Consider the following 114,956-nt stretch of genomic DNA (forward strand, 5'->3'; position numbering starts at 1 on the left):
CAAGAAGTCGCCAAATCATCAAAGCCCAAGGTTCGCCAGAGTTCAGACAAGGCCCAGATGTCACCAGCATGGCGACTGTCAGTAAAGCGCAGGTCATCAAGTGCAGACGCAGCAGGGGCAATACCTCGGGCGCGTTGCAAGGAGGCAATCAGGGTGTCAACGTCGCCGCCGGACTCCAGACGACCCAGGGTGCAGACGGTGCGCTGGCGGGGTTTGCCTTCATCATTGCGAAAGGACTCCACCAACTGGGCGTAGCGGCGACCGCCAGACTGGGTGACTTTGATGAACATGGCGCTGAGTGTAGCGCAAGTCAGAAAAAACGAAAACTACCCACCAAATGAAACGTGCCACTACATGCACTTTTTGCTTTCAACCAGAAAATCAACGTAAGTGGTTGAATTCATTGGTAAGCCAGGGCGGGAAAACCAGGAATTCGGAAAAACAGTGTCGAACTTGAGAAGCTATGCGATGGGATTGCATCCAAGCATCACCGAACGTGATGATGCTGAAAATCAGTGCCAGTATTTCGGTGACGGCAGAAATTCAAACTTAATAGCTACCTGCCCTTATTCCTAAAGGGCTAGAGGCCTATTTTCCTTAAAAACCTCAATCGCTTGCACCCAAACCCGGACGCGCCGGCGACACATGCTGCGCCTGCACACCTAGCGCTGCCAGCCCGTCTGGCACGGGCAAGCCCCGCACCAACGCTGCCGCCAGTTCACCCATGGCAGGCGCGGTCTGGATGCCGTAGCCGCCTTGGCCCGCCAGCCAGAAAAAGCCCGGCGCATCTGTTGCAAAACCCACCACCGGGGTTTTGTCTGCCACAAACGAGCGCAGCCCGGCCCATTGGCGCTTGATTTTGCGGATCTGCAGCTTGGTCACGGTTTCGAGCCGATCCACGGCAATCGCCACGTCAAGTTCTTCCGGCTGCACGTCCTGCGCGTCGACCGGGTCTTCGTTGGCAGGGGACACCAGCAGCACGCCGGCATCGGGCTTGAAATAGAAACTCTCCTGCGCGTCAATCACCATCGGCCACAGCGCAATATCAAAACCGGGGGCATCACAGGTGAAAGCGGTGCGCCGCTTGGGCTGCAGCCCGACCGGGGCCACACCTGCCAGCTTGGCAATCTCGTCGCACCAGGCACCAGACGCATTGACCAACACCGGCGCCCAAAAGCTGCCCGCCGGGGTGTCGACACGCCAGCCGCCCGCTTCACGGGTGACAGACTGCGCCTGGGCATCACACACCAGTTTGGCCCCGGCGGCTTTGGCACCACGTAAAAAACCCTGGTGAATACCGTGCACATCCATGTCCATCGCGTCGGGCTCAAAGATGCCGCATGCCGCAAACTCGGGGAGCAGCACCGGCACCCGCTGCAGGATCTGCTCTTGGGACCACCACTGCACATTCGGCACCAGCGCCTGCATGGTGTGCAACAAGTCTTGCAAGGCACCATGATCCTGCAGTGTTCCCACAATCAGCGAGCCGCGCGGTGTGACCAGCGGATACGGCGAAAAACCCTCAGGCGGATGAAAGTAAAACGCCTTGGCGGCGGTGGTGATGGCGCGTACCGTGGCATTGCCATAGGTTTCCGAATACAGCGCTGCCGAGCGCCCGGTGGCGTGGTAGCCGGGCTGTGATTCCCATTCCAGCAGTGTCACTTGGCTGTGCGGTGCCAAAAAATAAGCCGCCGAGGCCCCCGCCATACCGGCGCCAACGATCAACACATCTGTTTTTTGCATTTATTGACTTTCATACACAGAGCGCCCAAAGCGCCCAAAATTAATTTCATGCGGCCATGGTCACTTTTCAAAACAAACAAACCGGTGCGCCCGTAACATGCAGAGCCTTCTAAGGAGCCATTGTTTATGCCAGTGATCACCAACATTGAAGACCTGCGTATTTTGGCCAGAAAGCGTGTGCCACGCATGTTTTACGACTATGCCGATTCCGGCAGCTGGACTGAAAGCACCTATCGTGCCAACTCGGCTGATTTTCAGGCGATCAAGCTGCGCCAGCGCGTGGCCATCAACATGGAAAACCGCAGCACCGCCAGCACCATGATCGGCCAAAAAGTCGCCATGCCGGTGGCGATTGCGCCTACCGGCCTGACCGGCATGCAGTGCGCTGACGGTGAAATCAAGGCCGCCAACGCCGCGAAGAAGTTTGGCGTTCCATTCACGCTGTCGACCATGAGTATCTGCTCGATCGAAGACGTGGCGAACGAAACTGGCGGGCACCCGTTCTGGTTTCAGCTCTATGTGATGCGTGACCGCGACTACATTGAGCGCCTGATTGACCGCGCCAAAGCCGCACACTGCTCAGCGCTGATGATCACGCTGGACCTGCAAATCCTCGGCCAGCGCCACAAAGACCTCAAAAACGGCCTGTCAGCGCCGCCCAAGCTGACCGTGCCCAACATCATCAATATGATGACCAAGGTGCGCTGGGGCTTGGGCATGCTCGGCACCAAACGCCACGGTTTTGGCAACATCGTCGGCCACGTCAAGGGCGTGGAAAACATGGGCAGTTTGAGCGAGTGGACCGCCAAGCAGTTTGACCCGGCCCTGAGCTGGAACGACGTGGAGTGGATCAAAAAGCGTTGGGGCGGCAAGCTCATCATCAAAGGCATCCAGGACGCAGAAGACGCACGCCTGGCGGTCAACTCCGGCGCTGACGCGATGATTGTCAGCAACCACGGCGGCCGCCAGCTCGACGGCGCGCCCAGCTCCATCAGCGCCCTGCCCGCCATCGTCGATGCTGTAGGTAAAGACATTGAGGTGCACATGGACGGCGGCATTCGCAGCGGCCAAGACGTGCTCAAAGCACGCGCCCTGGGCGCCCGAGGCACCTACATTGGCCGCGCTTTTTTGTACGGTCTGGGTGCCATGGGCGAAGAAGGCGTGACCAAAGCGCTGGAAATCATCCACAAAGAACTCGACCTGACCATGGCGTTTTGTGGGCACACCAACATTGAAAACGTGGACAAAGGCATTCTGCTGCCCGGCACGTTCCCGGTGTGAGAGCAAAAGCAGCGAAGCGTCCTTTTGCTGACTTCTTCGCCCCCCGCCGTTGAGTCAGGGCTGAGCAGCGCAGCAGACTGCGGAAAAGGGTCGGCGATTGTCTGAGCGAAGCGAGTTTGAGCCGAACCCCGCAGTCTGCGAGCAGCGCAAGGCACCGCGCAGCGGCCCTGACGTCGGCTCGCCTTTTCTTTGGCTACTTTCTTTTGGCGAAGCAAAAGAAAGTAGCTCGCCCGCCGGGGCGAAACCCGGCCCACAAAAGCCAGAAAAATCAGGAAGACTGCAACTGATGCGTCACCAGTTTGAAATCTGGGTCTTCCGCAAACGACTTGATCTTGAACCCCAAACCGCGCATCAGTTTGAGCATGTTGGCATTGTTGGCCAGCACCAGCCCTTCAATCTCGGCCAAGCCCTTTTCACGCGCAAAGTCCATGATCGAGAGCATCAACCTGGAACCCAGACCCTGGCCCTTGAAGTCATCGGCCACCACCAGTGAAAACTCGCAGCTGCTGCGGTCCGGGTTGGTGATGTAGCGCGACACACCGACGATGCGGGTGGTTTGCTGCGACTGGCCGTTCGCGTCCAGGCTTGTGGATGCGTGCACCGCCACCAGCGCCATCTCGCGGTCGTAGTCGATCAGGGTGAAGCGTGACAGCATGTTGGCGGGCAGCTCCTGCATGCTCGACACAAACCTGAAATAGCGGCTCTCGGGCGAGAGGCCGCGCACGAAGGTCTGCAACATCAGAGAGTCGTTGGGGTGGATCGGGCGCACCACGTACTCGCCGCCACCGGCCATTGGGCACACCTGCTCGTGATGCGACGGATACGGCAGGATGGACAGGTGGTTGTAATGCCGCACCGAGGGTGCAGCGTTGTCAATGACGATGCGAGCATCCACCGCCAGCGCGCCATTCTCGTCGACGATGATGGGGTTGATGTCCATCTCGCGCAGTTGGGGCAACTCGCAGGCCATTTCAGACACGCGCAGCAGAATTTGCTCTAGCGCACTCACATTGGCGGCCCGGGCGCCACGCCACGAACCCAAGGTTTCGGCCACGCGCGAGCGCTCAATGAGCCGACGCGCCAGAAACTGGTTCAGCGGTGGTAGCTCCATAGCGCGGTCGTCGATCAGCTCAATCATGGTGCCGCCAGCGCCAAAAGCGATCACCGGACCAAAGGGTTCGTCGGTCACCAGCCCAACGCAGACCTCGCGGCCACGTTGCTTGTTGGACATGTTTTGCACCGTGACGCCGTTGATCTTGGCATCAGGCTTCAGCCGCGTAACGGTTTGAATCATCTCCAAAAAGACGTCGCGCACACCCACCGCATTCATCACGTTCAGGGCCACGCCCTGCACGTCTGACTTGTGGCTGATGTCGGGCGAATCAATCTTCAACGCCACCGGGAAGCCCAGTTGCGTGGCAATCATCATCGCCTCATTGGGGGTACGGGCCAAAATGGTTTTAGTCACCGGAATATGGAAGGCCGCCAGCAGCGCCTTGGATTCCATCTCGGTCAACACCTTGCGGCGCTCGGCCAACACGCTCTCGATTAGCAGGCGCGCCCCTTCCACATCGGGGCTAGCAAGGTCGCTCAAGGGCGGCGGTGTTTGCTGCAGCAGTTGCTGGTTTTGGTAAAAGGACGCGATGTTGCCGAAGGCTCCCACCGCAGACTCGGGCGTGCGAAAGGTCGGGATGTTGGCGTCGTTCAGAATCTGGCGTGCATCGCCCACTGTGGCATCACCCATCCAACAGGTCAGCAGGGGCTTGCTGAGCTGGCGGCTGAAGCCGGCAATCGCGGCGGCAATGGCGTCACCGTCGATATCCACCTTGGGTGAGTAAATGACCAAAATGCCATCAATCTGCGAAGCATGGCAGGCCGCTTCAATGGCAGCACGGTAATGCTCTGGCCCGGCGTCTTCCGACACGTCAATCAGGTCGCTGAAAGTGGCCATGGGCGGCATCATCGGCTTGAGCGCCGCGGCTTCTTCGGGTTTCAGGCGGCCAAGTTGCAAACGGATTTCGCTCACCCAGTCGGCGGCCAGCACACCGGGTCCACCGCCGTTGGTGACGACGGCCAGACGCTTGCCCACCGGTTTGTAGCGCGAAGCCAAACATTTTGCCGCAGAGAACAACTGAACAAACGAGCGCACCCGCACTGCACCAGCGCGGCGCAAAGCGGCATCAAACACTTCGTCGGTGCCCACAATGGTGCCCGAGTGGGTCAGCGCGGCGCGGTTGCCCGCCTGTTTGCGCCCTGCCTTGAGCACCACCACCGGCTTGGCGCTGGCCGCAGCGCGCAGCGCGCTCATGAAGCGCCGGGCGTTGGTGATGCCTTCCATGTAAACCACGATGCTGTGGGTTTTGGCGTCGGACGCCAAAAAGTCCAGCACCTGCGCCATATCCACCGCTGTATTCGGGCCGAGTGACACCACGGCGGAGAAACCCACCGCGTTTTTGCGCGCCCAGTCCAGAATCGACGAGGTCAGCGCGCCAGACTGCGACACCAGTGCCAGCGGCCCCGGCGCCGACAGGGGTCCGGCCACGCTGGCGTTCAGCATCAAATGCGGCCGCTGGAAACCCAGGCAGTTGGGGCCCAAGAGATAAATATCGTCACGCGAGGCCTGCTTGTGCAGCTCTGCTGCCATCGCCGCGTCAATACCGCTGGAGATCACCAATGCCGAGCGGCATTTGATGCGACCGGCCAGCTCCAGAGCGGCAGGCACCTCGCTGGGCGGCAAGGCGATGATGGCCAGATCGGCCTGGGTATTGGCCAAGTCTGCCAGGGTGCCACTGGCATGGGTGTCCAGAAAAACCAGTTTGCCGCTGTATTGCTGGGCCGTGATGGCCCGGTGCAGCGCGCGCGCCTGCGGCGTTTGCGACTCAGGCTCGTCGGCTTTACCTGCAAACACGGCAATGGAGTCAGGAGAAAACAACGACGTCAGGAAATGTTTATCCATGGAAATACCTATTGACGATTTATAAATCTTATTAAGCTTAACCGTTAAGGCATTTAAAAACACTGATTTAGCGCACTAGAGTTGTTTGTAGCCACGCTGGCGAGTGCGCCAGACGGGTGCTGCAGCGCGGTATCCTCACCGGTGATGAGCTTGCACACCCCTTTGACACCACCGAAATGTCTGCCCCGGCGCGTGGCGCACCTGGACATGGATGCGTTTTTCGCCTCGGTGGAGCTGCTGCGCTACCCCCAGCTCAAGGGACTGCCGGTGGTGATTGGGGGTGGAAAACGCTCAGAGGACAACGCCTTGCTGCAAGCCCATGCCGATATACCCTTGAAGCGCATTCCAATCGCCGATTTTCCCCGGCTGGCGGACTACACCGGGCGTGGCGTGATCACCACAGCCACCTACGCGGCGCGCCAATCGGGCGTGGGATCGGCCATGGGGCTGATGAAGGCCGCCAAGCTCTGCCCCGAGGCGATCCTGCTGCCGGTGGACTTTGCCGAGATCCGGCGCTACTCACGCGCGTTCAAAGACATCATTTTGGATATAGCGCCGGTCATGGAGGACCGGGGTGTAGACGAGGTTTTCATCGACTTTACCGAGGTACCCGGCGGCCAGCGCGAGGGCGGCCGGGTGCTGGCCCGGCTGATCCAGAAAACGATTCTCCTAGAAACCGGCCTGACCTGTTCGGTGGGTGTGGCGCCCAACAAGCTGCTGGCCAAAATGGCCAGCGAATTCAACAAGCCCAACGGCATCGCCATCGTGTTCGACGCAGATTTGCAAAGCAAAATCTGGCCGCTGGCGTGTCGCAAGATCAACGGCATTGGCCCCAAGGCCGACGAAAAGCTGCAGCGCCTGGGCATCAAAATCATTGGTGAGCTGGCGCAAAAAGAGCTGGACTGGCTGATTGACCACTTTGGCCAGAAAACTGGCGCCTGGCTGTTTGATGCCGCCCACGGCCAGGACCAGCGCCCCGTCGTCACCGAGAGCGAGCCGGTCTCGATCAGCCGCGAAACCACCTTTGAGCGCGACTTGCATCCCGTCAAGGACAAGGCCGAGCTTGGCGCCATCTTCACCCGGCTCGCCGAGCAGGTGGCGGATGATTTACGCCGCAAGGGTTATGTGGGCAAAACCATCGGCATCAAACTGCGCTTTGACGACTTCAAAAGTGTCACCCGCGACCAGACGCAAGACAGCTACGTGAGCGATGCAAAAACTATTCGCCAGGTGGCTGGCCAGTGCCTCAAGCGCGTGCCGCTGACCCAACGCCTGCGTCTGCTGGGGGTGCGGGTGGCCTCGCTGCAACGCTTGAGTGAACACGAAAATAACGCATCAAAAGTGCCTCTAGAGCATATAAATAAAGCGCCAGAAGCTACATCTTGCATAGCGTCAGAGCCCGGTCTGTTTGATTGACACAGCGCCCACTACCTGCCTGCCCCATGGCGCAGGCCACTCGCATAAGATCAATGCCTTTGCACCTTTGACTCACCCAATGACCACAGCGCCCCAGCCGACAGAACCAACACGCCGCCCGGCAGTCGAAGGCGACGCGCACCTGCTTGAGCTGCTGGCCAGCCAGCAGGCGGCGCTGCGTGAAAGTGAGTCGCGCTACCGCACCCTGGTGGAATGGGCGCCGCAGGCAGTGGCAGTGCACCGCAACGGCAAACTGCTTTACGTCAACCCGGCGGCGGTGGCTTTGCTGCACGGGCGCACGGCCAGCGAGATTGTGGGCAAGCACATCGGTGACTTTTTGCACCTGGATGACCGACAAGTGGCGCTGGAGCGCGCCCTGATGGCCATGGAGCAGGGCAGCAGCTTGCAACTGCGTGAAGAAAAATTGATGCGCTTGGACGGCACTATCGCCTTGGTCGAGATCCAGAGCATGTCGATCCAGTACGACGGCGAGCCAGCCGTGTATGTGGTGGCGCATGACTTGTCCCAGCGACAGGAAGACGAAAAACTCATCCATCAACTGGCGTTTTACGATGCCCTGACCAACCTGCCCAATCGCCGCCTGCTGACGGACCGGCTCCAGCAGGCGCTGCTGAATTCGGGGCGCAAGCAGTGCTTTGGCGCGCTGATCCTGCTCGACCTGGACCATTTCAAAGGCATCAACGATTTGATGGGGCATGAGGTGGGCGACGCGCTGCTGATGCAAGTGGCCGAGCGGCTGCTGCTGTGTGTGCGCAAAAACGACAGCGTCGCGCGCGTCGGTGGTGATGAGTTCATGGTGCTGCTGGAAACCTTTGCGGTGACGACACTGGAGGCCGCCCGTTACGCCGAAATTGTGGCTAAAAAAATGGCGCAGCGCCTGAGCGAGCCCTACACCTTGTTTGGCACCCACTACGCCAGCACCCCGAGCATTGGCATTTCGGTGTTTCAGGAAGGTGCGTCCAGCCATAGCGATGTCATCAAAAAAGCCGATGCAGCCATGTACCAGGCGAAAGCAGCGGGCCGCAACACCATCCGGTTTTTTGACCCCAGCATGCAGGCGCAAGCGCTGGCACGCGCAGCGTTTGAGCAGGACATGCGCCTGGGCCTGGAGCAGCAAGAGTTTGTGTTGCACTACCAGGTGCAGGTCAACAAGCAAGGCCAGATCATTGGCGTGGAAGCGCTGGCGCGCTGGGTCAGCGCCAAGCACGGCCAGGTGCCGCCGTCCAGATTCATCCCGCTGGCCGAAGAAAACGGCCTGATCCTGCCGCTGGGCCAGTTTGTACTGGAGTCAGCTTGCCAGCAGCTGGCGCGCTGGGCAAGCCAGCCTGACACCAAGCACTGGACGGTGGCGGTGAATGTGAGTGCGCGCCAGTTTGCGCACGAGCAGTTCGTCGCCCATGTGGCCGTTGTGCTGAAAACCACCGGTGCCGACCCGCGACGCCTCAAGCTGGAGCTCACCGAGAGCATGCTGGTGAAAAACATGGCCTCCATCGTGGCCAAAATGAACGCGATCAAGGCGCTGGGGGTGAGCTTTTCGCTGGATGACTTTGGCACCGGTTACTCGTCCCTGTCATACCTGAAGCAATTGCCACTGGCACAACTCAAAATCGACCAGTCTTTTGTGCGAAATTTGCTGACCGACCCCAACGACGCGGTGATTGCCCGCACCGTGGTGGCACTGGGCCACAGCTTGGGCATGACGGTGATTGCCGAAGGCGTAGAAACCGCCGAGCAGTGCCAACTGCTCACCGCGATGGACTGCGACGCCTTTCAGGGCTACTACTTTGGCCGCCCCGTACCCGCCGCAGACTTGCTGAAACTTTCAGCGCATATCGGCCCCTAGCCCTTTTAGATAAAGGGCTGGCAGCTCTGTTTTAAAGAGTACTCAGCGATTGGGGATTTGTTTGGTCTACGCCACGTTGGAGGCGTTAGCCCTGTAAGATTTTGCTCACCCGGTCGACCTATCGGGTCCATCACCAAGGACACGACCATGATGAAAAAACGAACCCTTTTGAAAAGTCTGGCTGGCTGGCTCGGCGTCGCAGCGCTGGCAGAGCGAGCCTCAGCGGCCGCGGCATTTGCTGTGACCAAGTCGGAGGCGCAGTGGCGCAAGCTGATTTCCGCTAGCGCCTACGACGTGCTGTTTGACCACGGCACCGAGCGCGCAGGCAGCAGCGCACTCAACGCAGAAAAGCGCCCCGGCACCTTTGTCTGCGCCGCCTGCAACCAGCCGCTGTTTGACGCCGCCCACAAGTACGAAAGCGGCACCGGCTGGCCCAGTTTCTGGCAGCCTTTGGCCGGCGCCTTGGGCACCAGCACCGACTTCAAAATGATTTACCCGCGCACCGAGTACCACTGCGTGCGCTGCGGTGGCCACCAAGGTCATGTGTTCAAAGACGGCCCCCAGCCAACTGGGCTTCGTTACTGCAACAACGGCGTGGCGCTGGCATTTGTTCCCAAAGGCACGGCGCTGCCCACGCTACGAACTTGAGCATCAAAATGCCGTTTATCCCTTATCTACAAAGCGCAGGAAGCTATCAATTTAGTTAGCACTAACCGGTCGTCAAAAGCTGAAAGACGGCTGTGATGAGGTCATTCCAGGCTGGTGGTCACTGCCGCCCGGTGCGCACATTGGCCGGTAGCGCTTGCGGGAAACTGGTGCGAAACGGGTTGATGTCCAGCCCGCCACGGCGCGTGTAGCGCGCATAAACACTGAGCTTGTGTGTCTGGCAACGCGTCTGGATGTCCATGAACATGCGCTCTACACAGTCCTCGTGAAACCCGTTGTGGTTGCGAAAGCTGACGATGTAGCGCAGCAGACCGGCTTGGTCAATCTGCGGGCCAAAGTAATTGATCTGCACACTGGCCCAATCCGGCTGCCCGGTGACCGGACAGTTGCTTTTGAGCAGGTTGCTGGTCAGCACCTCGCTCACCGGGGCTTCATCGGTCTGGGAACTGAGCAATTGCGCTGCGGGGGTGTAGGCGTCGCAGTCCAGATCCAGCCGGTCCAGACTCAGGCCATCAAGTTCATACAGCGGCTCACGGTCAAACTGTTCGGCGGCAATCAGCTTCACGCCGACGCTGCTTTGCACCACCGCACCGCGCCAGGCGGCCTCGTTCAAATCAGTGCGCAAGTGCGTCAACACCTCGGCCGCATCGGCAAAACGGCTGTTGCTGAAACTGCCCAGGTAGAGTTTGAGCGATTTGCTCTCAATCATGTTGGCCGACTCGCACGGCACGGTGATGTGTGCCAGCGCCACCTGCGGCTTGCCGCGTGCATTGAGCCAGCTCAGCTCGAACGCCGTCCACAGATCGGCACCGAGAAACGGCAAGCGAGCGCTCAAGCCCAAGGCGTCTCGCTGCGGAGCGCGGGCTATTGGGTACAGCAGAGTGGCGTCGTACTGGTCAGCGTAGGGGGTGGTTTGGCCCAGCGGGGAAGAACGAATGATGCTCATATTTACTTTGTTTTTTGTAGCGGTCAGCGCTTGTTCTATAAGGGCTAGAGCACGATTTTATATATAAGATCGGTCTCAGCCGCCACGGCGAAACACCAGCCTGTCAGGCTCCGAGGCACCAGCGTCAAAGGTGTAGCCATCCAGGTCAAACGCCTTGAGCTGCTCTGGGCGGGTGAGTGCGTGGGTGGCGGCAAAACGCGCCATCAGCCCACGTGCGCGCTTGGCGTAAAAGCTCACAATCTTGTATTTGCCAGCCTTGAATTCCTCAAACACACACGCCACCACGCGTGCCTTCAGAGCCGTGCGGTCCACCGCCTTGAAATACTCGACCGAGGCCAGATTAACGATGACCGGTGCCACGTCCTTCTTCAGGCGGGTATTGAGGTGCTCGGCAATCTGCGTGCCCCAAAACTCATACAGGTTTTTGCCATGCGGATTGGCCAGCTGGGTGCCCATCTCCAGCCGGTAGGGCTGCATGTAGTCCAGCGGGCGCAGCACGCCGTAGAGACCGCTCAGGATGCACACATGGTTTTGCGCCCAAGCCAGCGCCTCGGGGCGCAGCGTTTTGGCGTCCAGCCCTGCGTACACGTCACCGTTGAAAGCCAGCACCGCCTGTTTGGCGTTTTTGGCGGTGGATTTGGGCGACCAGGCCTGGTAGCGCGCCACATTCAGACCGCTTAAGGTGTCGCTGAGGTGCATCAGCCGGGCAATGTCTTGCGGGGATTTTTGCCGAAGAATCTCAATAAGTTCGGCTGATTGCGGCACAAACTGCGGTTGCGTATGCGGCACGTCACCCACCGGGGTGTCGTAGTCAAGTGATTTGGCAGGTGAGAGTAAAAACAGCATGACACCTCCGTCTGGTAAGGCTGTGATAAGGTTGAGATCCGGTCGCTATCGCGTCGGCATAGAGTCGATAGCGGACGGCAAATGGCTTGCTGCGGCATTATCGTGACAGCGGTGATAAAGAAAGGCTATCAATAGCTTATAAATAATGCATCATGAAAACGATAGGAGCCCGCTATGATTTGGCCTATCGGCGGTTTGCGAAGATCGCCGACATGTTCATTGACCCGCTGATTCATTTTTCACCCTTTCATTCACTCAGGAGTTCTACATGTCCTTGATCAATACCCAAGTCCAGCCTTTTAAAGCCACTGCTTACCAAGCCGGCAAGTTTTTTGATGTCACCGAACAAAGCCTCATGGGCAAGTGGTCGGTGCTGGTGTTTTACCCAGCCGACTTCACCTTTGTGTGCCCAACCGAACTTGAAGATCTGGCTGATGCCTATCCTGAGTTCTCCAAACTCGGTGTGGAAATCTATGGCGTGTCCACCGACACCCACTTCTCGCACAAGGCCTGGGCTGACACATCGCCAGCCATCAAGAAGGTGCAATACCCGCTGATCGGTGACCCCACCGGCCGCCTCACCCGTAACTTTGAAGTGATGATTGAGGAAGCTGGCTTGGCACTGCGCGGCACGTTTGTGATCAACCCCGAAGGTGAGATCAAACTTTGCGAAATCCATGACAACGGCATTGGCCGCGACGCCCATGAACTGCTGCGCAAGGTTAAGGCCGCCCAGTACACCTACAGCCACCCGGGTGAAGTGTGTCCCGCCAAGTGGAAAGAAGGCGACGCCACCCTGAAGCCGTCTCTGGACCTGGTCGGCAAGATCTAAGTCAAGCCACCGCTGCAATGGCGCACGCGGGTGCGCCACTGGCCGGACCAAACCAAGGCAGCACAGGCCCTTGGGTGTCCGGCTTTTTTTATACAAGAAATTGGCTTCCAGCCCTTACCCTTAGGGCGTGAGTAGCTATCTAACTTATAGTACAGGGAATTCACTATGCTCGACCAAGACCTGCAAACCCAACTCGCTGCCTACCTGCAGCGCGTTATCCTTCCGTTTGAAATCATCGCCAGCCTGAGCGACTCAGACAGCTCCAACCAGCTCAAACAGCTGCTGCAACAAGTCGACGGCATGTCTGACAAGATCAGTCTGCGTCTGGACGGCGACAACGATCGCAAGCCCTCTTTTTCGCTGCACCGCACTGGCACTGCCACCAGCCTGCGTTTTGCCGCTATTGCGCTGGGCCATGAGTTCACCTCACTGGTGCTGGCCCTGTTGTGGACCGGCGGCCACCCGCCCAAGGTCGAACCCGAGGTGATTGAACAAATTAAGTCGCTGGATGGCGACTTCAATTTCGAGGTCTACATGTCGCTGTCATGCCATAGCTGCCCCGACGTGGTACAGGGCTTGAGCCTGATGGCGATCAACAACCCGAAGATTAAGGTCACGGTGATTGACGGCGCGCTGTTTCAGGATGAAGTTACCCAGCGCCAAGTCATGGCGGTGCCGTCGGTTTTTTTGAATGGCGAACTGTTTAATTCCGGGCGCATCAGCGTCGAAGAAATTCTGGCCAAGCTCGACACTGGTTCTGCGGCACGTGATGCGGCCAAGCTCAACGCGCAAGCACCCTATGACGTATTGATCGTCGGCGGTGGCCCCGCTGGCGCCGCCGCCGCTGTGTACGCCGCCCGCAAAGGCATTCGCACAGGCATCGCCGCCGAGCGCTTTGGCGGACAGGTGAATGACACCATGGGCATCGAGAACTTCATCTCGGTGACCGAGACCACGGGTCCAAAATTTGCCGCCGCAATGCAAGCGCATGTAAAGGCCTACAACGTCAACATCATGAACTCGCAACGCGCTGACAAACTCATCCCAGCTGCGCAGGCAGGCGGTTTGATCGAAGTGCAGCTGGCCAACGGCGGCTCGCTGAAGAGCAAAACCGTGATTCTGAGCACCGGCGCGCGCTGGCGCAATGTCAATGTACCCGGCGAGCAGGAGTACAAAAACAAAGGCGTGGCGTATTGTCCGCACTGCGACGGTCCGCTGTACAAGGGCAGGCGCGTGGGTGTGATCGGTGGCGGCAACTCCGGCGTGGAAGCAGCCATTGACCTAGCGGGTATCGTGGAGCATGTGACGCTGATCGAGTTTGACACCCAACTGCGCGCCGACGCGGTGCTGGTCACCAAGCTGCAAAGCCTGCCCAACACCACCGTCATCGTCAACGCCCAGACCACTGAGATCACCGGCGACGGCCAGAAGATGAACGGCCTGACTTTCAAGGACCGCGCCAGTAGCGAAGAACACCACCTGGAGATGGCCGGTGTCTTTGTGCAGATTGGCCTGGTGCCCAACACCGAGTGGCTCAAGGGCACGCTGGAACTCTCCAAACACGGCGAAATCGTAGTGGATGCCAAGGGCGCTACGTCCCTGCCGGGCGTGTTCGCTGCGGGTGACGCCACCACCGTGCCGTTCAAACAGATCATCATCGCCGCAGGCGACGGTGCCAAGGGCGCGTTAAGCGCGTTTGACTACCTGATGCGCCTGCCGGTGGCGGCCTAGCAGCCAACACCGCGCAGAGCCAGCGTCGTCCGCGCGCTGGCGCAATCTAGTGAGGTCATCACTGTGATTGGCATGTGCTTGGCAACTAACCTGTTTAAGATAACTCTCCCGCAAGGGACATCGGTTCATCGAAACAAGTTATATAAAGAGGACACACATGATCTACGCAGCCCCCGGCACTGCTGACGCCAAGCACGCCTTCAAAACCCAGTACGAAAACTTCATCGGCGGCAAGTTTGTCGCGCCCGTCAAGGGCCAGTACTTTGACGTGGTCACCCCGACCACCGGCAAGGTGTATACCAAGGTGGCCCGCTCAGGCGCCGAAGACATTGAACTGGCCCTGGACGCCGCGCATGCCGCAGCCGTTGCCTGGGGCAAGACGGATGCCGCCTCACGCTCCAACATCCTGCTGAAAATTGCCGACCGCCTGGAAGCCAACCTGGAGTTGCTGGCCTATGTCGAAACCGTTGACAACGGCAAACCGATCCGCGAAACGCTCAACGCCGACATTCCGCTGGCGGTCGACCACTTTCGCTACTTTGCCGGCTGCTTGCGGGCGCAAGAAGGCGGCATCAGCGAGATTGACGAGAACACCATGGCGTACCACATCCATGAGCCTCTGGGCGTTGTGGGCCAAATCATTCCGTGGAACTTCCCGATCCTGATGGCCGCCTGGAAACTCGCGCCTGCCATTGGTGCAGGCAACTGCGTGGTGTTGAAGCCCGCCGAATCGACCCCGGTCAGCATGCTGGTGGTGGCCGAGCTGATAGCCGACGTCCTGCCCCCAGGTGTGCTCAACATCGTCAACGGCTATGGCCGCGAAGCCGGCATGCCACTGGCGCAGAGCAAGCGCATTGCCAAGATTGCCTTCACCGGCTCCACCACCACCGGCCGCGTCATCGCCCAGGCTGCAGCCAATAACCTGATTCCAGCCACGCTGGAACTTGGTGGCAAATCGCCCAACGTGTTCTTTGCCGACATCATGGACAAGGACGATGCGTTTCTGGACAAGGCCGTGGAAGGCTTGGTGCTGTTTGCCTTCAACCAAGGCGAGGTTTGCACCTGCCCAAGCCGCGCGCTGATTCAGGAAAGCATTTACGACGCCTTCATGGAGCGCGTCTTGAAGCGTGTGGCAGCCATTGTGCAAGGCAACCCGCTGGACACCGCCACCATGATGGGCGCCCAGGCCAGCAAAGAGCAGATGACCAAGATCTTGTCTTACCTTGATCTGGGCAGGCAGGAAGGCGCAGAGGTGCTGATTGGCGGCGCACAAGCGCAGTTGACCGGTGATGAGGCTGGAGGCTTTTATGTGCAGCCCACGCTGTTCAAAGGCCACAACAAGATGCGCATCTTCCAGGAAGAAATCTTTGGCCCGGTGCTGGCCGTAACCACCTTCAAGGACGAAGCCGAAGCGCTGGCAATTGCCAACGACACGCTGTACGGCCTGGGCGCCGGTGTCTGGAGCCGCAACGGCAACGTCGCCTACCGCATGGGCCGCGCCATCAAGGCTGGCCGCGTCTGGACCAACTGCTACCACGCCTACCCCGCCCACGCCACGTTTGGCGGCTATAAAGAGTCCGGCATTGGCCGCGAAACCCACAGGATTGCGCTGGACAACTACCAGCAGACCAAGAACCTGCTGGTGAGCTACAACGAGAACAAGCTGGGTTTCTTCTAACCTGGGAAACCAGTTGGTTTAATCCCGCGGCGCGCGTTAGGTGTCTGATTACGCGAATGTCCCCCGGCTTGGGGTGCACCCCAAGCCTGCTCCTTGATTTGGCAAAACCCCAAGTCCACGCTTCGTCAGTGACCCAACGCACGCCGCTTAACGCTACCGTGTTCTTTTTATCGATCAGGGGCAACAGCTCAGCACCTGTGCCAAACACCTTGGGAGTACCTCATGGTTAACAAAGTCATCGCCACAGAGACCGCACTTGAACTCGTCGCCTTCCTGAAAACCAAACACGGCCCGGCGCTGATGTTCCACCAGTCCGGCGGCTGCTGCGATAACAGCGCGGCCAACTGCTACCTGCCCGGCGAAATCACCATGGGCGCGGGCGACGTGTACTTGGGCGACATCGGCGGCTGCCCGTTTTACATTGGCAAAGCCCAATACGTGTACTGGCAACACACACAACTGATCATCGACGTGATTGAGGGCTTTGGCGGCACGTTTTCGCTCGAAGGCCCCGAGGGCAAGGCTTTTCACACCCGGTCGCGGGTGTTCACAGACGCAGAGCTGGCTGAATTGGGCATCGACAAGCCTGCCACCTCCAGCCTGCCGAGTTAGTTGGCGGCGCATCCAGCACGTATACGCGTGCAAATGTCGCTCTGACAGAGGCGGCTGCAGGCCAAACTGGCGGGCTCGGTAAAATCGGGCCAGTCCTCTTTTTTACCATCGAGCGGCGCTCAATATTCCGTTTCAAAACCATTTGTGTCAAGGCGCGAAGCCGCAGGCAGTGCTAAGGCACGACAAGGCGAAGCAACAACGACACGGATGATTTTGAAATGGAGTGCGATGCCGCTCGTCATTGATTGATCCATTCCCATGACCGACGCCCTCCAGCAACCTGGCTTGAATAGCCTGTCCAAATCTTTTGAGCCCGCCGCCCTGGAAGCCCACTGGGGGCCGGAGTGGGAAAAGCGCGGGTATGGCGTGGCGGGCGCGCGTGGCGCCGGCCAGCCTGACGCTCAGGCGGCTGCCCGGGGCGACAACTTCTGCATCCAGCTGCCACCGCCCAACGTGACCGGCACGCTGCACATGGGCCACGCGTTCAACCAGACCATCATGGACAGCCTGACCCGCTACCACCGCATGAAGGGATTCAACACCGCCTGGATTCCGGGCACCGACCACGCTGGCATTGCCACGCAAATCGTCGTAGAGCGCCAGTTGCAGGCCGCAGGCATCAGCCGCCACGACATGGGCCCCACGCCTGCCGAGGCACGCAAAAATTTCGTCTCTAAAGTCTGGGAATGGAAAGAAAAAAGCGGCAACACCATCACCACCCAAATGCGCCGCATGGGTGACAGCGTGGACTGGAGCCGCGAGTACTTCACGATGGACGACAAGCTCTCCAAGACGGTGACCGAAACCTTTGTGCGCCTGTATGAACAAGGCCTGATTTACCGTGGCAAGCGCTTGGTCAATTGGGACCCGGTGCTGATGAGTGCGGTGAGCGATCTGGAAGTGGAGTCAGAAGAAGAAGACGGCAGCCTGTGGCACATCCTTTACCCGTTTGCGGATGGCCCGCAACTGGTCAACGGCGAACTGGCCCCCGGCTTGGTAGTAGCCACTACCCGCCCCGAGACCCTGCTGGGCGACGTGGCCGCTATGGTGCACCCCGAAGACGAGCGCTACGCGCACCTGATCGGCAAGCAGGTCACCCTGCCCTTGTCGGGCGATACGCCTGCGGCTTGGCGCAACATTCCGATCATTGCCGACGACTATGTCGACAAAGCCTTTGGCACCGGCGTGGTCAAAGTCACCCCAGCGCACGACCAGAACGACTATGCAGTCGGCCAGCGCCACAAGCTGCCGATGATCTGCGTGCTAACGCTGGATGCCAAAATCAATAGCAATGCACCCAGTGCTTACGAGGGCCTGGACCGGTTTGTGGCAAGAAAAAAGATCGTCAAAGACCTGCAGGCTTCAGAGTTGATGGTCGAGATCAAGAAGCACAAGCTGATGGTGCCCCGCTGTGCCCGCACCGGGCAGGTGATCGAGCCGATGCTCACCGACCAATGGTTTGTGGCCATGACCAAGACCAGCGACTCCGACCCCACAGGCAAGTCCATCACCCAGAAAGCCATCGACGCCGTGCAGTCTGGCGACGTCAAGTTTGTGCCAGAGAACTGGGTCAACACCTACAACCAATGGATGAACAACATCCAAGACTGGTGCATCAGCCGCCAACTCTGGTGGGGCCATCAGATTCCTGCTTGGTATGCCGAAGACGGTACGGTTTTTGTCGCTCGAAATGAAGATGATGCGAGGGCTCAAGCGCAGAAAGCCGGTTACACCGGGCCACTGACGCGTGATGAAGACGTGCTCGACACCTGGTACTCCAGCGCGCTGGTACCGTTTTCCACCATGGGCTGGCCCGAAACCAGCACGCAAACCCATGCAGCAGATCAGGCAGGTGTCCGTGCCGAACTGGGTGCTGTCTCTGGCGCAGCGCATCTGAGCCCGGTCGGCACCGGCGCTGACTTGAGCGCAACCAATGCTCAAGCAGGCGCTGACATCAGTACCACAGGCCTCGACGACATCAACCTCTACCTCCCCAGCAGCGTGTTGGTCACTGGCTATGACATCATCTTTTTCTGGGTCGCGCGGATGATCATGATGACGACCCACTTCACTGGCCAGGTGCCCTTTAAGCACGTCTACATCCACGGCCTGGTGCGCGATGCCCAGGGCCACAAGATGAGCAAGAGTGAAGGTAATGTGCTCGACCCGGTCGACCTGATCGATGGCATTGGCCTGCCAGAACTATTGGACAAGCGCGCAGAAGGTTTGCGCAAACCCGAAACCGCGCCGCAGGTGCGCAAAAACACCGAAAAAGAATTCCCCAACGGCATCCCCGCCTTTGGTGCCGATGCGCTGCGTTTTACCTTTGCCTCGCTGGCCTCGCTGGGGCGCAGCATCAACTTCGATGCCAAACGCTGCGAGGGCTACCGCAACTTTTGCAACAAACTCTGGAACGCCAGCCGCTTTGTGCTGATGAACTGCGAGGGTCAGGACTGCGGTTTGAACGCGCACACGGCAGCAGAATGTGCGCCGCAGCCCTCAACCCAACCCTCTCCCGCAGGCAGAGGGAGTGAAGCGACCACTTACCTGAACTTCAGCCAGGCTGACCGCTGGATCGTCTCGCTGCTGCAAAAAGCTGAGGCAGATGTGGCCCAAGGCTTTGCCGACTACCGCCTGGACAACGTGGCCAGCACGATTTACGACTTTGTCTGGAACGAGTTCTGCGACTGGTACCTGGAAATTGCCAAGGTGCAAATCCAGCAAGGTGCCGCCGCGCAAAACCGCGAGCAAGGGGAAGCCGCCCAACGCGCGACGCGCCGCACGCTGATACGCACGCTGGAAACCATTTTGCGTCTGGCGCACCCAGTCATCCCGTTTGTGACCGAAGAGCTGTGGCAAGTGGTCGCGCCACTGGCGGGGCGTGCCGGTGCATCGGTGGCGATCGCCGCCTACCCCCTCAGCCAGCCCGAGCGCATTGACGAGGCCGCCATGGCCCATGTGGCCAAGTTAAAAACCCTGGTGGACGCCTGCCGCAACCTGCGCGGCGAGATGAACGTGTCACCAGCCACCCGACTGCCGCTGTTTGTATTGGCCAGCTCCAGTGCAAAAGCCACTTTCATGACCCAAGCCGCCCCAGTTTTGCAAGCGCTGGCCAAGCTCAACGAAGTGCGGGTGTTTGACGACGAGGCTGCGTGGGCCGCTGCCGCTCAGGCGGCGCCCGTGGCCGTGGTGGGCGAGGCGCGCATCTGCCTCTTCATGGAAATCGACGTGGCAGCTGAAAAGGCCCGCCTGGGCAAGGAACTGACGCGCCTGGAAGGTGAAGTCGGCAAGGCCAGCAGCAAGCTCGCCAACGAGTCCTTTGTAGCGCGTGCACCTGCCGCCGTGATCGATCAGGAGCGCAAGCGTTTGGCAGATTTCGAGGCAACCATTGCCAAGCTCAAAGTGCAACTGGCCCGGCTGGGCTGACCCCCTCGGCGCGTTGATGGCGCCGTCCTCTTCTGTTCTCAACTCATTCGTGTCTAAGCGCAAAGCCGAAGGCAGTGCTCTCGCACGACAAGGCGAGGCAACACCGACACGGATGATTAAGTCATGGCATTAGCGGCGGCGTAGCATGTGGATGTAGATGCTGCCTGCCTCGGTCTGCTGATCCAGCAACTCATTGCCAGTCTGGCGGGCAAAGGCCTTGAAGTCGCGCAGCGAACCGGCGTCGGTGGCAATGACTTTTAGCGTTTGACCGCTTTCCATGCTGCTCAAGGCCCTTTTGGCATGAAGAATAGGCAGCGGGCAATTCAGGCCGCTGGTGTCGATTTCTTTGTCAATGTGCATGGTTGATTCTTTCAAGTGGGGCCGATATCACGCCGGAAAAACGCCGGTGGACAGGTAGCGGTCACCCCGATCACAAACGATAAAGACAATTGTCGCGTCACGCACGGCCTTAGCAAGCTCTTGAGCCACCCAGCAGGCGCCTGCGGCAGAGATGCCGGCAAAAATACCTTCCTCACATGCCAGCCTGCGGCACATCGCCTCGGCATCTTCCTGGCTCACATACACCAACTCATCCACGTGGGTCGGGTCGTAAATCTTCGGCAGATACGCCTGCGGCCACTTGCGAATACCGGGAATGCGCGAACCCTCATGCGGTTGCACCCCAATGATCTGGATCGCCGGATTCTTCTTCTTGAGGTACTGCGACACCCCAGTGATGGTGCCGGTAGTGCCCATAGCGCTGACAAAGTGGGTGATCTTGCCTTTGGTACCGGCCCAGATTTCGGGGCCGGTAGTCTCGACGTGGACACGCGTGTTGTCCTGGTTGGAAAACTGGTCCAGCACATGGCCTTTGCCTTCGCGCGCCATCTGATCGGCCAGATCACGGGAATACTCCATGCCGCCGCTTTTGGGCGTCAGGATCAACTCGGCACCAAACGCCTTCATGGTTTGCGCGCGCTCTATCGACAGGTCTTCGGGCATGATCAAAATCATGCGGTAGCCCTTGACCGCCGCCACCATGGCCAGCGCAATGCCGGTGTTGCCCGAGGTGGCCTCAATCAGCGTGTCACCCGGCCTGATCTCGCCGCGCTCCTGCGCACGCGCAATCATCGAGACCGCGGCCCGGTCCTTCACCGAGCCCGCGGGGTTATTGCCCTCGAGTTTGCCCAGCAGCACATTGCGATGCGCCACACCGGGCTGCGTGCCAATGCGCTGCAAACGCACCAGCGGCGTCTTGCCAATCAAATCTTCAATCGTGGGGTATTTCATAGTTCGCACTGTGCCATAATTTGCGCTCTCTCCCGTTGCCCGGGTGGTGAAATTGGTAGACGCAGGGGACTCAAAATCCCCCTCCGAAAGGAGTGCCGGTTCGATTCCGGCCCCGGGCACCAGCATAAACATTGAAAAGCTCACTATCAAAACGGTAGTGGGCTTTTTTCTTATCTGAGCTTTACAGACTATTTACAGACTGTGGAGCACTGTTTTGCACCTTGCCGCCAAAGCCTTCAGATGGTCACGATTGCGGCCGTCAAGGTTAAATCGTAGGGTGGCGCAGCCACCCTACGCGTTGAAGCCGCTTGTTTGCCAACAGGTAGGGTCCCAGACACCATCAGCGCGACCCTGCCCCCTAGCGCGGTTCTGAGGGAGCCCCTTGGGGGCGGACGGGCAGACCGCGCTGCCGATGCCGCGTAGCAGGCAAGGCCCAGGGGTGGGCGGGGCACACACCAGAGACATGGTCGCAGGCCACCAAACAGAACGATGCGCGCAGCGCCATGCTGATGCCCAGGTGCCAGCACACCACCAGGGCGGCTGACGGCGGCGCGTAGGGCACGCAGTGACCGGGGAGCGCCGACGGCGGGCGACCGCTCTCCAGTGGAAGAATTTGACATAACGCTTGCTGCCTACACCCGCAGGGCGCGCCAGCGGTGAGTGCCACCAAACGGAGCTTTAGCGCAGTGACTGGCGCACACTGGAGGCAGTGCGGCGTTATGTCATTTTCTGGAACGGGGGTGTACCCCAGGCGGTGGAACTTGCGTGCCAGCCACGATGCGCAGCGAGCCGAGGCCAACACCCAGCGCCACAGCGCTCTGACTGACACTTGCGAAGCACATGCTTTGACTCTGGTGTAACTCTGCAATGGCTGTACCCAGCCTTTGCAGCTGACTGGCGCCACCGGCTCCACTAACTGGCGTAAGTGACGATGTGCCTCTGTGACAAAGCGAAGCAACTCACGGGGGCACATGGTCACGCTACTGGCTATGGGGTGCCAGCACGATGCGCAAGCGAGCCGTAGCCAACGGACTTGGCAGGGTGGTACTCCACCTTGCCAACTGATTGATGCCACGGTGCAACGATCTGGCGTTAGCGGTGATGCTGGTCATGCCGCTCTGTACGCGAAGCGCCTTCTGCGGGCGGCGTGGCCGGCATGACCGCGCTGCTGGCCGAAGCCACGCGAAGCCTCGTGCTGCCTTGCAGGAGCGGTACTCCGCTGCTGCAACTGACTGAGGCCACGGTGCCACGCACGCTGAAAGCCATGATGTTGGCTGGCAGGCCCCTGGAGCGCAGCGACGTGTTTGTGGGCCTGACAGACGACATGATGGCGCTGGTGGAGCTGGCAGTACTGTCTCCGTGCCGCTGGTGCTGCGATGCCCCTAAAACAGTCCTCTGGCAGGCTCCGGGCTGCTGGCGGTCAACTGATCGGCCGGAAAGTGCTTCAAAAAGTGTCGCGCCTGAACCGAGTCCGCTTTCAACCAGTCGTCATAACGGTCATCCGGCATGATCACCACCATGCGCTTCTCATCCGTGGGCTTGTGCATCAGGCGCATCAGCGGGTGCGTATCGGCGTTGATCGTCAGCATCGTGTAGCTGAACAGCAGTTCGCCATTGGGTAGCTTCCACGACGACCACAGTCCGGCGATACCCATCGGTGCGCCATCAGCACGGGCGATGCGCGTCGGTATCGCCTTGCCGCTGCGCCAGTCGGGCTCGAAGATCGCATCGGCCGGAATGATGCAGTGTTGCGGCTTCAGCCAGGCTTCGCGAAAGCTGTGTTTGCTGACCACAGTCTCGCTTCGGGCGTTGTAGTTGTAGCGCGTTGCCCGGATGTCGGCTGACCATGGTGGTATCAAGCCAAACAGGCCGGGCAGCGCTTCTCGCTCTGGCACGGCTGTATCGCCCACGTCAGCCTGGGGGTAGCTGCGCATGAACGTCCCTCCATACCCCGGCCACATGTCGTGCTTACCCAGATCGGCAGGCGGCTCCACGCCGAAGTGTCGGCGGTAGCGTTCACGCTCCTTGATGCCTTGATAGTGACTGCACATGGGCAGCATCGTATCAATCAACGTCACGCTGGCCTCGCTTGGGGGCATGGGCTGTGCACGTTGGTGTGTGTGTGTGTGCATGGCGCTGTGCCTGGCAGCGGTGGCGCTCCCTGGTCGCCTGGCGCGCGTGGTTGATCAAGTCATTTTTATTTGATCGTGACCGCTGGCCTCTACGCGTGACGTTAGGGTCCCCTCCCGGGCCAGAAGCAATTCAATAAGGGTCATACCCGGTCTTTGTCAGATACCCCTATATTGGTGCCACGCAGCCGTGTCTAAATGGTTTCACCGAAAAAGCCTGAGGTGCCCACAGACGAAAAAACAATCGCCTCTGCAAAAGATAATCCGGATGCGGTGGGCCTTTTATCTGGACGATTCATAAATTTTTCTAGACCAAAAAAATTCTAAAAATTCGCCCACTTACCGATTGACCACCTTACACCGGCTGTACCATAGACGATCGAATGGGAGGAGCTGAGCAATGGCTGATCAAACAGCAAAGCAGGGCAGCAATGCCACCAACACACTCAAACGCGGCGCTGAATCCGCGGCCAACGGCATCTATCAAGTCACCAGCTTTGTCGCCCGCAACGATGGCCGCGTCGCTGACGGTGCTCAAGCCTTCACCCGCGTGGTCGGCTCCGGCCTGGACAAGGCCGGCGATGGCCTGTCGGTTGCCGGAAAACGTGCCAGCATGGCCTTGCACGGCAACGCCAGCCGCGCCGGTGACGCAGTGCGCAATGCCATCGTGGGCACCGGCCCGGTGAACGGTTGGCGCAGGGCTGCGGGCGGCCTGGGTTGGATTGCTGCCAAGGCGCTGACCCATACCGCCGGACTGGCGGCTGATACGGTCAACGTCGTGGGCAAGGCCAGCACACTCGCTGGGCGAATCACCGAAAGGTCGGCTCCAGCCTTGGGTGGTGCGGTCGGCGGCGTGGTTCGTGGCGCTGCAGAAATGGCCTCGAATGCGGTGGATGCAGCGGCCCTGTCTGGCACCCGTATCGAGGCCATGCGGGTGCAATTACGCGAACTGGGGCAGGTGGAGCTAAAGCGCTCGGAAAGCCGCCTGGCGGCTGTTAAATCAGCTCAGAAGCGCAGGCGCAAGGACGAGTTACTGGACCTGTTGGTGGTGGGAGGGGTGACCCTGGCACAGGTGCTGCGCGACCCGGGCAGCGTGCCCGCTGAAGTTCAACAAGCCTTTGTCCTGGCCTACCCAGGGTTGGCCCAAAACGAGTCGTTTTCGGATGCGGTCGAACGCATGTCGAGCGACGGGCTGGTGGGCCTGGTGTCCGGGGTCAAGGGCAAGCTGTTCGAGTTGGAACTGGTGGACCACCTCAACAGTGGCGGCCTGCCTGACGGGTTCACTGCAAGCATGGCTTCTTCTGCTACTCAGCCAGGATGGGACATTCAAATTAGAGACGCCCAAGGTGAAATAAGCGAGTTGCTGCAGGCTAAAGCTACCGAGTCGGCGCAGTACGTCCAGGAAGCATTGAATCGCTACCCCGACATCGACGTGACCACCACCACCGAGGTACATGCCCAGCTGCTGGCGATGGGGCTGGCGCAGGATGTGCATAACAGCGGTATCAGTGAAACGGTGTTGCAGGCCAAGGTGGAAGCCGCTTCACAGGCGGGCGGGGCTTTTGATGCGAGTAACCTGGTGCCATCATCGTTGGGGCTGGCTGTCATTGCCCTGTCGGTGTTTATGAACAAAGGCGACACGACGCTGCGGGAAAAAGGTGCGGCCTTCGGCTCGCGTTCAGCCAAGGCGGGTGGCTCTAGCGCTGTCGGCAAGCTGGCGATGGTGGCGACACAGACCTGGTGGTTGGGGCTGATTGCCGGTGTCGGGTCGAGCTGGCTGGCCAGTCATGGGCAGGGCAAGCGGGAGCAGTATGAGGCGCTGCGGGGGGCTTTGGCGGTTATGAAGACTCGGGAGAAGTTGGTCTACAACGATAAGTCGCTTATTGCCGCATCCCTGCGTCTTCAAAAATAATGATGCATTGCAGCGATCTGAAGTTGTTTTTTGCAGACACCGATTTAAGTGGTTAACGCTTTCGAAAGGTTCGGAGAACTAATGTGTGAAGATGACGTGCTAGCCATGCTGCATGAAGCGTGCAGAAAATCGTCAATTGAGGATGTGCGTCTTGCGTTAAGCCAAGGTGTCAATGTCAATGCGTGTATCACTGGCAGCGCTGGTACGGTCCTAGACTACGCGGTCTATGTGGGGGACGTAGATATTTGCAGGCTTCTCATTGAACATGGTGCCGATGTCAACAGTGGAACACCGCTTATAACGGCTGCGCATCAAGGTCACGAATCAGTATGCGAATTGTTGATCGCAAAAGGTGCAGACCCCAACCGATATGCACACGATGGATGTCTGGCATTGACACAGGCTGCGTGGAGGGGTTACGCAAAAATTTGCGCCTTACTCATCAGTGGCGGAGCTGATACCAATCAAATAGATAAATTTGTAGGCTCGTTTCCACTTTTGAATGCAACTTACGAGCAAAGTGATGACGGCGAAGGCTCCTTTGAAACCTGCACCGTCTTATTGAATGCTGGGGCAAATATCGATCAGGCTGATAGCTCAGGGTTAACAACGTTAATGGATGTTGCCAAGAGGGGCAATATAGAAACGTGCTGCCTACTTCTTACCCGTGGCGCAGGAATTGATTTACTGAATTCTGCGGGTGAGACAGCGATTGACTTGGCCATGTCTGCGAGGCATCCCGAAACCGCAATGCTACTTAGTGTGTGTAAACAGGGTGATCAAAAAGGGCGGATAAGGGAACTGGCGATTCTAGACTGCGCCAAATTGATAACCTCCCTTCCAGAGCGATTCGACGATTATTTCCAAAAAGCAAGTGCCGCGCGATTGCCTGTCGAATCCCGTGATCGTCAAGCCGCCAACGGATTGACGCTTGAAAACACTGAAACTGGAGATCAGAGCAGAGCGGATAGTGCTTTCGAGCACGGCGATGACAAGGACCTCGAAGAGTTTGATCGCTGCATTGCGAATAGTCCACACCAACGATGGGACGGAATCGTGCGCCCTAGTTCCACGCGTTTTCGTCACTGGTTCTCGGACTTCACTGAAGCCCAGCAGTTGGCACGGTGGTTGGCAGTTAGCTCGGGCCAAGAAATCCCTCTCTGCCTTCATCAGGGCGAATGGCGTTTTAGCGAAAAGGCACTAGAAATCCTCGACGCAATGGACGAGTTTGCTGCACATTGTTCAGACGATTCAGACGCACATCAGCAACATTGGTAGGTTAATCGCGGGTGAGGCGGTCGCATCCAGAACAAGTCAATTTTGTTCAAAAGTGGAATTGAGATAGTTGGACTTACCACGCCCCCAACTCGCCGCCAACGCCTAAGCCTGAAGCAACACCACCGCCGCATCCTGCAAATCAGGTGGGTATTTGTATTTGCGCAGAACCCCATTGAACTTCGTGTGCGCCATGGCTACAACGCACTCGGACCTGAACCAGACGCGCCCCGCACCCGCAGTGCCTCATACAAATCCGAGTGATTCAGCAAGACATCCAATATCCCGCGCAGCACGATCGGTGAATTTAACGCCTGGGTGCTCATGCTGGTGTGCGCGTCATACGAATCCATCACCGCATTCTTGAGCTCCTGGGTCAGGTCAGGCGAGCTGGCAAACTGCTCTTTGGTGTTGTTGGCGGCTTGCTGCTTCAAGGTGGTTGACTCCATCACCTTGCCAAAGATGGTGCCGTTCACATAGCTCAGTTGGTCCTGCTCGGTGGTGTCGCTGCCGAACAGGTCGTTCAGCTTTTCGATGAGCTCGGCCATGTAGACCTTTTGCTGCTCTTGCACCATGCCGCTACCCGCTTCGGTAATGGGTGCCAGCTTGGGGGTGTCACCTGTACCCAGTGGCAAGGTGCGCTCGCCTTTGTCGGTCAGGTGGTGGCGGATCAGCACCAGTTTGGACAGGTCAATGCCCTCACGCTCGCGGCCAAACTCCAGCAGTGGCAGCAAGCGCTTGTAGAAAATGGCCCGCTTCTCGATGGCGGTGTTGCCGTAGTCGAAGATTTGCGACAAAAAGGTGTACAGCCGAAGAAAAGCCCCCATGTCGCCCTTGAACAGCACCAGCGCATCCAATTCGTCCTGCGCGGCTTTGAGGTCAGCAGATGGATCGCCACGGCCTGCGGCCTCGCGATGACGGGACGTGGCGGCCTCGCGATGACGGCTCAGAGCCGCCTTGTAGCGCCGCATGATGCGGTCTTGCACCGGCTCCAGGGCGGCGACCAGCTCACTCTGCTTGGCGTTCGGGTTCATTTCAACCGCCACCACCCGGTCCACCTCAAAGTCGTCATAGTGGCCCGCCGCGTCCAGCTTGGCGCGCAGGTTGAACACCAGATTCGGGTCGGTCGTGCTTGAGAGTTCGGCCGTGGCGTGGTAGGTCTTGAATGAGGCCAGCACTTCTTCGGGGTCGTTGACAAAGTCCAGGACATACGTCGTGTCTTTGCCTGGGTAAGCGCGGTTCAGGCGGCTCAGGGTCTGCACCGCCTGGATGCCTGCGAGGCGTTTGTCGACGTACATGCCACACAGGAGCGGTTGGTCAAACCCGGTCTGAAACTTGTTGGCCACCAGCAGAATTTGATACTCATCGCCCTTGAATGCTTCACGGATGTCGCGGCCCTTGAGCTTGGGGTTCAGTGCGGGGCTGTTTTCGGTGAAGCCATCCGGGCCGGATTCCGGGTCGTTGACCTCGCCAGAAAATGCCACCAGCGTGCCAATGGTGTAGCCGTTGGTCTTGATGTATTTCTCAATGGCTGTCTGCCAGCGCACCGCCTCGACCCGGCTGCCGACTACGACCATGGCCTTGGCTTTGCCGTGCAGCAGCGGCGACACAAATTCGCGAAAGTGCTCCACCACCACCTGCACCTTTTGCGCAATGTTGTACGGGTGCAGCCGCACCCAGCCCATGATGCGCTTCATTGCAGCATTGCGCTCCACCTCGACCTCGGTCACCTCCTGGACACCCTCCGCGCCATGGTGTGCCAGCTTGAACGCCAGGCTGTAGGGCGTGTAGTTTTGCAACACGTCCAAAATGAACTTTTCTTCAATGGCTTGGCGCATCGAATAGACGTGAAACGGTCGGGGCAGGTTGCCCGGCCCGGCTGGCTGCGTCGGGTCTGGCCGGGTGCCAAACAGCTCCAGGGTCTTGTTCTTGGGCGTGGCGGTGAAGGCCACGAAGGTGATGCCGCCGTCTTCGGCGCGGGTGGCCATCTGGGCCGCCAGCACATCGTCCATGCTGACTTCGCCGCCGTCGTTCAGGTCCTTCAGCTCATCGGCACTCAGAACGGCCTTGAGCTTGGCGGCGGCCTCGCCGGTTTGCGAGCTGTGCGCTTCGTCGGCAATCACAGCAAAGCGTTTGCCCTGGGTGGCGGCCAGCTCGCGCACGGCCTCCAGCGCGAACGGGAAGGTCTGGATGGTGCAGACCACTATCTTTTTAGTGCCTGACAACGCTTCGGCCAATGCGGCGCTCTTGCTGCCCTCCGTGTTCTTGATGGTCGCCACCACGCCGGTTGTGCGCTGAAAGTCGAACAACGCCTCTTGCAACTGCGAGTCAATCACGTTGCGGTCACTCACCACCAGCACGGTGTCAAACACCTTGCGGTTATCGGCGTCGTGCAGTTCGGCCAGAAAGTGCGCCGTCCAGGCAATGGAGTTGGTTTTGCCCGAGCCTGCCGAGTGCTGAATCAAGTACTTGTTTCCGGAGCCGTCCAGTAGCACGGCGGTTTGCAGCTTGCGCGTCACGTCCAGCTGGTGGTAGCGCGGAAAGATGATGCGCTCGATCTGCTTTTTCTCGTCGCGCGGGGCGATCAGGTAGCGGCCCAAAATCTCCAGCCAGCTTTCACGCGCCCACACCTGCTGCCACAGGTAGGCGGTGCGGTGGCCGCCAGCGGCATTCACCGGGTTACCGGCAGCGCCATCGTCACCCAGGTTGAACGGCAGAAACACGGTGGCGGGGCCATCCAGCCGGGTGACCATCGCCACTTCTTTGTTGCTCACCGCAAAATGCACCAGCGCCCCGTGCGGAAAACTCAGCAGCGGCTCGGCGGGCTGGCCCTTGAGGCGCGGGTTACGATCAAAGCGGTATTGGTCAATGGCATCACCAATGCTCTGGGTGAAGTCGGTTTTGAGCTCCACCGTGGCCACCGGCAGGCCGTTGAGAAACAGCACCAGGTCGATGCTGTTCTCACTGTGCAGTGAGTAGCGCACCTGGCGCACCACGCGCAGGCGGTTGGCGGCATAGCGGGCCAATATGTCTGGGTTGATAGCCAGGGCAGGTTTGAACTCGGCCAGCTTCAACGGGGTTTTGAGGCCCAGCAACTCAATGCCGTGGCGCAATACATCCAATGTACCGCGCTGGTCGATCTGGTCGCGCAGCCGGGCCAGCAGGGTCTCAGCCGCCTTGGCGCCGTGGTTCTTGGCAATCGTCTCCCAGGCTTTGGGCTGCGTGGCCTGCACCCAGGCCAGCACGTCGGCGGGGAACAGGGCGCGTGGGCGGTCATAGCCTGCGGCGTCGCCATCCGCATAGAGCCAACCGGTTTGGCTTAGGTGCTGGCATATCTCGATCTCGAAGCTGATTTCTTTGTGCAGGCTCATGCTTGTGTTCTCCCTTGGGTGCTGCCGTCAGGCCAGTCTTTCTTTTTTATATAAGTAATAGGGCCGTAGCCCTTGTCTATCATGCGTTAGTAGCTACGCAAATAATAGCAACTGAGTTCACGAAAACGCCAGCATCAAGTGCCCCAAAGGTTCGGCAGCTGGCCGCACCTTGATCTCAATGTCATAACCCAGGCGGTTCAGGCAGTCCATCAGCTTGCGTTCGGACAGGTTTGAGAAGTCGCCCCGCAACATGGCGGACACCTTGGGCTGGGGGATTCCCATGCGCTCGGCTGCGGCTTTCTGGGTGAGTTTGAGCTGCTGAATCGCCCGGGTGATCTCGATGACCAAGCCGGACTTGATCTTGAGTTTGTCGGCATCGGGCAGACCCGGGTCGGCAAACACATTGCCCGAACCCATTTCCACCTCAATGCCGTTGATGGTGCGCTTCATTACTGCGCCGGTGCCGCAGGTGCTGCCGACGCTAGAGTGAGCTGAAAGCCCAGCGCCCGTATCACCTTGAACAGCGTGTCTGAGTTGGGTGCTCGCTCGCCGGAGAGGCTTTTGTACAGGCTTTCGCGCGACAAACCGGTGTCGCGTGCCAACTGGGTCATGCCACGTGCGCGGGCAATGTCCCCCAAGGCAGCGCCCAGTTCTACCGGGTCACCGTCTTCCAGCACTTGGCGCAGGTATTCGGTCACCTCCTCGGCGTTGGTGAGGTAGTTGGCCATGTCGAATGGCCGTGTTTTGATGGTGCTCATAAATTGATCTCTTTGGCCAGAACTTTGGCTGCGGCAATGTCCCGCCCCTGGCTGGACTTGTCGCCGCCGCCCAACATGACAATCAGCACGTCGCCGCGCTGCACGTAGTACAAACGCCAACCGGGGCCGAAAAACTCGCGCATTTCCCAAACGCCATCACCCACAGCTTTGACATCACCCAGATTGCCCCGCATCGCCTTACCCAGCCGACGCCGCAAACGAATGCGAGTTGGCATATCGCGCAAACTGTCCACCCAGCTTTGAAAGGTATCGGTTTCAATGACGGTGTACATGGGGTGATTGTAGTCAAAAGGTTACACAAATCAAGCACTCGGGCGACTGGACTCAAACGGCCACCACGCCCCTGCGGCTACCAATACAGAGGTAAATCGGCCTCCGGACCGCGTGGAACCTGCGCGAACAGCTGCCATTTTGATAGTGCCTGGACTCAAGCCGCCACTGCGCCCCGCACGTCAATCTGGCCGGTGACGGCGGCGGAGATCAGCGCGGTGCGTCGTTCTTGCAGTAGGGCGATGGCGCGTTGGGCTTCGGTGGTAAGGGTGTCGAGCTTGTTGGTTTCCGCAGCCAAAAATACGCAAATTGCTCTTTGCTCAACAACTGATGGCACGCACAGGAAGAAGCCCAGCAATGCTGACTGCGGCAAATTGTTCGCCAGTCCATTGCCACCACTCAATGCCTGCTCAATCTGACTTCTCAATGGACGCGAGTTTAGTGCTGCAACGAAGAAAATCGAATCCATCAGATGTTCAAAACACAACCGAAATATCTTGTCTGAAAGCATCAGCTTTGGCCTTGTCGAAGTTACCAAAGCAGTTGAGCCAACCAATTCAGGTGAGCCGCTTGCACGCGACATCAGCACGTCACCCACGCAAACCTCGTACTCTCGCGCTGCGCCAAGTTCTGCTGGAAGAGCTTTGTTCTCTTGCTGATCGTATATCCCGCGATTGACGCAACCCGCTTTCAATACGCCCCATTCATCGTCGTCCGCAGGGCGTGAATGACATTCTGGACTCCAGCCCTGTTCAATAGCTGAAATTACGCGGCGGATGGCGCAAACCGCCCAGTGCTCAGGCACATCCCCCAGCCATTCGATGCCGGACGGCTTCATGGGCGCGTCGGGGTTCAGGCCCCGGGTGACGGCGTGGGAGATGACGGCCTGGCGCTTTTCTTTCAGCAGCGCCATCAGCCGCCGCTGCTCGGCCACCAGTTCGTCAATCTTGGCGGTTTCGCGGTCGAGGAAGGCGGCGATTTGGGTTTGCTCTTCAACGGGTGGAACCGGGATCACGATTTGACCAACCATCGTGCCGTTTAGGTTGGCTAATCCGGTGGTTGAATTGGAAAGTAAATCGAATTGAAGTCGTGCCAAGTCATTGTTCAATACGTACCAAGCCAACGCTGGCAGGAACGAAGTCTTGGTGCGGATGCGCTGCATAAAGTTTGAGTAACAGCAGCGCATGGCTTCGATCTCCTTCGAGACCAGAGTCGTCTTGCCGATGTGAAGTGAGCTACCGCTGGACTTTGTCAACAGGAGATCGCCTTCAATTAGCAAAGCCGACTTGACGTCCGACTCAGTAAGTTTTCTGGGTGCAGGATCATCCATTCGCCAACGTCCATCTACGGTTTGTTCCGTGGAGCGAAGGACAAATGTGTCGTTTATGCCATCAGGATCATCGCCCCAGACGCCGCCATCATTGCGATCAACCTGTGTCTTGAACGGCGCTACGCCCCAATGCCCCGGCACCTCTCCCAGCCACTCCACGCCGCTGTCCTTGTAATTCGGGTAACGCGGCAAGCTCATGCGGTCAGCCCGCCGATCATGGTCAGGATGCGGTCGGTCACGCCTTTCAGCTCGGCATCGATCTCGGCCAGCGGGCGCGGTGGCTTGAAGACGTAAAAGTGGCGATTGAAGGGAATCTCGTAGCCCACCTTGGTTTTGTCATGGTCGATCCAGGCATCGGGCGCGTGGGGCAGCACTTCGCGTTTGAAGTAGGCCTCCACGTCTTCACCGAGTGGCACGTTTTCGGTGTCGCGCAGGCTGGAGTCTGGCATGGGCTTGCCTTTGCCTTTGCCCTTGAGGCCCAGCACCACCTTACCCCCGGCATCGCGCTCAGGGCGCTCGACCGTGATGGTGCGGTAGCCAAAAGCTTCATTCTTGAAAATGCGGCTGATGGGCACGCCGCCTTGGGTGGACTCTTCAAAGTTGCCAAACAGGCGCGTGATGTCGTCGATGTGGGTCGGGCTGAGTTCTTTGCGCTTTGACCCCAGGCTCTTGCGCATCTTCTGCCAGAAGCTGCTGGCATCAATCAGTTGCAGCTTGCCTTTGCGGGTTGCGGGCTTGCGGTTGCTGACGATCCACACATAGGTGCTGATGCCGGTGTTGTAGAACATGTCGGTCGGCAGGCCGATGATGGCTTCGACCAAATCGTTTTCCAGCACGTAGCGGCGAATCTCGCTCTCGCCACTGCCAGCGCCGCCGGTGAACAGGGGCGAGCCGTTGAGCACGATGCCAAAGCGGCTGCCGCCATCTCTTGAGGGGCGCATCTTGCTGATGAGGTGCAGCAGAAACAGCAGCGAGCCGTCGCTCACGCGCGGCAGGCCGGGGCCAAAGCGGCCGTCAAAACCCTGGGTTTCAAACTCCTTGCGGATCAGCGCCTCAATCTTCTTCCACTCCACGCCAAACGGCGGATTGGACAGGCTGTAGTCAAACACTTTGCCGTTCAGACCATCGTTTGAGAGGGTGTTGCCAAAAATGATGTTGGCAATGTCCTGGCCCTTGATCAACATGTCGGCCTTGCAGATGGCATAGGACTCGGGGTTGAGCTCCTGGCCATACATCACCAGCCGGGCATCGGGGTTCAGGCTGGCTAGGTGTTCGCCTGCCACGCTCAGCATGCCGCCGGTGCCCGCTGTGGGGTCGTACAGGCTGCGCACCACGCCAGGCTTGGTGAGGGCGGCATCGTCTTCAATGAACAGCAGGTTGACCATCAGGCGGATGACCTCACGCGGGGTGAAGTGTTCACCAGCGGTCTCGTTGGACAGCTCGGCAAACTTGCGGATCAGCTCCTCAAACACCGCGCCCATCTCATTGTTGCTGACCACATCGGGGTGCAGGTCGATGTTGGCGAACTTTTCTGTGACCATGTACAGCAGGCCGGATTTGGCCAGCTTGTCGATTTGGACGTGAAACTCGAAACTCTCGAAGATGTCGCGCACGGCGGGCGAAAAGGCTTGCAGGTAGGCCCGCAGGTTTTCGCCAATATGGTCCTGGTCGCCCATGAGCTTTTTGAGGTCCAGCGGCGAAGTGTTGTAGAACAACTGACCGGCTTTGCGCAGCAGAAACGGCTCGGGGTTCAGGCCCGCCGCTTCGCGGGTGGTTTTCTCGGCCAACACGGCGGCCTTGGTGGATTCCAGCACGCAGTCCAGGCGGCGCAGCACGGTGAACGGGAGGATGACTTTGCCGTATTCGGATTGCTTGTAATCGCCGCGCAGGAGGTCGGCGACCGACCAGATGAAACTTGAGAGGTTGGAGGTTGCCATGCCTGCTAGTTTAGGGGGTGAAACAGGGTGAGGGCAGCAGTCCAAAAACGGGTGCGTAAACGGACGAAACTGCTTAAAATATAGGCATGTCAGACCAAGCCATCCCGTCCATGTTGTCAGCCCGGCAGGAGGCCTTTGCGACTGCCTACGCAAGGCACCACAACGCCAGCCAGGCGGCCCGCGAGGCTGGGTATGCCCAGGGGTGCGCCAGCGTCACCGGGACGCGCCTGATAGCTAATGCTAGCGTTTTGGAGCGTGTCCGGGAGCTGGAGGCGGTGACGGCGGCGGATATGGGGATGAGCCGGAAGCAGTTGCTGGCCGAACTGGTTGAGGCAGCCGAGTTGGCCAAGTCGCTCAAGCAGCCCATGGGTATCGTCGCAGCCTACCGTGAAATCGCCAAAATTTGCGGCTTTTACCTGCCTGAGCGGGTGCGGGTCGAGGTGGATTTGGCAGGGCGGGGCAAACTGGCGCGGATGGAAAGAATGACGGATGGGGAGTTGCTGGCGGTCATTGCCAGCGGTGGTGGCGCATTCCAGGGCGCGTCGGCATAAGAAAAAGGTGGAGGGCAGTGGAGGGTAAATTCATAACTTCTTCCATGTGTCGTGAAAATAGAAAAAGGTATGTTTGGAGCCTCCACCACCCTCCACTGCTTGGCGGTTAGATTAAGCGCATTTGAGCCCCACATAAAAATTGCCATCCTTGCGCGACTCACGTTTGAAAAGAGTTGCCAGGTCACGCCCAAAGTTTCCGTTTGCCATGGGCCGGTAGCCATTTTGTTCGGCCCAATACTTGTAGCTTCGGTAAGCATCGCTGGCTTTGGTTTCAAGGTGCTGGCCCACGGTGCAGCAGTCCTTCTGCCATGCCCCCAGCACATCCATCTCCTCGCGGTAGGCTCTGACCGCATCACTGATGATCGTTGGTTCTGACAAACGAGTTTTCTGCCAGTCAATACAGCCCTTGATGGCCCAGTTGAGGATGCCTGGCAACTCAGTGCGAAGTTTGGCCTGCAGGTTTGGGTCTTGCTGCGCCTTCGTAAAGACCGTCTCAAACGGAATCAGCCGGACGCGTCGCCAAATACCGTTGTCACGGCCCCGGATCACAGGCTTGTGGTTGCCAGCGATGAAGAGCTTGAACTTGGGCATGAACTCGAAAAATTCCTGGTAGTGAAATTTCGCGGTTACCAGTTCGCCGCCGGTCATTTGCTTGATCAAAGACTCTGCCAACAGCGAGCCATCTTCGACTTCGTTAGCGATGACGGCGCGCACGTTTTGCAGGCGGGCAATGTCGTTCGAGCCACCAGACTTTTTGACCATCAAAGTTTCAGACGGTGTCTGGCTGGCCAACTCACTGCCCAGCAGTTCCTTCAAGCAATTCAGAAACACGCTCTTGCCATTGGCACCAATGCCATACAGAAAGAACAGACACTGCTCAGCGGTCGAGCCTGTCAAGGCATAGCCGACGACGCGCTGCAGGTAGCGGATCAGTGGTTTGTCGCTCCCGGTCACCTGGTCGATGAATACCAGAAACTGCGGGCAAGTGGCAGTGGCATCAAAGACCACCGGGCTGTGCCGCGTGATGAGTTGATCACGCTGCACTGGCACCAGCTTGCCGGTGCGCAGGTTCACCACGCCGTTGCCCACACCGAGCAGCATGTCGTGGCTGTCGAGTTGATCGACGCGCACGACCAGCTCAGGCAGACTGCGGGCAAGTTTCAGAGCAGCCTCCAGGTTGGCCGCTTTCAGGCTGACGGTGGCATGCTTGAAAACCAGCTTTTGCAGGCTGTCGTCACTGACCACTGCGGCCTCTTTGAAGATGTCGCGTGCGACCTGTTTGGCAAGTTCCATGACCTTGCCGATGCCGTCACGACACCAGCGCAAGCCGTCCCACAGGTGCCAACCTAAACCCGGCACGTAGATGGCCTCACAGAGGTGACGGGCACCAAAGCGAACGGCGTTACCGGCATCGTTGAGCGACTGGGTGACGTCATCGGGACTAGAGGCCGGGTACCGCATGATGCTGGCGGCAATGGTGCTTACCTCACTTTCATCTAGCGGCGGATCGCAGTGGGCAATATTTTCAGCTTGCAGCGCGGCATGAATCGCCTCGGCGCTCATGCCACGGCGGCGCATGGAACCGGCCAGGCTGGTTAGCGTGTTGTTGCGGCCGGACTCGGGTATGCGGCCGTCATTGCTGGCGGCGACATTCGGTGCATCCGGCTTGCGTGCCCGCTTACCAGTCTTTGAGCCACCGGGCAGTTGCACGCTGTCCAGCCCCAAGGCGTTGACGATGCTGAGCACCGGTCGGGGTGTGGCAGTTGGCTGCGGTGGTGTGGTCGGTGCGACCAGCTTGAGTTTGGCTTTCATTTTGTGCCTTTCGGAAAAATCATGCGGGTCATAAAGGGCTCGGCCTTTTGGTGCCAGAAGCCGGGCAGGCGCATGACGCGAGGGAGGTCGCACACGTTGGGGTCACCCTTAAACTTGGCTGCGATCTGCTTCTGACGCAGCTTGAAGTCTGCTAACGGGCAGTCGTTTGTCAGCCAGTGGGTGTGCCACCGTCCTGGGCTGCTTTCAACGACGATGTCAGGGTAATGCGCGTCCAGAACAGGCTGTAGCGGAGAGCCGTCCAGGTCAGCCCAAAGGGCGCGAACACTGATGACGTTGGCAGTGACACGACAGGTTTTTTCGCCCTCATGGATGATGCCGTCACCCTGGTTGATCATGACGAAGGCACCGGCACCTTGTTGCTGGAGCTTTTCAAGCGCTGCGGCGTGCTGGGTCAGGGTTCCATGAAGTACGCGGGCCAAGCTCAGGGCTTTACGATCCTTGTCGTCGTCGAAGGTCTGGAAAGTGAAGATGCCGCGCGGGTCAAGCAGGTTGAGAAACGCGTGGGCTGCCAATGGGTTTGGGGAGAGGTGGCGGGCCATGATTAAACCCCCACCAGGTTGCGGATGGATGCCACATTCCAGGCCAATCGCCCATTAATGCGTATGGGTCGAATGGGGCCGTCTTCTCGGCATGCCCAGATGCGCATGGTCTGCGGACGACGGGATAACCAATGCGCTGCCGTGGCCGTGTTGACGGTGGGGCGCTGTTCGGTCAGGAGGTTGGGGAACTGTTGAATTGTCTGGATAGACATGAGTTGCTTTCTTTAGCCGTGTCGGCTTGTTGAAAGACTCAATTTCAAGTTCAAGGGAGTGAACGGGAAGGGAAATACATACGCACCAACAGGTTGTCATTGGGGGCTCGGGAATGTGTGCGGGAAAAAACGGGAATTACCGGGAAATGCTTACCTTTGTCCCAAGCCACCTCGTAAAGCTCCAGCCTGCTTCAGATCGCGTTCAGATTGCGCTGCTTCTATTAGGTCATCTCGAATTGTTTTTTGAGAGCATCGTTTGTGGTCGGCGTTTCGTTCGAAATTTTCCAACTTACCAATACCGGTAAAGTGCCATTTGCCATCGCGATATTTGTACGTACCACCAAGTTCAATCAGCTTGGCAAGGCGACGCTCGGGGTCTGGTACTGCAGGTGATATGGCAGCTGGCGGTGCTTGGGTTGGCAGATCGACGGTGTTTTGCGTCGTGTCAAGTTCACCCGCGAGCCCGCTGTACCCGTGTGCGCGAAGCCAGGGTACCAAACTGACGACGGATACTTGTGTGTCCCGATCGGGCGCATTCAACTGTTTGATGTACCCGATCAAATCACCGCTAAGAAGGCTCGACTGCAGGACGCTTTCATCATCTGTCAAATCAACACAATCACCATGTTCGTCTGCGACCTCATGCACGGCACGGGGGTCAACGCCATACATCAACGCTGCTACTTCCGACAAAGCCAATGTTGAGCGCTTTCGCCAGTAATCAAAGTCCGGTTTTGTCGCGCACATAACGTCAGACAGCTACAGCCTGGCCCGCAGCCACACGCCTGCGCCGCGGTGTTGGTAAGTTGGCCGGTGCTTTCGGATTGGACACTTTCACCATCGGGCTCATGCCAGCAGTGGCCGCCATGTCAATCAATGTGTCAAGTGAAAACAGATTGATCTTGCCGCGCATCAGGTCAGACACACGCGGCTGCGTTACACCAAACAGAGCGGCGGCTTCAACCTGGGTCATGCCACGCTCTTGAATGACGGTGCTCAATTCCATCATCAGCGCCGAGCGCGCTTTCATGCTGGCGGCCTCTTGTGGCGTGTCTTCGATGGCGTCCCAGACACTGGCGAATCTTTGTTTGTCGGTCATTGGTTCATCTCCTTGATCAGGTCTGCAAATCGTTGGCGGGCCAACTCTATGTCACGCTTGGCGGCCTTTGGGGGTCTTCTTCTGGAAACAGTGCAGCAAATAAATGGCACTTTCAAACTTGGCCACGTACACCACCCGAAACGCCCCACTCTCGTCCCGAACTCGCAGTTCGACGACACCGGCACCAATCGTTTTCATGGGCTTGAAGTCGTCCGGGGGCAAACCGTTCTGCACCTTGTCCAACTGGAACCCCGCATCTCGTTTGATACTCTGCGGGAAGTCGCGTAGGTCAACCAGTGCGGTGCCTCTGAATTCAATCCGTTTCATGGTTGAAGTATATATATTTTTGTATGTCTTCGTTGATGGCAACCTGCCCAGTGTCACGCGGCTTTAAGTTGCACTACGTTGCCACTGGTGACCGGCACACCCTCCAGCAGGCTGAACAAAGTCTCCAACGCGTGCCGCTTTTCATCCATGTAGTCGTGGCCGTCATAGTGCCTGGCCTGCACCCCGGCAATGCCGTGACTCTGCAAGCGGCCTCGGTGGTCGGTGCTGATGCGTGCGGATGCCAGGATGGTTTCAACGCCTGAGCGGATGCGCTTGGCCTGAAAGTCAACGATGCCAGCACTTGCAGCGACTGCCCAACGGCTAAAGGCTGCTGAACTCAGGTGGGTTTTCCCACCATTCAATGAAATGGCGTGTGCGCCTTGTGGGTTGCACCCTTGCAGTGCGGTAGCGGCAGGCACGATCAGGGGCACGGTGTGCGGTCTGGGTGCCTTGCCGGGCCTACCCTTGCCATCCAGTAAGGTGATCGAATCCGCACCGACATTGGCAGTCAGCAGGCTGCACAGTTGCTCGATACGTTGGCCACCGGTCAGCAGGTGCAGGCGAAGTGCCGCACCAATGAAGCCGGGCATGGGTTTGATGGTCTGCCAATACTGGCGCATTTCAGCGGCGCTCAGCGGGTGCTTGTCGGCACGGTTGGCCGTTTCGTCCGGCATCGTGTCACTTGCCGGGTTTGACCGGACATTGAACGCCTTGAACGACAGTGGAATGCTAGGTTTGCTACGAGAGGCTATCGCTACTTGGTAAGCGGCCCGGATGTAGGAGCGCAGTTTGTTGGCGGTGCGGTCTTTGCCCTGCTCGATCACCCGGCGCATCATGTCCGCGATTTGTTCACCCGTGACCTCATTGGCTGGCAGTGCCGCAAGCTTGGGCCAGGCTTCGACGACGTGAACCTTGAATATGGTTCGTGCCGCTTTGTGCGATATGCGCTCCAACGATTTCAGGTAATCGCAATACGCTGTAAGCAAGTTGGTGAGGGTGAATTTTTCTGCCTCAAGCTGGGCAACACGGGCAGACTCTATCTCTGCCTGTTGCTGGCGCTCCAGGATTCGCGGGTCGGTGCCTTGTTCGGTCAGGCCACGCAGGTCATGTGCTTTTGCCCGGGCGTCACCAATGGTCACGGTGGGCCACTCCCCCAGCGCACGGGTGAACAGCTTTCCCTTCACCCGGGTTTCAAACTGCCAGTGCTTGCCCCCGGCTTTTGTGATGCGCAGCCGCAAGCCTTTTTTGTCGGTGTCCTTCAGCAGCACGAAAGGCACGCCATCAGGGCATTTGGCCCGCTCAAGTAACCCGGCGGTCAAGTCGTGCGTCAGCGTGTAGTCAATCGCGGCTGTTTTGCTTTGGCGTGCCATGTTGTGAACCTTCCACTTTTACAGACTTTTTACAGACTTGGTTTTTATTTACAGACTTTTTACAGACTTGATTGAGCGATTTTGGCGAACACCAATCAACGCCTGCACTGTGTGAATTTCTATCTAACTTGTTGATTTGTATTGATTATATAGGCGTTAATCAACACTGGCAAATACTTTAGTTAGGGGACTCAAAATCCCCCTCCGAAAGGAGTGCCGGTTCGATTCCGGCCCCGGGCACCAGCCAATTACATAAAAACCTCACTATCGAATCGGTAGTGGGGTTTTTTCTTGCACGAACGATGTAACGGTGGATGTAAGACGACTTTTTAAATTGCAGACCATCCTTAAAGAAGCTCGGCGCGCAGTTGCGCAGCGCTCTTGGGCGAGAGCCAGCCGGGTGCGACGTCAAACACTGTCTTAGCCCCGTGCTGACCCAGCTTAGCCATGCGATGCACTGCACGGGCGTAGGCCACCAGCTCGCTGGCGGTGAACTCGGGGTTGCTGCCCAGCGTCAGGCCGTGTTCAATGACTTGCGTGTTTCCGGCTGTGGTGTTGCCGCTGCAAATCACAAAACCGCCGTGCGGCATGGCGTTGTGCTCGCTGGCCAGAACTTCGGCGCTGATGAAGTTGACGGTGGTGTCGTACTGGTCAAAGTAATGCGGCATGGTGACGATGGCTTGGCGCACGGCTTCTGCGTCCGCGTCGACGCTGAGCACCTCAAAGCATTCGCGCGTGTGCTTTTTCCGGGTGGACAGCTCGGGGCGCGCGCCGCTGCGTACTTTTCCACCGCAACCGGCACTGTCAGCGTGTATTGCACACCGCCAGCCACACCCGGAATGCGGCGAATCGCGTCCGAGTGACCTTGGCTCAAGCCTTTGCCCCAGAGGGTGTAGGTGGCGCCATCGGGAAGCAGGGCTTCGCCCATGGCACGATTGATGGAGAACATGCCTGGGTCCCAGCCAGCGGAAATCAACGCGGTTTTTTGGTTCGCCAACGCAGGCGCATCGACCGCAGCAAAGTGTTCAGGGATGCGGGCGTGGGTGTCAAAGCTGGCCACCGTGTTAAACAGCGCGGCCAGCTCGGGGCCTTGTTTGGGCGGGTGCGCGGCGGGTAAAAACTCCCACCAGCGCCATGTCTGGATTGCGGGCAATGCTGGCTTCAACGCCACGGCCCAGATTGCCGTAGTCCGCGACACCGATCCGAATGCTGTCACTCATGGTGTGTGCGTTCTGTCAATAGAGATAAAAAACACGCTGCCTACCACCTATCACGGCATATCACCGCAGCCCATGCGCGTGGTTGGCTGAAAAGCCGAACAGTAATGCAACACGCCAGGGCGCAAGTCAGGACGCTCACAAGGGAATTTTTTTGCTGCCGCAGCGGCAGATTCACGCACGCGCCGGCGCTCGCGCAGCCTGCGGCGCAGGCCATCCAGCACCAGCACGCCTGCCGCCGCGGCTATCAGCGCATAGGTCGGCCACCGCCCCGGCGCTAGGCCCTCGCCCAGCAGCAGAGCGACTCATAATTGTTTTAGCAAGTTGAGAGGGCCATTCGTCGTTTCGTGTGGAACTTGACCTGAAAAATACAATGTAGTAGTCGAGCCCGGTGGGGCTTGGGCGCGGAGGAAGTTGCTTCTACGCACTGTTTGAAGCCCTGGCGCTGTCGCTGTGTCAGGAACTGCCGGTGCGCCAAGCCGCAGCATTGCTGCGCTGCTCGGACAAACAGCTGTGGCGGCGTATTGAACACTATGTAGGGGCGCCCGCAAGCTCGACGACATGTCTGAGGTGAAGATTGTCGGCATTGATGAGACCAGCCTGCGCAAAGGTCAGAACGACATCACTGTGGTGCATGACCTTCAAGCAAAACGTCTGCTCTTTGCCTGCGAGGGACGCGACCACCAAACAGTGGTGGACTTCTGCGCAGAGCTCAAGGCCTATGGCGGCGACCCAGAGCAAATCCAACACGTCTGCCAAGACATGAGTGCAGCCTTTGCCAAAGGCGTGGCACGGGGTTTCAGAACGGCTGCCAATTTCATCGTGATCGCGTATTTGCGCATGTCCAAGCTCAAGCATTTGCCAAGCTGTCCGCTGCAGCCCGCCACACCAAAATACAACGTGCTTATCCACCGCTGCTTGTGATGTCAAGTTCCACACTAAACGGCATAGAGCCGTTGAGAGGCGTCATAGGCTGGTGGCTACACGCTGGCTTCACAGTACAAAACCCGGTAATGGTGGCTGCACAGTGGCTACACGGGACACAAAGAGAAAAACCCCACTATTTAAACAATAGCAGGGTTTCCTTTGCTGGTGTGGTGGGCCGTCACAGACTTGAACTGTGGACCAAAGGATTATGAGTCCTCTGCTCTAACCAACTGAGCTAACGGCCCAACCGAACCGCTGATTGTAAGGGGCTACTTGTGGTGACTCAGCGCGTTGCTGACCAGCTTGGAGGTGATGTCCACAATCTGGATCATCCGGTCATAAGGCATGCGTGTGGGGCCGACCACGCCCAGCGTTCCCACCACCTGGCCGTCCACCTCATACGGCGCGCTGACGATCGACAAATCTTCAAACGGCACCACCTGGCTTTCGCCGCCGATAAAAATCCGCACGCCTTCAGCACGGCCAGTCACGTCCAGCAGGCGCATGAGTTGGGCTTTTTGCTCAAACAGATCAAAGGCGCGGCGCAAATGCCCCATGTCGTGCGCAAAATCGCTCACCGACAGTAGGTTTCTTTCGCCCGAAATGACCACCTCACCAGCCGTTTCAGCCAGCACGTCTGAATTGGCAGCCACCGCTGCGTTCATCAGGCTGGCGATTTCGGCGCGCAGGGTTTCTACCTCTTTCTTCAGGCGCTCACGCACCTGCTCGATGTCCAGCCCAATGTAGTTGGCGTTCAGGTAGTTGGCCGCTTCCACCAACTGCGGCTGGGCAAAATCCACCTCGGTAAAGATCACCCGGTTTTGCACGTCGCCCTCCGGCGAGACGATGATCACCAGAACGCGCCGGTCTGACAGACGCAAAAATTCGATGTGCCTAAACACGCTGGTGCGCCGGGGGGCCACCACCACACCCACAAACTGTGACAGGCTCGACAGCAGGTTGGCCGCGTTGGAGAGCACCTTTTGCGGCTGATCAGGCGCCAGCCTGTGCTGGCCCAAATGGCCCCGTTGCACGGTCAGCATGGTGTCGACAAACAGCCGGTATCCCCGCGCCGTGGGAATACGCCCGGCGGAGGTGTGCGGGCTGACGATCAGGCCCAGCTCTTCCAGGTCAGACATCACGTTTCGGATCGTGGCAGGCGAGAGTTCCAGCCCGGATGCCTTGGACAAAGTACGTGACCCCACCGGCTGTCCATCAGCGATGTATCGCTCAACCAGCGCTTTCAACAATAACTTGGCACGGTCATCCAGCATGATTTCATTTTAGTGATGTAATTTAAGAATGGATTCCAAATTTCAGCTCGTCGCCCTGATCGGCAAATACCAAACCTCCGGCAGTTCGACCGTGATCGCCGGTTCGCGCGCAGCGCTGGAGGCGGTCGCCAACTTTCTGCACGACCAGGGCTGCGATGTGGTGCTGGAGGCAGATACCGCCCGCAACATGGGCATGGCAGGTTACCCAACGCTTACCGTGGCGCAAATTGGCGAGCAATGCGATCTGGGGCTGGTGGTGGGGGGCGATGGCACCATGCTCGGCATTGGCAGGCAGTTGGCAGCCTACGGCGTACCGCTGGTTGGCATCAACCAGGGGCGCCTGGGTTTCATCACCGATATTCCTTACGACAACTTTGCCAGTTGTTTGAGCAAGATGCTGCAGGGGGAATACGTGGAAGACCACCGCAGCCTGATGAACGGCCGGGTCATGCGCGCCGGGCACTGTGTTTACACCGCTATGGCTCTCAATGATGTGGTGGTGAACCGTGGCGCGACCTCAGGCATGGTGGAACTGCGGGTAGAGGTGGACGGGCATTTTGTGGCTAACCAGCGGGCAGATGGGCTGATCATTGCCTCACCCACCGGGTCTACTGCTTACGCGCTGTCGTCCGGCGGGCCTTTGCTGCACCCCTCAATTCCGGGCTGGGTGATGGTGCCAATTGCTCCACATACTTTGTCAAATCGGCCCATAGTCCTTGCCAACACTGCGCACATAGCTATCGAAATAGTAGCTGGTCGGGATGCCAGCGCCAGCTTTGACCAGCAGTCCCTGGCATCTCTCATGCTTGGGGATCGCATCGAGGTCACCCGCTCGAACCACCATGTGCGGTTTTTGCATCCCAAGGGCTGGTCTTACTTTGACACCCTGCGGGAAAAGCTGCACTGGAACGAAGGAGTAGCGTCAACGTGAGCCTCAAACGCATTGTCCTGCGTGACTTTGTCATCGTCAGCGAGCTCGACCTGGAGCTCTCTAGCGGTTTCACCGTGTTGACGGGTGAAACCGGCGCCGGTAAATCCATCCTGATTGATGCGGTACAACTGGTCACCGGCGGCCGCGCCGATGTGAACCTGATCCGCGAAGGCGCTGCCCGCACCGATGTCAGCGCCGAGTTTGAGGCCACCCCAGCCGTGCTCGCCTGGCTGGAAGACGCTGGCTTTGAGCCCGGCGACAGCTTGCTGCTGCGCCGCACCATTGACACCCAGGGCAAAAGTCGCGCCTGGATCAACGGCAGCCCGGCCACCGCCACGCAGTTGCGCGCCTTGGGTGAGCAATTGCTTGACATTCACGGCCAACACGCCTGGCAAAGCCTGACCCGCCCTGACGCGGTCCGCGGTTTGCTGGACGCCTACGCCAAGGTCACCACCGACGCCGTGGCAACCCGCTGGCAGCAGTGGCGCGCCGCGCAAGACAAGCTGGCCCAGGCACAAGCCTCGCAAGCGTCTTTGCACAACGAGCGCGAACGCCTGACCTGGCAGATTAGCGAGTTGGAAAAGCTCAGCCCAGCGCCCGACGAATGGCCCAGCCTGAACGCCGAGCACGCACGCCTATCCAATGCCCAGGCCTTGCTGGAAGCAGCGCAATCAGCCCTGCAGGTACTGGACGAAAGTGAGATGAGCGCCCGCAGCCAAGTGGGAAGCGCACTTGATTCACTACAAAAACAAGAGCATATAGAGCCCGTATTTAAAGGGCTAGACGAGGTTTTGGCATCTAGTCTGGCGCAGCTGGAAGATGCGGTGCACACCTTGCGCGCCTACCTGCGCAAGACCGAGCCGGACCCTGACCGCCTCAGCGTGCTGGACCAGCGCCTGGGCTTGTGGGTATCCATGGCGCGGCGCTACAAGCGCGCCGCCGAAGACCTGCCAGAGCTGCTGACCAGTTGGAAAGCTCAACTACAAACGCTGGACGCTGCTGCCGACTTGCAAGTGCTGGAAGCAGCGGTGGCCGCCACCCATCAAGCCTATCTGCAAGAGGCCAGCCAACTCACCCGCGCAAGGCAGGCTGCAGCGCCCAAGCTGGCCCAAACCATCACCCAAGCCATGCAAGGCCTGGGCATGCAGGGCGGACAGTTTGAGGTGCAGGTTCTGGCGTGTGCCCAACCCCTGCAAACCGGGCTGGAAGAGATCAACTTTCTGGTGGCTGGCCATACCGGCAGCACACCGCGCCCGGTGAACAAAGTGGCCTCAGGCGGTGAACTGTCGCGCCTGGCGCTGGCCATTGCGGTCACCACCAGCCAGCTGGGCACGGCGCAAACGCTGATTTTTGACGAGGTGGACGCCGGGGTGGGTGGCGCCGTGGCCGAAACCGTGGGGCGGCTGATGTGCCAACTCGGCTCCGACCGCCAAGTGATGGCGGTTACCCACCTGCCGCAGGTCGCCGCCTGTGCTGATCAGCATTGGGTGGTGAGCAAGCAGCTTGCTGGCAACGCAACGCTCAGCTCGGTTGCGGCTGTGCGCGGTGAAGAACGGGTGTCCGAACTGGCGCGGATGCTGGGCGGCGAGCGCATTCTGGCCAGCACCCTGACCCACGCCCGCGACATGCTGAGTAGCCAAGGAGCTTGAGATGAATACGCCAAAACTGAATGTGAAAATTGTTCTGATCACCGGCATGTCCGGCTCGGGCAAGTCGGTAGCGCTACACGCCCTGGAAGACCTGGGTTTCTACTGCGTCGACAACCTGCCGCCTGAACTGCTGATGCCTTTGGTACAACTGGAGCGCACGCATCAGGCCAAACACCTGGCGATTGCCATCGATGTGCGCAGTGCCAATTCGCTGCCGCTGGTGCCCGAACAACTACAACAGCTCAAGGCGCAGGGTTTTCAGGTGGACTCGATCTTTCTGGATGCAACCACCGACACACTGATCCGGCGTTTTTCTGAGACGCGCAGGCGTCACCCGCTATCGCAGCGGCTACAACAAAACGTCTTGCAAGAGCAGCGCCACGCGCTGGCAGACGCCATTGAGCTGGAGCGGGATCTGCTCAGCGATTTGCGCATGCAGGCGCATGTGATCGACACCAGCGTGATCCGCCCCACCCAGCTGCAGAGCTACGTCAAAGCGTTTATCGAGGCACCGGGGGACCAACTGACGCTGGTGTTTGAGTCTTTTGCGTTCAAGCGCGGCATTCCCACCGATGCAGATTACGTGTTTGACGTGCGCATGTTGCCCAACCCGCATTACGAACCAGAGTTGCGCAATTTGACCGGCAAAGACGCGCCAGTGATCAACTTTTTAAAGCGTGAGCCTGAGGCGCAACGCATGCTGGCCCAGATTCAGGGTTTTCTGGACAGTTGGATGGAGTCTCTGGCGCTCAATCACCGCAGCTATGTCACCGTGGCCATTGGCTGCACCGGTGGGCAACACCGCTCGGTGTACCTCGTCGAGCAGCTGGCGGCCTTGTTTGCGGCGCGCTGGAACACCCTCAAGCGCCACCGCGAAATGGACGCGCGCTAGCCATTGGCGGCGCTGAGCATCTTTCTGATGGGCGCTGGCAGCCCAAGCTTGTGCCATTGGTTTGCGCTGACCCAAGCGCCAGCCATCTGAGGTAGCGACCCGGCTGGCATCACCAACTGCACCGGGTGCAAGTAAAGGTCTTTGTGCGTCAGCACATGCTTGATCACCGGTTGGTCTTGCGCCTGCGGGTGTAACGCCAGGGGCAGGCAATTCATGAGGGCGTCCCGCTCGTCAAACAAGGGCAGGCAATACAAGCCGGCCCAAACGCCCGGCGCGGGTCGCTGGCTGAGCCAAACCGCCCCGTCATGTGTCTGTGCCCAGAGCAGCCAGAGCGTTTGCGCGCTGCGCTTGAGCTTGCGGGTTTTCACCGGAAAAGCCTCAGGGGTGCCCAAAGCCTGTGCGCGACAAGCCCCAAGCAGCGGACACGCGCCGCACGCGGGTTTTCTGGCAGTACACACTGTGGCGCCCAGGTCCATCACCGCCTGGGTGTAGCGCGGCATGGTCTCAGCCAGGTCGGTCTGGGGCAGCAGGCGCGTAGCTTCTTGCCATAGCGCACGCTCGTTGCTGGCCATCGCCAGGTCAGTGTCAAACCCCAGGTAGCGGGTCAACACGCGCTTCACATTGCCGTCCAGAATCGCCACCCGCTCGCCAAAGCAGATCGACGCAATGGCCGCCGCCGTTGAAGGGCCAATGCCTGGCAGGGTTTGCAATTGCTCAGCCGTGCGGGGAAAAGTGCCACCATGCACGGCCATCACCTGCTGGGCACAGTGGTGCAGGTTGCGGGCACGGCTGTAGTAGCCCAAGCCGCTCCACAGGGCCAGCACATCGTCCAGCGGCGCCTGCGCCAACGCGCTGACCTCGGGAAAACGCAACAGGAAGCGCGCAAAATAGTCGCGCACCCTCACCACCTGGGTTTGCTGCAGCATGATCTCAGACAACCAGACGCGGTAGGGGTCCCGGCTTTGCTGCCAAGGCAAATCATGACGACCGTGTGCGCGCTGCCAGCGCACCAGCGTGGGCGCAAAGCCGTCTGCGCTGGGCTTAAGCGGCATGCATGGCCAGCCCAAAACGCGACGGGGTGGTCATCTGCAACAGCGAGTCGGTCAGCTCCACCAGCTTGTGCTCGGCCTGATCAAGCTCGGCGCTGCGGGTGTTGATCTCATTGATGCGTTCGTCCAGGCCGGTTGACGCCTGGGCAATGCGGTCAATGGCTTCCAGCCGACGCACAAAATTCTTGCGCCGCTCGCGCAATTGCGAATCGAGTTGAGACGCAGCAGATTTGCTCCACGCCTCGATGTCGCTCAAGGCGGTTTCATTCACGTTTCTCAGGCGGGTACTCAGCGCACGCACCAGCCGGTCGGCAAACTCGGGCTGCGCCAGCCGGAATGCGTTACCAATGCCCAGGTACTGCACATGGCTGCGCTCAATCAGGTCCAGGTCGCTCAGGTAGGGCTCAATCTGCGGCTCATCTGGCACCTGCAGAGAAAATCCGTACTCGGTGTTGAGCTGCAAAAAGGTCGCCACCAGCATGGCGTGAATCTCTAGGCCCCTGGCATGAACATCGCGCAAATTGGCACGCAAGCGCTCAAAGGTTTCACCGTAAGACCGCTTGATGCCAAGCTTGAAACCTTTTTGTTTGAGCGCAGCCGTGAGTTGCGCCATCTCGTCTTTGAGTGCCTGCGGGCCGAGCAGGTTAAAGATCTCACGCATCAGCTTCATGTGCACCGAGCGCACCGCGTGAATCTTGACACCGGCCGCATCAAACTCGGCCTGCTCATGCGCTACCCGCATCCGCATGTTTTTAATCACCGGCTTGTTCTTGCCCTGCAGGCCTTTGAGCTCCAGCAGTTGCTCGGTCAGGTCACGCCGGCGAACTTGCACAAAACGTCCCGTCTCGCCGCGCAGCGCAGAAATACCGCGGGCTACCGCCGCACCCAAGATTCTCTGGCGCCGCCCCATGATGTCGTGGCTCAGGGCGTCTTCAAGATTCTCCAGACAACTGCGCTTCAACAAAACTACATCATTTTTAACCTTGGCGACCAGCCCTTTTTGCGCTGAAACAGCCACCACCTGCTCTGGAGCAATGCCCAAAATTTCTGCCGAGCTGCGCTTTTGCCGCTCTATCTGCGCCTGCACTTCTTGCGGGCTGTCCATCGCATCCCACAGCGTGTCGATTTTGTTCAGAACCACCAGGCGAGTCGATACATCTTGCTCATCTTCCACCAGATGCTCACGCCAGATGGACAAATCAGACTGGGTGACACCGGTATCAGCCCCCAAAATAAACACCACCGCTTGGGCTTGCGGAATCAGGCTCACGGTGAGCTCAGGCTCGGCGCCAATCGCGTTTAAACCGGGGGTGTCCAGAATAACCAGGCCCTGCTTCAGCAGCGGATGAGCGATATTGATCAGCGCGTGCCGCCATTTGGGCACTTCGAGCAGGCCATTGGCATCCGGGACAGGATTGCTTTCTACAGATTGGTTGTGCCAAAAGCCCAACGCGCGCGCCTCTTCCTGCGTGACCCGCCGGGTTTCGGCCACCTTGGCAAACGCCTCGGACAACTGTTTGGGATTGGTCACGTCCAACTCGGTACGCTCCCATTTTTCAGGCACCTGCCGCCACTCCATCAGCGACTGCGGTTGCAGGCGGGTTTCTATGGGCAGCAGACGCAGACATGGCGGCACTTCGGGATCAAACCCCATCTCGGTCGGGCACATGGTGGTGCGCCCGGCACTGGCGGGCATGATGCGCCGACCGTAACCGGCGAAAAAGATGGCATTGATCAGCTCTGACTTGCCGCGCGAAAATTCGGCCACAAAAGCCACCATCACCTTGTCCACCCTGACCTGGGCCTCCAAGCGACGCAAGCGGTCTTCTACCGAGGCATCCAGCAAATCCTGGTCCTGCAACCATTGAGACAGCAGTTTGAGGCGCAGGGCAAACTCACGCCGCCAGGCACTGTGCTGGTCAAATTTTTCGTTGAATGAAGTTCCCAATCTGCCTCCAGAATATGCGTCGCCGGTCAATATAGCACCCTTGCAAGCGCTCTTTGGCGCTGCACATTTCAGGCTTTTTGACAAACCGGGCAGTAAAACGTAGAGCGTTGCCCCTGCCGGATCATTTTGATGGCAGAGCCACAGTGTCGACACGGCAAGCCAGCGCGCCCATACACCATTGCCTCCAGCTGGAAATAGCCGGTTTGCCCATCAGCGTTGGAAAAGTCTCGCAGGCTGCTGCCACCTTGCTCCACTGCCCGCGCCAGCACATCGCGTATGGCGGCTTGCAGCCGCACTACCCGCGGCCGACTAAGTTTGTTGGCGCGCGAGGTGGGGCGGATGCCCGCCATAAACAGCGCCTCAGAAGCATAAATATTGCCCACCCCCACCACCAGCGTACCGCCCATCAACACTTGCTTGATGGCCGTTTGCCTGGCTTTGAGCCCAGCAGCAAAGGCCGGCAGACCAAAAGCATCCGACAAGGGCTCCACTCCCAGATGCCCCAGCAATTTCAGGGCTGCGGGCGACACTAGGCTATCGGCATACACCACCGCACCAAAACGCCGTGGATCATGCAAGCGCAGCGTGCCCTGCGAGGTCACCAGTTCAAAATGGTCATGCACCCCAGGCGCTGGCAAGTCACGCGCAAAGCGCAGGCTTCCCGACATTCCCAGGTGCAGCAGTAGCCAACCCTGACTTAACTCAATCAGCAAATACTTGCCGCGCCTGCCCACCGTGCGCACTGTTCGCCCCGCCAGCGCCTCAGGCGGGTATCCCAGCGGCCAGCGCAGTGGTTTACCCAGGTACACGGTGTCAATGCGAGCGCTTTCGATGGCAGCTACAAAACTGCGCCGGGTGACTTCGACTTCGGGTAATTCAGGCATGGAACAAAACTTGTTGGGGCATGGATTATTATGAATAGATGCGCTTCAAAACAGTTTTATTGCCGGTGTTGCTGTCCTGCTCGTTCGTGCTCCATGCCCAGAACGCCAGCCCTGTGGAGACGGCTCCCAAACGCTCGGCGCTTGATGCCCCGCTTTTCTACGAAATCCTCCTCGGTGAACTCAATGCACGCGCGCAGGAACCGGGCACAGCTTTCTCACTGATGCTAGACGCCGCGCGAAAAACCAAAGATCCTGCCGTTTTCCGGCGCGCGGTGCAAATCGCGCTGCAGGCGCGCTCAGGCGAGTCAGCGCTGCAAGCGGCCAAAGCCTGGAGTCAGGCACTGCCAAATTCCCGCGAGGCCAGTCATTTCACTCTGCAGATCCTGCTGGGGATGAACCGTGTTGCGGACACTCTGGAGCCACTCAAGCGTGGCATTCAACTCACCACGGCCAAAGAGCGACGCGATTTCATCTGGTCTTTGCCGCCCAACTTTGAGAGGGTTAGCAGCCGTCAGTTGGCGGCTGTGATTTTTCAGAAAGCTATGAACGACTGGGCCAAAGACCCCAGCGTGGGCGCGACCGCTTGGGCAGCCAGCGGACGCGTCTGGCTGGCAGCTGCAGACAAAACCAGGGCGCTGGAGGCGGCAACCAAAGGCGCGGCCGCAGACAGCCGTTCTGAACACCCCGCGCTGCTGGCGCTGACGTTGATGAATACCGACACCCCCCAGGCAGAAGCCTTGGTCAAAAAACACCTGCCCCATGCCCGGCCAGAATTCCGTATGGCCTATATCAAAGCCTTGCTCAGAAGCCAGCGTGAAGACGACGCCAAACGCGAGCTGCAGGCAATTCGCACGGAAACGCCGAATTACGCCGATGCCTGGCTGATCGACGGCGCTCTGTCCATGCAAGCGGGCCAGCTGGAGCAGGCTGATACGCAGTTCAAACATTACCTGACGCTGGTGGATGCCGCGACCGCCGAGCAGCAAGTAGAAGCCCGGCGCGGACGCTCGCAGGCGTTTTTCTCGCTGTCGCAAATGGCGTTCAAACGAAAAGACTTTAAAGCTGCGCAAGATTGGCTGCAGCGCGTCGACAACCCGGACGATTTGGTGCAAGCGCAAGTCCGCAGGGCGTCACTGATGGCCCAGCAAGGCCAGGTCGATGAGGCTCTGGAACTGGTTCAGGCCTTGCCCGCAAAATCGGATGCCGATGTCAACCTGAAGCGCACAGCCGAAATACAGCTGCTACGAGATGCCAAGCTGTATGAGCGCGCCCGTGACCGGCTCTTGCAAATGACCGAGCAATTCCCCGACGAACTTGACTTGGTCTATGAGCTGGCTATGGCGCAAGAAAAACTGGGCCACCTGAGCGAGATGGAGCGCTTGCTTCGCACACTCATCGCGGCCAAGCCGGATGACCCACACGCTTACAACGCCCTGGGCTATTCGCTGGCCGACCACAACCTGCGCCTGCCTGAGGCGATTGCACTGATCACGAAAGCGCTGGAACTCGCCCCCAACGACCCGTTTATCACGGACAGTTTGGCCTGGGCCCAGTTTCGCAGTGGCAACATTGAAGAAGCCTTGCGGCTGCTCACCGGTGCCTTTAAAGACCGGCCCGACGCTGAAATTGCCGCGCATCTGGGTGAGGTTTTGTGGGCCGCCAATCAGCAGCCAGAGGCTGTGCTGATCTTTCGAGAAGGCCTCAAGATCAACCCCGACAACGAGACGCTGACCCAAACGATCAAGCGATTAGGTGTTCCCCTGTGACAAGCCGCCGCGCCTTGGCGACGTTGGGCATTGCTTTCGCTACTTATTTGATAGCTGGTTGCGCAAGTACAGAAAGGGCTAGAGGCCTAAAAGGCACTGAAACCTCATTCTGGGCTGGGCGCTTGTCAGTCCGCGTACAGGCAGACCCGAATCAACCGCAGGCGCAAGACCAGTCCTTCAGCGCAGCGTTTGAACTGCAAGGCAATCCGGACCAGGGTGAACTGCGGCTCTACACCCCTTTAGGCAGCACGGCCGCTGGCATTCAATGGACGCCCATCAACGCAGTCCTTCAAGCCCATGGCGAAACCCGCCAATTCAGAGATCTAGCGCAACTGATCACGCTGGTGCTTGGCACCGATGTGCCGGTGACCGCTCTGTTTGCCTGGCTGGCTGGGCAAAACCAAGAAGTCGACGGCTGGCAAGTCGATCTTTCTGCCAGAAATCAGGGGAAAATAGCGGCGCGCCGCACGGCACCCGCGCTTCCCGCTGAGTTGCAGGTAGTGCTTGACAACTGAGCTTAACGGGCGTCCAGCCTCCTGCATCACCATGAAGTCCATCTACGATATTTGCGCCCCGGCCAAACTCAACCTCTTTTTGCATATTGTTGGCCGCAGGCCCGATGGCTACCACTTGCTGGAGTCGGTGTTCATGCTCATCGACTGGAGCGACACCCTGCACTTCGAGCTGCGCACGCACGGCCAGATCAGCCGCGAAGACCTGACCACGCCACTGCCGCCACACGACCTTATCTTGCGCGCAGCGCAGGCGTTGCAGCAAGCCACGGGCACGCGTCATGGCGCCCATATCGCCATCGACAAGCAAGTTCCCGCTCAAGCCGGCATGGGTGGCGGGTCATCTGATGCGGCGAGCACTTTGCTCGTGCTGAACCGCTTGTGGGGGCTGAAGCTGAGCCTGAGCAGCCTGATGACGATTGGCCTAAAGCTCGGTGCCGACGTACCGTTTTTTCTGGGTGGCCACAACGCCTGGGTCACGGGTATTGGTGAAACCATGCAGCCGGTTGATATTCCCCCAGCGCGATTTCTGGTGCTTAAACCGGCTGCGGGGCTGGAAACCCAGCGAATTTTTTCACACCCCGATTTAAAAAGAGATACCGAACCCGCTATACTCACAGGCTTCGCTGCAGACGCCTTCGGCTATGGCCGAAACGACTTGCAGGGCGTTGCTCAGCAGTTGTGTCCAGAGATCAGTCAGGCTTTGTTCTGGCTCAAAGACTCAGGGCTCAAGGGTCGGATGACAGGCTCTGGAAGTGCGGTGTTTGCGCAAATTTTGCATGACGTTGAGGCCTGTGTACCTGACCAGTTTCAAGGCAAGTCATGCAAGAACCTGCCAGTTCATCCCCTGCAAGGGTGGGCTGTTTAGACTAAGTTTATTGGTGTGCCATGTCTGCATGGCACACCTGTGTAGGGGAGTCGCCAAGTCGGTTAAGGCACTGGATTTTGATTCCAGCATGCGAAGGTTCGAATCCTTCCTCCCCTGCCAAATTTTTTGCATGTTGTTTGCCAACATGCGGCAACCGTAGCGACACCATTTGGAACACCATGCAAGCCGATCAACCTCCCGAGTTCATGGTTTTCACCGGCAATGCCAATCCTTCCCTAGCGGCAGACATTGCCCTACACCTCAAGACCCGGTTAGGCGCTGCCGAGGTCGGGCGTTTCTCAGACGGTGAAGTCACCGTTGAAATCAAACAGAACGTGCGGGCCCGTGATGTGTTTGTGGTGCAGAGCACCTGTCAGCCCACCAACGAAAACCTGATGGAACTGCTGATCATGGTGGACGCGCTCAAGCGCGCCTCTGCCGAGCGAATCAGCGCCGTCATTCCCTATTTTGGCTACGCCCGGCAAGATCGCCGCCCGCGCTCCAGCCGCGTGCCGATTTCTGCCAAGGTGGTGGCCAACATGCTGCAAGCTGTTGGTGTAGCACGCGTGCTGACCATGGATTTGCATGCTGACCAGATCCAGGGGTTTTTTGATATTCCTGTCGACAACATTTACGCCTCGCCAGTGCTGCTGGGTGATCTGCGCCAGAAAAATTACGACGACCTGATTGTGGTCTCGCCTGACGTCGGTGGTGTGGTGCGCGCACGGGCGCTGGCCAAGCAACTCGACTGTGACCTGGCCATCATCGACAAGCGCCGTCCGCGCGCCAATGTTAGTGAAGTCATGCATGTGATCGGTGAAATCGAAGGCCGCAACTGCGTCATCATGGACGACATGATTGACACCGCTGGCACGCTGGTCAAAGCGGCTGAGGTCTTGAAGCAACGCGGCGCCAAAAAGGTGTATGCCTATTGCACCCACCCAATCTTCTCCGGTCCGGCCATTGACCGTATCAGCAATGGTGAGGCGCTAGACGAGGTGGTGGTCACCAACACCATTCCGCTGAACCCCAACGCCATCGCCTGCCCGAAGATCAGGCAGGTCAATGTGGCGCCACTGATTGCGGAAACCATCCACCGCATTGCGGCAGGCAAGTCGGTCATGAGTTTGTTTTCTGATCAGGACAACCTGTTCTGATGAGAATCTGAAGCGGCTCGCATCCATTTCCGGATAACGGGCTTTTTTTAATCAGGGTCGCACTGGTCGCGGTCGGCCCCATCAGGAGTTAGTTTATGAAAATCGTCGCTTTTGAGCGCGCCATGCAAGGTACGGGTGCGAGCCGCCGTCTGCGCATCACCGGTCGCACACCCGCCATCGTTTACGGCGGTGTTACGCCGCCCCAGATGGTCGAAGTTGACCACAACGCTTTGTGGCATGCCCTGAAAAAAGAAGCTTTCCACTCCAGCATTCTGGACATGGACATCGCCGGTACCGAACAAAAAGTTTTGTTGCGTGACGTGCAGGTGCACCCTTTCAAACAACTCGTTTTGCACGTTGATTTCCAGCGTGTAGACGCCACCACCAAGCTGCACATGAAGGTGCCACTGCACTTTGTCGGTGACGACGAGTCGGTCGCCATCAAGTCCGAAGGTTGCATTGCCAACCACGTCCTCAGTGAAATCGACGTGTTGTGCCTGCCCGCCGACCTGCCTGAATTCATCAAGGTGGACTTGAGCGGCTTGCGCAAGGGCAGTTCGCTGCACCTGCAAGACATCGCTTTGCCAAAGGGCGTCAAGGCCAGCACCCGCGGTAGTAACAAAAATCCGGTGGTAGTGTCTGTTGTGGTGGTTGCCGCTGCTGAAGTGATTGTTGAGGCAACTCCCGCTGCTGCTGCTGCTGCCAAGCCAGCAGGCAAAGCCGACGCCAAGCCAGCCGCCAAACCCGCTGCGAAGAAATAAGTCCACACGGACTGCCCAAGAGCCCACTTCGGTGGGCTTTTTAACGCCTGCAATTGCATAATCCGCACCATGATTCGACTACTTGTTGGCCTGGGAAACCCCGGCCCAGACTACGACCAGACCCGCCACAATGCTGGTTTCTGGTGGCTTGATGCGGTTGCCAAGGCTTTGAACGCGCCGCTTGTCATGGACAAAAGCTACCACGGCCTAACCGCCCGAACAGTCGTCAATGGGCAAACGGTTTGGCTGCTCAAGCCCCAGACCTTTATGAACCTGAGTGGCAAATCTGTCGCAGCACTGGCCAATTTTTTCAAAATCAGTCCGCAAGAGATGCTCGTAGCGCATGACGAGTTGGACATTGCTCCCGGCGAAGCCAAGCTCAAGCTCGGCGGCAGCCACGCCGGTCATAACGGACTGCGCGACATCCATGCGCAGTTCGGTACCGATCAATACTGGCGACTGCGCCTGGGTATCGGCCACCCGGGCAACAAGGCCGAAGTCGTGAACTGGGTACTCAAAAAACCCTCGCCAGACCACCGCATCGCCATCGAACAAAGCATTGACCGGGCTTTAACCGCACTGGCGAAGCTTTTGGTGGGCGACATGGAACAGGCCACCCGGCTGATCCACACCAGCAAGCCGCCACGACCCAAACTACCCAGACCGACACGCCCGACGCCGACCAGCGGCACACTGGAGGCGGCAGAGCCGACTCGAACGGCTGCTGCACCCAACGTATTATGACCCAACAACGCTGGTTGGTTGCTTTAGTATTGATAGCTATTGGCGCATATAGCCATTGGGCTAGAGCCGAAAAAGTCTATAAATGTGGCACCACCTACAGCCAGACGCCGTGCCAGGGCAGCACCACGCTAAACGTGGACGACACCCGCGATCCGGCAGAAAAGAAACGCATGGACGCCCAAACCAAGCGTGACGCCGAACTCGGCCAAGACATGCAGCAAAGCCGCCTGACCAACGAAGCGGCGCTGGCCGCCGAGCGCGCCCATATAGCTGACAGCGCAGCAAAACTCAAGCAAGCCCGCCAAACCGCAAAAGAACCCGCAGCCGAGCCAGTGCTGGTTTACGCCCGAAAGCCGCGCTTAAACAGGCCACACAAACCCGACGGCTTCACCGCGGTGGCACCCGGCACGGTACAAAAAATCAGCAAGCCCCACAAGAAACGGACAGACGGCGCGCGTTAATTGAAAAAACGCCGTTGAAAAAACCCAAGCAGTCAACGGCGGTGCTTAGCTTGATACCCCAGGGGTGGCGGGTGCTTTCGCTTGCGCCTGCAGCCGCTGAAACTTCTTAAACAGTGTCTCGCGGTCTTCCACATGTGCCGGGTCGACTGGAATGCAGTTCACCGGGCACACCTGTACACACTGGGGCTCGTCAAAGTGACCGACGCACTCGGTGCATTTGTCCGGGTTGATCTGGTAGATTTCCGCCCCCAAGAAAATCGCCTGGTTCGGACACTCAGGCTCGCACACATCGCAGTTGATGCATTCGTTGGTGATCAATAAAGCCATGAGCCGGGTTCTGAGAGTCGTTTGAGCAAAAAAAGACGCTGGGCATCAGGCCTGCACTTCAACTTCCGAGGTCGGATCTTCAAAGCTCTTCACGATCATGACTGGCACACCTGCGGCATGCAGCAACTCGTTGGACACCGAGCCCAGCAACGCACTGCGCAGGGTGCTGGTGCCGCTGGCACCCATCACCACCATGTCACAGCCATAGTTTTCCAGAATGTCGACCAGCGTGTGTGCGGGGTCGCCGGTCGCTACTTCGCTCTCAAAGGCGACGCCTGCTTCCCCCAGCAGAGCCTGGGCGGGCTTCAGGGTGTTGGCGCCGGCAGCGGCGCTCACCTGCTCGATCAGCTGTGGATCCTGGGTCAACATCAGCTCGTACAGACTGGCGGGCTCCTGCACATTGGCCAGCACCACCGAGGTGTCAAGCCCGTCAGCGGCCAAGCGAATTGCCATCAAAACAGCCTCCAGTGCAGCGGCCGAGCCATCAAAGGGCAAAAGAATCTTCATGGTTTTCTCCAAATAAACAGGTCAGGCAGCGGCACCGCCCAGTTTGTCGAGCAGCCGCTGGTTGACACCCGGCGAGACAAATTGGTCCACCTCACCACCCAGGGTGGCGATCTCGCGCACCAGTGTGCTGGAGATGAACTGGAATTTGTCGCTAGGTGCCAGAAAAATGGTTTCCACCTTGGGCATCAGGGTGCGGTTCATGCCGGCCAGTTGGAATTCGTAATCAAAGTCGGTCACAGCGCGCAAGCCGCGCACCATGCCTTTGGCGCCACTGGCGATAACAAAGTCGCGCAGCAGGCCGTGAAACTCGGCCACCTCTACACCGGGAATATCTGCCAGCGCCACCCGCGCCATGTCAACCCGTTGCTCCACCGAAAACAGCGACTTTTTATGGTGCCCAGCCGCTACGGCAACAATCACGCGGTCAAACAACTGAGCTGCCCGACGCACGATGTCTTCGTGACCGAGTGTGATCGGATCGAACGTTCCGGGATAAACCGCTGTCAATTGATGGGGCATGGGGCAGACCTCTCAAGCCGTGGAAAGAAATGATTATCGTGCTGCCACGCCGCTGCCAAGGTGCTCACACTGTGGCAGCATGGGCGCGCTGTAGCAAATGCGCGTGCACCGCTCCTGCCTTCAGGTAGCGGTAAACCTGCAGTCCGCAGGTTTGCAGGCGTTCATCGGTCCAGCGGCTAGGGGCTTCCAGGTAGACAAAGCCATCGGCTGTCACCGCTTGCCCGGCAGCTTGTACGGCCGCTTCAAACACATCTGAGTCAAATGGCGGGTCCAAAAAAATCACCTCCAGGCTGGCGGGTGAAGCCTGGCGCAGCGTCGACAGACCATCACCGCGCAACACCTGCACACCGGTCAGCTTCAATTGATCGACGATGCGCTTGAGTTGGGCTACCAAGGCCGCATCGTTTTCCACCAGCAAGACGGCCGCAGCGCCACGTGATGCGGACTCGATCCCCAGCGCGCCGGTGCCCGCAAAGGCGTCCAGGCAGCGCCAGTCGGTCAAATCCTGTCCCAGCCAGTTGAACAAGGTTTCGCGCACCCGGTCGGGTGTGGGGCGCAGGCCGGGCTTGTCGGTCACCGGCAATTTGGTGCGCTTGAGCAGGCCACCGATGATGCGCACCTCGTGGGTTTGCACAGCGCGTGGGCGCACAGGTTTGCGGTAAGGCTTGGGGGGGTCTTTTTTCATCAGCGGCATGTTATCGCGTGTTTCCCACGCAAAAGGCCCGTCGGCGAATCGCTCAGCGGCTGGCGGGCGGACCACCTAGCACCACGGTGACCATCCTGTCTGGCTGCAGTTTGCGCCCAAACGCACTTTTGATGTCCGCCAGCGTGACTTTTTCCACCTGCTGGGTCCATACGTCGAGGTAATTGAGCGGTAAGTTGTTCCAGGCGATGTTGGCCACATTGCCGAGCAGCTTGCGGTTGCTGTCGATCAGCAGCGGGAAACCCCCCACCAGGTTGTCTTTGGCAGCCTGCAGCTCGGCCTGGGTTGGCCCGTTGGCGACAAACTTGGCCAGCACCTCGCGCGTCACCCGCACTGCCTCATCGGCCTGATCAGGCCGGGTTTGCAGGCCGACGGTGAAGGCCCCCGCATGCTTTCCAGGCGAAAACCCGCTGTAAACGCTGTAGCTCAGACCGCGCTTTTCACGCACCTCATGGGTCAGCCGCGAGACAAAGCCACCGCCGCCCAGGATGTAGTTGCCCACGGTCAAGGCAAAAAAGTCAGGGTCATCGCGTTTGAAACCCGGCTGGCCGATCAGCACATGCGCCTGCGCTGAGTCAAAGGCGATTCGTTGCTCAACCGCGCTGCCCAGCGGCTGCACCTCGGCCAGATCAGGCAGCGGCGCGCAGCCCACCACCGACGTTGGCCGTTCCTCGGCTAGGCGGCTGAGCAGTTGCTGCACCAAGGTGTCGGCCTGCGCGCGGTTGATCGCGCCCACCAGGGTGACCTTGGCGCGGCAAGGTGCAATCACCCGACCATACAGCGCCGCCATGTCGGCGACCTCAATGTTGTTCAAGCTGCTCTCGGTCATCTCATAACCATAGGGGTGCTGGCCGTAAACCGCCTGGGCAAAGGCGCGGCCAGCCAAAGTACCGGGGCGCGTGTTGGCCTCTTTCAACGCCGATTGCAGGCTGCCACGCTCGCGCTGCCAGACGTCAGCGGGAAAGGCCGGTTGCGCCAGTTGCCGGGCGGCCAAATCCACCGATCGGCCCAGCAAATCTGGGTAAGAAAGCGCGCGCAACATGAAACTCATGCGGTCGTCACCCGCATGCGCCACGAAGCTGGCACCCAGGTCAGCCCAGGCTTCGCCCAAGGCGTTTTCATCCAGCGCAGGCTCACCTGCGCCAACGCCCGCACGCACGCCTTTGCTGACCATGCTGGCGGTTGCGCTGGCGAGGCCCGCTTTATCTGCCGGGTCACGGCGGCTACCGGCGTCGAAGTCAATTTGCACGTCGAGCATCGGAATCGCCGGGCTGGGCACCAGGTAGATTTGCGCGCCGCTGGGCTGAGTCCAGTGTTCAATGGGAATGCCCGCCCACGCGAAATTTGTAAGAAATAGGCCTGTAGCCCCCGTCAGTATTGCGCGAGTAGCTAGTTTTTTTATAGTATTCATGGGTCTTAGTAGCGGGTGCATCAATGCCTGAAGCCTGCGGGTGGGGTGCGGGCCTTGCGGGTGGTGTCAAGCGGCTGAGGCAGCAGATGCGCCACGGTAAGTTGGTCGTCGCCAAAATATTGGCGCGCCACCTGCTGCACCTGTTCCGCGGTGACCGCACGCAGACGTTGCACCAAGACATCGCCTGCATCCGTGGGCAGGCCTTGGGCCCATTGGTCGCCCAGCTCGCGCGCCTGATTGAAAAGAGAATCCAGCTTGTAGACCTCGCTGGCGACCCACTGGGTTTTGACACGCGCCAGCTCAGACTCGGTGATGCCCTCTGTGGCAATGCGCTGCACCTGCGCACGCAGCGCCAGCTCCACCTGCTCAGGGGTTTTACCCGCGGTTGGCACACCGGTCAGGATGAAGAGTTGCGGGCCACGGCCCCACAAGCCGTTGTAGGCGCCAGCGCTGTCTGCCACCCGCTGTGGGCCTTGCGTCAGGCTGCGTTCCAGACGGGCGCCCTGGTAGCCGTCCAGCACCGCTGCCAGTACCGTCAGGGCCAGCGCGTCGCTGTCGGTGGTGGCGTCTGCACGCCATTGCAGCGACGGCACCTTGTAGGCCAGCACCACGTTGGCTTGCTCAGCAGGCGCCTTGAAATCCAGCCGCTTGATACCCGCCTGAGCAGGCTCGACGCGGGGTTTGCGCTGCGGCACGGCGCGCGTGGGCAGGCTGCCGTAATACTTGTCGGCCAGTGCGCGCACCCGGGCCACGTCCACATCGCCCGCCACCACCACTGCCGCATTGGCGGGCACGTACCAGCGCTTGTAGAAGGCGCGGGCGTCGTCAGGTGTCAGAGCTTGCAGGTCACTCATCCAGCCAACAATCGGGCGGCGGTACGGAGAAGCTACAAAGACAGTAGCATTCAGCGCTTCATACATAAGGGCTTGCGGGTTATCTTCTGTGCGAAGGCGACGCTCCTCCTTGACCACTTCGAGCTCTTTCTTAAACTCCGCGTCGGGCCACTGGCTGTGCGCAAATCGGTCTGACTCCAGGCGCATCATGTCTTCCAGGCGCGCCACTGGCACCATCTGGTAGTAGCCGGTGTAGTCAAGGCTGGTGAAAGCGTTGTCGCGCCCACCCAAAGCCGCCACGCGGCGCGAGAACTCACCGGCGGGCACCTTGGGTGTGCCTTTGAACATCATGTGTTCCAGCACGTGCGCCACGCCTGAGGTGCCGTCCACCTCGTCCATCGAACCTACCCGCACCCACAGCATATGTACTGCCGTGGGGGAGCGCCGATCCGGCTTGACGATCAGCGTCATGCCGTTGGCCAGGGTGAATTGCTGGGCGCGCGTGGCCTCAACAGGGCTGGCGCTGGCCGCCGGGGCGATGGGCACGGGGGCGACTTGCGCAACGGCCGGATGGGTGAAAAACATCGCTATCAACGCTGGCAAAAGGCAACGAGTGGCAACACAAAAAGGCGTGACAAAGGGGGGTTGGCGTTTCATAGAATGCTGTGATACCACGAAACCCCAAAATGTTCAGCTTCTTCAAAAAAAAATCCCCCGCACCGCCCGCCGTCACGCCGCCAGCACCTGAAGCCCCGCCAAGCGTTTCAGCACCCGTTTTACCAGCCGCGCCAGCAGAGCCCGCCGCGTTGATCGTGCCCAGCAACCTGGTAATGGCCCCCACTGCGACTGCGCCCGCTGCACCACCGGTGCGCAGTTCCTGGATGGCCAAGCTCAAGACCGGGCTGCGCAAAACCGGGACCAGTATTGCCACGGTGTTCACCGGCACGCAAATTGACGACGCACTCTATGAAGACCTGGAAAGCGCCCTGCTGATGGCCGACACCGGTGTCAAAGCCACTGAACACTTGCTGGAAGACCTTAAGCGCCGGGTCAAGGACAGTAAAACGACTGACCCGACCGCCGTCAAGGGGCTGCTGGTGCAGTCGCTGGCCGCGCTGCTGGCACCGTTGCAAAAACCCTTGCGCATCGGCCAGTACACACCCACGGTGATCATGGTCACAGGGGTCAACGGCGCAGGCAAAACCACCTCGATTGGCAAACTCACCCGGCATTTGGCCAGCGAAGGCGCCACCGTGCTGCTGGCGGCAGCCGACACCTTCCGGGCGGCGGCCAAGGAGCAATTGGGGGTGTGGGCTGACCGCAACACCGTGGACATCATCAGCCAGGAAGGTGGCGACCCGGCCGCGGTGGCGTTTGATGCGGTAAGTGCGGGCAAAGCGCGTGGCCGCGATGTGGTGCTGGTGGATACCGCTGGGCGGCTTCCAACCCAGTTGCACCTGATGGAGGAACTGAAAAAAATCAAGCGGGTGATTCAAAAAACCGGCCCGCTGCAAGACCTGGGAAACACCACCAGCCAAAGCGCCAACAGCGTGCCACCGCATGAAATTTTGCTGGTGATTGACGGCAACACCGGCCAGAATGCGCTCAGCCAGGTGAAGGCTTTTGACGACATTTTGGGGCTGACTGGCCTGATCGTGACCAAACTCGACGGCACCGCCAAGGGCGGCGTGCTGGCAGCCATTGCGCGTGAGCGGCCGCTTCCGGTGTACTTCATTGGGGTGGGTGAAAAGCTGGAAGACCTGGAGACCTTCAACGCGCAGGAGTTCGCGCAGGCCTTGCTTTCTTGACAAATACGTCGCGTATATGCCGATTACTGTCTTGCCGGGCAAGACCCGCCATTTGAAAATACGCTGCAGGTAGTACATTCTCAACCTTATGGCCATCACCGAAACAATGCCGCTCAGCATGCCTGCCAGCACCTTGCCGGGTCTGGGGCGCACGCTGGTCATGGCGGGCAAGCTTGATCTGAAGTTTGCCGAAGACATTTTCCGCAAGGCGCAAGCCAAGCGGTCGAGCTTCATTGCCGAGCTCACCGGCTCGGGCGCGGTTTCGGCCACCGACTTGGCGCAGACACTGTCGCTGGCGTTTGCGGTGCCGATCATCGACCTGGACGCGATCAACCCGCAACTGTTACCGCATGGTTTGCTGGACAACAAAATTTGTCAGGACTTTCGACTGGTGGTGCTGGGCAAGCGGCAAAACCGGCTAATCGTGGCCACCGCCGACCCGTCTGACCAGCAAGCTGCTGAAAAAATCAAATTTTCCACCCGTCAAAGTGTCGACTGGGTGGTGGCTGAGTACGACAAGCTGCTCAAGCTGGTGTCCAGCAACACGCTGAGTGCCTCGGAAACCATCGACAACATCATTGGTGAGAATTTCGAATTTGACGACCTGGTGACCGAGCAGGTCAACGACAGTGCGGTTGCCGCATCTTCTGAAGTAGACGATGCGCCAGTGGTCAAGTTTTTGCACAAGATGATGCTCGACGCGTTTTCCATGCGCGCCTCGGACTTGCACTTTGAGCCCTATGAGCACAACTACCGGGTGCGCTTTCGCATTGACGGCGAGCTGCGCGAGATTGCCTCGCCGCCGATTGCCATCAAGGACAAGCTGGCCTCGCGCATCAAGGTGATCTCAAAGATGGACATCTCCGAGAAACGTGTGCCGCAAGACGGCAAGATGAAGCTCAAGATCGGGCCAGACCGCGTCATCGACTTCCGGATCAGCACCTTGCCAACTCTGTTTGGCGAAAAAGTCGTGATCCGGATTCTGGACCCCAGCACCGCCAAGATGGGCATTGAAGCGCTGGGCTACGAGCCAGAAGAAAAAGAGCGGCTGATGCAGGCCATCAGCCGCCCCTACGGCATGATTCTGGTGACCGGCCCGACTGGCTCGGGCAAAACCGTGTCGCTGTACACCTGCCTGAACCTGCTGAATAAGCCTGGTGTCAACATTGCCACAGTGGAAGACCCGTCTGAAATCAACCTGCCGGGCGTGAACCAGGTGAATGTCAACGAGAAGGCCGGGCTGACCTTTGCGGCAGCGCTCAAGTCGTTTCTGCGGCAAGACCCCGACATCATCATGGTCGGCGAAATTCGCGACCTGGAAACAGCCGATATTGCCATCAAGGCGGCGCAAACCGGTCACCTGGTGCTATCAACATTGCACACCAACGATGCGCCCTCCACGCTCACGCGGATGCGCAATATGGGTATTGCGCCGTTCAACATTGCGTCGAGCGTGTTGCTGATTTCTGCCCAGCGTCTGGCGCGCAGGCTGTGCCCCACCTGCAAAAAAGCCATTGAGATCCCGGACAAGGCTCTGCTGGAGGCGGGTTTCAAGCCGGAAGACCTCGACGGCAGCTGGAAGCCTTACCACCCGGTGGGCTGCAACGCCTGCAACAATGGCTACAAAGGCCGGGTTGGCCTGTACCAGGTGATGCCAATCAGCGAGGACATCCAGCGCATCATCCTGCGCGACGGCAGTACGCTGGAGATTGCTGAGCAGGCCAAGCGTGAGGGTGTCAAGACCATGCGCGAATCCGGCCTATACAAGGTGAAACAAGGGCTGACATCCCTGGAAGAGGTTTTGGCAGTCACCAATGAATAAACCAACACATACGGCGCACCATGGCAACTGAGAAAGCAAAACGGAAGGCAGTCGTCAAGGAATTTGTCTTCGAGTGGGAAGGCAAAGACCGCAATGGCAAGCAGGTGCGTGGGGAAACGCGTGCCGGTGGCGAAAATCAGGTGACCGCTGCGCTGCGCCGCCAAGGCGTGCTGCCCACCAAGATCAAGAAGCGCCGCATGAGCGCGGGCAAGCGCATCAGGCCCAAAGATATTGCCATTTTCACGCGCCAACTCGCCACCATGATGAAGGCCGGCGTGCCATTGCTGCAAGCGTTTGACATTGTGGGCCGCGGCAACCCTAACCCCAGCGTGACCCGTCTGCTCAACGACATTCGCAACGATGTGGAAACCGGCACCTCACTCAGCACGGCGTTTCGCAAATACCCGCTGCACTTTGATGCCCTGTACTGCAACCTGGTCGAAGCCGGTGAAGCCGCCGGTATTCTGGACCAGTTGCTGGACCGCCTGGCGGTGTACATGGAAAAAACCGAGGCAATGAAGTCGAAGATCAAGTCCGCCCTGATGTACCCGATTGCGGTGTTAATCGTGGCTTTTGTGGTCACGGCGGTGATCATGATCTTTGTGGTGCCCTCGTTCAAGGAAGTGTTCAGCAGCTTTGGTGCCGACCTGCCCGCCCCGACGCTGGTGGTGATTGCCATGAGCGAGTTTTTTGTGGCCTATTGGTGGCTGATTTTTGGCGGCCTGGGAGGCGGCTTTTACTTTTTCATGCAGGCCTGGCAGCGCAACAAAAAGGTGCAGATCTTCATGGACAAGCTGATGCTGAAAATGCCAGTTTTTGGTGTGTTGGTGGAAAAATCTAGCATCGCCCGCTGGACGCGCACGCTCTCCACCATGTTTGCGGCTGGGGTGCCGCTGGTGGAGGCGCTGGACTCGGTGGGCGGCGCGGCGGGTAATTGGGTGTATGAGAACGCCACCATCAAAATCCAGCAGGAAGTCTCCACCGGCACCGCGCTCACAACCGCCATGACTAACGTCAACCTGTTCCCGTCGATGGTGCTGCAGATGTGCGCCATTGGCGAAGAATCCGGCTCCATTGACCACATGCTGGGCAAAGCGGCGGACTTTTACGAGTCTGAGGTGGATGACATGGTGGCCGGCATCTCCAGCCTAATGGAGCCCATCATCATTGTGATTCTGGGTACCGTCATTGGCGGCATCGTCGTGGCCATGTACCTGCCCATCTTCAAGCTCGGTCAGGTGGTTTGACGTCGGCCTTGCGGGTTTGATGGTTACCTTTTTGGGGTTCAGGGTCCGACCTACCCCAAGCCGTCTAGCGGCGGCTAATCAGCAAACCAATGACAAGGCCTGTACCGGCAGCAATGCCAATCGACTTCCAGGGGTTCTCGTGGACAAATGTATCTGTCGCATGACCGGCTTCTTTGACCCTGGCCACGGCAGCCTGCTGCAAATGTGCCAACTCGGTCTTGGCTTGATGCATGCGGTCCATCAGGCGTCCACGCAATTCGGAAGCGGCCTCGCCGACCTCGTCTGCGGTCATTCGCAGGAGGGCCTCAGCGTCACCAATGACGACCTGCAAGTCGCTCATCAGTTTCTCTTTTTGGGTTGCAGTGAGATTGCTCATAAAAAAACTCCTTGAAAAAAATGTTGGTTAACCACAGCGCTAAGTCTAGACCTAGCCAAACAGCACGGCATGCATCGTAAGATGGATGTTGGTCGGTCGCAGCCAAGCTTTTTGAATAACAGCAACTTTTAAGGAAATTGATAGAAATGCACCCGATGGTGACTGGTTTTTTTGCAATCCACAGGATGGCTGTCCGAAAAAGTGGCATAGATCAACAGGAGAGACGGCCATGCTGAGTCAGTCCCCATACGTGTCAACAGCTTTCGATGCCGGTCTTTGGGGCTTGCTAGGGCTGCTGATCGGCAGCTTTCTCAACGTGGTGATCTACCGCCTGCCGGTCATGCTCGACGCGCAGTGGAAAGCCGAGTGCGCTGATCTGGCTGGCAAAGAGCTGCCCGAGACGGCGCCCTTTAACCTGATGGTGCCGCGCTCGCGCTGCCAGAAGTGCGGCCACCAGCTGTCCTGGCTGGAGAACATTCCGGTACTCAGCTACCTGGTGCTGCGCGGCAAATGCAAACACTGTGGCACACCCATCAGCCTGCGCTACCCGGCGGTCGAGCTGGTCACCGGTGCACTGTTTTTCTTTTGCGCCTGGCGCTTTGGCCTCACGCCAGCGGGCATGGTCTGGAGCGGATTTGCCGCGGCACTGATCACCCTGTGCATGATCGACTGGGATACCACGCTGCTGCCCGACAACATCACCCTGCCCTTTGTCTGGGCGGGTTTGATCGCTGCTGCGCTGGCCTGGACACCGGTCAGCCTGGCCGACTCGGTCTGGGGCGCTGTGGGCGGCTACATGTCGCTGTGGCTGGTTTACTGGGGCTTCAAACTGGCCACTGGCAAGGATGGCATGGGCTTTGGCGACTTCAAGCTGTTTGCCGCTTTAGGCGCCTGGTTTGGCTGGCAGGCGCTGGTGCCGATGATTTTGATGGCCTCGGTGATTGGCGCCATCGTCGGCATCGCCATGAAGTTTTCCAGCGGCCTGCGCGAAGGCGGCTACATCCCGTTTGGGCCGTTTCTGGCCGGTGCTGGCTTGACGGCCATGATCTTTGGACCGCAAACCATTTTGAGCGCGGTAGGCCTCTAACCCATGGCGGGCGTACTGCGCTTGGGGCTGACCGGCGGCATTGGCAGTGGCAAGAGCACGGTCGCCGCTTTTTTGGCGGACCTGGGCGCGGCAGTGATGGACGCAGATGCCATTGCGCGCTCTGTGACCGCGCCTGGCGGCCCGGCGATTCCCCTGATTCGCGACACGTTTGGTGACGAGATGATCACCGTGGAAGGCGCGCTCAACCGCGACCGGATGCGCAGCCTGGCTTTTGCAGATGCCAGCGCCAGAAAACGCCTGGAAGCCATCATTCACCCGCTGGTTGGGCAGGAAACCTGGCGCCAGGCCGATGCGGCCACCGCAGCCGGGCACCGTTGTTTGGTATTTGATGTGCCATTGCTGGTCGAGTCAGCCCACTGGCGCGCCCGGGTGGATGCGGTGCTGGTGGTGGATTGCACGGTGCCAACCCAAATTCAGCGGGTGATGGCGCGCAGCCAACTCGACGCTTCTGCGGTGCAAGCCATCATCGCCGCCCAATCGCCTCGCCTGCGTCGGCTACAGGCTGCAGACGCGGTGGTCTTCAATGACAGCATGTCTTTGCAGGTTTTACGCGCGGAAGTCGACAAGTTAGCGGCGCGCTTCGGGCTATCATTGACCGCTAACCCAGACCGTCTGCACCAAGCGTGATCCTTTACGAACATCCCCTTCATGAGCGCGTCCGCACCTACCTGCGGCTGGAGCACCTTTTTTTGCGGCTGCAGCAACTGGTGACACGCACAGACGCGCTGGATCACCACTTTGCGCTGGTGACCTTGTTTGAAATCATGGACGTGGCCGGGCGCGCTGACCTGAAATCTGACCTGCTGAAAGACTTGGACCGGCAAAAAAACGTGCTCGATGCTTACCGTGGCAACCCAGCCATTGCCGAGGCGGTGCTGGACCGGGTGGTGGGCCAGATCGATCAGGTTTTCACGGCCCTGAACACCCAGCAAGGCAAGGCCGGGCAACCGCTGACTGAAAACGACTGGCTGATGAGCATCCGCAGCCGCATCAGCATTCCTGGCGGCACTTGCGAGTTCGATTTGCCCTCGTATTACGCCTGGCAGCATAAATCCAGCATCGTCCGACAAACGGATTTACACCAGTGGATCAGCCCCCTCACCCCGCTGGCTGATGCAGTGCACATGATGCTCAAGCTGCTGCGCGACTCGGGCTCACCGCAAAAAGTCATCGCCAATGGCGGCCAGTTTCAACAGACGCTGCCGCAAGGACGCACCTTTTTGCTGATGCGCGTGGCACTGGATGCTGCACAGGGGCTCATACCCGAAATCAGCGGCAATCGGCTGATGGTGTCGGTGCGGCTGATGCGCCAAGGCGACGACCAGCGCCCCCATCTGGTGAATGAGGACGTGTCGTTCGAGCTGGCGCTGTGCGCATGACCCAACCTGCATGACCCAACCTGCATCACCCCCCGTCATTCCTGAAAAATGGGTCATCTGCCCGCGCTGTGGTGGCCAAAGCCTTTACGCCACCAGCAATGCGTTTCGGCCGTTTTGCAGCGAGCGCTGCAAGAAGATCGACTTTGGCGCCTGGGCCAGCGAGCAGTTTGCCATGCCTCTGCCGATTGAGCCCGACCCTGGTTCACCCGACGTTACCTTGCAATAGGTTGTGAATCAAATAGGCCTCTAGCCCTTATAAAATAAGCGCCAGTAGCTATTTATTTTGTAGCATTTGGCTCGCCTTAAAAAGCATCCCACAGCAGCTTGAGACCGGTCAGCAACATGCCGGTGTACAAAAACCGATAGAACCACAGCTGGCTGATGCGCCGCGCCAGCCACACCCCGGCCCACACACCAAACGGTGCAATCGGCAACAGCACCAGCGAGGTGGCCATGTTGCGCCAGTCCAGCAAGCCCAGCCAGGCATACGGAATCCATTTGGACAGGTTGATCACAAAGAAGAAAAACGCCATGGTGGCGGTAAACCGCACCGGCGACAAGCGCATCGGGATCACATAGGCATTGACCGGCGGCCCGCCAGCATGGGCGATGAAACTGGTAAACCCCGAGGTAGCGGTGAGCACTGCCCCCAGCCATTTGGGCGGCGGCGGGCTGTCTGGCTTGGGTGGAAAGGCCACGCGCTGCGCCAGAAACAGCAGCGTGAACGCGCCAACCATCCCGGCCACCACATGCACACTGAGCACCTTGAACAGCAGCGTGCCCACACCAATCCCCAACAGGCCCCAGGGCAGCAGGAAGCGCAGCAGCTTCATGTCGAAGTCTTTACGAAACGCCGCCATGCCCAGAACGTCCATCAGCAGCAGCACCGGCATCAAAATGGCGGCCGCCTGCGGCACACTCACTGCCATCGCCATCATCGGCACCGCCAGCGAGCCAAAACCGGCACCAAAGCCGCTTTTGCTGATGCCCATCAGCAGCACCGCAGGAATGGTGACCATGTAGAAATAGGGTTCGGTGATCAGGGGGAAAGCATCTGGCAGCAACATAGGGCGACAATTAAACCACCATGTTCAACCCATCCCAAGCCGACGTTCGCCGCTTTTTTTGCTCTGTTTACGCCAAAGCCCAAGCAGAACAAGCGCTGGACGCTATGGAGACAATAGCGTCACTGTGGATGAACGAGCATCCCGAATTTCACTACGAGCTGGCCGACCTGGACGCCGCCCTGGCCAGCATGGACCGCCTTGAAGACGGCAAGAGCAACGCCTTTTTGCACCTGTCCATGCACCTGTCGATCACCGAGCAATGCAGCATTGACCAGCCGCGCGGCATCCGCCAGGCGGTGGAACTGCTCACCTACCGGCGAGATTCATTGCACGAGGCGCACCATGAGGTGATGGACTGCCTGGGCCAGATGATGTGGCAGAGCCAGCGCGCTGGCCGCCCGCCTGATGGCCCGACCTACATCGCCTGCGTGCAACGCCGCGCCACCCAGGACTAAGTCGCCCCTGCCGTACCATCACACGCTGGCCAACCTGAACCCGCATTGCCACTGAGCCCGTATAGACCCTGCCCCAACCAGACCACCACCATGAAATTCCAAGGCACCCAAAACTACGTTGCCACCGCTGACCTGATGCTGTCGGTGAATGCCTCTATTGCCCTGCAGCGCCCGCTGCTGGTCAAAGGCGAGCCCGGCACTGGCAAAACCATGCTGGCCGAAGAAGTGGCCAGTGCGCTCAACCTGCCGCTGCTGCAATGGCACATCAAAAGCACCACCAAGGCGCAGCAAGGTCTGTACGAATATGACGCGGTGAGCCGCCTGCGTGACTCGCAGTTGTCCGACGTGGATGGCGGCGAGCGCGTCAAAAACATCCACAACTACATCGTCAAAGGCGTGCTGTGGCAGGCCTTTACCGCCGACCAGCCGGTGGCGCTGCTGATTGACGAGATTGACAAGGCCGACATCGAATTCCCCAACGACTTGCTGCGCGAGCTTGACCGCATGGAGTTCTATTGCTACGAAACGCGCGAGCTCGTCAAGGCGCGCCACCGCCCGCTGGTGTTCATCACCTCCAACAACGAGAAAGAGCTGCCAGACGCATTTTTGCGCCGCTGCTTCTTCCACTACATCAAGTTCCCCGATGCGCCCACGCTCAAGCAAATTGTGGATGTGCACTTTCCGGGCCTCAAAGCCGAGCTGCTGCAAGCCGCGATGAAAACCTTTTTCGACATCCGCAACCTGCCCGGCTTGAAGAAAAAACCCTCCACCAGCGAGTTGCTGGACTGGCTTAAGTTGCTGCTGGCGCAAGACATTCCGGCGTCCGTCCTGCAGACTGAGAACGACAAGGTAGCGGTGCCGCCAATGGTGGGCGCGCTGCTGAAAAACGAGCAGGACGTCTCGCTTTTTGAAAAACTGGTGTTTATGCAGAGCCGAAATCGGTAAGGTGCTTTGCTTTTTCCGGCTTGCGACAAAGGTTTGACTTCCTGGACTCAGGCATGAACGAGGTCTCGCTGCGCGGAAGCCAGTGGGGGCATCCCCCTCATACTGGAGTACCAGAAATCGGGGGCTACCCCCACTGGCTACCGCGCGACATGCTTGGACGGGTCTGCATTTTTAAGATTCTTTTGGGGAAATGAATGGTTTTTGTTGAACCGGTCACGCTCAGCGCACCCGGGGTCACACTGCTGCCGCTGTCGCTCGAACACGAAACGGGTTTGCGCGTTGCCGCCGCTGACGGCGAGTTGTGGAACATCCGCGTCACCTCGGTGCCCGAGCCGGAAAACACCCGGAAATACATCGAAGACGCGCTGGCCATGCGCGAAGCGGGCAACCGCTTTGCCTTTGCCGTGCTTGAGGAGGCCACTGGCAAAGTGCTGGGCACGAGCAGCTACCACGACATTTTGCCCGCTGTGAAACGCGTCGAAATTGGCTATACCTGGTATGCCAAAAGCGCGCAGCGCTCTCATGTCAATAGCACCTGCAAACTGCTGCTGATGACCCACGCCTTCGAGACGCTGGACTGCCACGTGGTGGGTTGGCGCACCGACAACTTCAACCACGCCTCGCAAGCGGCCATAGAGCGGCTGGGCGCCAAAAAAGACGGCGTGATCCGCGGCCACGCCCTGCGCCGCGACGGCACTATTCGCGACACGGTGATGTATAGCCTGCGCTCGGGTGAATGGCCCGAGGTGAAGGCGCAACTGCTGTATTCGCTGGATAAACCGCGCTGATGGCGGTCATCTACGCCTTTGGCGCGGGGGCGATACGCCATCAAATTTCATAGCTTCTACCGCAGGTTGTTAAAGGGCTAGAGCCATATTCCTTATAAATTACCATGTCGAACCGGGCTACCACGGGTTCTGTCTGCCGGGTAGCCTCAATGTTGCGCCGCCGCAAAAAATTAAGGGACCGACCCGCCCCATTCATTTGTTAGAGGACCCAACCGTTGAAGCTTCACATCCTTTCTGACCTGCATTTAAGCGTCGCTGGCTTTGAGGTGCCACAAACGGATGCAGACATCATCATTCTTGCGGGAGACATCGCCCGCCACAGAAGCCATCACCTGGGCAAGCGCCCTCACCAAGCCCGTTCTTTACGTGCCAGGCAATCACGAGTTATGCGGTAGCAGCATTGCCTCGACGGCTCAGGAAATGAAGGAGTTGTGCAGCGGCAGTGGTATTCAGGTGCTCGACACCACCGCGGTCGTGATCGGCGGCGTGCGTTTTCTTGGGACCACGTTGTGGACCGATTTCCAGCTATTTGGCGATGGCGAGAAGCGCAATGAGGCTGTCAGCCAAGCTTTGAGCTTCATTCGTGATTTCAGCAGAATTCAAATGGACGACGCGTCCGTAACCGTGTTCACGCCGGACCTGTCTGCCGTGGCGTTCATGCGTCACGCGAACTGGCTTGAAGAACAGTTTGCAGAGCCTTTTGCGGGCAAAACCGTTGCCATCACCCATCACGCTCCCTCGCCGCAAAGCATTCATCCGCGATTTGCGGGCTCGCCGTTTAACGCGTGCATCGTCTCCGATGCCGAACGGCTCATCGACGGGAAACATGCCGCGTTGTGGATACACGGCCATACCCACGACAGTTTTGACTATGTGGTGAACGGCACGCGCGTTGTCTGCAACCCGCGCGGCTACGCCAAGAACGGCGTGAACGAGAACCCGCAATTTGATCCGGCCCTGGTCATCGAAGTCGTGTAAGCCGCGCGCTCGCCTGCCTGCCTGCCCTCAGGCTTGTGTAAGCGCGGTTACGCTGGATGCTGGCGACGGCCGGCCTCCCAAGTGAATGAGTTCACTGATTGCGATGGCCATTTCTGCTTTGGCGATCAAGTTACGTGATGGAAGGCATCGCAATGCCTAGGGTTTTTTAGCGTAGTCACGTTTAGTGATGCTTGGATGCGATCCCATCGCGTGGCTTTGCTTGATCATTTTTTGTTCGAACCCGAGATGGGTCACAGTCCCGCTTTAAATGACGTTTGTACCAGTAGGCGCAAACCTTGGGAATTCAGATCGCCACATCAGGGAATGCACACCCCTTTTCAAGCGAATTTCTCTCAGTTTTGCGCACTCGCCCAAGAAGACCTGCCGTCATGGTCGGACACTGCTTGCTGCGACGCAAGCGAGTACGCGCCGGTGATCAAACGAAACGCGTACCCGACTAGGTTCGACGCCCTTTCTCACAGTCAGCCCCGCGCGTAAAGTATCCCTTCGCTCAGGTTGTGTTAGCAGCCCTCCGTCTTCACGACGCAGGCTGGCCACGATGGGTGTGTGCGCCTTCTCGCCCCGTTTTATCACCACGGCGGTTTCGCCATTTGCAAGCTCCACGAAAGTACCAGGCGGATACAGTCCAACGACTTTCAATAGCGTCGCGCCAATGCCGTCAGGATGCCCACTCGCACCAAGACACGCATCTCGGGCAGCCATTGCGGGTGTAACCGACTCACGGGATACTCGCCGACTGAGTTTGGCCGTGTAGATGTCCACCCGGCGCAGCAGTTCGGCCAGACGTGGCCCAGTTTTCGCGTCACCGCCATCCTCCGGGTCCAAGACCAGATGATGGTGTTGCACAACATAGAGCCAGACAGGCTCCGCGACGCCTGCCTTGGTCAGCAAGTCAACGCTTGCCGCTGAATGGACATTTATCAATTCACGTTGCCGATCTGACAAGGAGAAACTTTGTTTGGCCAACGAATCCTGCAAGGTCGTTATGCTGACGTTCATGCTTAGCGCGGCCAATGCCAACGCCTGCTTTTCTTCTGCCGGCCAGTCCATCCAGTCGGCCGCCAACTCCGCCATCACTAAGCAGATCATTGAATGTTGGGCGCTGTAGTGGCCAACACCGCTCCCATTGGATTGAATGAGGACGTAAAGCGCCAAATCAACGTTGCGCCGGGCAAGCTCCCGCACATCGCGCGTTAATTCGGTGAAACTCGCAACCCACGATCCGTCGATGTTGGTTTCACTCAACAACCGCGTGGCCTTGGCGATCAACAGTTCCCAGGTGTCCAGGCCTTGCTGGACAAGCAGTGGCTGGCGCTGCGAGTCTCCCTTCGAGACTGCAACCTGGGGTGCTGCTTCATGGTGATCGACATGGCTCTGTGCTTCAGGATCTGACGGATCGTTTGGTTCTTGCTCTCTCATAGGTAGTCATTTGTATGAATTTCAGCACGCAGACGCTTAAAAATAGCGCCATTGCTAGGCGGTTTTCCGATTTCAGTTGCTAATTGGAATGGGCGTCGGTCGAGGATTATGTGGTCTCATTAGCCATGTCGCAGCGGTATCCAAATTTTGAACAAAGATACGCCATGACCAAGTCTGGACTTTCCCGAAAACCATCTGCTATGGCGATGTCTGTTCGGTTGGTCGAACGAACGCTATGGGTCGAAGAAGGCTCGAACATGGCCTGAGCACAAACTGCGTCCCTGATCGGACAAAACACGTAAGCGATGATGCAACAATGCTGTGTTTGTGCTGTCAACAAGACATAAGAAAGAGGCCGCTATGGAAGCATTTCGTTGGGATCACTGGTATGTGACGGGTTTGCCTGCGGTTGATGAACAGCATCACTATCTGGTTGACATCATCAACCAATTTGGTCAGTCGCTGATGCAAGCCCAGGGCGCAAACCCCGAAGAAATCGAGCGACTTTTTCAGGAACTTGCACGTTACACCCAATACCATTTCAGCGAAGAAGAAGCGCTGATGGTGCAATCTGACATGGATGCCCGCCACCTGGCGCACCACACCCGGGAGCACGCCCAATTTTTGCAGGACGTAGTCCAGATGCGGGGAGAACTACTCGTCAGTGATCGCAGGTCAGCAACAGCGTTACTAAGTTACCTGACCAACTGGCTGGCTTACCACATCCTGGGCACCGACCAGATGATGGCCCGGCTCATGAAAGCCCGTGCAGAAGGCATATCTGCTGACGAAGCTTACGAATCGTCCCAACAAAACAAGGATCCCGCAACTGCCATTTTGCTGCAAGCCATGAGTCATTTAGTCGAGCAGATCTCCGACCGCAATCGCGCCCTGCTTGAGATGAATCAGACCCTGGAGGCCCGCGTTGCCGAGCGCACGCAGGCCCTGTTGCAAATGAACCAGCGACTCGAGACCATCGCGATGACCGATGTGTTGACCGGTCTGCCCAACCGACGCCATGCCATGCAGGTTTTGGAGACCGAGTGGCAGTTGGCCAAGACATCCGGCGATACCATGGCGTGCATGATGATCGACGCTGATGGGTTCAAAAAAGTCAACGACACCTACGGTCATGATGCTGGCGATGAGGTGCTACGCCAGTTGGCACGCTGCTTGACCCAGGCAGTCCGTAACGATGACGTGGTGTGCCGCCTGGGCGGCGATGAGTTTCTGATCATCTGCACGGACACGCCGCTTCAAGGCGCGCTACAAACCGCCGAAAAGGTGCGCCGTGAAGTCGCTGAGTTGCAGGTACCCGCGGGAGATGGTTTCTGGCACGCCAGTATCAGCGTTGGCGTGGCAGCCAGTCTGCCCGCGTTCGAGAACGTTGAGCGATTGCTCAAAACCGCCGATGACGGCGTGTATGCCGCCAAGGCCAATGGCCGCAACTGCGTTGCAAGTGTTCAGGCGTGAAGGCGGGCTTCTTGCAAGGTAACTTCTGCGAGCCCTATGACGGAAATGAACGCATTTTTTCTGCCAAGCAAGCGCTTTCACAAAGATGCACAGCGATGTCTACAAAAACTGGTACCCGCTGCTGAGCTAAACCCCGCCCACAGGGTGGGACACCATCACCGATCGTGAAAATCAGTCCGCCAAATTGGCTGACCACACTCACCCAAGCGGCTGTTGGGCTAAGGCTATAGTGCACTTATGACCACACCTTCGAAACGCCCTCCTAAGCCAGCGGCAAAGGCCGTAGCAAAGTCGGCCGCAAAGTCTGCGACAAAACCGGCCGCCGCTGTCCCATCAAAGGTTCAAGCTAAGGGAAGCGCTAAGGCACTGCCGCACTTGCGTTTCTACCACTCTGAGGCTCTGCGCACGAAGACGCTCGCTGTACTCACCGCCCTAGAGGAGGCTGATGACCCCACCGAGCACCGTGAAGCCTTGGCCAAATTGGTGGCCGAACTGAATGATGCCGGTATGGACTACTGTTTTATCAGGCCACTCAAACTGGCAAAACCGGGCTTTCTTATCGAGCAGTCCGCCAGCCTGGGTATGGTCGGCGCCCTGCAAGTCATTGGGTCGGTCGTGCGCAACATCATCGGGCGCATGGACGGGCCTCGGCTTCTGTCGATCTCGGCATCGATTCGGCAACTCACCCTTTAGGCTTTGCTTGGGTCAGCGGCGCGTTGCTTCATAAAACACGGCGCATCTCGATCAAGTGCCACCTAAACACCATCCGCAACCAGTTCCCCAATTCCAACCACAGCATTTCATGAGTCCCAGAACCCGACGTGTACTCCAAGCCCTCTTGTATGAAGCCTTCGCCATTGCCTTCGTCGGCCCTGTGCTGAGTTTTGCCTTCGACAAGCCACCGAGTTCAACCCTGGCGCTTGCCGTCGTTCTGTCCACCATTGCGCTGACCTGGAACTATGTTTTCAACACCTTCTTTGAGCGCTGGGAGTCGCGCCAATCCGTCAAAGGGCGGTCATTTGCCAGGCGTCTGGCGCATGGCATCGGCTTTGAAGGCGGCCTGACGGTGTTATTGATCCCGGTGATGTCGCTTTGGTTGGAGATATCGCCCCTGAAAGCATTTGTGGCAAATCTGGGACTGCTGGCGTTTTTCTTCGTCTACGCGATTGCTTTCACCTGGGCTTTTGATCGGCTGTTCGGGCTGCCTGCATCCGCGGCGAAGCGGCATGGAGTCTGAGCGTTAACCGTCGCACATCGGCGACTCGGCCCCACGCGCGTGCCGGGCATCGCAACACCATTATTGCCAGATCAACGTTGCCGTATACACTGCGTATATCGTGACTTCAGGAGCCACCTCATGACCACCACCGCCGCCGTTTTTATGTCTGGCAACAGCCAGGCGGTGCGCTTGCCCAAGGCGTTTCAGCTCAGGTCCAAGCGCGTCACCATCGAGCGCCGGGGCAATGAAATCGTGCTGCGCGAAGCGCCGGAAACGATGAAGGAGTTCCTGGACAATCTGCCCATCATTGCGGATGCCCCCTTCGACTTGGGTGATGAAGGCCCAGTGGAACCTGTCCAAGCGTGGTGAAAACAGTGTCGCCTTTGCCTCCAAACTACCTGATCAACACCAACATTTGGAGTCATCTGCAACGCCGCACAACCCAGGCCCTGATCATCAGGTTTGCCGCACTCAACCACGGCCAGGCATTTATGTCCCCCGTGGTTTTGGGCGAACTGGAGACTGGATTCCAAAAGGGTGACCAGGCGCCATACCGCCGGTTGGCGCTGGATCAAATTTATGCCTCCTGCCAGATGCTGACAGTGAACCGGCAGGTAGCGGTCGAGTACGCCCGACTTCGTTCTTTGTTGGAACAAGGCGGCACGCCCATCGGCCCCAACGACACCTGGATCGCCGCCGAAGCGCTACACCACAAACTGGTGCTGGTGACCGACAACGTGCGTGAGTTCTCCCGCGTGCCCGGCCTCAAGGTCGAAAACTGGCTGTAAATTTGCTGAGCACCTGACCATGCTGATTGATTTTTTCTACACCCTGCGCGCGGCCAAGTTGCCGGTTTCGGTCAAGGAGTTTTTGATGCTGCTGCAAGCGCTCAAGCTCGGCGTGGTCGGCCCCAAAACGCCTGTATCTGACAACGAGTCAGCCGCCAGTGGCTATGCCATTGACGACTTCTACTTTCTCGCCCGCGCCACCCTGGTGAAAGACGAAAAGCACTACGACAAGTTTGACCGCGCCTTTGCCGCCTATTTCAAGGGCGTGGAGATGGTCAGCGACTTCACCCAAAAGATTGCGCTGGACTGGCTGAAAAAAACCCTCGAACTTGATCTGACCCCCGAGCAAAAAGCGGCAATAAAAAAAGTGGGCTGGGACGAGTTGATGGAGACGCTCAAAAAGCGTCTGGACGAGCAAAAAGAGCGTCACGAAGGCGGCAACAAGTGGATAGGCACCGGCGGCACATCGCCGTTTGGCCACGGTGGCTTCAACCCGCAGGGCATCCGCATTGGCGGTGCTGGGAAAAACAAGAGCGCGGTCAAGGTGTGGGAGCAGCGCGCCTACCGCGACTATGACGACACGCAAGAACTCGGCACGCGCAACATCAAGGTGGCGCTGCGCCGCCTGCGCAAATTCGCGCGTGAAGGCCATGTTGAAGAGCTGGACCTCGATAACACCATCCGCTCCACCGCCGCCAACGCTGGCTGGCTCGACATCAAAATGCGCCCCGAGCGCCACAACAACGTCAAAGTGCTGCTGCTGATGGACGTGGGCGGCACCATGGACGATCACATCGCGCGGGTGGAAGAGCTGTTTTCAGCGGCCAAGACCGAGTTCAAGCACTTGGAGTTTTATTACTTCCACAACTGTGTGTACGACTTTGTCTGGAAGAACAACCGCCGCCGCTTTGCCGAGAAGTTCCCCACCTGGGACATCGTGCGCAAGTACAACAAGGACTACAAGCTGATCTTCATCGGCGACGCCACCATGAGCCCCTATGAAATTTTGCAACCCGGTGGCAGCGTGGAATACAGCAACGAAGAAGCCGGCGCCGAGTGGCTGGCGCGCCTGACACACGCCTACCCGCAGTTCGCCTGGATCAACCCTGAGCCGCAAGGCGTGTGGCAATACCGCCAGAGCATCAGCATCGTGCAGCAAATCATGAGCCAGCGCATGTTTCCTATGACGCTCAAAGGCCTGGAAGACGCCATGCGGCTGCTCAGCAAATGAAGGCACTCTGGCTGGCGACGGGGTGCCTGCTGCTACCGCTGTTCGGGCTGGCGCAAAGCGTGGCGCAGGCGGATGCGGATGAGGACCCGGCTGAGATCAGCCAAGACAGCGTGACCGCGCCCGGCGATGTGGAACCGTTTCAAGCTGATACCAACACCAACCCGCCCCCCAGCATTGCGGCCGATGTCGCGGCGCCCGCTTTCGCCCTCAACATCACTGCGCCCGATGACATCAAGCCACTGCTGGAGCGCCACCTCGATCTGCTGCGCTACCGCAGCTTGACGGACCTGAACGACGACGAGCTCAACCGCCTGATCGACACCGCCCGGCTTGATGTGAAGAAGCTGGTTGCCACCCTGGGCTATTTCTCACCGCTGATCCAGATCAGCCGCGATAGCACCGGTTCCACACTGGCGGATCGGGTGGTCAACATCAGCGTGGTGGCGGGTGAGCCGGTGCAGGTCAGCCAAGTGCAGGTGGGTTTTGCCGGCCCCATCGCCACCGAGCCCGAGGCCGCCAACCAGCGCGACCTGATCGAAGCCAGCTGGCTGCTGCCCGCAGGAAACCGCTTCACCCAGGCCGGCTGGAGCGCCGCCAAGCAAAAAGCCTTGAGTCAACTCACCAGCAAGCGTTACCCCACTGGCACGCTCAGCGCCACCAGCGCCGATGTTGACCCCGTCGCCCAAAGCGCCCGCCTTGAAGTGACGCTGGAGTCAGGTCCGGCCTACCAACTGGGCGCGTTGGTGACCACTGGCCTGAAGCGCTATGACGCAGAGTTGGTGCGCCGCCTGGCACGCCTGCAACCCGGCAGCGACTTCGACCTCAAGGAATTGGTGGCCGCGCAGCAGCGCCTGTCTTCAAGCGGGTTTTTCAACTCGGCGTTCATGCAGATCGACACCACTGGCGACCCCCAAGCCGCGCCGGTGATGGTGACGGTGCGCGAGGCGCGGCTGCAAAAAATCACGCTGGGTTTGGGCGCCAGCAGCGACAGCGGCGTGCGCTTCAGCGCTGAACATCTGCACCAGCAGGTGCCGGGCCTGGGCTGGCGTGCGCTCAACCAGATCTCAGTTGACCGTGAAACCCAGACCCTCAGCACCGAGCTGACCGCACCACCCAATGAAGACGGCTGGCGTTGGAACACCTCATTGCGGCTGCAAAACGAGCGCAACGGCAGCTTTGACATGGGCAGCCAACGCTGGCTCGCCGGCGCCAGCAAAGCAGGCGATCGTATCGACCGCAGCTATTACCTCGAATACGACCGCGCCGACACGCCCGCAACAGACACCGCGCCTGTTGGGGTGGCCGAATCGGTCAGCGTGAATTACGCCTTCACCCTGCGCAATTTTGATACCCTGCCCTTTGCGAGCAGCGGCTGGGCACTGGGCCTTGAAGTGGGCGGTGGCACCACATTGGGCCGCGAGCACGAGCCCTTCAGCCGGGTGCTGACCCGCTGGCAAAGCTACTTACCACTGGGCAAACGAGCCGACAGCAACTCACCTGACCTGCGCGCCGGGCGGCTTGCCTTTCGCGCGCAAGTGGGCGCTGTGGTGGCGCAGGATGGCATCAACCTGCCGCCAACCCAACTGTTTCTGGCCGGTGGCTCCAACAGCGTGCGGGGCTACGGTCTGCGCACCATTGGCATCACCCAGTCTGACGGCCAAGTCGTGGCCGGGCGCTACCTGGCCATCGGCAGCGTGGAGTGGCAAAGGCCCATCACCGTCAAAGGGAAGCTGACCGATTGGGAGGGCGCCCTGTTCATTGATGCCGGCTCAGTAGCCGACAAGGCCACAGACCTGAATGCCAAGGTCGGCGTGGGCGCGGGCGTGCGCTGGAAAACCCCGGTTGGCCCGCTTCAAATCGACCTGGCTTACGGCGTGGCGCTGAAAAAATTGCGGCTGCACCTGAACGTGGGGTTTGTATTTTGAGGCCCTGGCTGCGCAATACCCTGGCCGCGCTGGCACTTAGCTTGCTTGCGCTTGGGGCCTTGCTGGGCGGGGCCTGGCTGTGGAGCGGCAGCGACTCCTCTCTGAACTCTGCACTGCGCCTGGCCGCAAACAACTTGCCAGCGGGCCAGACGCTGGAGGCGCGCGAGGTCAGTGGCTCGCTGCGCGCAGGTGGGCACATCGGCTGGCTGCGCTGGCAGCAGGGTGACCTGAGTGTGCAGGCGCAAGACGTGACCCTGGCCTGGGCACCCGCCGCGCTGTTGCAACGCGAGTTGCGGCTGAGCCAGGTGCACATCAAGCGCCTGATCATTCGCGACCAGCGGGCACCCAGCCCCGCTGCCATCAGCACACCGCCAACCGATCTGGGCCTGCCGTTTCGGGTGGACGCCGACGTGCGCGTCGACGCGCTGGAGTGGGCTGGTGCCACTAGTCAGCAGCTTGAACAACTCAGCTTTCATTATGTTTTTGATAGCTACTTGCACAAGCTGGATAAGGGCCAAAGCCTATTTTCATCAAATATTTACAAGTTTTCAGGCCAGCTGCAGGCCAGCGCTGAGATGGCGCTTGAACTGCAAGTGACCGGTGGCATCAATGCCCCAGTGCCCGCCAGCAAGGAGCCGCTTCGCCTTGACGCGCAAGCCCAGCTGCGCGGCGCGCTGGCCGGGCCGCAGGCTGAGCTGATGCTGCAAGCAGACATTAAGCCGCCGCCCACTGACGGCAGCCAGAGCGCCATGCAGGCCAGCTTGTCGGCGCGGATCGCCCCTTGGCAAGCGCAGAAAATCACCGGCGCGCAGGCGCAATGGCAGGCGTTGAATCTGGCCAGTATTTGGCCGCAGGCGCCTGAGACCGGGCTCACCGGGCAGGCCAGCGTCAGCCCGCAAGGTGATAACTGGCAGGCCAGCATCGCGCTGGACAACACGCTGAGCGGCCCGTGGAACGAGCAGCGCCTGCCGGTGCAGCAGGTGAAGGCCGAGCTGACCTATGCCAGCGGCCACTGGCTGCTTCAATCGCTGCAAGCGCTGGCAGCGGGTGGCAGCGTTCAGGCGCAGGATGAGTTGGGTGCCGAGCCAGGCGCTGAGGCGCCCACCACCGGTACAACTACCACTGCTACTACTGGCACACCAACCGCTGAGGCGCCCCCGCTTTGGCGCAGCACAGCGCAGGTCAAGGGCATTAACCCTGCCGCTATCGACTCACGTCTGGCCCCCGATGCGATTAGCGGCAGCGTTAGCGTGCGTCAGACATCAGCCAGCCCAACACCGGCGGACAACAGCCCACTCACCGCTGACAGTGGCAACACCGCCAGCGCCACCAGCCCGATCAGCGCCTCAGAAGCGGATCAATTCAGCTTTGACCTGGAATTGAAGTCCAGCAGCGCAAGCAAAGGCAAAGCCGCCCGTGTCGTCACTGCGCCGCTGGCAGGCCTGCATCTGCAGAACCTGAAGGCACAGGGCCATTGGTCTGCGCCGCAGTTGGACATCAACGCCCTGCAGCTGACCACTGAACAAGCCCAGTTGCAAGGCCAGCTCAAGATCAACACTGCCAACTTCGCCACCCAAGGCAAGCTGAGCCTGGCCCTTCCCGGTTTGCAAGCAGACGCCAATGGCCTGCTAGCGCCGGCAGACGGGCTGGGCACGCTGTCTGTTCAAGTACAGGATGCGGCAAAGGCGAGCCGCTGGCTAAGCCTCTGGCCAAAGGTGAAAGCGCAACTGGCTGGCGCACAAATTCAAGGCAGTGCGGAACTCTCGGCAAGCTGGCAAGGCGGCTGGCAGCAAGGCGCGCAGGCCCTAACTCTGAATGCCAGCCTGAGCGCACCGCAGCTTGAGTGGTTGCCCGCCACACCTGTGGCCGCCGCACCCGCTAAAACGATCAAACTGGAAGATGCGCGGCTGGAGGTTTCCGGGCAACTGAGCAAATTGCAATTGAGCAGCAAGGGGCAAGTCACCTTGGGGGTGCAAAAGGCCCAGTGGCAAACCCAGGCCACAGCAGGCCGCGTAAAAGATGGCAGCTGGCAGGCCAGCCTGACCCAGGCAGAGCTGTCCTTGCGTAGCCCGAATGCACCCACACCGTGGCAGCTGCGCTTGGGCGGGCCCGGCATGCCACCTGGCGCGGCGACCAGCACCAGCGCCTCGGCGCAGCCGCTGAGTCTGCGCTGGCAGCCCGGTACCAACGCCAACACGCTCAGCGTCTCGGCCGGCTCGGCGCAACTTCAGGGTCCCAGTTCCAGCGCGGCGGATATCAGCTGGCAACCCATACGCTGGTCGCAGTCCACAGCCTCTGGGCAGGCTACCACCCAGCGCCCAGCGCAGTGGCGCAGCCAGGGGCGCATTGATCGTGTGCCGCTGACATGGCTGGACGCCTTTCTTGAGCAACCCCTGTCTGGGTTGGGAATCAGCAGCGACGCAATGCTGTCGGGCAACTGGGATGCCGCTTACAGCGACACCCTGCACCTGGTCGCCACGCTGGAGCGCAGCGCGGGCGATGTTCGCATCCAGGCGGAGGCCGGGCGCTCTACCGCGCTGGCCGCTGGGCTGCAGGAGGCCCGACTGCAGGTCAATCTGGACGGGGAGCAGCTCACGGGCACCCTGCGTTGGGACAGCCAGCGCGCTGGCAAAGCGCTGGTAGCCTTCGGCACACAACTCACCACCCACAGCGGTGGCCTGACCTGGCCTGCCAATGCACCGGTGGGGGCCAGCTTGCAACTGGAGCTGCCGCCAGTAGACGCCTGGTCGGCGCTGGCACCGCCTGGCTGGCGGCTGCGCGGCAAGGTGGACACCCACATTGACGTCGCCGGCACCCGCGCCAAGCCGCAGTGGGAGGGCAACGTGCGTGCGCGCGACCTGGCCGTGCGCTCGGTGGTGGACGGCATCGATTTCAGCCAGGGCACTTTGGACGCGCGACTGCACGATCAGCAGATCGACATCCAAACCTTTACCCTGCGCGGCGCAGGCACGCCGCAAGACCCCGCAGCGGGCGGGCAACTGAGCATGACCGGCTCGGTGTTCTGGCTGCCCGAAGCAGGCCAGAGCAGCATCGACCAGCGTTTTCAGATGGCGCTGAAAGTACAGCTCAGCGCCCTGCGCCTCAGTGCCCGCCCGGACCGGCGTCTGGTGGCCTCTGGTCAGCTAGAAGCTGAGCTGAAAGACGCGCGCCTGACCCTACGCGGCAGCCTGATCGCTGACCAGGCGCTGATCACCCTGCCCGACGACAGCACCCCGAGCCTGGACGACGACGTTCGGGTGCGCAAAGTGACCACCGGCCCGACCGGCGCCACAAAAGCAAGCCCGCAAGCGAACCAGGCGCCCGCCAGCCAGGGCACCCGCATCACCCCCGATGTCTCGGTCAACCTGGACTTAGGGCCAGACTTTCAGCTGCGCGGGCGCGGGTTGCAGGCGCGCCTGGCCGGCAAACTGGTGCTGACCGCCGAGGGCAACGCCGCACCCGAGCTGGTTGGCTCCATCCGCGCAGTCAATGGCACCTACGAAGCCTATGGCCAGCGCCTGCAAATTCAGCGCGGACTGATCCGTTTTTATGGCCCGATCGACAACCCGGCGCTGGCCATTTTGGCCATTCGCCCCAAACTCACCCAGCGGGTGGGCGTGCAGCTGAGCGGCACCGCCTTGTCACCGGTCGTTTCTCTGTATTCCGACCCCGGTTTGTCAGACGTGGAAACCCTCACCTGGCTGGTGCTGGGCCGCTCCAGCAGTGCCGGTGGTGCTGAAGCGGCGCTGATGCAACAGGCCGCGCTGGCCCTGCTGAGTGGCAATGGCAAGAGCCTGTCAGACGACTTGACCAAAGCCTTCGGGCTGGACGAGCTGAGTTTTAGCGCCGGGGAAGGTGGCGACGCCACCAACACCACCAGTTACGCCTCCATCACCCTGGGCAAGCGCTTGTCAAAGGACTTCTACGTAGCGTACGAAAGCAGCCTGGGCGGTGCCATGGGCGTGTTCTATATCTTTTATGACCTGAGCAGATTTCTGACCCTGCGCGCCCAGACCGGCGAACAAAGCGCCGTCGACCTGATCTGGACCAAGCGCTACGACTGAGCTGGCACCCACGGGGTGCCCCAAAAGCGCCCTTTACAATCTCCCGTCCCTCGCCATAGTTCAACGGATAGAACGAGTGCCTCCTAAGTGCTAGATGCAGGTTCGATTCCTGCTGGCGGGACCAAATTCAGAGCAGAAAACAGCGCGTCGAGATGTGTTGAAGGCGGGTGCGAAGGTTGGTGAGCGCAGGCGGGATTCGCGTGGCGAAACAGGCAGCGCGCCACGGCTGGTAGCCAACCATGGCAACAGGTCCATTCGATTCCGTATCCCGCGAGCAAGCCGAAGAACGCCAACCCCAGCCCCTGCCTGGCGCTAGCTCGACCCAGCAAGCGCAGTTACCAAAAGGTTTCAGTACAACCTGAAGACCAAAAATGATAGCTTCTGACGCTTATCCGACAAGGGATAGAGGTCGATTTCTCTCATAAAAAAAGGGCCCGCAGGCCCTTTTTTTGAATGCCAACAAAACCGCTCAAGCGTAGCGGCCAGCCATCACATCTAGGTGAATCGGCTTGATCTTGCTGCCCATGCCGGCACAGCCAAAGGCTTCAAAACGCAGTTTGCAGATGCCCATGGCCGCTTTGCGGGCGGCGATCAGGCTCTTGCGCGGGTCGAACTCGCTGGGGAATTTGGCAAAGCTTTCGCGCATGGCGCCGGTCATGGCCAGGCGGATGTCGGTGTCGATGTTGACCTTGCGCACACCGCTCTGGATGCCGCGCTGGATTTCTTCCACTGGCACGCCGTAGGTTTCTTTCAGATCTCCACCGTATCGGCGGATGATCGCCAGCCACTCTTGCGGCACGCTGCTGGAGCCGTGCATCACCAGGTGGGTGTTGGGGATCTGGGCGTGGATTTGTGCAATGCGGTCAATCGCCAGAATGTCGCCTGTGGGTTTGCGGGTGAATTTGTAGGCGCCGTGGCTGGTGCCAATGGCAATGGCTAGCGCGTCCACACCGGTTTTTTCCACAAAGTCTTTGGCCTGCACCGGGTCGGTCAGCATCTGGTCATGGCTGAGTTTGCCCTCGGCGCCAACGCCGTCTTCTTCGCCAGCTTCACCGGTTTCCAGGCTGCCCAGGCAACCCAACTCACCTTCCACCGACACGCCCACGTAGTGGGACATCTCGCACACGCGCCGGGTGATGTCGACGTTGTATTCGTAACTGGACGGGGTTTTGCCGTCGCCCATCAGGGAGCCGTCCATCATCACGCTGGTGAAGCCTGAGCGGATGGACTGCTGGCACACTGCAGCGGTGGTGCCGTGGTCCTGGTGCATCACCACCGGAATGTCTGGGTAGGTTTCCACTGCCGCCAGCACCATGTGGCGCAGGTAGGCTTCACCGGCGTATTTGCGGGCACCCGCGCTGGCCTGCAGGATCACCGGGCTGTCGGTGGCGGCAGCGGCTTCCATGATGGCCTGGATTTGCTCCAGATTGTTGACGTTGAACGCGGGCACGCCGTAACCGTTTTCAGCGGCGTGGTCGAGCATTTGACGAAGGGATACAAAAGCCATGGTGATCTCCGGATAGTTATATAAGAAATTGGGCTCTAGCCCTTATGGATAAAGCGCGACCAGCTATTTTTAGCATAGCAGACTAATCAGCCTGCTACGCTGTCTGTTCATCAGCCTTCAGCGCGCTTTTGCAAAATCTCAAACGCCGGTAGGGTCTTGCCTTCAAGCACTTCTAGGAAGGCGCCACCGCCAGTGGAGATGTAGCCGATGTCTTTCTCGATGCCGTACTGGGCAATGGCCGCCAGGGTGTCGCCGCCGCCGGCAATGCTGAAAGCGTCGGACTCGGCAATCGCCATGGCAATGGTTTTGGTGCCGTTCTCGAACGCCGGGAACTCAAACACACCCACCGGGCCGTTCCAGACGATGGTGCCAGCCGCCTTGATCTGCTCGGCCAGCTTGGCAGCCGTCACCGGGCCAATGTCCAGAATCAGGTCGTCATCTGCCACGTCGGTGGCGGCTTTCACAGTGGCCACCGCATCGGCAGCAAAGGTTTTGGCACAGACCACGTCAGTCGGGATCGGCACTTCCGCGCCACGCGCCTTCATGGCCGCGATCACGGCGGTGGCTTCGTCAATCAGCGTCGGCTCGGCCAAGCTGTTGCCGATCTTCAGCCCGGCTGCCAGCATGAAGGTGTTGGCAATGCCGCCACCCACAATGAGCTGGTCCACATTTTTCGCCAGTGCTTGCAAGATGCTCAGCTTGGTGCTGACTTTGCTGCCCGCCACGATGGCCACCAGTGGGCGCTTGGGGTTGGCCAGCGCGGTGTGGATGGCGTCCATTTCAGCCGCCAGCAAGGGGCCAGCACAGGCGATTGGGGCAAACTGGGCAATGCCGTAAGTGGTGCCTTCAGCGCGGTGCGCAGTGCCAAAGGCGTCGTGCACAAACACATCGCACAGCGCGGCCAGCTTGTGGGCCAGCTCAGATGCGTTTTTCTTTTCGCCTTTGTTGACACGGCAGTTTTCCAGAATCACCAGTTGACCCGGCTTGACGTCCACACCGTCGACCCAGTTGGCCACCACTGGCACCTCAAAGCCCAGCAGTTCGCCCAGGCGCTTGGCCACCGGGGCCAAAGAGTCTTCGGCTTTGAACTCGCCCTCAGTGGGGCGGCCCAGGTGACTGGTGACCATGACGGCAGCACCGGCATCCAGCGCCATCTTGATACATGGCACGCTGGCGCGGATACGGGTGTCTTCGGTGATGTTGCCGTCCTTGTCCTGCGGCACATTCAGGTCGGCGCGGATAAACACCCGCTTGCCCTTGGCGTCACCATTGGCAATCACATCGGCAAAACGTACTACTTTCATGCTCAGGCTCCTTTGTGCAAAGCGGCTACTCGGGCCATGTCAAGGCACTTGTTGGAGTAGCCCCACTCGTTGTCGTACCAGGCTACCACCTTGACAAAAGTAGTGTCCAGGGCAATGCAGGCGTCTGCGTCAAACACGCTGGTGCAAGGCTCGCCACGGAAGTCGGTGGACACCACTTTGTCGGTGGTGAAACCCAGCACGCCCTTCATGGCGCCTTCAGACTGGGCCTTCATCTCGGCGCAGATCTCGGCCAGGGTGGCAGGGTTATTCAGCTCGCAGGTCAGGTCGACCACGCTCACGTCACTGGTGGGCACACGAAACGACATGCCGGTGAGCTTTTTGTTGAGCTCAGGAATGACCACACCCACCGCCTTGGCGGCACCGGTGCTGCTGGGGATGATGTTTTCCAAAATGCCACGGCCGCCGCGCCAGTCTTTGTTGCTGGGGCCGTCGACGGTTTTTTGCGTGGCGGTGGCCGCGTGGATGGTGGTCATCAGGCCGCGCTTGATGCCCCATTTGTCGTTTAACACCTTGGCCACGGGGGCCAGGCAGTTGGTGGTGCAAGAGGCGTTGCTCAAAATGGCCTCACCAGCGTAGGTGGCATGGTTCACGCCATAGACAAACATCGGGGTGTCGTCCTTGCTGGGGGCCGACAGCAGCACCTTGCGGGCACCGGCGTCAATGTGTTTTTGCGCGGTAACCTTGTCCAGAAACAGGCCGGTGCATTCGATGACCACGTCTGCGCCCACCTCGCCCCACTTCAGGTTGGCCGGGTCGCGCTCTTGCGTCAGGCGAATGCGTTTGCCGTTGACCACCAGGGTGCCCGCGTCGACCGAGATTTCGCCCTTGAAGCGGCCATGCACGCTGTCGTACTTCAGCATGTAGGCCAGGTAATCAGGCTCCAGCAGGTCGTTGATAGCAACGATTTCGATGTCATCAAAGTTTTGCACTGCGGCGCGAAACACCATGCGCCCGATGCGGCCAAAGCCATTGATCCCAATTTTGATGGTCATGTAAATCCCCTAATAAAAAAAGAAAGAAAATAGCCTCTAGACCTTACACCTGTTGCGCAAGCAGCTATGCATTCAGTAGCAAAGAAATATCCTGGATGACGCGGTCTGGTGCGCAGGCTGCAATCGGCTCACCCATGTTGTAGCCATACGGCAGCATCCACACCGGCACGCCCGCCGCGCGCGCCGTCGCCACGTCGATGCTGGAGTCACCCACAAACAGCGCGCGCTCTGGCGCCACGGAAAACCGCTCTAGGCAACTATTGACGCCCACCGGGCTGGGTTTTTTGGTGGCAAAGGTGTCGCCGCTGATGACCATGTCAAACAGGCTGGTGATCTGGTGAACGTCGAGCACCACTTGGGTGTAACGGCTCTCCTTGTTGGTCACCACTACCAGCCGGGCGCGCTGCTCGCGCAGCGCCACCAAGGTCTCGCGCACCTGCGGATACAGGTGGCTGCGGGTGCCGCAGCGCGCGTTATAGGCCATGTTGTACACCGGCACAATCTGATTCAGCAGCGCACTCGCGCGCACGGTCTCCGGGGCGAAGCCGGTGATCTGCGCCAGCGCCTTCACCAGCAATTCCAGCGTGCCGTGGCCAATCCAATCATCCACCTGCTTTTGCGTCACCTCGGGCAAGCTAAAGCGCTGCAAGGCATCGTTGACCGCATCCATGATTTCCGGCGCTGTCTCCACCAGCGTGCCGTCCAGGTCAAACATGACCAGATCAAAACCAGACATAAACCCCCTTTAATTGGTAGATGGAATCACGCTATCGGGCAGCGGCTCGGCGCGCTTGCTGGCGGCGCGGTGCACGATGGTGCGAATGTTTTTCACCACCCGCTCCACGGTGATGCCAAAGTGCTGATACAGCTTGGGCGCTGGGGCCGACTCGCCAAAGGTTGGCATGCCGATCACCACACCATGGCGGCCAACATACTTGCGCCAGAAATCCGGGTGCGCCGCTTCAATCGCCAACGAGGGCGTGTTGTATGGAATCACCTTTTCTTGGTAGGCATTGCTCTGACGGTCAAAGACATTGGTAGAGGGCATCGACACCACGCGGGTCGCAATGCCGTCAGCGGCCAGTTCGGCCTGTGCCTTCATGGCAATTTCCAGCTCGGAACCGGTGGACACGATAACTGCTTGGAAGTTTTCCATGTCGGACAGGATATAGCCGCCCTTACGGATCTTCTCCACCATGCTGACGTCGGTCAGGCGCGGCAGGTTTTGGCGCGACAGGCACAGCGCGCTGGGACCATCCTTGCGCTCCACCGCGCACGCCCAGGCCACAGCGGTTTCCAGGCCGTCGGCCGGGCGCCACACGTCCAGTCCAGGGATGATCCGCAGGCTGGGAATGTGCTCAATGCTTTGGTGCGTGGGGCCGTCTTCGCCCAAACCAATCGAATCATGGGTGAAGACATGGATGACGCGAATCTTCATCAGTGCCGCCATGCGAATCGCATTGCGGCTGTAGTCGCTGAAGGTCAGGAAAGTGCCACCGTAGGGAATGTAGCCACCGTGCAGGGTGATGCCGTTCATGATGGCGGCCATGCCGAACTCGCGCACGCCGTAGCTCAAGTGGTTGCCCCATTTGTCGCGGCCCGCCTTGACGCAACCCTTGAAGTTGGTCAGGTTGGAGCCGGTTAAATCAGCGCTGCCGCCAAAGAACTCGGGCAACAGCGGTGCAATCGCGTCAAGTGCGTTCTGGCTGGATTTGCGGGACGCAAAGGCGGTGGCGTTGGCGGCAATACCTTCGAGCAAACCGGGCAGTTTCTCGGCAAAGTCAGCGGACAGGTCCCCAGCCATGCGGCGGGTGAACTCGGCAGCTTCTGCAGGATAAGCGGCACTGTAGGCGGCAAAACGTGCGTCCCAGGCGTGTTCGGCAGACACACCACGGGCCACGGCGTTCCAGGCGGTGGCAATGTCCGCCGGGATTTCAAACGGTGCCGCCGTCCAGCCCAAGGCTTCGCGGGTGGCGGCCACTTCAGCCGCGCCCAATGCTGCGCCGTGCACGTCATGCGTGCCAGCCTTGTTGGGCGAGCCCATGCCAATGACGGTTTTGCAGCAGATCAGGGTCGGCTTGCCGTTGGCCAGCACAGCTTGTGCTTTGGCGGCTTTGACTGCCGCGTCAATGGCGGCAGGACTGTGGCCGTCTACGGCGGCGATCACGTTCCAGCCATAGGCTTCGAAGCGTTTGGGCGTGTCGTCGGTGAACCAGCCTTCCACATGGCCGTCAATGCTGATGCCGTTGTCGTCATAAAACGCGATCAGCTTGGACAGGCGCAGCGTGCCCGCCAGCGAGCAGGCTTCGTGGCTGATGCCTTCCATCAGGCAGCCGTCGCCCACAAAGGCGTAGGTGAAATGGTCAACGATGGCGTGGTCAGCCTTGTTGAATTCGGCGGCCAGCAGCTTCTCGGCCAAGGCCATGCCTACGGCGTTGGTGACGCCCTGGCCCAGCGGGCCGGTGGTGGTTTCTACGCCGGGGGTCACACCCACTTCGGGGTGGCCAGCAGTTTTGCTGTGCAACTGGCGGAAGTTTTGCAGCTCGCTCATCGGCAGGTCGTAGCCGGTGAGGTGCAGCAACGCGTAAATCAGCATTGAGCCATGGCCATTGGAGAGCACAAATCGGTCGCGGTCGGCCCAATGCGGGTTGGCCGGGTTGTGCTTGAGGTGGCGGTTCCACAGCACTTCGGCAATGTCAGCCATGCCCATAGGTGCGCCAGGGTGGCCGGACTTGGCTTTTTCAACAGCATCAACGGCCAGCATGCGGATGGCATTAGCCATCTGTTTGGCAAATTCAGGAGTGGGTGTTGTCATGATTCGTTATGGGTAAGTTGTGGAGGAGGTCAAGGTCAGGCCCTGCTCTCTCGGCGGGTGCCTAGCCCTCTATCTTAGTCAGTTAAGCGACAGGAAATTCAAATCGGCCGGTGACGCGCGTGGCGCGGTGACACTGGACCAGCCGCTGGCACCGCTTCAGCCTGCCTTCTTCTGACGCTCCATCATGCGCCAGACGAACGGGGTGAAGATGAGTTGCATCGACAGTTCCATCTTGCCGCCGGGGACCACGATGGTGTTGGCGCGGCTCATAAAGCTGCCGTCAATCATGTTGAGCAGGTACTGGAAGTCGATGCCTTTGGGGTTGCTGAAGCGGATGACGACCATGCTCTCGTCAGCACTGGGAATGTCGCGGGCGATAAACGGGTTGCTGGTGTCCACCATCGGCACGCGCTGGAAGTTCACATGGGTGTGCATGAACTGTGGGCAGATGTAGTGCACATAGTCGGGCATGCGGCGCAGGATGGTGTCGGTCACCGCTTCGGTGCTGTAGCCGCGCATCTTCTTGTCGCGGTAAATCTTCTGAATCCACTCCAGATTGATGACCGGCACCACGCCGATCAGCAGATCAGGGTGCTTGGCGATGTTCACCTCGTCGGTGACCACCGCGCCGTGCAGGCCCTCGTAGAAAAGCAGGTCGGTGCCGCTGGGCACGTCTTCCCAGGGCGTGAAGGTGCCAGGGTCCTGCTGGAAAGGAGCGGCTTCCTCCAGGTCGTGCAAGTACTTGCGGCGCTTGCCGGAGCCGCTTTCGGCGTAGCTGGAGAACAGCGACTCCAGTTCGGCAAAAAGGTTGTTCTCGGGGCCGAAGTGGCTGAAGTGCTTGTTACCAGTGGCTTCGGCTTCAGCGGCGGCGACTTTCATCTCCTTGCGATCAAAGCGGTGAAAACTATCGCCTTCGATCACTACAGCGGTGATTTTTTCGCGGCGGAAAATATAGTCGAACGTGCGAGTCACCGAAGTGGTGCCAGCGCCGCTGGAGCCGGTGATGGCGATGATGGGGTGGCGAATGGACATGGTGCGTGTCTCCTGGGATTGTTAAATGGAAAATAGGCTCTTAGCCCTTGATTTCATTGGGCCAACAGCTATTTAATTCGAAGCATTCAAGGGTCGATCAGTCACGGAACAGGCTGCGCTCGGCAAACAGCGGGTTTTTTTCCTCAGCCTTCAGAGGCTCACGGTGGTAGCGCTCAATGCGGTCGACTTCGTTTTTGGAGCCGAACACAAAACCAATGCGCTGGTGCAGGCTGGTGGGCAGCACGTCCAGCATGGGCATCTCGCCAGTGGAGGCGCGGCCACCCGCCTGCTCCATGATCATGCCGACCGGGTTGGCCTCGTACAAAAGACGCAGACGGCCGGGTTTGGATGCATCTTTGGTGTCGCGCGGATACAGGAAAACGCCACCGCGCATCAGAATACGGTGCGCTTCAGCCACCATCGAGGCAATCCAGCGCATATTGAAGTCTTTGCCACGCGCGCCGGTTTTGCCCGCAAGGCACTCGTCCACATAACGGGTCACCGGCGCTTCCCAGAAGCGTGAGTTGGAGGCGTTGATGGCGAACTCATGGGTGTCTTCAGGAATGTGCATCTTCGGGTGGGTCAGCATGAACTCACCCAGATTCGGGTCCAGCGTGAAGCCGTTGACGCCGCCACCCACGGTCAGCACCATCATGGTGGTTGGGCCATATAGCGCGTAGCCAGCCGCCACTTGCTGACTGCCGGACTGGAAAAAGTCGGTATCGACCACATCGCGACCGGAGTCGATCACGTCTTGAGGCGCGCGCAGGATGCTGAAAATACTGCCCACCGACACGTTCACATCGATGTTGCTGGAACCGTCCAGCGGGTCAAACACAATCAGGTAGTTGCCACGCGGGAACAGCTTGGGGATCTGGTAGGGGTCGTCCATCTCTTCAGAGGCCATGCCCGCCAGGTTGCCCGACCACTCGGTGCGACGCATGAACACATCGTTAGAGAGCACATCAAGGGTCTTTTGCGTTTCGCCTTGCACATTGACCGTGCCGCCTTCTTCAGCCGAGTGGTTGCCCATGACACCCGCCAGCTCGCCATAGGCCACCGCCTTGGCAATGCCCTTGCAGGCCAGCGCCACATCCAGAATCAGGGCGTTGAAATCGCCGCTGGCACTGGGGAAACGACGCCGCTCTTCAATCAGAAATTGCGTCAGTGTCGAGCGATTGGAACGTAGGGTCAAAGGCATGAAGAGTCTCCGGAAGGTTTAAATTGTGTAGCGCTAGAGGCTTATTCTGCCAAGGCTGCAGTGCGTAAAGCCTGCATAACGGTTGTGTAGCCACCATCCGCATCTGGGGCGCTGAACACCGCGCTACCTGCCACACAGGTGTCGGCGCCAGCGGCGACGATCTCGGCAATGTTGTCGGTTTTGACGCCGCCATCGACTTCCAGCCAGATCGGCTGGCCGCCCGCAGCCACGTGCGCGTCAATCTTGGCGCGCACCAGACGCAGCTTCGGCAAGGTGCTGGGGATGAACTTCTGCCCACCAAAACCAGGGTTCACGCTCATCAGCAAAATGATGTCGAGCTTGTCCATGACATGGTCAAGCACATCGACCGAGGTGGCCGGATTCAGTACCAGGCCTGCCTTGCAACCCAGCTCGCGAATCATCGACAGGCTGCGGTCAACGTGCTTGGAGGCCTCGGGGTGGAAGGTGATGATGTTGGCGCCGGCCTTGGCAAACAGCGGAATGATCGCGTCCACCGGCTCCACCATCAGATGCACGTCAATCGGAATGCTCACATGCGGACGAATGGCCTCACACACCAGCGGACCAATGGTCAGATTGGGCACGTAATGGTTGTCCATCACGTCAAAGTGCACCAGGTCACAACCAGCGGCCTCGATAGCGCGCACTTCTTCGCCCAGACGGGAAAAATCGGCCGACAAAATCGACGGGGCCAGACGCAAGGTGGGTGTTGAGCTCATGAGGGAAGCCTTCAGAAAAGTTGAGAAACGCGCAAGCGATCGGGTGGGTGTCAGGCCCGCGCAGAATTTTGCCATTCGCGCAACTGGGCCACCGTGACATGGCTCAAGTCAGGCACAACGCGCAACGCACCGCTGAAGTCATGGTGCGAGGTGAAGGCGCTGGGGGTCACGATGGTCTGCAAACCGGCTGCGGTGGCGGCGCGCAGGCCGTTGCTGGAGTCTTCAAAAGCCAGGCAGTGCGCGGCCGGCAGTTGCAGCGCGTCAAGCATCTGCAAATACACCTGCGGATGCGGTTTTTTGATCGGAGCGGTCGACGCATCACCAATGGCGGCGAAGTTCAGCCGCCAGTCCGGACCGATGGCCCGGCGCAGTAAGGCGGCAATATTCACCGGCGAGGTGGTGGTGGCAATGGCCAACTGCAGGCCTTCACTCAGCGCTTCATCCATCAGCTCAAGCACCCCGGGGCGCAAAGCGACTGCGCCAGCGTTGATTGCACTCTCATATGCGGCGGTCTTGAGCTCATGCATGCGGTTGATCCGGTCAGTCAAAGCGTTGGCGTCAAGCTCTTTGACGTCTGGGTTGCGCTGCTTCCAGTAGTGCAGGATGCGCTCCTTGCCGCCAGAGATCTCCAGCAACTGGGTGTAGATCTCGGGCGTCCAGACCCAGTCCAGACCCAACTCGGCAAACGCGTGATTGAACGCCGCCATGTGCACGCTCTCAGTGTCGGCCAGCGTGCCGTCCACATCGAAAATCAAGGCTTGAAGAGCATCAGTGGTCATGTGAAAGTGTCCTTTGTTGAGCGCGTGGGTACCGAAAAATGTGCCGCGTGGGTTGACTTTAATCGGCCTAACTCATAATCTCTAATCACGTTTTATTCAAAAATCATCAGTAACGCCTGATGAGATCAAGGAACACCGCTGTGCGCCCCTACACCATAAAGCAGATCCAGACCTTCATGGAAGTGGCGCGCCAGCGCTCAGTGTCCAAAGCAGCTGAGCGGCTGTTTGTTACCCAGCCAGCGGTGTCAATGCAAATCCGCCAGCTCGAAGACGCTTTTGGTCTGGCGCTGGTGGAGCCGCTGGGGCGCAACATTCAGCTCACCGCAGCTGGCGAGGCGTTTCTGACCTGTGCCGCCAACGCCATGGGGCAGTTCAAAGACCTGGAAGCGCTGATGGCCGAACACGTGGGGCTGAAAAAAGGTCGGCTAGACCTGGCGGTGGTCAGCACCTCCAAATACTTTATCCCGATGCTGTTAGTGCGCTTTACCAAGTTGCACCCCGGCATTGAGGTGAAACTCAATATTGACAACCGCGACAACGTATTGGCATTGATGGTGCGCAACGAGGCCGACCTGGTGGTGATGGGCCGCTCGCCCAGCCACCTAGACTGCGAAGCCTCGGTGTTTGCCACCAACCCGCTTGTGATGGTGGCCCCGCCCGACCACCCGCTGGCGCGGCGCAAAAACCTCCCTTTCAGTGCGCTGGCCGACTACAGCTTTGTGGTGCGCGAAGAGGGCTCGGGCACGCGTGCAGCCATGCATCGCCTGTTTGACGAGCACCACATGCCGGTGAAGATCGCGATGGGGTTGCCCAGCAACGAAACCATCAAACAGGCGGTGATGGCCGGCATGGGTCTGAGCTTTTTGTCCATGCGCACCATCCGCCACGAGCTGGCCGGCGGCTACATTGCCCTGCTGGATGTGCAGGGCTTGCCACAGATGAACCACTGGTATGTGACGCACCTGAAACACAAAAAACTGTCGCCCGCCACGAACGCGTTCAAGGCGTTCCTCTTAGAGCAAGGTGGCGCGCTGATGGATACCTGGAGCTAAGGCGGCGAAGGATTGGTGCAGCAACCGAGGCGGGGTTTTTACCCGGACGTAACCCACCCCGCTTGGAGGTTGTTAGGGTTAACCCTATACTGCACTGCAGCAAATTTGTTCTTGAAGGAAACTAACATGACAAACACAGCACTGCAGCAACCCACTTGGCACACCTTGCGCCTGATGCTGGGCCTGCCCTTTGACCTGGCCCGCGCCAACTACGCCAACGCTGTGCGCTTTGGCTTGCTTGAACACTCTCTTTTGAAGTCGGCACGGTTTGGGCGCGACATCTGCGCCATCGAGCGACTCGCCTTGGGCCCGTGGGCCCGGCGGGTGTAAAACCAGACAGGCAGCTGCCAAACACGGCAGCTGCGCCGTTGCGTCTCAGGCGCGCAACGCGTCGTGCAGCTCGACAAAAGCCAGCGTGATCTTGTGGTTGGGGTCGAGGTAGATCATGGGCAGGCTCTGCTCATGCGACTCGCGGATACGCACCGACGATGGCAAATACGGCTGCAGCACAGGCAGGCCTTGCGCAATCAGCTCGTCCACCATGCGCTGCGGCAGGTTGGCACGCAACTGGAACTGGTTGACGACGATGCCGTCCACCTGCAAGCCGGGGTTGTGGTCAGCGCGGATTTCCTGCACGTTCTCCAGCAGGGTGTAGAGCGCCTGGCGCGAAAAGCTGTCGCAGTCAAACGGGATCAGGCAGCCGGTGGCGCCGATCAGCGCGGCGCGGGTGTAAAAGTTCAGTGCCGGGGCAGTGTCGATGTAAATCCGGTCATAGGTTTCGCCCAGTTGTTGTAACGCCTCGCGCAACTTGTAGATTTTCTGACGCGATTCGAGTTTGACCAGAAGTTCATTGAGTGCTGGGCTGGAGGCCATCAGATCCAGGTTTTCAAATGGCGTCTCCAGCACAAAATCAGTCGCCGGCTTGCTCTTGAAACTGTAGCTCAGGGCGTGCTCAAAGAAGTCTGCAACGGTGGGTTGGTCTTCTGCCGTGACGCAGCCGAGCAGGTAGCTGGTCGAGTTGCCTTGCGGGTCCAGGTCAATCACGAGGGTGCGCAGACCCTGGCTGGCACTGATGGCGGCCAGGTTGCAAGTGATGGTGGACTTGCCAACACCCCCTTTTTGGTTGAACACGACGATGGGCATGAACGGCTCCTTTGAGACTACAAGCTAAGGGACAAATAACGAACGATTGTCTGTGAATCTGTCCGGGGTCTGTCCGGGTCGGGCAGGGTTTCTGGCGAGAACCTGCGCGAGCGTTGCAGCAAGCACCAAAAACCCGCATTCATCAGAAAATCCTGATTTGATTGGTAATTTATTTGAATTTTCATGATGAATAAGCCTGTCTATAGTTCAGCCCATCACCAACCCGACGAACCCACAGGAGTTAACCCATGGATCAATCAAACCGCTACGCAGACCTAAGCCTCAAGGAAGAAGACCTCATCACAAATGGTAAGCACATTTTGGTGGCTTACAAGATGAAGCCAAAGGCCGGTTATGGCTACCTCGAGGCTGCCGCCCACTTTGCGGCTGAGTCCTCCACCGGCACCAACGTGGAAGTGAGCACCACCGATGACTTCACCCGCGGCCTAGACGCTCTGGTGTACTACATCGACGAAGCCACCGAAGACATGCGCATTGCGTACCCGATGGATTTGTTTGACCGCAACATCACCGATGGCCGCATGATGATGGTGTCGATTCTGACCTTGGTCATCGGCAACAACCAAGGCATGGGTGACATTGAGCACGGCAAGATTCACGACATTTACTTCCCCGAGCGTGCCATCCAGCTGTTTGACGGCCCCTCCAAAGACATTTCCGACATGTGGCGCGTGCTGGGTCGCCCCATCAAGGACGGTGGCTATATTGCCGGCACCATCATCAAACCCAAGCTGGGCCTGCGTCCTGAGCCCTTCGCCGCAGCGGCGTACCAGTTCTGGCTGGGCGGCGACTTCATCAAGAATGATGAACCGCAAGGCAACCAAGTGTTTTGCCCGGCGAAAAAGGTTTACCCGCTGGTCTACGACGCGATGAAGCGCGCGATGGACGAAACCGGTCAGGCGAAGATTTTCTCGGCCAACATCACGGCTGACGATCACTACGAAATGTTGGCTCGTGCCGATTTCATTCTTGAAGCTTTCGGGCCTGATGCTGACAAGGTGGCATTCCTGGTCGACGGTTTCGTCGGCGGCCCTGGCATGATCACCACAGCGCGTCGTCAATACCCCAACCAATACCTGCATTACCACCGCGCTGGCCACGGCATGATCACCAGCCCAAGCGCCAAGCGTGGTTACACCGCTTTCGTACTGGCCAAGATTTCCCGCCTGCAAGGTGCGTCGGGCATCCACGTCGGCACCATGGGCTACGGCAAGATGGAAGGTGAGAATGATGACCGCAACATCGCTTACATGATCGAGCGTGACGAGGCGCAAGGCCCGGTCTACTTCCAAAAATGGTATGGCATGAAGCCCACCACCCCGATCATCTCCGGCGGCATGAACGCGCTGCGTCTGCCAGGCTTCTTTCAGAACCTGGGCCACGGCAACGTGATCAACACATCCGGTGGCGGCGCCTATGGCCACGTTGACAGCCCCGCTGCTGGCGCGATTTCTCTGCGCCAGTCGTATGAGTGCTGGAAAGCCGGTGCTGACCCGATCGAGTTTGCCAAAGAACACAAAGAGTTCGCCCGTGCCTTCGAGTCGTTCCCGGGTGATGCCGACAAGCTGTTCCCCGGCTGGCGCGAAAAGCTCGGCGTGCATAAGTAAGCACAACGCCCGAAGCGACATTTCGGTGCATTGGTAAGAACGTGGTGGCAGGGTAGTTTGTTGCGGCAGGCTGCCCCGCGTTGTTTTGGTGGGCAAGCTTGGGAGCCGGGGGCATAGCGCAGCTTTCGTGGATGGCACGTTGCGACGGGATGCCCTGCGCCGCGAATGTCCCCCGAAAGCGGCCTGCGGCCACTCCCTCCTCCTTGATTTGGCAAAACCCCAAGTCCACGCTCTGCAGGACATCCCATCACAACATGCCCGAGACGATTTGGGTTTTCGAATCACGCACGCAAACCATACCGCCAAGCAGCGTGCGTTGGGTATCTGACGCAGCGGAATCAAGGAGGAGGCCCGGGCGTAGCACGGGTCGGGGGACATCCGCGGAGTCAGATACCCGACGCGCGCTGCGGTTAAAACCACGACTACCCCCATAGCCATGCCCATAAACCGATAGGCCACCAGAAAATAGCCGATAAGCTCCCCAGACAAACCCGACCGAACCCAGTCTTCCAACCTGACCACACAGGAACCCACCATGACCACCCTGGCACAGCAATACAGCATCACCCAAGAGCCGTTTTACCAACAGCAGTCCAACGAAGTGGCGCTCTATGAGGCGGCTTACAAAGCCAGATTGCCGGTCATGGTCAAGGGCCCTACCGGCTGCGGCAAATCGCGTTTTATTGAATACATGGCCTGGAAGCTGGGCAAGCCGCTGATCACCGTGGCATGCAACGAAGACATGACCGCCAGCGATCTGGTCGGCCGTTATCTGTTGGAAGCCAACGGCACCCGCTGGCTCGATGGTCCGCTGACCACCGCAGCGCGCATTGGCGCCATTTGCTACCTGGACGAAATCGTCGAAGCCCGCCAAGACACCACGGTGGTCATCCACCCGCTCACCGACCACCGCCGCCAGTTGCCAATCGACAAAAAGGGCGAATTGCTTCAGGCGCACCCGGACTTTCAACTCGTCATCTCTTACAACCCAGGCTACCAAAGCCTGATGAAAGACCTCAAGCAAAGCACCAAGCAGCGCTTTGTCGGCTTTGACTTTGATTACCCCGCGCCTGAGCTGGAAGCACGCATCATCGCCACAGAAACTGGCATCCCACTAGCCGATGCCACCCGGCTGGTCAAAGTAGGTGGGGTGGCTCGCGCACTAAAAGGCCACGGGCTGGACGAAGGCATTTCTACCCGGCTGCTGGTGTATGCCGCCACCTTGATCAACGGCGCAGTCGCGCCAACAGATGCCTGCCGCATGGCCTTGGTGCGCCCGATCACCGACGATGCCGACATCCGCGCCACGCTCGACCATGCGGTTGACGCTATTTTCGGCTGAGCATCATGAGCGCCCTGGCTGACATCAGCAGCCCTGCCGACTTGGGCTCTGAGCGCTTGCAGGCCTGGCGCAGGCAACTCGACTGCAGTTTTGTCGAAATTGACAATGTGTTCGAGTCCTGCATGGCCGAGGCGCACGCCAAGCTCAGTGCCGAGGGTCTGGACGAGTTTCTGACCCAGGCGCGCTTTCTAGGCAAGATGGGCCGCGGCGTGGCACCCGCGCTGATCTTCTTGCAAGAATGGCCGCCGATCGCGCGCAGCGTGGGTGAAGACGCGCTGAATGCCGTCATGCACACGCTGCGGCTGATCAACAAGTCGCCCAACGGCAAAGCCATTGCCCCGTTTTTGCAAACCCTGGCCGCGGTGGCGCGGCGCTTGCCTACCCAGAAACAGTTACAGCACTACATGGACTTGTGCCTGCTGCTGCTGGAGCGCACCAGCGGCTCGATCCACGGCATCCACAAAACCTACGCCAGCCCGAGCCTGGCGGTGTTTTTTGACAAGGCGCCGCTGCTGCTGGGTGCTTTAAGCTTGCAGGGCTTGAGCAACTGGGTGAATTACGGCATCCGCAACTACAGCCACCACCCTGAGCAGCAGCGCGATTTTTTCAGCCTGAGCTCGGCCGACAGCCGTGCCGTGCTACAACGCGAGCGCCATGGCACGCTGCTGATGGACCATACCCGCGCGCTGGATTTGTACCTAAAAGCGCTGTGGCATATGAGCGACGTGCTGGTGCCCTACTCCACCACCTTTGACGTACAGCGCCAGCCCATGCCCTACTTTGACGCCTACGGCATGCGCCTGCCTGACGTCTATGACGAGCGCTCAGGCATCAGCGGCATGGACCGTTACCGCGCCGCACTGGCTCATATGTCGGCGCACCGGCGCTGGAGCATTGCCATCTTTGCCGACAACTTCAGCCCGGCGCAGCGCCTGACAATTGAGTGTTTTGAAGACGCGCGCATGGATTTTCTGACGCTGCGCGACTACCCCGGCATGCGGCGCATTTACTCGGCCCTGCACCCCACACCCGTGGCGGGTGCCTGCAATCCGGCCACCCATTCCTGCCTGCGGCACCGTCTGGCGATGTTGTCACGCGCCCTGCTGGACCCACCCAAACGTTTCGAGACACCAGCACTGGCCGACTGGGTACAACGCTTTCACGCGCTGCTGGCGCAAGGCGAGTCCAACACCACCGAGATCGCTGGCCTTGCGCTTGGCTATCTCGCCAAAACCAGCCTGCAAAGCGACCGCCTGCCCGACACCTGGTTTCAGGACACCGAAGTCGACTACCGCGACGACAACCGCCACCTATGGCGCTTTCACGAACTCAGCGACGACGAAGAAACCTTCGAGCAACACCGCCAAGAGGTGTCGACCAACGAGTTGCAAACGCTGCCGCCACGACATTACCCCGAGTGGGACTACAGCAGCCAGACCATGCGCCCCGACTGGGTGAGCCTGTACGAGCGCTTGCACCCTGGCGGCAACCCGGCTGACATTGACGCGCTGCTGGCCAAACACAGCGCCTTGTCCAAGCGCCTGAAACGCCTGCTCGATTTGCTCAAACCGCAAGACAAGGTGCGTGTTCGTTTTCAGGAAGACGGCAGCGAGCTGGACCTTGACGTGGCGATTCGCTCACTCATCGACCTGAAAAGTGGCAGCCAGCCCGACCCGCGCATCAACATGAGCCACACCACCGATGGCCGCAGCATCGCTGTGACCCTGCTGCTGGACTTGTCGCAGTCGCTCGGTGAAAAGGCGCATGGCTGCGAACAAACGGTGCTGCAACTGAGCCAGGAAGCCGTGTCCTTGCTGGCCTGGGCCGTGCAGCAGCTGGGTGACCCGCTGGCGATTGCCGGTTTTCACTCAAATACCCGCCACGACGTGCGCTACTTGCACATCAAGGGCTTTGGCGAAAACTGGGGTGATGATGTCAAAGCGCGCCTAGCCGCCATGCAGGCGGGTTACAGCACGCGCATGGGCGCAGCCATGCGCCATGCCGCCCGCACGTTGGGCACCCAAGCCGCTGACAAAAAACTGCTGCTGGTGCTGACCGACGGCCAACCCGCAGATATTGATGTGAAAGACGAGCGCATGCTGATTGAAGACGCCAAAGTAGCGGTGCGCGAGCTGGACAACCAGGGCATCTTTACCTACTGCATCAATCTGGATGCCGCCGCAGACACCTATGTGAGCGACATCTTTGGCAAGCAGTACACGGTGATCGACAACATTGCCCGACTGCCCGAGCAGTTGCCAAAACTGTTCATGGCGCTGACACGCTGAGGCGTGGGCCGATCATCACGCTACTATTATAAAAATAGCTGCTCGCGCTTATAGAACAAGGGCTGGAGGCCAATTTCTTATAAATTGACCGCCAGCCCTCAGGTGACGAAAGCTTACGCTGCGTAACCTGGGTTGGGCAGCGCTCCCAAAATCTTGGGTGCGTTGAGCTTGCGGGTCGACACCTTGCCGCCGCGCGCAGCCAGCCAGGTTTCCACCACTTCCCAGACCTGCTGGTTGCCCTGGTTTCTGGCTTCTTCGGCCACCGGTGCCCAGCCGGCCACTTTGTAGGTTTTGTCGGCGTCGATGGGCTTGCCGTTCAGGCGCATGTCGGTGATGCGTTTGCCCATGCTCTGAAGCGGGCTGCAACTGTATTGCAGGCCACCGACGCGGACCATGTCGCCACCCTGCTGGTAATAAGGATCCGGGTTAAACAAGTTGTCACACACGTCTTCGAGCACGGTTTTGATGTCTGAGCCCTTCATGTCATTGAGGGTGGCGTAGGAATAAGTGGTGGCCGTCATGTCAAGCAGCCATTCGCGGGTGATGGCCTGGCCCGGCAGCAGCGTGGTACCCCAACGGAAACCGGGCGAGAACGCGATGTCGGCGCCCTGCACCTCCATCAACGCGTCCACCAGCAGTTGGTCGCCGGTGCCGTTGAAGTTGCCACGGCGGTACAAGGTGCCTTCTGTCACCGCCAGTTTTTCATTGAGCTTATCCTCATACGGCGCACGAATCTTGGTGATGAGTGCATCCATTTCGGCGTCGGCGGGCAGCATGTTGGCAAACACCGGCAGCAGTTTGTAGCGGAAGTCGGTGACCTTTTTGTCTTTGACTTCAAAGTCCAGTACACCCAAAAATTTGGAATTGGATCCCGCGTTGGTCACCAGGGTTTTGCCACCCTGGTTGCTGATGACGCTGGCCACAGGCATGCCGTCGTGGGTGTGGCCGCCCATGATGGCGTCGATACCGCTGACGCGGCTGGCCATTTTCAAATCCACATCCATGCCGTTGTGGCTGAGCACCACCACCACCTGAGCACCCTTGCCACGGGCTTCGTCCACCATCTTCTGCATGTTGTCGTCCTGGATGCCAAAGGCCCAGTCCGCCACCATGTAACGCGGGTTAGCAATCGGTGTGTAGGGGAAGGCCTGGCCGATGATGGCGCAGGGCACGCCATTGATCTCGCGGATCACATAAGGCTTGAAGACCGGGTCGCCAAAATCATTGGTCTTGACGTTTTGCGCCACAAAATCAACCTTGTCAGCAAAGTCTTTCTCAATGATCTCTAGGACACGCGCCATGCCCAGGGTGAACTCCCAGTGGCCGGTCATCACATCCACACCCAGCAGTTTGCAGGCATCAACCATGTCCTGGCCATTGGTCCACAGCGCCGTGCCGGAGCCTTGCCAGGTGTCGCCGCCGTCCAGCAGCAATGCGCCGGGCCGGCTGGCCTTCATGCGCTTGACCAGTGTGGCCAAGTGTGCAAAACCACCCACCTTGCCGTAGCGCTTGGCGGCTTGTTCGTAGTCCAGATAGGTCAGAGCGTGCGCTTCAGCCGTGCCGGGGCGAATGTTGGACACCTTCAGCAAATGCTCGCCCACCAAGTGTGGCAGCTTGCCTTTCATACTGCCAATGCCCAGATTGATGCTGGGTTCACGGAAGTAAATGGGCTTGAGCTGCGCATGGCAGTCTGTCATGTGCAGGAACGACACATTGCCAAACTTAGGGATGTCGTACAGGCCCGCCTCGGCGGTGGCCGCGTCAGCGCGTGCATACCTACCCAACCCCATGCCAGCCATGGTGCCAGCACCCAGCACCTGCATAAATTCGCGTTTGGTCAAGTTCATTGTGTTGAAACTACTCTGTTAAGAAGCTAAAAAGCCCGGGCTGGCCGGGCGGTGAAGATGCAAGTCGCCTTACTGGTTGACTGGCGAGTTCGGGTCCAGCAGCAAAGCCATCAAGTCTTTGGCCTGTGCCTCGGTGATGATGCCGTTGTGAATCGCCCGAGGCATGACCGAGCAAGCGTTGTAGGCCCGCGAGTTGTAAATTTTGCCCCACGCATACTCGACCATGGCCTTGGCAGCCACGCTGTTCGGGTCGGCATCAATCCCATAGTTCTTGCGAAACTTGTACAGGCTTGGGCCAATGGTGCCGAAAGAAATTTCGGTGCCGCTCAACTGGTGGCAGTTGTAGCAATTGCCACCGTTTGGGGTGTTGGCTTTGTCAGTCCAGGTCTGGCCACGGCCGCTTTGCGCGAGGGCCTCACCCTTTTTCCAGTCACCCAGGTAGTTGCCGTCAGCCGGCCACTTGATGGTTTTGAGTTGAGTTGCTTGCAGCTTTTGCGCCAGCTCGGGGTCGATAGGCTTGCCAGCCACCTCTGCCTCGGTACACAGTGTGTTGATTTCTTCAGGCTGCAATACCGACGCCTTGACGATACCCTTGTCCTTGAAGTCAGCCTTGACATAACTGGCGGCAATTTTGTCCAGTTCGGCAGACGACGGCAAAGAGGCACAACCGGCCAGAACAGCCGCAGTGAGCAACGACAAAGCAAAAATAGAGTGTTTTTTCATGCGATTTCTCCGTGTCTCTTAACGCTTGATGGCGGGTGCGACAGATTTGGACCCTTCGCTGTTCACGCCCAGATAAACGCCCAAGGCGATGGTGACATCGCTGGCGTAACCCGGCTCAGGAAAGCGCTGCTGACGGTAGCAGTCATTCAAGCGGTGCTGCATGCTCCACATTTGCCCGTTGGACACACGGTAAGCGGGCCAGGCGGCAAAGCCAATGCCATCGCCCGGGTTCTTGGTCAGGTTGGGCAAGTCTTGCAAACGAATACGCCAGTTGTCGTCACCGTGGCACGAGGCACAAGAGAAATCATGCGGGCCACCGCGCTGGAAAAACAGACGCTTGCCCACTTCGTAGGCCACTTTTTCTTGCACGTGCGACTGTGGCAAGGCAAACGCCATGTCGCGGGACTCGCCAGCGATCCAAGTCGCCAAGGCGGTCATGTTGGCCTTTTCGCCCTTACCGAACGGGGTGTCAGTGATCGCCTTGACATCCAGCCCCTGTAGGGTGTCGATACAGGTCAACAACCGCGATTCCAAGTCTTGCACTTTATTTGTGTCAGCAAAATAACGCGGCAGGGTGACAAATGCGCCTTTGACCACACCCGCGCCCAATCCGAGGTCACAGGTCTCCAGCGAGGCATTTTTAGGGCCTCGCTTTTTTTTCCAAAGGTCTTCGCCTTTGGCTTCAAACAGTTCAGACGGGTTGCCGTCAGCCAACATGGCCCGGTAGTCTTCAATCGCCTGCACTGCGGCTGACTTTTGCGCGTAGGCAGCAGGCAACAGCGCTCCAGTGATTGCAACGACACTGGCAACTTTTGCCAGAAGAATTATTTTTTTCATCCACAAGTCTCCTAAAAACGATCACCACACTGGACCGACCAGCTTAGAAAAAAGGTGAGCCACACTCACCTTTTTTCTTCTCACAACGATCAGGAAGCCGTGGCTTCGTCGGTACGGGTATCGCCCTTGGTGTCCTTCCAGGTCACCGTGATCTTGTCGCCAGCCTTGGCGCCCTTGACCATAAACTGCAAAAACGGGTTCTTGGAAACTGCAGAACCCCAGTCGGCTGTCATAACCTCCTTGCCGTTTAGCGAAGCACTCACTTCGGTGATGTGCATGGCGGGAACCAGATTGCCAGCGGAGTCCTTGCGCTGGCCGGACTCCATCTCATGACTCATCAAAACACGAACGGTGGCTACGTCACCTTTTACTTGGGCACGAATGCGCATCGGATCTGCCATTTTTAAACTCCTGGTAACAAATTAAATTGGTATGTGAATGAATTGGGGCTGTCCATCAGCCGCCACAGCCGCCCAAGGTCACCTTGACTTCTTTTTTGGAGAACAGTGCGCGCCCGTCGTTCATGATGGCAACCGCGTACACGTCAGACGATTGGCCCATCTTCGCGCGGGTGGAGAAGTTGGCCTCCACAGCGTCGGTCACGTTGAACTGGGCCACCAAGGCGGCGGGGTTCTTTTCAACCAGAATGAGAATGTGCTTGACGCCAGCCAGCGTGGTGCTGGCCGTCAATGGAACAACCGCACCGTTTTCAGCAATATCTGGGCCACCCACGATGACATCTTTGCTTTCAACTGGTATCTGGCCACCCAGCGCCTTGACCACATCGGGGACATTTTTGGCTTCAAAAGCAGCCTTGCTGTAGGCCAATGCGTATTGCGGAAACAGACCTGTCGTTGCCAACAGGCCAGCCACTACCGCGCTGTGTTTGAGTGTCTCGCGACGAGTTTGCATAGAAATCTCCTTGGTTAAGTTCATGCGAAAAAATAATCTCTCAAAGTCTTACTTTGGGCCGCCCGCCGCCAACCACTCTGCAATGGATATGGCATCGGTATCGCTCAAGGTCTGGGCGGGCATGGGAAGCGCTCCCCACACGCCGACACCGCCGCTCTTGATCTTGCCTTGCAAATACTCGACCTTGCCAGCGTACTTGCGGGCCACATCGGTATAGGCAGGGCCAACGATCTTGTTGTGCATGCCATGGCAAATGGTGCACCCATTTTTTTGTAGCAAGGTGTTCATCTTGCGCGCTTCAATATCCACTACCTCAGCGGCCGTCAATACCACCGGCGCTGCTGCCGTCTCGCCCAACTTGCGCTCGGGGTGCGCCGTGTCTGCGCCGCGTTGTGCGCCCACCAGGCGGTTTTGCTCGGCCAGATTGCCGTGCGCATTGCGCGCAAAGTCTGGCAAGAAAGATGCCAGCTTAGGCTCCGGGGCGCAGTTGGCCATGCAGGCGACATTACTGGTATCAGGCTTCTTGGCACCGCTAAACTCATTGCCCGGCCACAACGTGTGGTCTGTCATCATGCCATTGCGGTTAGGCATGCGCGACTGCACGTCTCGTATCGTCTTGTCACTAAGAACGAAGTTTTCCGGAACGATATTGCTCAAATTCAGCATGAACGCCAACACCGCATAGACGTCATCTGGTGCGAGCGACTTTGGCTCGGTCCAAGGCATAGCGCGGAAGATGAAATCCCACAGCGTGGATACCGTAGCCACCTTCATGAAGGTGGTTCGCCCAGGGTAACCCGGCCCGATCAGGTTGGCGACATGACCGCTTTCAATATCTTTAGCTGTCACACCGCCAATAATCGGGTTGAAGAATTCGCCCGAGTCACCAAAAATACCGTGGCAAGTGGCACACTTTTCCTCCCAGATGTCCTGACCTTTGGCGACCGAACCGGAGCCAGGCGGCAAGCCCTTGAAGTCTGGGCGCACGTCGATATCCCAAGCCTGCACTTCCTTGACCGTTGCATCACGGCCAATGCCCGAGAATTTGGCTGCTGATTGCGCGCCCGCCAAACCGGCCAGCCCAAGCAAGGCCAATCCGGCGACTACCTTACGAAAGCTGAACATTTTTCACCTCGCCGTTTTCCTGCACCAACCATGACTGAATGGCGTTGTTGTGATAAATGGAGCGTGTACCGCGCACTCCGCGCAATTGCTGATAAGTGGGTTGCACATAACCCGTCTCGTCGACGGCTCGGCTTTGAATGATGGCAGGCTTGCCATCCCAGACCCAGTCGATGTTGAAACGGGTCAGCGCCTTGTTTTGCACCGGCCCTTCGATCCGGGCCGCACGCCAATTGCGCCCGCCATCAACCGACACATCCACTTTTTTGATCCGGCCCTTGCCTGACCAGGCCAAGCCAGTCACGTTGTAAAAGCCTTTGTCGAGCAGCACCTGACCACCTGACGGAGTGGTCACTACGCTCTTGCATTCTTGCAGTCCGCTGTATTGGCGATGCTGACCATCGGGCAGCAAATCCATATAGTGACTGGCCTCGTCTTTGGTGGCATAGGGCTTGTCGCCCAGCTCAAGGCGGCGCAGGTATTTCACCCAGCTCACGCCTTGGATGCCTGGCACCACCAGCCGCAGCGGGTAGCCTTGCTCAGGGCGCAGCATCTCACCGTTCTGACCGTAGGCCACAAACACTTCGCCCGAATTGATCAGGCTCATCGGAATGGTACGGGTCATGGAAGAGCCGTCAGCACCTTCGGCCAACACAAACTTGCCATTCTTTAAATCAGCCCCCGCCATTTCAAGCAGGGTGATCAATGGCACTCCGGTGAACTCGCTGCACGACAACATGCCGTGGGTGTATTGCACAGTGGGCACAGCTACGTTGCCCCACTCTACCGCCGTGTTGGCACCACATTCCATGAAATGAAACCGCGACACCGAAGGCAAACGCATGAGCTCGTCAAGCGTGAAGACCTTGGCGGTCTTGACCATGCCATTGATCATCAAGCGGTGTTTTGACGGGTCAATATCCCACCAACCCTGGTGATGCCGCTCAAAGTGCAAACCACTCGGCGTGACGATTCCAAACAACGACTGCAACGGTGCGAAGGACACTGAAGCCTGCGTGGTTTGCGTCAAACCGGGGCTGACACGGCGCTGCACATTGCTCTCGAACTTGGACGGTTTGCCGTACCCATCATTCAAAGCCACACCCTGACCCAAACCCTTGCTGTGCTCGGGCAGATTCAAAATGTTGGCATCGCCGCCCTCGGTGGGTACCGGGTTGCCTTGCGCCAGCGCTGCTGGCACAGCCGCCCCCGCCGCAGCCGCAGCAAATGCGTTGCGAATAAAGTCGCGACGCCCTTTTTTACCTTCAGAGAAGACGGATTTGATCCCGTCTTGGCTAAGGAAATTCTCAGGGGCTTTGATCAGCTTGCCCGAGCCCATACTCTGATCCATTTACAACACTCCTGGTATGTGTTCCATGCTCGACTTGTGTTACTTGAAACGATAGTGGTCACGGTTAAGCACGGCGGACACCGAATTGACCTCTTCGGGAAAAAGTCCTATGTTGAGTTGCTGGTCGCACGCTTCGACCATGCCGCGCAACGCGCCCAAGGTGTTCACCTTACCCGCGGGCTGGTAGATGGCACTGCCGTCACCACCCACTTTTTTCTGGTGACAGGCGCTGCACTCGTGCTGGGCAATCAACTTTTCACCCAGCTTCAAGTCTGCGCCTTGGTAAAGCGCTGGAATATCGTTGGCAAAGCAGACCGTGCCAAACATCAGGGCAGTAGCAGTCACTAAATATTTCATGAGGTTTAGCTTTCAGGTGAAATTTGACGGAGTAGATGCTTTTGCGTGATGCCTGAAAGCAGTGTTAAAAAGTGCGGGAATAGCCAAGCTGAAGATTGTTCTGGCTGTGAGAGATCGTGAGGGGCATTGACGGGTCACTGTTGTTGGTAACGGCTACTTTTGGGGCATGTGCAAGAGACGCATTGAATGAATCGGCCTTGGTGAACTTGTAACCAAAACCAAACATCACATGGTTTTTCTCGATAGCGGGGAACAACGGGTGCACGTACTGATCAGGTACTGGGTTATCCGAAAAGCTCACACCAGCGCGTAGCGTCAACTGCTCAGAGGCTTTCCAGGCGGCCCCCAAATTAAGTACCGTCTGATCCTTCCATTCCTGCTTGATGGCGAAATCCACCGAACCGTTCGCAGAGATTGAGCTGTCATAGCGCATGCGGAAACTTTTCATCGAATCAGCCCAACCGATGTACTTTAAATCTGCAACCAGCAGCCAAGACGGATTGACCTGCCAGCTACCACCGACAGCAAGAACAGAAGGCATCTGGAAGTCGATGATGGTCATCTTTCCGACATCGAGGGCTGAACCGATAACACCAAAAGAAGCACCAGTTGAATTGGTTTGCATATCCGACAAGCGGGTCCTTAGCTGGTAGGAAGCACCCAGTAAGACCTCTGAGTTAACGCGATAGGTTGCCCCCAAAATGGCACCAAATCCAGTTGCCTTAGCTGCGCCCGAAAACTTGTTGTCATCAGAAAAATCGATTCTTGCAAAAGTAGTTGTGGGACTTGAAACACTGCTCAAATTAGTCACCAAATTTCCGGGATTGCTTTGCGGGGCAAGGTAACCAGCTAACTGGGCCACGCTACCCGTCATCTGAATATCCAGTGATGCCCAAACAAATTTCAGCGTTGCGGCAACGGTCAGATCTGAATTGACCTGATAGGCCACCGGAATGAGCACATTACCCACACCTAACTCGGAGCGACTGGGCAAACCCTGCATGGCAGAAATCACTGAGCTGCCATCGTACTCAGTGCCCATACCGCCATGGGCAAACACGCCAATACCGTAGGTCCAGGCACCATTGCGCTTGGTATAGCCCATGGAGGGCATCAGATAAAAGTCGCCACCCGATTTCGACGTCATCCCCATCGCAGAGCTCTCTACATCTGGCTGAAGCATGCCAACGTTGATGGCAAAGCGCGAGGTCCCATCCGGCTGCAGCGCCAAGGTGGCCGGGTTTTGCGCCATGCCAGCGTTGCCAACGTCGTGCGCCTGGGCAGCCCCACCCATTGACGTGGCAACAGCGGCATAACCCTCCATCAACATGCCATTGGTGGCCATGGCGGCACTCATGGGCAGTGAGAGTGCCGCAGCCACAGCCACAGCCCGAAACTTAAAGGTGCAATTCGTCATGATGTAGGCGAATTAAAAGTCGCCTGAAGCCGCACGATCCATCATTTGATAGATGGTTTCGCGCACTTTCCATGCCTCTTCTTTCAAAGGAGACGGCAGTTTGCGCCCCATCTTGACCATCATGTCCATGTTCAGGGTGTAGATCCAAAGGCCATCTTCTTTTTCCACCACCGTAAGGCGGCACGGCAGATAAGCACCCATGGCGGGGCTGAAATCAACCATCAGTCGCGCTGTGGCAGGCGCGCAATACGAGTAAACCTTCAGGAATTTTTGCTTCTCGCCGGTACGCGATTCGAGTTCTTCCGACAGCGGCAACTCCCCCACGTTTCTCATGTTGCGCTCTGCTGAAACGGCGCCAAACGCGTCTTCAACGTCTTTTACCGTTAGTCCAGCCTTGACCTTACGCGACCAGGTGGTGGCAATGGCGATGTCGCCGTTGCCCTCAACCCACTTGTCCCACATCGAACTGGCTTCTGCACCAGCGCCATCTTCAAGTTTCCCCAGCGTGCTGATCGTGCCGCACCCAGTCAGAAAAAAAGCAGCCAGCAAAGGCAACCAGAGAAGTTTTCGAGCTAAAGATTTCACGTTAGGTCCTTTTTGGCAGGGATGAAGAGAAAACTATCACTTTGCACAACGACCTGAAGCAGTTAAGTTTTTTGATTTTTATCAATCGTCGCTTAATTAACAGACGGGTCATATTAGGAACTACCCTAGGTCAGCGCAAATAAGCGGCCTTGATCGGCTCAGTCAGATGTTCCAACCGGCAGCTACCTGCTGACTGCAAGGGTGCCGCGCCTGCCAGTTGGCGCTTGGCAAGGGTCCACCCATGGAGGGCTCCGTCATATAACGAGGCAGACTTGTTGCCCAACAGTTCAGAGGCCACAAACCAGGGCCCGGCAGCGAGTTAACCACTGTTGCAGTAGGTGATCATGGGAGCCGCCGGGTCCACGCCCTGCGCAGTCAACAGGGCACGATAGGTGTTGGGTGACAACATTCTGACGCTATGGCCGCTATTTTTGAACCCCAGGTCAATGCTGTACTGCTTGGAGCCTTCCAGCTTGCCGTAAGCGTAGACATAGTCACGTTTTTTGATGCCGCGGTACGCACTGCGCACCCACCGGCACCAGTACGATGGGTTTGTCTGCATCCACACCTACCGCCTGAACACGCTTCTGAAAGTCTGCCTTGTCGGCAATCTGGTATTTGACTTTCAGGTCACCTACTTGGCGCTGCACGCGCATGGTTTTCATGTCGATGAGTTTGCTGCGAAGAATATGACCACCGACCTCGGTCAAAACCTTCTTGCCAGTTTTGACGTCTGTCTCAAATTCTGGCGCAGCAATGAACGACTTCACATCACCGCGCACTTGCACTACCTGCACTTTATCGAGGTTGCTGGCCAGCCACTATGCGTCAACCAACGGGCCGGGCAAAACACCCGCATGCGCTGCCGACGAACCAAAAGCAACGATCGCCACGGCGGATAGTTGGGTGAAATGGTTGTTCATGCTGTCGTTCTTTTAGGTAATGGGGGTTTCAAAACTCGCGACGTTGAAACTGTCGGATGCGCCGGGGCAACGCTGCGCTGCATGGGCTGATGACGTCAACACGCCGGTCTTCACACAGCGCTGCCCAGACCTGGCGTTGACACTGGCGCTGCATCAGCAGGTCACGCCGACGCAAAAGCTGTTCACGCTGCGGCCGAAACAGCTGCACCATAGCGCTCAGCCAGCGCCCTAAAGGCGCCAGTCGGCATCGGGTCTGGACTTGAAAACTGTCCAGCAAGGCGATGACACTCTTGGCCGACTGCATGCGTTTACCCGTCACCCAGGCATTGGTAGTGAACCAGCGCAACGGCTCGTCTTTGGCGCTCAGCGACAGCGCTGCCAAGTACATGAAATAACCTGGCTCGCGGTCATTTACAAAAATATGAAAGTGGCCATGCTCTAGGCGCGCAGTGGACGCCGAGCGAACCGTCGAAGTGAAAGCGAAACCGCCCTCCCAAAAAAGCAGCCACCATGGCGCCAATGGCAACACCAATCACCTGCCAAGTGATACACGATGGCAGAGGGTTGCCGTTTTCCGTCATGGGGCCCAGATAGGCATTGGCGTGCGTGAGCTCAGGCACCACCTGCATACCCAGCCACGCCGTCACGCGGGTGCTGGCGCCAATAGCGCCAAGCCCGTGACCCGTGAGTAAAAAAAGTGAGCAGCAGCACCAAGCCCAACGCAATGCCAGCCCAGACAGGCGACCAGAAAGGCTTGATTTTTTTCTTGACGGTGAGTGCCGGTTCAATCATGAGTCTGAATATAAGCATTGATAAATATCAATCTTTAAATCAGTGACTACATCCGACCCTACAACCAGGGCCTACCCCAATCAAGCGCAATATCAGTCCGGCGCGAGGCTGCCCGCCCTCAAGACGCGGTAGATGCGGCCCTGCTTGTCGATCTGCTCGATGGCCCCATCGCGCACCAGCCGGCTGATCTCGCGGCTGACGGTCTCCAGTTTCAGGTCGAGCATGGCGCCCATGTCTTCGCGTGAGAAGAGCATCGATATCTCTCGGTTTTCTGCGCTGCGCATCTTCAACACCAAATTACCCACGCGCCGCCGGGCAGACCCAAAATTCATATCAGCCAGCCAGTCGTCCGCGTCCTTGAGGGCGTGCTGCCATTTTTTCATAAGCTGGGCGTGCAGCCTGGGGCTGCTAGATGACAACTTTTGAACGACTTCCAGCGGGATTCGGCACACCGACACCGGGGTCAAGGTGACCGCATCGCTATCGTAGTGCGGGCTGGCCAGCGCCTCCAGGCCGACCACATCGCCTGCGCGCAAAACACGAACGATCCTTGGGCGCCCATCAAGGGTGCT

104 protein-coding genes, 4 tRNA genes and 4 pseudogenes (1 of these 112 running past the window's edge) are annotated in these 114,956 nt (G+C 58.9%); 50 read left to right on the forward strand and 62 right to left on the reverse strand.

What is annotated here, in order from left to right:
- Together BLL52_RS00005 and BLL52_RS00010 are read right to left on the reverse strand one after the other, a co-directional pair.
- Window positions 1–290, reverse strand: a pseudogene (locus BLL52_RS00005) (IS1634 family transposase); the annotation flags it as partial.
- A 316-nt stretch (window positions 291–606) separates the two neighbouring features.
- Window positions 607–1,743, reverse strand: coding sequence for an NAD(P)/FAD-dependent oxidoreductase (locus tag BLL52_RS00010; protein ID WP_075584710.1), 1,137 nt, complete (start codon window positions 1,741–1,743; stop codon window positions 607–609).
- Between the two features lie 126 nt (window positions 1,744–1,869).
- Between BLL52_RS00010 and BLL52_RS00015 the strand changes: the two genes are divergently transcribed.
- Window positions 1,870–3,024: an alpha-hydroxy acid oxidase gene (locus BLL52_RS00015; RefSeq protein WP_075584711.1), complete on the forward strand. Its 1,155-nt coding sequence runs from the start codon at window positions 1,870–1,872 to the stop codon at window positions 3,022–3,024.
- 268 nt (window positions 3,025–3,292) lie between these two features.
- On the opposite strand, the gene BLL52_RS00020 is transcribed toward BLL52_RS00015, so the two are convergent.
- Window positions 3,293–5,980 (reverse strand): bifunctional acetate--CoA ligase family protein/GNAT family N-acetyltransferase, encoded by a 2,688-nt coding sequence (locus BLL52_RS00020; RefSeq protein ID WP_075584712.1) that lies wholly within the window; start codon window positions 5,978–5,980, stop codon window positions 3,293–3,295.
- Window positions 5,981–6,124: 144 nt separating this feature from the next.
- On the opposite strand from BLL52_RS00020, the gene BLL52_RS00025 reads away from it, so the two are divergent.
- The 3 genes from BLL52_RS00025 (at window position 6,125) to msrB (ending at window position 9,908) form a co-directional block, all read left to right on the forward strand.
- A complete protein-coding gene (locus BLL52_RS00025) occupies window positions 6,125–7,396 on the forward strand; it encodes a DNA polymerase Y family protein (RefSeq protein WP_083633716.1) in 1,272 nt (423 codons plus the stop codon).
- Between the two features lie 79 nt (window positions 7,397–7,475).
- A complete protein-coding gene (locus BLL52_RS00030; protein WP_075584713.1) occupies window positions 7,476–9,260 on the forward strand; it encodes a putative bifunctional diguanylate cyclase/phosphodiesterase in 1,785 nt (594 codons plus the stop codon).
- Between the two features lie 147 nt (window positions 9,261–9,407).
- Window positions 9,408–9,908 carry a peptide-methionine (R)-S-oxide reductase MsrB gene (msrB, locus tag BLL52_RS00035; RefSeq protein ID WP_198930573.1) on the forward strand — a complete coding sequence of 167 codons (501 nt, stop codon included), beginning with the start codon at window positions 9,408–9,410 and terminating at the stop codon, window positions 9,906–9,908.
- 118 nt (window positions 9,909–10,026) lie between these two features.
- Here the strand turns inward: msrB and queF are convergent, their stop codons facing one another.
- A complete protein-coding gene (queF, locus tag BLL52_RS00040; RefSeq protein WP_075584714.1) occupies window positions 10,027–10,872 on the reverse strand; it encodes an NADPH-dependent 7-cyano-7-deazaguanine reductase QueF in 846 nt (281 codons plus the stop codon).
- Between the two features lie 75 nt (window positions 10,873–10,947).
- Window positions 10,948–11,718 carry a peroxide stress protein YaaA gene (yaaA, locus tag BLL52_RS00045; RefSeq protein ID WP_075584715.1) on the reverse strand — a complete coding sequence of 257 codons (771 nt, stop codon included), beginning with the start codon at window positions 11,716–11,718 and terminating at the stop codon, window positions 10,948–10,950.
- Between the two features lie 268 nt (window positions 11,719–11,986).
- Between yaaA and ahpC the strand changes: the two genes are divergently transcribed.
- From ahpC to BLL52_RS00070, 5 genes are all read left to right on the forward strand, one after another.
- Window positions 11,987–12,550, forward strand: a complete 564-nt coding sequence (gene ahpC / locus BLL52_RS00050) for an alkyl hydroperoxide reductase subunit C (RefSeq protein WP_075584716.1) — start codon at window positions 11,987–11,989, stop codon at window positions 12,548–12,550.
- Between the two features lie 165 nt (window positions 12,551–12,715).
- Window positions 12,716–14,281 carry an alkyl hydroperoxide reductase subunit F gene (gene ahpF / locus BLL52_RS00055; protein WP_075584717.1) on the forward strand — a complete coding sequence of 522 codons (1,566 nt, stop codon included), beginning with the start codon at window positions 12,716–12,718 and terminating at the stop codon, window positions 14,279–14,281.
- 157 nt (window positions 14,282–14,438) lie between these two features.
- Window positions 14,439–15,959: an acetaldehyde dehydrogenase ExaC gene (gene exaC, locus BLL52_RS00060; RefSeq protein ID WP_075584718.1), complete on the forward strand. Its 1,521-nt coding sequence runs from the start codon at window positions 14,439–14,441 to the stop codon at window positions 15,957–15,959.
- 222 nt (window positions 15,960–16,181) lie between these two features.
- Window positions 16,182–16,571 carry a DUF779 domain-containing protein gene (locus BLL52_RS00065; protein WP_075584719.1) on the forward strand — a complete coding sequence of 130 codons (390 nt, stop codon included), beginning with the start codon at window positions 16,182–16,184 and terminating at the stop codon, window positions 16,569–16,571.
- 258 nt (window positions 16,572–16,829) lie between these two features.
- Window positions 16,830–19,997, forward strand: a complete 3,168-nt coding sequence (locus BLL52_RS00070; protein ID WP_075584720.1) for a valine--tRNA ligase — start codon at window positions 16,830–16,832, stop codon at window positions 19,995–19,997.
- A 129-nt stretch (window positions 19,998–20,126) separates the two neighbouring features.
- On the opposite strand, the gene BLL52_RS00075 is transcribed toward BLL52_RS00070, so the two are convergent.
- A complete protein-coding gene (locus tag BLL52_RS00075) occupies window positions 20,127–20,357 on the reverse strand; it encodes a sulfurtransferase TusA family protein (RefSeq protein WP_075584928.1) in 231 nt (76 codons plus the stop codon).
- 27 nt (window positions 20,358–20,384) lie between these two features.
- On the reverse strand, window positions 20,385–21,287 hold the full coding sequence (gene cysM, locus BLL52_RS00080) for a cysteine synthase CysM (RefSeq protein ID WP_075584721.1): 903 nt from the start codon (window positions 21,285–21,287) through the stop codon (window positions 20,385–20,387).
- Window positions 21,288–21,324: 37 nt separating this feature from the next.
- Here cysM and BLL52_RS00085 point away from each other — a divergent pair.
- A tRNA-Leu gene (locus tag BLL52_RS00085) sits at window positions 21,325–21,409 on the forward strand.
- 1,260 nt (window positions 21,410–22,669) lie between these two features.
- Here the strand turns inward: BLL52_RS00085 and BLL52_RS00095 are convergent.
- Window positions 22,670–23,419: an SOS response-associated peptidase gene (locus BLL52_RS00095; protein ID WP_338065710.1), complete on the reverse strand. Its 750-nt coding sequence runs from the start codon at window positions 23,417–23,419 to the stop codon at window positions 22,670–22,672.
- 397 nt (window positions 23,420–23,816) lie between these two features.
- On the opposite strand from BLL52_RS00095, the gene BLL52_RS00100 reads away from it, so the two are divergent.
- Window positions 23,817–25,328 (forward strand): hypothetical protein, encoded by a 1,512-nt coding sequence (locus tag BLL52_RS00100; protein ID WP_241838926.1) that lies wholly within the window; start codon window positions 23,817–23,819, stop codon window positions 25,326–25,328.
- 81 nt (window positions 25,329–25,409) lie between these two features.
- Entirely contained in the window at window positions 25,410–26,606 is a 1,197-nt protein-coding gene (locus BLL52_RS00105) for an ankyrin repeat domain-containing protein (protein WP_139313239.1), read from the forward strand.
- A gap of 194 nt (window positions 26,607–26,800) precedes the next feature.
- Here BLL52_RS00105 and BLL52_RS00110 read toward each other — a convergent pair whose 3' ends face one another.
- From BLL52_RS00110 to BLL52_RS00135, 6 genes are all read right to left on the reverse strand, one after another.
- Entirely contained in the window at window positions 26,801–29,974 is a 3,174-nt protein-coding gene (locus BLL52_RS00110; RefSeq protein ID WP_075584725.1) for a type I restriction endonuclease subunit R, read from the reverse strand.
- Between the two features lie 117 nt (window positions 29,975–30,091).
- Entirely contained in the window at window positions 30,092–30,424 is a 333-nt protein-coding gene (locus tag BLL52_RS00115; protein WP_075584726.1) for a helix-turn-helix domain-containing protein, read from the reverse strand.
- The gene (locus tag BLL52_RS00120; protein WP_075584727.1) at window positions 30,424–30,732 is read right to left on the reverse strand and encodes an addiction module antidote protein; all 309 of its coding nucleotides are present in this window, start codon (window positions 30,730–30,732) and stop codon (window positions 30,424–30,426) included. Before BLL52_RS00120 ends, BLL52_RS00115 begins: the two co-directional genes overlap by 1 nt.
- Complete coding sequence (locus BLL52_RS00125; protein ID WP_075584728.1) at window positions 30,729–31,025, reverse strand: type II toxin-antitoxin system RelE/ParE family toxin; 297 nt, start codon at window positions 31,023–31,025, stop codon at window positions 30,729–30,731. Before BLL52_RS00125 ends, BLL52_RS00120 begins: the two co-directional genes overlap by 4 nt.
- Window positions 31,026–31,180: 155 nt before the next feature.
- Complete coding sequence (locus BLL52_RS00130; protein ID WP_075584729.1) at window positions 31,181–32,551, reverse strand: restriction endonuclease subunit S; 1,371 nt, start codon at window positions 32,549–32,551, stop codon at window positions 31,181–31,183.
- Window positions 32,548–34,290 carry a type I restriction-modification system subunit M gene (locus BLL52_RS00135; RefSeq protein ID WP_075584730.1) on the reverse strand — a complete coding sequence of 581 codons (1,743 nt, stop codon included), beginning with the start codon at window positions 34,288–34,290 and terminating at the stop codon, window positions 32,548–32,550. The genes BLL52_RS00130 and BLL52_RS00135 overlap by 4 nt, the downstream gene beginning before the upstream one ends.
- An 86-nt stretch (window positions 34,291–34,376) precedes the next feature.
- Here BLL52_RS00135 and BLL52_RS00140 point away from each other — a divergent pair, with 86 nt between their 5' ends.
- Window positions 34,377–34,841: a terminase small subunit gene (locus BLL52_RS00140; RefSeq protein ID WP_075584731.1), complete on the forward strand. Its 465-nt coding sequence runs from the start codon at window positions 34,377–34,379 to the stop codon at window positions 34,839–34,841.
- 111 nt (window positions 34,842–34,952) lie between these two features.
- Here the strand turns inward: BLL52_RS00140 and BLL52_RS00145 are convergent, their stop codons facing one another.
- From BLL52_RS00145 to BLL52_RS21910, 9 genes and pseudogenes are all read right to left on the reverse strand, one after another.
- Window positions 34,953–36,653: a phage/plasmid primase, P4 family gene (locus tag BLL52_RS00145; protein ID WP_075584732.1), complete on the reverse strand. Its 1,701-nt coding sequence runs from the start codon at window positions 36,651–36,653 to the stop codon at window positions 34,953–34,955.
- Window positions 36,650–37,213, reverse strand: a complete 564-nt coding sequence (locus BLL52_RS00150) for a DNA-primase RepB domain-containing protein (protein ID WP_075584733.1) — start codon at window positions 37,211–37,213, stop codon at window positions 36,650–36,652. Before BLL52_RS00150 ends, BLL52_RS00145 begins: the two co-directional genes overlap by 4 nt.
- 2 nt (window positions 37,214–37,215) lie before the next feature.
- On the reverse strand, window positions 37,216–37,425 hold the full coding sequence (locus BLL52_RS00155) for a hypothetical protein (RefSeq protein WP_075584734.1): 210 nt from the start codon (window positions 37,423–37,425) through the stop codon (window positions 37,216–37,218).
- Window positions 37,426–37,575: 150 nt separating this feature from the next.
- On the reverse strand, window positions 37,576–38,172 hold the full coding sequence (locus tag BLL52_RS00160; protein ID WP_139313240.1) for a hypothetical protein: 597 nt from the start codon (window positions 38,170–38,172) through the stop codon (window positions 37,576–37,578).
- 82 nt (window positions 38,173–38,254) lie between these two features.
- Window positions 38,255–38,524: pseudogene (locus BLL52_RS00165) on the reverse strand (helix-turn-helix domain-containing protein); the annotation flags it as partial.
- Window positions 38,525–38,575: 51 nt separating this feature from the next.
- Window positions 38,576–38,851: a type II toxin-antitoxin system RelE/ParE family toxin gene (locus tag BLL52_RS00170; RefSeq protein WP_280523404.1), complete on the reverse strand. Its 276-nt coding sequence runs from the start codon at window positions 38,849–38,851 to the stop codon at window positions 38,576–38,578.
- Window positions 38,852–38,904: 53 nt separating this feature from the next.
- On the reverse strand, window positions 38,905–40,221 hold the full coding sequence (locus BLL52_RS00175) for a tyrosine-type recombinase/integrase (protein ID WP_075584737.1): 1,317 nt from the start codon (window positions 40,219–40,221) through the stop codon (window positions 38,905–38,907).
- Between the two features lie 347 nt (window positions 40,222–40,568).
- Window positions 40,569–41,170, reverse strand: a pseudogene (locus BLL52_RS00180) (diaminopimelate dehydrogenase).
- Window positions 41,171–41,285: 115 nt separating this feature from the next.
- Entirely contained in the window at window positions 41,286–41,441 is a 156-nt protein-coding gene (locus BLL52_RS21910) for a hypothetical protein (RefSeq protein WP_420852609.1), read from the reverse strand.
- 400 nt (window positions 41,442–41,841) lie between these two features.
- On the opposite strand from BLL52_RS21910, the pseudogene BLL52_RS00185 reads away from it, so the two are divergent.
- Window positions 41,842–42,230, forward strand: a pseudogene (locus BLL52_RS00185) (ISL3 family transposase); the annotation flags it as partial.
- 303 nt (window positions 42,231–42,533) lie between these two features.
- Here BLL52_RS00185 and BLL52_RS00190 read toward each other — a convergent pair.
- Together BLL52_RS00190 and hrcA are read right to left on the reverse strand one after the other, a co-directional pair.
- A tRNA-Ile gene (locus tag BLL52_RS00190) sits at window positions 42,534–42,610 on the reverse strand.
- Window positions 42,611–42,634: 24 nt separating this feature from the next.
- Window positions 42,635–43,639 carry a heat-inducible transcriptional repressor HrcA gene (gene hrcA / locus BLL52_RS00195; RefSeq protein ID WP_075584738.1) on the reverse strand — a complete coding sequence of 335 codons (1,005 nt, stop codon included), beginning with the start codon at window positions 43,637–43,639 and terminating at the stop codon, window positions 42,635–42,637.
- A 28-nt stretch (window positions 43,640–43,667) separates the two neighbouring features.
- On the opposite strand from hrcA, the gene BLL52_RS00200 reads away from it, so the two are divergent.
- Genes BLL52_RS00200 through rapZ form a run of 3 tightly spaced genes read left to right on the forward strand, consistent with a single transcriptional unit; the run spans window position 43,668 to window position 47,111 of the window.
- Window positions 43,668–44,570, forward strand: coding sequence for an NAD kinase (locus BLL52_RS00200; RefSeq protein WP_075584739.1), 903 nt, complete (start codon window positions 43,668–43,670; stop codon window positions 44,568–44,570).
- On the forward strand, window positions 44,567–46,219 hold the full coding sequence (gene recN, locus BLL52_RS00205) for a DNA repair protein RecN (protein ID WP_075584740.1): 1,653 nt from the start codon (window positions 44,567–44,569) through the stop codon (window positions 46,217–46,219). Before BLL52_RS00200 ends, recN begins: the two co-directional genes overlap by 4 nt.
- 16 nt (window positions 46,220–46,235) lie before the next feature.
- Window positions 46,236–47,111, forward strand: coding sequence for an RNase adapter RapZ (gene rapZ, locus BLL52_RS00210; protein ID WP_075584930.1), 876 nt, complete (start codon window positions 46,236–46,238; stop codon window positions 47,109–47,111).
- Here rapZ and mutY read toward each other — a convergent pair.
- The 3 genes from mutY to mutM form a co-directional block, all read right to left on the reverse strand.
- Window positions 47,108–48,163, reverse strand: a complete 1,056-nt coding sequence (mutY, locus tag BLL52_RS00215) for an A/G-specific adenine glycosylase (protein WP_075584741.1) — start codon at window positions 48,161–48,163, stop codon at window positions 47,108–47,110. The genes rapZ and mutY overlap by 4 nt on opposite strands.
- The gene (locus BLL52_RS00220) at window positions 48,153–50,108 is read right to left on the reverse strand and encodes a dynamin family protein (RefSeq protein ID WP_075584742.1); all 1,956 of its coding nucleotides are present in this window, start codon (window positions 50,106–50,108) and stop codon (window positions 48,153–48,155) included. The genes mutY and BLL52_RS00220 overlap by 11 nt, the downstream gene beginning before the upstream one ends.
- A gap of 68 nt (window positions 50,109–50,176) precedes the next feature.
- Window positions 50,177–50,992 carry a bifunctional DNA-formamidopyrimidine glycosylase/DNA-(apurinic or apyrimidinic site) lyase gene (mutM, locus tag BLL52_RS00225; RefSeq protein ID WP_075584743.1) on the reverse strand — a complete coding sequence of 272 codons (816 nt, stop codon included), beginning with the start codon at window positions 50,990–50,992 and terminating at the stop codon, window positions 50,177–50,179.
- Between the two features lie 38 nt (window positions 50,993–51,030).
- Between mutM and BLL52_RS00230 the strand changes: the two genes are divergently transcribed.
- The 8 genes from BLL52_RS00230 (at window position 51,031) to BLL52_RS00265 (ending at window position 57,261) form a co-directional block, all read left to right on the forward strand.
- Window positions 51,031–52,758 carry a tetratricopeptide repeat protein gene (locus tag BLL52_RS00230; protein ID WP_075584744.1) on the forward strand — a complete coding sequence of 576 codons (1,728 nt, stop codon included), beginning with the start codon at window positions 51,031–51,033 and terminating at the stop codon, window positions 52,756–52,758.
- Between the two features lie 122 nt (window positions 52,759–52,880).
- Window positions 52,881–53,273 (forward strand): lipoprotein insertase outer membrane protein LolB, encoded by a 393-nt coding sequence (locus tag BLL52_RS00235; RefSeq protein WP_241838928.1) that lies wholly within the window; start codon window positions 52,881–52,883, stop codon window positions 53,271–53,273.
- 31 nt (window positions 53,274–53,304) lie between these two features.
- On the forward strand, window positions 53,305–54,138 hold the full coding sequence (gene ispE / locus BLL52_RS00240; RefSeq protein ID WP_075584745.1) for a 4-(cytidine 5'-diphospho)-2-C-methyl-D-erythritol kinase: 834 nt from the start codon (window positions 53,305–53,307) through the stop codon (window positions 54,136–54,138).
- A gap of 43 nt (window positions 54,139–54,181) precedes the next feature.
- Window positions 54,182–54,258: transfer RNA gene (locus BLL52_RS00245), tRNA-Gln, on the forward strand.
- A gap of 59 nt (window positions 54,259–54,317) precedes the next feature.
- On the forward strand, window positions 54,318–55,295 hold the full coding sequence (locus tag BLL52_RS00250) for a ribose-phosphate pyrophosphokinase (protein ID WP_075584932.1): 978 nt from the start codon (window positions 54,318–54,320) through the stop codon (window positions 55,293–55,295).
- 95 nt (window positions 55,296–55,390) lie between these two features.
- On the forward strand, window positions 55,391–56,056 hold the full coding sequence (locus tag BLL52_RS00255; RefSeq protein ID WP_075584746.1) for a 50S ribosomal protein L25/general stress protein Ctc: 666 nt from the start codon (window positions 55,391–55,393) through the stop codon (window positions 56,054–56,056).
- Window positions 56,057–56,125: 69 nt separating this feature from the next.
- On the forward strand, window positions 56,126–56,800 hold the full coding sequence (gene pth, locus BLL52_RS00260; protein ID WP_075584747.1) for an aminoacyl-tRNA hydrolase: 675 nt from the start codon (window positions 56,126–56,128) through the stop codon (window positions 56,798–56,800).
- Window positions 56,797–57,261, forward strand: coding sequence for a hypothetical protein (locus tag BLL52_RS00265; protein ID WP_075584748.1), 465 nt, complete (start codon window positions 56,797–56,799; stop codon window positions 57,259–57,261). Before pth ends, BLL52_RS00265 begins: the two co-directional genes overlap by 4 nt.
- Before the next feature lie 45 nt (window positions 57,262–57,306).
- Here the strand turns inward: BLL52_RS00265 and BLL52_RS00270 are convergent, their stop codons facing one another.
- From BLL52_RS00270 to BLL52_RS00295, 6 genes are all read right to left on the reverse strand, one after another.
- Window positions 57,307–57,588 carry a YfhL family 4Fe-4S dicluster ferredoxin gene (locus tag BLL52_RS00270; protein ID WP_075584749.1) on the reverse strand — a complete coding sequence of 94 codons (282 nt, stop codon included), beginning with the start codon at window positions 57,586–57,588 and terminating at the stop codon, window positions 57,307–57,309.
- Between the two features lie 45 nt (window positions 57,589–57,633).
- Window positions 57,634–58,095 carry a universal stress protein gene (locus BLL52_RS00275; RefSeq protein ID WP_075584750.1) on the reverse strand — a complete coding sequence of 154 codons (462 nt, stop codon included), beginning with the start codon at window positions 58,093–58,095 and terminating at the stop codon, window positions 57,634–57,636.
- 21 nt (window positions 58,096–58,116) lie between these two features.
- Window positions 58,117–58,614: a pantetheine-phosphate adenylyltransferase gene (gene coaD / locus BLL52_RS00280; RefSeq protein ID WP_075584751.1), complete on the reverse strand. Its 498-nt coding sequence runs from the start codon at window positions 58,612–58,614 to the stop codon at window positions 58,117–58,119.
- Between the two features lie 64 nt (window positions 58,615–58,678).
- Window positions 58,679–59,308: a 16S rRNA (guanine(966)-N(2))-methyltransferase RsmD gene (gene rsmD, locus BLL52_RS00285; RefSeq protein WP_083633695.1), complete on the reverse strand. Its 630-nt coding sequence runs from the start codon at window positions 59,306–59,308 to the stop codon at window positions 58,679–58,681.
- Window positions 59,309–59,351: 43 nt separating this feature from the next.
- Window positions 59,352–60,728: a M16 family metallopeptidase gene (locus BLL52_RS00290; RefSeq protein ID WP_075584752.1), complete on the reverse strand. Its 1,377-nt coding sequence runs from the start codon at window positions 60,726–60,728 to the stop codon at window positions 59,352–59,354.
- 20 nt (window positions 60,729–60,748) lie between these two features.
- Window positions 60,749–62,218 carry a M16 family metallopeptidase gene (locus BLL52_RS00295; RefSeq protein WP_083633696.1) on the reverse strand — a complete coding sequence of 490 codons (1,470 nt, stop codon included), beginning with the start codon at window positions 62,216–62,218 and terminating at the stop codon, window positions 60,749–60,751.
- 29 nt (window positions 62,219–62,247) lie between these two features.
- Here BLL52_RS00295 and ftsY point away from each other — a divergent pair, with 29 nt between their 5' ends.
- The 3 genes from ftsY to BLL52_RS00310 all read left to right on the forward strand — a co-directional run bounded on the left by ftsY (window position 62,248) and on the right by BLL52_RS00310 (window position 66,438).
- Complete coding sequence (gene ftsY / locus BLL52_RS00300; RefSeq protein WP_075584754.1) at window positions 62,248–63,369, forward strand: signal recognition particle-docking protein FtsY; 1,122 nt, start codon at window positions 62,248–62,250, stop codon at window positions 63,367–63,369.
- An 88-nt stretch (window positions 63,370–63,457) separates the two neighbouring features.
- Entirely contained in the window at window positions 63,458–65,191 is a 1,734-nt protein-coding gene (pilB, locus tag BLL52_RS00305) for a type IV-A pilus assembly ATPase PilB (protein ID WP_075584755.1), read from the forward strand.
- Window positions 65,192–65,211: 20 nt separating this feature from the next.
- On the forward strand, window positions 65,212–66,438 hold the full coding sequence (locus tag BLL52_RS00310; RefSeq protein ID WP_075584756.1) for a type II secretion system F family protein: 1,227 nt from the start codon (window positions 65,212–65,214) through the stop codon (window positions 66,436–66,438).
- Window positions 66,439–66,502: 64 nt separating this feature from the next.
- On the opposite strand, the gene BLL52_RS00315 is transcribed toward BLL52_RS00310, so the two are convergent.
- Entirely contained in the window at window positions 66,503–66,814 is a 312-nt protein-coding gene (locus tag BLL52_RS00315; protein ID WP_075584757.1) for an ElaB/YgaM/YqjD family protein, read from the reverse strand.
- Window positions 66,815–67,043: 229 nt separating this feature from the next.
- Here BLL52_RS00315 and BLL52_RS00320 point away from each other — a divergent pair, with 229 nt between their 5' ends.
- From BLL52_RS00320 to BLL52_RS00335, 4 genes are read left to right on the forward strand one after another with little or no spacing between them, the layout of a single operon-like run.
- Window positions 67,044–67,901 carry a prepilin peptidase gene (locus BLL52_RS00320; protein WP_075584758.1) on the forward strand — a complete coding sequence of 286 codons (858 nt, stop codon included), beginning with the start codon at window positions 67,044–67,046 and terminating at the stop codon, window positions 67,899–67,901.
- 3 nt (window positions 67,902–67,904) lie between these two features.
- The gene (coaE, locus tag BLL52_RS00325) at window positions 67,905–68,549 is read left to right on the forward strand and encodes a dephospho-CoA kinase (protein ID WP_075584759.1); all 645 of its coding nucleotides are present in this window, start codon (window positions 67,905–67,907) and stop codon (window positions 68,547–68,549) included.
- Complete coding sequence (gene zapD, locus BLL52_RS00330; RefSeq protein WP_075584760.1) at window positions 68,546–69,301, forward strand: cell division protein ZapD; 756 nt, start codon at window positions 68,546–68,548, stop codon at window positions 69,299–69,301. Before coaE ends, zapD begins: the two co-directional genes overlap by 4 nt.
- A gap of 10 nt (window positions 69,302–69,311) precedes the next feature.
- The gene (locus tag BLL52_RS00335; RefSeq protein WP_075584761.1) at window positions 69,312–69,527 is read left to right on the forward strand and encodes a DNA gyrase inhibitor YacG; all 216 of its coding nucleotides are present in this window, start codon (window positions 69,312–69,314) and stop codon (window positions 69,525–69,527) included.
- Between the two features lie 76 nt (window positions 69,528–69,603).
- On the opposite strand, the gene BLL52_RS00340 is transcribed toward BLL52_RS00335, so the two are convergent.
- On the reverse strand, window positions 69,604–70,368 hold the full coding sequence (locus BLL52_RS00340) for a sulfite exporter TauE/SafE family protein (RefSeq protein ID WP_075584762.1): 765 nt from the start codon (window positions 70,366–70,368) through the stop codon (window positions 69,604–69,606).
- A 20-nt stretch (window positions 70,369–70,388) separates the two neighbouring features.
- Here BLL52_RS00340 and BLL52_RS00345 point away from each other — a divergent pair, with 20 nt between their 5' ends.
- The 4 genes from BLL52_RS00345 (at window position 70,389) to BLL52_RS00360 (ending at window position 73,534) form a co-directional block, all read left to right on the forward strand.
- A complete protein-coding gene (locus BLL52_RS00345; protein WP_075584763.1) occupies window positions 70,389–70,823 on the forward strand; it encodes a DUF1841 family protein in 435 nt (144 codons plus the stop codon).
- Between the two features lie 90 nt (window positions 70,824–70,913).
- The gene (locus BLL52_RS00350; protein ID WP_075584764.1) at window positions 70,914–71,768 is read left to right on the forward strand and encodes an AAA family ATPase; all 855 of its coding nucleotides are present in this window, start codon (window positions 70,914–70,916) and stop codon (window positions 71,766–71,768) included.
- Between the two features lie 194 nt (window positions 71,769–71,962).
- Window positions 71,963–72,556 carry a GNAT family N-acetyltransferase gene (locus tag BLL52_RS00355; RefSeq protein WP_075584765.1) on the forward strand — a complete coding sequence of 198 codons (594 nt, stop codon included), beginning with the start codon at window positions 71,963–71,965 and terminating at the stop codon, window positions 72,554–72,556.
- A 279-nt stretch (window positions 72,557–72,835) separates the two neighbouring features.
- Complete coding sequence (locus tag BLL52_RS00360) at window positions 72,836–73,534, forward strand: metallophosphoesterase (RefSeq protein ID WP_241838932.1); 699 nt, start codon at window positions 72,836–72,838, stop codon at window positions 73,532–73,534.
- Between the two features lie 387 nt (window positions 73,535–73,921).
- Here BLL52_RS00360 and BLL52_RS00365 read toward each other — a convergent pair whose 3' ends face one another.
- A complete protein-coding gene (locus BLL52_RS00365) occupies window positions 73,922–74,974 on the reverse strand; it encodes an HD-GYP domain-containing protein (protein ID WP_075584766.1) in 1,053 nt (350 codons plus the stop codon).
- Window positions 74,975–75,334: 360 nt separating this feature from the next.
- Here BLL52_RS00365 and BLL52_RS00370 point away from each other — a divergent pair, with 360 nt between their 5' ends.
- From BLL52_RS00370 to BLL52_RS00410, 9 genes are all read left to right on the forward strand, one after another.
- The gene (locus BLL52_RS00370) at window positions 75,335–76,447 is read left to right on the forward strand and encodes a GGDEF domain-containing protein (RefSeq protein WP_075584767.1); all 1,113 of its coding nucleotides are present in this window, start codon (window positions 75,335–75,337) and stop codon (window positions 76,445–76,447) included.
- A gap of 375 nt (window positions 76,448–76,822) precedes the next feature.
- Entirely contained in the window at window positions 76,823–77,140 is a 318-nt protein-coding gene (locus BLL52_RS00375) for a hypothetical protein (protein WP_139313241.1), read from the forward strand.
- A 109-nt stretch (window positions 77,141–77,249) separates the two neighbouring features.
- Window positions 77,250–77,684, forward strand: a complete 435-nt coding sequence (locus BLL52_RS00380) for a PACE efflux transporter (RefSeq protein WP_075584769.1) — start codon at window positions 77,250–77,252, stop codon at window positions 77,682–77,684.
- 120 nt (window positions 77,685–77,804) lie between these two features.
- Window positions 77,805–78,035 (forward strand): antitoxin, encoded by a 231-nt coding sequence (locus tag BLL52_RS00385; protein ID WP_075584770.1) that lies wholly within the window; start codon window positions 77,805–77,807, stop codon window positions 78,033–78,035.
- A gap of 14 nt (window positions 78,036–78,049) precedes the next feature.
- A complete protein-coding gene (locus tag BLL52_RS00390; RefSeq protein ID WP_075584934.1) occupies window positions 78,050–78,454 on the forward strand; it encodes a PIN domain-containing protein in 405 nt (134 codons plus the stop codon).
- A 19-nt stretch (window positions 78,455–78,473) separates the two neighbouring features.
- Entirely contained in the window at window positions 78,474–79,685 is a 1,212-nt protein-coding gene (locus BLL52_RS00395; RefSeq protein ID WP_075584771.1) for a vWA domain-containing protein, read from the forward strand.
- On the forward strand, window positions 79,682–81,610 hold the full coding sequence (locus BLL52_RS00400) for an autotransporter assembly complex protein TamA (protein WP_075584772.1): 1,929 nt from the start codon (window positions 79,682–79,684) through the stop codon (window positions 81,608–81,610). Before BLL52_RS00395 ends, BLL52_RS00400 begins: the two co-directional genes overlap by 4 nt.
- Window positions 81,607–85,674, forward strand: coding sequence for a translocation/assembly module TamB domain-containing protein (locus BLL52_RS00405; RefSeq protein ID WP_075584773.1), 4,068 nt, complete (start codon window positions 81,607–81,609; stop codon window positions 85,672–85,674). Before BLL52_RS00400 ends, BLL52_RS00405 begins: the two co-directional genes overlap by 4 nt.
- 49 nt (window positions 85,675–85,723) lie before the next feature.
- Window positions 85,724–85,798: transfer RNA gene (locus tag BLL52_RS00410), tRNA-Arg, on the forward strand.
- 345 nt (window positions 85,799–86,143) lie between these two features.
- Here the strand turns inward: BLL52_RS00410 and fba are convergent.
- The 9 genes from fba to BLL52_RS00455 all read right to left on the reverse strand — a co-directional run bounded on the left by fba (window position 86,144) and on the right by BLL52_RS00455 (window position 96,065).
- Window positions 86,144–87,181: a class II fructose-bisphosphate aldolase gene (gene fba, locus BLL52_RS00415; protein ID WP_075584774.1), complete on the reverse strand. Its 1,038-nt coding sequence runs from the start codon at window positions 87,179–87,181 to the stop codon at window positions 86,144–86,146.
- Window positions 87,182–87,291: 110 nt separating this feature from the next.
- Entirely contained in the window at window positions 87,292–88,485 is a 1,194-nt protein-coding gene (locus BLL52_RS00420) for a phosphoglycerate kinase (RefSeq protein WP_075584775.1), read from the reverse strand.
- Between the two features lie 2 nt (window positions 88,486–88,487).
- A complete protein-coding gene (gene gap, locus BLL52_RS00425) occupies window positions 88,488–89,498 on the reverse strand; it encodes a type I glyceraldehyde-3-phosphate dehydrogenase (protein ID WP_075584776.1) in 1,011 nt (336 codons plus the stop codon).
- A gap of 64 nt (window positions 89,499–89,562) precedes the next feature.
- Entirely contained in the window at window positions 89,563–90,234 is a 672-nt protein-coding gene (locus tag BLL52_RS00430; RefSeq protein ID WP_075584777.1) for an HAD-IA family hydrolase, read from the reverse strand.
- Between the two features lie 9 nt (window positions 90,235–90,243).
- Window positions 90,244–92,313 (reverse strand): transketolase, encoded by a 2,070-nt coding sequence (gene tkt / locus BLL52_RS00435; protein ID WP_075584778.1) that lies wholly within the window; start codon window positions 92,311–92,313, stop codon window positions 90,244–90,246.
- Window positions 92,314–92,469: 156 nt separating this feature from the next.
- Window positions 92,470–93,345, reverse strand: a complete 876-nt coding sequence (locus BLL52_RS00440; RefSeq protein ID WP_075584779.1) for a phosphoribulokinase — start codon at window positions 93,343–93,345, stop codon at window positions 92,470–92,472.
- Window positions 93,346–93,442: 97 nt separating this feature from the next.
- Window positions 93,443–94,546, reverse strand: coding sequence for a class 1 fructose-bisphosphatase (locus BLL52_RS00445; protein WP_075584780.1), 1,104 nt, complete (start codon window positions 94,544–94,546; stop codon window positions 93,443–93,445).
- Between the two features lie 41 nt (window positions 94,547–94,587).
- Window positions 94,588–95,286, reverse strand: a complete 699-nt coding sequence (gene rpe, locus BLL52_RS00450; RefSeq protein ID WP_075584781.1) for a ribulose-phosphate 3-epimerase — start codon at window positions 95,284–95,286, stop codon at window positions 94,588–94,590.
- A gap of 50 nt (window positions 95,287–95,336) precedes the next feature.
- The gene (locus BLL52_RS00455; RefSeq protein ID WP_075584782.1) at window positions 95,337–96,065 is read right to left on the reverse strand and encodes an HAD-IA family hydrolase; all 729 of its coding nucleotides are present in this window, start codon (window positions 96,063–96,065) and stop codon (window positions 95,337–95,339) included.
- A 140-nt stretch (window positions 96,066–96,205) separates the two neighbouring features.
- Here BLL52_RS00455 and BLL52_RS00460 point away from each other — a divergent pair, with 140 nt between their 5' ends.
- Together BLL52_RS00460 and BLL52_RS00465 are read left to right on the forward strand one after the other, a co-directional pair.
- Window positions 96,206–97,117, forward strand: a complete 912-nt coding sequence (locus tag BLL52_RS00460) for a LysR family transcriptional regulator (RefSeq protein WP_241838934.1) — start codon at window positions 96,206–96,208, stop codon at window positions 97,115–97,117.
- A 126-nt stretch (window positions 97,118–97,243) separates the two neighbouring features.
- A complete protein-coding gene (locus BLL52_RS00465; protein ID WP_075584784.1) occupies window positions 97,244–97,447 on the forward strand; it encodes a hypothetical protein in 204 nt (67 codons plus the stop codon).
- Window positions 97,448–97,492: 45 nt separating this feature from the next.
- Here BLL52_RS00465 and BLL52_RS00470 read toward each other — a convergent pair whose 3' ends face one another.
- Window positions 97,493–98,260, reverse strand: a complete 768-nt coding sequence (locus BLL52_RS00470) for a ParA family protein (RefSeq protein WP_075584785.1) — start codon at window positions 98,258–98,260, stop codon at window positions 97,493–97,495.
- 248 nt (window positions 98,261–98,508) lie between these two features.
- Here BLL52_RS00470 and BLL52_RS00475 point away from each other — a divergent pair, with 248 nt between their 5' ends.
- The 3 genes from BLL52_RS00475 to BLL52_RS00485 all read left to right on the forward strand — a co-directional run bounded on the left by BLL52_RS00475 (window position 98,509) and on the right by BLL52_RS00485 (window position 103,518).
- Complete coding sequence (locus BLL52_RS00475; protein WP_075584786.1) at window positions 98,509–99,888, forward strand: ribulose-bisphosphate carboxylase; 1,380 nt, start codon at window positions 98,509–98,511, stop codon at window positions 99,886–99,888.
- Between the two features lie 535 nt (window positions 99,889–100,423).
- A complete protein-coding gene (locus tag BLL52_RS00480; RefSeq protein ID WP_075584787.1) occupies window positions 100,424–101,230 on the forward strand; it encodes a CbbQ/NirQ/NorQ/GpvN family protein in 807 nt (268 codons plus the stop codon).
- 5 nt (window positions 101,231–101,235) lie between these two features.
- Window positions 101,236–103,518 (forward strand): nitric oxide reductase activation protein NorD, encoded by a 2,283-nt coding sequence (locus tag BLL52_RS00485; RefSeq protein ID WP_075584788.1) that lies wholly within the window; start codon window positions 101,236–101,238, stop codon window positions 103,516–103,518.
- Window positions 103,519–103,631: 113 nt separating this feature from the next.
- Here the strand turns inward: BLL52_RS00485 and soxB are convergent, their stop codons facing one another.
- The 15 genes from soxB to BLL52_RS00560 all read right to left on the reverse strand — a co-directional run.
- Window positions 103,632–105,365, reverse strand: a complete 1,734-nt coding sequence (soxB, locus tag BLL52_RS00490) for a thiosulfohydrolase SoxB (protein ID WP_075584789.1) — start codon at window positions 105,363–105,365, stop codon at window positions 103,632–103,634.
- Between the two features lie 69 nt (window positions 105,366–105,434).
- Complete coding sequence (gene soxX / locus BLL52_RS00495) at window positions 105,435–106,088, reverse strand: sulfur oxidation c-type cytochrome SoxX (protein WP_075584790.1); 654 nt, start codon at window positions 106,086–106,088, stop codon at window positions 105,435–105,437.
- 18 nt (window positions 106,089–106,106) lie between these two features.
- Window positions 106,107–106,925 carry a sulfur oxidation c-type cytochrome SoxA gene (gene soxA, locus BLL52_RS00500; protein WP_075584791.1) on the reverse strand — a complete coding sequence of 273 codons (819 nt, stop codon included), beginning with the start codon at window positions 106,923–106,925 and terminating at the stop codon, window positions 106,107–106,109.
- Window positions 106,926–107,014: 89 nt separating this feature from the next.
- Entirely contained in the window at window positions 107,015–107,326 is a 312-nt protein-coding gene (gene soxZ / locus BLL52_RS00505) for a thiosulfate oxidation carrier complex protein SoxZ (RefSeq protein WP_173861787.1), read from the reverse strand.
- A 55-nt stretch (window positions 107,327–107,381) separates the two neighbouring features.
- Window positions 107,382–107,837, reverse strand: coding sequence for a thiosulfate oxidation carrier protein SoxY (soxY, locus tag BLL52_RS00510; protein ID WP_075584936.1), 456 nt, complete (start codon window positions 107,835–107,837; stop codon window positions 107,382–107,384).
- Between the two features lie 48 nt (window positions 107,838–107,885).
- Window positions 107,886–108,962, reverse strand: a complete 1,077-nt coding sequence (locus BLL52_RS00515) for a c-type cytochrome (protein ID WP_075584792.1) — start codon at window positions 108,960–108,962, stop codon at window positions 107,886–107,888.
- Window positions 108,946–110,310, reverse strand: coding sequence for a sulfite dehydrogenase (soxC, locus tag BLL52_RS00520; RefSeq protein ID WP_075584793.1), 1,365 nt, complete (start codon window positions 110,308–110,310; stop codon window positions 108,946–108,948). Before soxC ends, BLL52_RS00515 begins: the two co-directional genes overlap by 17 nt.
- Window positions 110,311–110,349: 39 nt before the next feature.
- Window positions 110,350–110,667 carry a hypothetical protein gene (locus BLL52_RS00525; protein WP_075584794.1) on the reverse strand — a complete coding sequence of 106 codons (318 nt, stop codon included), beginning with the start codon at window positions 110,665–110,667 and terminating at the stop codon, window positions 110,350–110,352.
- Between the two features lie 64 nt (window positions 110,668–110,731).
- Window positions 110,732–112,024, reverse strand: coding sequence for an OmpP1/FadL family transporter (locus BLL52_RS00530; protein ID WP_206744481.1), 1,293 nt, complete (start codon window positions 112,022–112,024; stop codon window positions 110,732–110,734).
- Window positions 112,025–112,096: 72 nt separating this feature from the next.
- Window positions 112,097–112,669 (reverse strand): DUF302 domain-containing protein, encoded by a 573-nt coding sequence (locus BLL52_RS00535; protein WP_083633698.1) that lies wholly within the window; start codon window positions 112,667–112,669, stop codon window positions 112,097–112,099.
- Window positions 112,670–112,988: 319 nt separating this feature from the next.
- Entirely contained in the window at window positions 112,989–113,198 is a 210-nt protein-coding gene (locus BLL52_RS00540) for a hypothetical protein (protein ID WP_075584797.1), read from the reverse strand.
- Window positions 113,164–113,466 (reverse strand): hypothetical protein, encoded by a 303-nt coding sequence (locus BLL52_RS00545; protein WP_075584798.1) that lies wholly within the window; start codon window positions 113,464–113,466, stop codon window positions 113,164–113,166. The genes BLL52_RS00540 and BLL52_RS00545 overlap by 35 nt, the downstream gene beginning before the upstream one ends.
- 154 nt (window positions 113,467–113,620) lie before the next feature.
- Window positions 113,621–114,121, reverse strand: coding sequence for a DUF6969 family protein (locus BLL52_RS00550; RefSeq protein ID WP_420852610.1), 501 nt, complete (start codon window positions 114,119–114,121; stop codon window positions 113,621–113,623).
- Between the two features lie 83 nt (window positions 114,122–114,204).
- Window positions 114,205–114,384, reverse strand: coding sequence for a hypothetical protein (locus tag BLL52_RS21160; protein ID WP_083633700.1), 180 nt, complete (start codon window positions 114,382–114,384; stop codon window positions 114,205–114,207).
- 92 nt (window positions 114,385–114,476) lie between these two features.
- A protein-coding gene (locus BLL52_RS00560; protein ID WP_075584801.1) for a Crp/Fnr family transcriptional regulator crosses the window boundary here: on the reverse strand, window positions 114,477–114,956 show its 3' portion. The gene runs 225 nt beyond the window's last position; 480 of the gene's 705 nt are visible here — the last part of the coding sequence; its start codon lies beyond the right edge, outside the window; it ends in the stop codon at window positions 114,477–114,479.

It is taken from the genome of Rhodoferax antarcticus ANT.BR, from assembly GCF_001938565.1.
GTDB classification, from domain to species: Bacteria; Pseudomonadota; Gammaproteobacteria; order Burkholderiales; family Burkholderiaceae_C; genus Rhodoferax; species Rhodoferax antarcticus.

Coding starts and splice junctions, on each gene's coding strand:
- BLL52_RS00010 (WP_075584710.1), bottom strand. CDS start 1,743: ATGCAAAAAACAGATGTGTTGATCGTTGGCGCCGGTATGGCGGGGGCC.
- BLL52_RS00015 (WP_075584711.1), top strand. CDS start 1,870: ATGCCAGTGATCACCAACATTGAAGACCTGCGTATTTTGGCCAGAAAG.
- BLL52_RS00020 (WP_075584712.1), bottom strand. CDS start 5,980: ATGGATAAACATTTCCTGACGTCGTTGTTTTCTCCTGACTCCATTGCC.
- BLL52_RS00025 (WP_083633716.1), top strand. CDS start 6,125: ATGAGCTTGCACACCCCTTTGACACCACCGAAATGTCTGCCCCGGCGC.
- BLL52_RS00030 (WP_075584713.1), top strand. CDS start 7,476: ATGACCACAGCGCCCCAGCCGACAGAACCAACACGCCGCCCGGCAGTC.
- msrB (WP_198930573.1), top strand. CDS start 9,408: ATGATGAAAAAACGAACCCTTTTGAAAAGTCTGGCTGGCTGGCTCGGC.
- queF (WP_075584714.1), bottom strand. CDS start 10,872: ATGAGCATCATTCGTTCTTCCCCGCTGGGCCAAACCACCCCCTACGCT.
- yaaA (WP_075584715.1), bottom strand. CDS start 11,718: ATGCTGTTTTTACTCTCACCTGCCAAATCACTTGACTACGACACCCCG.
- ahpC (WP_075584716.1), top strand. CDS start 11,987: ATGTCCTTGATCAATACCCAAGTCCAGCCTTTTAAAGCCACTGCTTAC.
- ahpF (WP_075584717.1), top strand. CDS start 12,716: ATGCTCGACCAAGACCTGCAAACCCAACTCGCTGCCTACCTGCAGCGC.
- exaC (WP_075584718.1), top strand. CDS start 14,439: ATGATCTACGCAGCCCCCGGCACTGCTGACGCCAAGCACGCCTTCAAA.
- BLL52_RS00065 (WP_075584719.1), top strand. CDS start 16,182: ATGGTTAACAAAGTCATCGCCACAGAGACCGCACTTGAACTCGTCGCC.
- BLL52_RS00070 (WP_075584720.1), top strand. CDS start 16,830: ATGACCGACGCCCTCCAGCAACCTGGCTTGAATAGCCTGTCCAAATCT.
- BLL52_RS00075 (WP_075584928.1), bottom strand. CDS start 20,357: ATGCACATTGACAAAGAAATCGACACCAGCGGCCTGAATTGCCCGCTG.
- cysM (WP_075584721.1), bottom strand. CDS start 21,287: ATGAAATACCCCACGATTGAAGATTTGATTGGCAAGACGCCGCTGGTG.
- BLL52_RS00095 (WP_338065710.1), bottom strand. CDS start 23,419: ATGCACACACACACACACCAACGTGCACAGCCCATGCCCCCAAGCGAG.
- BLL52_RS00100 (WP_241838926.1), top strand. CDS start 23,817: ATGGCTGATCAAACAGCAAAGCAGGGCAGCAATGCCACCAACACACTC.
- BLL52_RS00105 (WP_139313239.1), top strand. CDS start 25,410: ATGTGTGAAGATGACGTGCTAGCCATGCTGCATGAAGCGTGCAGAAAA.
- BLL52_RS00110 (WP_075584725.1), bottom strand. CDS start 29,974: ATGAGCCTGCACAAAGAAATCAGCTTCGAGATCGAGATATGCCAGCAC.
- BLL52_RS00115 (WP_075584726.1), bottom strand. CDS start 30,424: ATGAAGCGCACCATCAACGGCATTGAGGTGGAAATGGGTTCGGGCAAT.
- BLL52_RS00120 (WP_075584727.1), bottom strand. CDS start 30,732: ATGAGCACCATCAAAACACGGCCATTCGACATGGCCAACTACCTCACC.
- BLL52_RS00125 (WP_075584728.1), bottom strand. CDS start 31,025: ATGTACACCGTCATTGAAACCGATACCTTTCAAAGCTGGGTGGACAGT.
- BLL52_RS00130 (WP_075584729.1), bottom strand. CDS start 32,551: ATGAGCTTGCCGCGTTACCCGAATTACAAGGACAGCGGCGTGGAGTGG.
- BLL52_RS00135 (WP_075584730.1), bottom strand. CDS start 34,290: ATGGCAACCTCCAACCTCTCAAGTTTCATCTGGTCGGTCGCCGACCTC.
- BLL52_RS00140 (WP_075584731.1), top strand. CDS start 34,377: ATGTCAGACCAAGCCATCCCGTCCATGTTGTCAGCCCGGCAGGAGGCC.
- BLL52_RS00145 (WP_075584732.1), bottom strand. CDS start 36,653: ATGAAAGCCAAACTCAAGCTGGTCGCACCGACCACACCACCGCAGCCA.
- BLL52_RS00150 (WP_075584733.1), bottom strand. CDS start 37,213: ATGGCCCGCCACCTCTCCCCAAACCCATTGGCAGCCCACGCGTTTCTC.
- BLL52_RS00155 (WP_075584734.1), bottom strand. CDS start 37,425: ATGTCTATCCAGACAATTCAACAGTTCCCCAACCTCCTGACCGAACAG.
- BLL52_RS00160 (WP_139313240.1), bottom strand. CDS start 38,172: ATGTGCGCGACAAAACCGGACTTTGATTACTGGCGAAAGCGCTCAACA.
- BLL52_RS00170 (WP_280523404.1), bottom strand. CDS start 38,851: ATGAAACGGATTGAATTCAGAGGCACCGCACTGGTTGACCTACGCGAC.
- BLL52_RS00175 (WP_075584737.1), bottom strand. CDS start 40,221: ATGGCACGCCAAAGCAAAACAGCCGCGATTGACTACACGCTGACGCAC.
- BLL52_RS21910 (WP_420852609.1), bottom strand. CDS start 41,441: ATGAGTGACAGCATTCGGATCGGTGTCGCGGACTACGGCAATCTGGGC.
- hrcA (WP_075584738.1), bottom strand. CDS start 43,639: ATGCTGGATGACCGTGCCAAGTTATTGTTGAAAGCGCTGGTTGAGCGA.
- BLL52_RS00200 (WP_075584739.1), top strand. CDS start 43,668: ATGGATTCCAAATTTCAGCTCGTCGCCCTGATCGGCAAATACCAAACC.
- mutY (WP_075584741.1), bottom strand. CDS start 48,163: ATGCCGCTTAAGCCCAGCGCAGACGGCTTTGCGCCCACGCTGGTGCGC.
- mutM (WP_075584743.1), bottom strand. CDS start 50,992: ATGCCTGAATTACCCGAAGTCGAAGTCACCCGGCGCAGTTTTGTAGCT.
- BLL52_RS00230 (WP_075584744.1), top strand. CDS start 51,031: ATGCGCTTCAAAACAGTTTTATTGCCGGTGTTGCTGTCCTGCTCGTTC.
- ispE (WP_075584745.1), top strand. CDS start 53,305: ATGAAGTCCATCTACGATATTTGCGCCCCGGCCAAACTCAACCTCTTT.
- BLL52_RS00250 (WP_075584932.1), top strand. CDS start 54,318: ATGCAAGCCGATCAACCTCCCGAGTTCATGGTTTTCACCGGCAATGCC.
- BLL52_RS00255 (WP_075584746.1), top strand. CDS start 55,391: ATGAAAATCGTCGCTTTTGAGCGCGCCATGCAAGGTACGGGTGCGAGC.
- pth (WP_075584747.1), top strand. CDS start 56,126: ATGATTCGACTACTTGTTGGCCTGGGAAACCCCGGCCCAGACTACGAC.
- BLL52_RS00265 (WP_075584748.1), top strand. CDS start 56,797: ATGACCCAACAACGCTGGTTGGTTGCTTTAGTATTGATAGCTATTGGC.
- BLL52_RS00270 (WP_075584749.1), bottom strand. CDS start 57,588: ATGGCTTTATTGATCACCAACGAATGCATCAACTGCGATGTGTGCGAG.
- BLL52_RS00275 (WP_075584750.1), bottom strand. CDS start 58,095: ATGAAGATTCTTTTGCCCTTTGATGGCTCGGCCGCTGCACTGGAGGCT.
- coaD (WP_075584751.1), bottom strand. CDS start 58,614: ATGCCCCATCAATTGACAGCGGTTTATCCCGGAACGTTCGATCCGATC.
- rsmD (WP_083633695.1), bottom strand. CDS start 59,308: ATGCCGCTGATGAAAAAAGACCCCCCCAAGCCTTACCGCAAACCTGTG.
- BLL52_RS00290 (WP_075584752.1), bottom strand. CDS start 60,728: ATGAATACTATAAAAAAACTAGCTACTCGCGCAATACTGACGGGGGCT.
- BLL52_RS00295 (WP_083633696.1), bottom strand. CDS start 62,218: ATGAAACGCCAACCCCCCTTTGTCACGCCTTTTTGTGTTGCCACTCGT.
- ftsY (WP_075584754.1), top strand. CDS start 62,248: ATGTTCAGCTTCTTCAAAAAAAAATCCCCCGCACCGCCCGCCGTCACG.
- pilB (WP_075584755.1), top strand. CDS start 63,458: ATGGCCATCACCGAAACAATGCCGCTCAGCATGCCTGCCAGCACCTTG.
- BLL52_RS00310 (WP_075584756.1), top strand. CDS start 65,212: ATGGCAACTGAGAAAGCAAAACGGAAGGCAGTCGTCAAGGAATTTGTC.
- BLL52_RS00315 (WP_075584757.1), bottom strand. CDS start 66,814: ATGAGCAATCTCACTGCAACCCAAAAAGAGAAACTGATGAGCGACTTG.
- BLL52_RS00320 (WP_075584758.1), top strand. CDS start 67,044: ATGCTGAGTCAGTCCCCATACGTGTCAACAGCTTTCGATGCCGGTCTT.
- coaE (WP_075584759.1), top strand. CDS start 67,905: ATGGCGGGCGTACTGCGCTTGGGGCTGACCGGCGGCATTGGCAGTGGC.
- BLL52_RS00335 (WP_075584761.1), top strand. CDS start 69,312: ATGACCCAACCTGCATCACCCCCCGTCATTCCTGAAAAATGGGTCATC.
- BLL52_RS00340 (WP_075584762.1), bottom strand. CDS start 70,368: ATGTTGCTGCCAGATGCTTTCCCCCTGATCACCGAACCCTATTTCTAC.
- BLL52_RS00345 (WP_075584763.1), top strand. CDS start 70,389: ATGTTCAACCCATCCCAAGCCGACGTTCGCCGCTTTTTTTGCTCTGTT.
- BLL52_RS00350 (WP_075584764.1), top strand. CDS start 70,914: ATGAAATTCCAAGGCACCCAAAACTACGTTGCCACCGCTGACCTGATG.
- BLL52_RS00355 (WP_075584765.1), top strand. CDS start 71,963: ATGGTTTTTGTTGAACCGGTCACGCTCAGCGCACCCGGGGTCACACTG.
- BLL52_RS00360 (WP_241838932.1), top strand. CDS start 72,836: ATGCAGACATCATCATTCTTGCGGGAGACATCGCCCGCCACAGAAGCC.
- BLL52_RS00365 (WP_075584766.1), bottom strand. CDS start 74,974: ATGAGAGAGCAAGAACCAAACGATCCGTCAGATCCTGAAGCACAGAGC.
- BLL52_RS00370 (WP_075584767.1), top strand. CDS start 75,335: ATGGAAGCATTTCGTTGGGATCACTGGTATGTGACGGGTTTGCCTGCG.
- BLL52_RS00380 (WP_075584769.1), top strand. CDS start 77,250: ATGAGTCCCAGAACCCGACGTGTACTCCAAGCCCTCTTGTATGAAGCC.
- BLL52_RS00385 (WP_075584770.1), top strand. CDS start 77,805: ATGACCACCACCGCCGCCGTTTTTATGTCTGGCAACAGCCAGGCGGTG.
- BLL52_RS00395 (WP_075584771.1), top strand. CDS start 78,474: ATGCTGATTGATTTTTTCTACACCCTGCGCGCGGCCAAGTTGCCGGTT.
- BLL52_RS00400 (WP_075584772.1), top strand. CDS start 79,682: ATGAAGGCACTCTGGCTGGCGACGGGGTGCCTGCTGCTACCGCTGTTC.
- fba (WP_075584774.1), bottom strand. CDS start 87,181: ATGGCTTTTGTATCCCTTCGTCAAATGCTCGACCACGCCGCTGAAAAC.
- BLL52_RS00420 (WP_075584775.1), bottom strand. CDS start 88,485: ATGAAAGTAGTACGTTTTGCCGATGTGATTGCCAATGGTGACGCCAAG.
- gap (WP_075584776.1), bottom strand. CDS start 89,498: ATGACCATCAAAATTGGGATCAATGGCTTTGGCCGCATCGGGCGCATG.
- BLL52_RS00430 (WP_075584777.1), bottom strand. CDS start 90,234: ATGTCTGGTTTTGATCTGGTCATGTTTGACCTGGACGGCACGCTGGTG.
- tkt (WP_075584778.1), bottom strand. CDS start 92,313: ATGACAACACCCACTCCTGAATTTGCCAAACAGATGGCTAATGCCATC.
- BLL52_RS00440 (WP_075584779.1), bottom strand. CDS start 93,345: ATGTCCATTCGCCACCCCATCATCGCCATCACCGGCTCCAGCGGCGCT.
- BLL52_RS00445 (WP_075584780.1), bottom strand. CDS start 94,546: ATGCCTTTGACCCTACGTTCCAATCGCTCGACACTGACGCAATTTCTG.
- rpe (WP_075584781.1), bottom strand. CDS start 95,286: ATGAGCTCAACACCCACCTTGCGTCTGGCCCCGTCGATTTTGTCGGCC.
- BLL52_RS00455 (WP_075584782.1), bottom strand. CDS start 96,065: ATGACCACTGATGCTCTTCAAGCCTTGATTTTCGATGTGGACGGCACG.
- BLL52_RS00465 (WP_075584784.1), top strand. CDS start 97,244: ATGACAAACACAGCACTGCAGCAACCCACTTGGCACACCTTGCGCCTG.
- BLL52_RS00470 (WP_075584785.1), bottom strand. CDS start 98,260: ATGCCCATCGTCGTGTTCAACCAAAAAGGGGGTGTTGGCAAGTCCACC.
- BLL52_RS00475 (WP_075584786.1), top strand. CDS start 98,509: ATGGATCAATCAAACCGCTACGCAGACCTAAGCCTCAAGGAAGAAGAC.
- BLL52_RS00480 (WP_075584787.1), top strand. CDS start 100,424: ATGACCACCCTGGCACAGCAATACAGCATCACCCAAGAGCCGTTTTAC.
- BLL52_RS00485 (WP_075584788.1), top strand. CDS start 101,236: ATGAGCGCCCTGGCTGACATCAGCAGCCCTGCCGACTTGGGCTCTGAG.
- soxB (WP_075584789.1), bottom strand. CDS start 105,365: ATGAACTTGACCAAACGCGAATTTATGCAGGTGCTGGGTGCTGGCACC.
- soxX (WP_075584790.1), bottom strand. CDS start 106,088: ATGAAAAAACACTCTATTTTTGCTTTGTCGTTGCTCACTGCGGCTGTT.
- soxA (WP_075584791.1), bottom strand. CDS start 106,925: ATGAAAAAAATAATTCTTCTGGCAAAAGTTGCCAGTGTCGTTGCAATC.
- soxZ (WP_173861787.1), bottom strand. CDS start 107,326: ATGGCAGATCCGATGCGCATTCGTGCCCAAGTAAAAGGTGACGTAGCC.
- soxY (WP_075584936.1), bottom strand. CDS start 107,837: ATGCAAACTCGTCGCGAGACACTCAAACACAGCGCGGTAGTGGCTGGC.
- BLL52_RS00515 (WP_075584792.1), bottom strand. CDS start 108,962: ATGTTCAGCTTTCGTAAGGTAGTCGCCGGATTGGCCTTGCTTGGGCTG.
- soxC (WP_075584793.1), bottom strand. CDS start 110,310: ATGGATCAGAGTATGGGCTCGGGCAAGCTGATCAAAGCCCCTGAGAAT.
- BLL52_RS00525 (WP_075584794.1), bottom strand. CDS start 110,667: ATGAAATATTTAGTGACTGCTACTGCCCTGATGTTTGGCACGGTCTGC.
- BLL52_RS00530 (WP_206744481.1), bottom strand. CDS start 112,024: ATGAGTGCCGCCATGGCCACCAATGGCATGTTGATGGAGGGTTATGCC.
- BLL52_RS21160 (WP_083633700.1), bottom strand. CDS start 114,384: ATGATTGAACCGGCACTCACCGTCAAGAAAAAAATCAAGCCTTTCTGG.